The sequence below is a fragment of the Methanoregula sp. genome (assembly GCF_050010295.1).
GTDB lineage: Archaea > Halobacteriota > Methanomicrobia > Methanomicrobiales > Methanospirillaceae > Methanoregula.
Window position 1 is genome coordinate 1 of record NZ_JBEKLH010000001.1, and the last position, 109969, is coordinate 109969.

Below are 109969 nucleotides of genomic sequence, written 5' to 3' on the forward strand. Positions count from 1 at the left end.
GAAATGAGATCCCCTTTTTTGACATAGGGGGGTCTCACCCCCTTATTTTGGTGAAAAAGGCCAATCCGGGCTCGTATCGGGCTTCTTTTCCATTTTTCCGGATCTAACCGACCGGCCTGTTTTGCCCCTTTTTTGAGAAGGTTTTTCTGGAAATGCTGGTACTGCCCCGGATTACCAGACCGGGCTTTTTGCGAGGGATAAAACCGGCCTGTGTAGATCTGTTTGGTTAGAGGATAGGTCAGGGAGACGGGATTTAGGATGTGGGAGGCGAGGTGAAGGAATCACTAAAATCTTCTTTATATTGTTGAGATGTCTCATGGGAATGATAAACACTACTACGTCGGTCAGACCGGTGACCATAACTATACAACCGCTCGCCCCGCATTTCGCAGATTAGCAGGTCATTTGGATGACCTCGGGGGGAGTACTCAAAATCAGATTTATCGATATATAGCGGAAACAATTTTAGGATTTTCAGAGGCAGCACGAAAAGATTCAAAATTTGATGAAAAAATTAAGCAGGCTGTCGAAGATTTTCTTGTAGAGAGCACTATCACGATGCATGTCTATCCTCTCCAACCTTTTTCACCGGGAATTAACAAAGATCAACATCTCGAAATCGTTCATGAGGTTACTCATTTTGAAAAAATTATAATCAATCTTTTCAGGGTACACGAAAAAAGAATTGCAAACAAGAAATTACCATTACCGGAAAAAAATGCCGAATGCCCATATCCACAAATCTTAGCTGAAATAGCAGATGATTTTGAGCTCGGTTAAATTCATAGTAATAATGTCGGGTTAATGGTGCTATTCATTTGCACCATCACTCCTCCCGGCCACATCCCCGATTTCCCGGAACAATGGCACCATCTCCCCGTCTACCCGGCCCCCACCCCAGTTTTTTTGAATTTTTTTTAAAAAAAGACTCTAAAACAGATAAAATCTCACTTATGCGTGAAGTATGCCAGTACCCCGTCGGCGCCTACCGCATCGATCTTCGCAAAACCGACCCGCTCGAACTGGACGACCTTCCCACGCTCGTTCACGACAGCAGGTTCGCAGGCACCGGCGATATCGCCTTCCTGCGTCCGGAGCGTACAGGGAATCTGGTCCGCAACGGGCAGCCACTGGATGATCGGGGCCTTTGCCACCCGGGCATCGGCCAGCGAGTCACCGGCATAGGTGAGATGCGGCCTGCCATGGTCGTACTCCACCGTGACATTGAACAGGTCTTTGAGCCGGATCATGGGCCTGTCTTTGTGTTCCAGCTCCGCCGCAGGAACGATTACGGCACCGGTAAAAGCGAGCGTCCGCACTCCCCGCTTCTCGTCGGCGGGGTGGAGGAGAGCATGGGTTGTCAGCTGCGGGGCGGCGTGGATGAGAATGGTCACCGGGTCTGCTACAAAGAAGTACCGGTTCGCTACGGGATCCACGAGTTTCCTGTTCTCGGCATAGAGGTTGTCCCACGAGAACGAGATGTCAACGTCTCCGATGCCGATCGCGATCATCGCGTTCTTCACCGCTTCGGGCAGGATCCCGCGGCGGGCGAGGGCCCGGAGGGTCCCGAGCCGGATATCGTCCCAGCCGGTGTACGTTCCATCCTTAATTCCAAGGCGCATCTGGGACGTGGAGAGCACGACCCCCTCGATCCCCATCCTGCCGTAGTGGCGGTAGACCGGGACCTTCCAGCCGAAGTGGTCATAGATGTAGCGCTGCCGGCGGGTGTTCGCGATGTGATCCTTGCCCCGGATCACGTGCGTCACGCCAAGCAGGTGGTCGTCTGCCACCACCGAGAAGTTCATAAGCGGGTACACATGGGCCTTCACTTTCGGGTGTGGGGGTGCATCGAGGATCCGGAACGCGGGAAAGTCCCTCATCGCCGGGTCCGGGTGGCTGAGATCGGTCTTGATCCTGACCGAGGCCTCGCCTTCCCTGAAACCGTGGTCGAGCATCTTCTGCCAGAGTTCAAGGTTTTTCTCCACGGGAAGATCACGGCACGGGCAGGCAGTCTTGCATTGCTTGAGCTCCCTGAACCGCTCGTTGTCGCAGGTGCAGACGTACGCCCCGCCCAGTTCGATCAGCCGTTTACAGAGATCGTAGTAGATCGGGAGGCGCTCGCTCTGGGTCACGGTCTCGGTGATCCCGAGGTCGAGCCAGCGGATATCCTCCCTGACAGTCTCGTATGCCTCAGGGTCAACGCGTTTCGGGTCGGTGTCCTCGATGCGGAGGATATACCGCCCGCCGTACTGCTTCACGTACGCATCGTTCAGCGCAGCTGCCCGGGCGTGGCCGATGTGGAGCGGGCCCGAGGGGTTCGGGGCAAACCGCATGACAACGCCCTTTTCAGCTCCTTCAAGTTCGGGGAGCACCTTCCTGCGCTCGTGCTTCTCGGACAGGGCGGCAAACATCTCTGGTGCCCGGGCCTGCAGGGTCGCGACCCGTTCTTCAGGAGACAGCGCCGCAACAGTGGCGATCGCTTCCTTTGCAAGGGCGGAGACCTCCTTTGCCCTGCTCCGGAGTTCCGGGTGGGCGCCCATCACCATGCCGATGACCGCGCCCGCCTGGGGGACGCCCCCGTGTTTCACCGCGTTCTGCAGTGCACACAAAAAGAGGATCTCCTGTGGATTGTCACCTGCCATCCTAATAGCTCCGGGTCACGAAGAATTCGCCGATGTCCATCAGGAGCTGGCGTTCTTTTGAGGGGGGGAGAAGGGAGATGTGCCGGTCGCTGTCGGCCACGAGACCGGCTGCGATCTTTTTCACCTCATCGATCACGCCGGCGTCGGTGAGCTCCCTGATCGCTGCCTCGATGTCGTCGCAGGAAAGTTCCCGCCGGTATTTCAGCAGGTCGAGCCCCTTCTCCCGGGCCTTGATCATGATGAGGGTCTGCTTGCCCTCGCGGAGGTCGGAAGCCCGGTCCTTCCCGCTCTTCTCGGCGGGGGTCAGGAGGTCGATCAGGTCGTCCTGGATCTGGAACGCGATGCCGGTGTTGAGCCCGAAGTTGTAGAGGGCCTTCACCTGAACCGCGTTGCCGCCGGCGAGGACCGCACCGATACCTGCTGCCGCGGCATAGAGGACCCCGGTCTTCTTCCTGACCATCTCCAGGTATTCGCCTTCGGATACGTCCGTGCGGTGCTCGAAGGACATGTCCATGTGCTGCCCCTCGCAGATATCGGCACAGGCCCTGGCGAGCATGGTCACGGCCATGATCTTGGCATCGTCCTTTGCGTTGACAAGACAGAGGTGCTCGAAGGCGCGGGCATAGAGCACGTCCCCGGCGAGGATGCCGGTTGGCATGTCCCACTTCGTGTGCACGGTCTGCACCCCGCGGCGCAGGCTGTCGTCGTCCATGATATCGTCATGGATGAGCGTGAAGGTGTGGGTCACCTCGAGCGCAAGGGCGGCATGCAGGATCTCGCCCGAGCTCCCGTGTTTCACCGCATCCGCTGACAGCAGGACGACCGCAGGGCGGAGCCTCTTGCCCCCTGCGGCAAGGAGGTGGGCGGAAGCCTTGTTCAGTTCACCAGCCTTGTCAACAAAATAGCGGTCGATCAGGTGATCGATCTGCTTTGCGACCGATTCCAGATACGGTGAAAGTTCCGACATTGGTTCTCCCCGGATTTTTCAGTTGATCTTGAGCCTCTGCCCGTTCTTCATCAGGTGGACCGTGGAGTGGGCGGTATAGCCGAGCTCGCTGACAAAGTCCGTGTAACTTGCCGTCATCCGCAGGGTGCCGTGGGCCGGGATGATGTGCTGCGGGTTCAGCAGGTGGATGAACTCGTAGTGGTCCTCGCGGTATGCGTGGCCGCTTACGTGGAGGTCCTCGAAGATGCGGGCCCCTGCCAGCTTGAGGTGCTGCTCGACCAGGTAGCGCTGGCCGAAGTTGAGCGGGTTCGGGATGACCTTTGCCGAGAAGATGACCTTGTCGCCTTTGGTCAGCTGGTACGGGGTATCGCCCAGTGCAAGCCGGGTGAGGATCGAGCCGGGTTCGCCCTGGTGACCGGTGACGATCGGCAGGAACTTGTCTTTCCCGGCCTTCATCATCCGGCGCATGGTGCGGTCGATCGTCCGCCGGTTCCCGAAGACGCTCGTGGTCTCCGGGAACGAGACGAGCTTCATCTGTTCGGCCGTGACCGAGTACTTCTCCATCGAGCGGCCGAGAAGGACAGGTTTCCTCCCGATCTCGTGGGCACACTCGGCAATCGTCTTGACACGGGCGATGTGGGACGAGAACGTCGAGACGATGATCGCGTTCTTGTCATCCTCGTAGCTCGTGATCGTGTCCCGGACCAGGTCGCGGGCGATCCTCTCGCTCGGAGCCCTGCCGGGGAGATCGATGTTGGTGCTCTCAACGATCAGCGCAAGCACGCCTTCCTTGCCTATCTGCCGGAAGCGGGCAAAGTCCGGGGGTTCCCCGATGACCGGTGTCCGGTCCAGCTTGAAGTCGCAGGCATACACGATCGCACCGTGCGGCGTGTGGAGCACGGGGGTCACCGTATCGATGATCGAGTGCTGGGTCCTGACAAACTCCAGGACAAGGTTCTGGGAGAGGGTGTACCGCTGCCCTGACTTGAGCGCGAAGAGCTTGTTGTTCACGCCGAACTTCTGTTCCCCGGAGATCTGCTGCCGGATCAGTTCGGTCGTATACGGGGTGGAGATGATCGGTGCGCTGTACCGGTGCGCCAGCTTCGGTATGGCCCCGATGTGGTCGAGGTGCCCGTGGGAGCAGACGATGGCCCTGACGGTCCCCTCGACCGAGTTCATCATCGTGTCATCCGGTATCGCCTTGATCTTGATGAGATCAAGGGAGTGCATATTCTCTATCTCCGCGTCCTCATGGATCATCACCTGGTCCAGGCGGAGCCCCATGTCAAATATGACAATTTCCTTTCCGCAGCGGACGGCGGTCATATTCCGCCCGACCTCGTCGTATCCGCCCACTGCAATAATTTCTATATCCATGTTGTATCTCCTGTGTTCTGATTCAGGGTATTTTTGGTAAAAATTCCCTGTTCTGGTCTTTCTGGCGTGGAATTACTTCCTGATTCTCGCAGGGTTGTCTTTGTCGATCATCTGGCGCGTCCTGCCCGTGAGGTAGAGCGGTGCCTTCCTGAGATCGGCAACCCGTGCCGACCCGGTCAGGAACATGGCAACGGTCAGTTCCCGGTGGATGGCGTCGATGGCGCTCGCGAGAGCCTCGTCGCTCTCCATGGCCGGAGCGAGCAGCGGCAGTGCCATGCCGCAGAGGTCTGCCCCGAAGGCAAGCCCTTTGGCAATATCGAGACCGCTCCTGATGCCGCCGGAAGCGATGACCGGACCACCGGTCGCGAGCACCTCGGCAAGGCTGATGACGGTGGGAATTCCCCAGCCGGCGAAGTCCTGCCCGAGCGCTTTCAGGGCCTTGTCCTTCGCGCTGGCGCTCTCGTCTGCCCGCACGCTCTCGACCGCGGCCCACGAGGTCCCGCCCCAGCCAGCGGTGTCGATGGCCCGGACTCCTTTGCCCCAGCATGCCCGTGCAGTTGCTGCCGATATCCCGCACCCGGTCTCCTTGACGATAACCGGGGTCTTGAGTTCCCGGCAGAGTTCCCCGATCGCGTCAAGGCAGCCGGTGGCATTGTGGTCGCCTTCCGGCTGGATGGCTTCCTGCAGGAAGTTCAGGTGGATGGCAATGGCATCCGCCGCGATCATCTCGATGGCCTGTTCCGCCCATCCGGTGCCATGGTCACGGAGCTGGACTGCCCCGAGGTTTGCCACGAGAAAGGCATGGGGGGCCTCGTCCCTGACGATGGAGAACGTGTCCGCGAGCTCAGGGTTTTCGAGGGCCGCCCGCTGGGAACCGACACCCATGCCGATCCCGCAGTGTGCGGCTGCCCTTGCAAGCCGTGCGTTGACGTTTTTTGTCCCGGGATGACCCCCGGTCATCGCCGATATGAAGAGGGGGGAGCGGAAGGTGTGGCCAAGGAAGCGGGTGGCGAGGCTGATGCTCCCCATGTCGCATTCCGGCAGGGCATTGTGCACGAACCTGATATCCGAAAACCCGGCGTCGCCGCTCTCGACCTCCTTCTCTGCGCAGATGCGCAGGTGATCCAGTTTCCTTAACGACGTGAACTTCAGCTTGTCTTTCATCCGCCCTGCTCCCCCCTTACCCGTGTCCCGCCGTGGTCGGTCCCTGCAAGGAAGTCGCCGACCCGCGACACATGAAATATGTCCGACCCGATCCCCGCGTCCGCGAGACCGAGCAGTTCATCAATTTTCCCTCTCATTCCACCGGTGACATCGGTATGTCTCGAGTCCCCGATATGGAGCGACGCAGCCGTGGCCCGGGTAATCTCCGGCACCACGCGCCCTCCATCCAGCACTCCCGGTACATCGGTGGCGAGCCCGACACGGTCGATCGCAAGACCGACCGCAAGGTAGCGCACGAGCTGGTCGCCCGATACGATACAGGCCCCGCGTGAGAGGTCCATCACCACGTCTCCGTGGATCACAGGGACCATCCCGAGGGAGAGCATCGTACCCAGGTGCCGGCACTCGAACCCGGCCAGCCTCCCGTTGTCCGCTATCGCGGTATGCAGGGGGTGGACACCGACTGCAGCAACACCCTCGTCCCGGAGCGCCCCGACGACTGCATCGTTGAGGCTGCTGACCGCCCGGTTCGTCACGTAGATCCCTTCGGTGTGCCCGGCCGTGGCACCCTTATCGAGCTGGTAGCGTCTCGCTTCCGGGTGGCCGCAGGAACCGGCGCCGTGGATGACCACGATCCCATCCGTTGTTGCCCCGGCGATTGCCATAGCAACCTCCGAGAGGCGCCCGCGGTTGATGGCGCAGTCGGCACTCTTGTCCGTGATGACACTCCCGCCGAGTTTCAGGATTACGCGGTCAGACATTTTTCTCCTTGCGCGCGCCTTCCGTGTCGATACCCGTGACGATAGCCCGGGCCTCGCAGGCCTCGATCGCGCCCGCAACCCGGTGCTTGAGCGGCTTGGGGCAGAGTGCCACCATGCACCCGCCCCCGCCGGCTCCCGTGATCTTTGCGCCGAACGCACCTGCCGAGCGGGCGGCGAGCACGAGTTTTGAGAGCTGGGGGTGGCCGACGCCGAGCGCTTCGAGCAGGGCATGGTTCATGTTCATGTAATTCCCCAGTTCCTTCGGGTTGCTGAGGTGGTGGATCGCGCTCATGCTCACGCCTTCGATCGCGTCCAGTACCGGGTCCACGATAGCGGGGTGATTCTTCTTGAGTTCGCTCACCTGTTCCACCATCTTTGAGGTATTGTGCGAGACCAGGGAATCACCGACTACGAGGTGCATGTTCTGGGGCGGGAGCCTTCTTCTGGAACCGCCGCTGATGAGGATGATCCCGCCGTACGTGGAGACCGTGGTATCCGTGGGGCTCGCCCGCCCTTTCTGCACCGTCTTCTCGATCTCGAACGCCATGTCTGCAATATCTTCCCGGTTTTTATGGAGCGCGAACTCGTCGTTGATCGCCGAGAGGGTCGCAACGGTCACGGCAGCGGACGACCCGAGGCCCGAGGAGCTCGGGATCTGCGAGTTGATGTAGACGCTGCCCACGACGCCCATCGCCTCGAAACACCCGTCGATATAGGGCGATTTTGCCCGCTGGGCGCGCCGGGTATTCCGCACGGTGACAAACACGCGGGGCTTTATGGCCATTGCTATGCCGGGCTTTCCGTATACTACTGCATGCTCGCCGAACAAAAATACCTTGCCCGGCGCACTCCATGTGGCCAACCTAGATCACCGCAATGGCTGCGTACCCCACGACCTCGCGATAATCGCCTGTCGTATCCCCGCTCGTTGAGTACCGGATGAGCTTTGCCGCCTTTGCCCCGAGCCTGCCGCACGCCGCCACCATGGCCGAAATGGGGCCGAACCCGCAGGCAGTCACCCGCCGCTCCTCGATCCGGCGGTAGAACTCCTTCGTGTCAAGAGCCAGGAGCGGTTCGATGGCCCAGAGGTCATCGGCTTTTGCCTTGCTCTCCGGCACATAGTGCGAGAAGTCGCTCGACGCCACGATCCTGATCTCCCGGTTGGTCCGCCTGACCGCCGCAAGGATCTTCTCCGCAAGCCGCATCGCGCTCGGGTAGTCCTGCTGCCCCATCATGACCGGCGCTATCCGCGCCCGCGGGAAGCGGTACTTGATGAACGGCATCTGGACCTCGATGGAGTGTTCGTCCCGGTGGGATATCTCGTCCGTCTCGATACTGAGGGCCTGGACAAACTCGGTGTCCGTATCGATCACACCGAACGGGGTCTCCCACGGGATCTCGGAGACGCAGTTGATGTACCCGCGGTGGGACGGGCCGATCACGACGAACGTGCCTGAAAAGTCAGGCACGATCGAGCTGAAGGCATGGGCGGCAACCTGGCCTGAATAGATATACCCGGCGTGAGGGGATACGATACCGAGCGGATTCCCGCCCTCCGGTGCTGTGCCCGAGAAGAACTTCTCCAGCAACTGCTCCAGGTGGGAGGGCTCGCGCGGATAAAACATGCCAGCCACTGCGCATGTACGCATCTTCATCAAATCAACCCTCTGGTCGAACTGGTATATCTAACGATCGGTCGCCCCAAAAAAGGGGGACCGGTCTAGAATTCAGTCTCGAAGTCCTCGGGGGCGAGTGCCGTCGAGATCCCGCGGAGCCGCAGCATCTCGCGGGTCAGGAGGAAGTAGATCATCGAGAGCGCCTTGCGGCCCTTGTTGTTGGTCGGGATGACCAGGTCGACGAACTTGGTCATGTTGTTGGTGTCGCAGAGTGCGAGCACGGGGATGCCGCACTGGACTGCCTCGTTGATGACCTGCGCGTCGCCGATCGGGTCGGTCACGACGATGACCTGCGGCTCGATATAGCCGTCGAGAACCGGATTGGTCAGGAGGCCCGGGATGAACCGCCCGGTCGCCGACATAGCACCGATGGTATCGGCAAACTTCTTGGCCGGGTACTGGCCGTACTGGCGGGAGGTGACGACGAGGATATTCGGGGCTTCGTACTGGTTTAAGAATTTGGCGGCGGTCTTGATCCGGGCGTCGGTCTCGCGGATATCGAGGATGTAGAGGCCATCGCCGCGGACGCGGTAGATGAACTTCTTCATGTCCTCGCTCTTCTGCTGGGTGCCGATGTGGACGCCGGCAGCAAGGTACTCCTCGACGGGGATGAGCGGTTCTTTCAGTTCGATTTCCATTTCGTTTACAGTGGTCATAGCTGTTCCTCTATGCGAATCAGTTCGTTCAGTTTTGCAATGCGTTCCCCGCCGACAATACCGCATTTTAAGAAAATACAGGAGAAGGCTGTGGCAAGGTGTGCAATCGAATTGTCGGTCGTCTCCCCGGAGCGGTGGCTCATCACCGTGTCCAGCCCGTGGGTGTGGGCGAGCTGCACCGCTTCGAAGGTGTCGGTGAGGGTCCCCACCTGGTTGGGTTTTATCAGCACGCAGTTTGCGGAGTCCTTCTCGATGCCCTGCAGGATGCGGTCGACCTGCGTTACGAAGATGTCGTCGCCGCAGACCAGGCAGTGGCTGCCCACCTGGCTGTTGAGTTCCGCGAATGCGTCGAAGTCGTCCTCGTGGAAGGGGTCTTCCACATAGACAAGGTTGTACTTGTCCACGAGTTCTGCGATATAGGCGACCTGGTCTTCGGTCGATCGTATCTTCTGGCGGTACTGGTATGCCTCCCCGTTCCACATCTGGCTTGCGGCGACATCGATACCCATGTCAACCGTGATATTCATCTCGTCGGCAACAATCGTGGTCGCCTCGGCAATGAGCTCAAATGCGAGGGCGTCGTCGATCTGCGGTGCCCATGCACCCTCATCACCCTTGCCGGCGGCTTTTCCCAGTTTCTTTAAGAGTTCTTTCACCGTCCGGTGGACGGCGGCGTTGGCGAACACCGCTTCTTCTGCGTCGGCCGCGTCCCCGGGGACGATCAGGAATTCCTGGATCTCGGTCGAGTTGGCCGCATGTGCCCCGCCCCCGATCACGTTCCCGAGGGGGAGGGGGAGCTCCCTGACGAATGCCCCGCCAAGGTAGCGGAAGAGCGGGATGTCCAGTGCCGATGCCGCGGCCTTCGCATTGGCAAGCGAGAGGGCGACCGCAACATTTGCCCCGATCCCGGCGAAATTGGCAGTCCCGTCGATGTCCCGCAGCTGTTCGTCAAACCCTTCCTGGTCGGCCGCGTCCATCCCGATGAGCGCGGGAAGTACGTTCTGGACGGCATAGTCGACCGCCTCTTTCGGCGGCCTGACCTTCGCCTCGAGCGAACCGGTGCTGGCGCCGCCGGGGGCTGCCGACCTGCCAAAGCCGCCCGACGTGTAGATATCGGCTTCAACGGTCGCGTTGCCCCGGCTGTCCAGGATGGTCCGGAGTTCGATAACCTCAATGGTCGTCATATGTCCTCTACTTCCTCTTTACGGTAATGGGGATGGTGTTGTTGTTGAATTCCTCGATCGCAATCTCCAGCGGATCGATCCGTGTCGTGGTGATGAGTAACGGAGCACCCATTGATATCTGCAGAGCCCTTGCTCCAATGATCCTTGCCCGTTCGTACCGGGTATAAGTCTGCGTCTGCATTCTTCTTCCTCAAAATGTCTGCAATCTCGAAAATATGGGGTCGCTGAGATTCGAACTCAGGTCACTGCGTCCCGAACGCAATAGGATGGTCCAGGCTACCCTACGACCCCGCGATCATACGTTCTCTCTTACTGGTACGGGTTGAGCTCATCAATGATCTCTTTGTGGGTCAGGAGCATGCGCCTGCAGCAGTAGCGGGAAATTTTGAGATCGTCGAGGATCTTCCTCGGATCCTCGCCTCTCTCCCGTCTCGCCCTGAACTCTTCCCAGGCTGTGGATATCGGTTTCCCACAGGTGAAACATCGAACGGGTATCACGATTTTAACCTCTCATCATATCTTCTGGTTTAACGATAAGACTTTTGGAACTTCTTGCGTGCACCGCGACCGTGCGGCTTCTTGGTCTCTTTCTGGCGCGAGTCGTTGACCAGGAGTGTCCTGTCATAGGCCAGATAGATGTCCTTCATCTGGGGGTCGTTGTGCCATTTGATGATGCCGCGGGCGAGTGCCGTCCGGACAGCTTCTGCCTGTCCCATGACACCCCCGCCGGCGACGTCGATGGTGACATCGATGCCGTGGACCGCGTTGGGGACGAGGAGGATCGGTTCGGAGATCTTCATCCGGGTGGTATCTGAGCCGTAGGCTTCGAGAGGGACCGAGTTGACCCGGATCACGCCTTTGCCCGCCTTCAGGGTCGCCCGTGCGATTGCCGTCTTGCGTTTTCCGCTTGTGTTGATGATCTTTACCATGGTGGCCACCTTAGAACTTTGCTCCGAGGAACGTGCACACTGCTGCGAGCGTGACATGGTTCGGGTTGTTCAGACGGTTCATGTGCGCTTCTTCCGGCACTTCCATCTCCTTGCCGACGAGATCGACCGGGATGCCGACATAGCACCTGATGGCCTTCATCGCCTCGACGCCGCGGGGGCGCTTGTAGGGGAGCATGCCGCGGATCGTCCGCTTCATGAGGTGGTCCGGCCGGCGCGGGACGAACGGTCCCCAGCGGTTGCCGGAGGCGCCGCGTTCCCTCTTGTGCCGATAGTTGGCGAGCACCCGGGCGCGGCTGCCGGAGATGATCACTTTCTCGACATTGACGATTGCGATCTCTTCGCCGGCAAGCCCGCGCTGTGCGACAAGGCTTGCAAGGCGCCCGAGGAGCAGTCCGTCACCGTTGATTACTGTAACCATATCTTGTTCACCTCAGGATCCGGACACCGCTGCCTTTCGGGTTGTCCGCAAGAAGCTGCTCGATCGTCATGCACTGCCCTTTCGCGTCCCTGATCTTGCTGGTCGCGGATGCCGAGAAGTTCAGTGCCGCTACTTTCACGGACTGTTCCAGCACGCCGCTTCCCAGTACCTTTCCGGGTACGAGGATAGTCTCACCGTTCTGGGCGTAGCGGTTGATCTTGGACAGGTTGACCTCCGCATAGTTCCGGTTCGGGGTCTCCAGCCTGCTCGCGATCTCGCGCCAGATCTTGGCCTCATTCTCACGCGACTTGTTCTTCAAGAGCGAAATGAGGCTGGTAAGACGGGGGTTCGTCTTCTCCACAATTCTTGTCATCTCTTCTCATCCCCTGATAGTTCGCCTAGCTGTTTTTCCAGCTCGTCTGCCTGCTCCCTGATATACTGCAGTGCACGGTTCATGATCTCTTTTGCCGTGAGCGACCCGTCGCTCTCGACCACGAAGATATAACGGTCTTTCTCGGCGGATATAACGATTGCCGGTTCCTCCCCGATCCCGCTCGCAAGGCACGCCCGTTCGCAGAGCCTGCACATGGAACAGTCGGGGAGTTTTCCGCTGACTACACCGACTTTCTTTCCTTTCACTTCCAGGACCCCGCGCGGGCATTCGTCAACGCAGAGGGCGCAGGCATCGCAGGCGTCGCTGATGGTCACGACCGGGTGGTTCTTGTACCCGCAGACGAGCGTCGGCTGCCACTTGGCATGCATCCTGCCGGTATTGAGGGTTGCACGCGCCTCGATGACAAGTTTCTGTCCCTTCGTGAGTTTCACGATCGGGATGTTCCCGTGCACCGGCGCCACTTTGGGGTCCTGCGGGATGAGGTCGCTCGAGGTGACCACCCGGGGGCCCTCGACACTGAGCGTGTAGGTGGCCGTGCAGGCCGGGCATCCCGCCCCGCCGCACGAACAGGTGTCCTGGGTCGAGTAGCTCTGGAGATCTGTCTTGATGGGGATGAGCCCGAGGCGGTGTGCCAGCATCTCGTCGAAGAGTGCGCTCGTGTTGTCGTAGATGCGCACATCCTCGATCGCGAGGGTCGGCACCTCGCCGATCATTGCCCGCCTGAACGCGTTGGCAAATGCCGGGCTCGCTCCCGAAAGGGTGAATCGTGCGAGGGAGTCGTCCAGACTGGCGATTACGATCTCCATCACACTCTCCTTCCCCGCCTGCCGCCTTTCGGCCTGCAGGAGTCATGGGGGATTGGAGTGACATCTTCGATACGCCCGATGCGCATGCCGGCACGGGCGAGCGCACGGATGGCTGCCTGGGCGCCCGGCCCGGGGCTGCGCTGCTTGCCCTGCCCTGGTGCACGCACCCTGACATGGACGCCGACGATCCCTTTCTCGCGGGCAGTCTGGGCCACGTTACTGGCCATCTGCATCGCCGCATAGGGCGAGCTCTCGTTCCGGTCCTGCTTGACGACCATCCCGCCGCTGCTCTTGGTCACGGTCTCCGCGCCGGAGAGGTCGGTTATGGTGATGATCGTGTTGTTGAAGGACGCGAAGATGTGGGCGATGCCCCACTTTTCCTTCTCGTTTGCTGCCATTGTCTATCTCCTTCCTCCTCTTCCCTGGTACCCGCCGTATCCGCCGGGTGCCGGCTTGGGGTTGGACGCGGGTTTTGCAATCCTCACCTTCTCGGAGTGGGAGTCGGACAGGAACGGGGACGTGCCGTAGTAGGCGATCTGGGTCTCCTCAGTCCTGTTCACGCGGTAGCCGGGGATGCTGGTGCGCCTGCCGCCGATCGCGATGTGCCCGTGGGTGATGAGCTGCCGGGCCTGTTTCGGCGAGCGGGCCAGTCCCTTGCGGTACACGAGCGTCTGCAGGCGGCGTTCGAGCTGGGCCTGCACCTTGAGCGAGAGGACATCTTCGATGTCCGCGTCGGGGCCGAGGAGACCTCCCCTCTGCAGGGAGGTGATCAGTTCGGCCTTCTTGTTCTCGTAGAGCTGGGCATCGGCTGCGCTCGAACCGAGGGCGAGGAGACCGCGGGCGCCCTTGCGGTACTTGCGGAGCACGGCCTGGGCCTTCCAGACCTCACGCTTGTTCCGGAGACCGTACTCGATGACGAGACGGGTCTCGGCCTCGATGCGGGTCTTCTCGAAGGGGCGCTTGGGGGCCTGGTAGGACTTGTGGTTCTTGCCTGGGTATCCCATGATCAGCTTCCTCCGACTTTCTTCTTGCTCACGCCAACGGTCTTACCGGTCCTGCCGGTTGACTTGGTGCGCTGCCCGCGGACTTTCTGGCCGGTCTCGTGCCGGATGCCCCGGTAGCAGCGGATCTTCCTCATCAGGTTGACATCCTCGTCCTTGGCGAGCGCGACGTCGGGACCGAGCAGGTGTTTTGCCTCGCCGGTGTAGACGTCCTTGGGACGGTTCGCCATCCAGGACGGAATCTTCGATGAGTACTGTTCGACGGCGGTGCGGAGCCGGTTGACCGAGTCCTCGTCCAGGCGGCCGAGCGAGGCATACTCGTCGACTTTCGCCATGCGGGAGATCACCGACGAGGTATGCCTGCCGACACCCTTGATGCCGGTGAGGGCGACCCTCACGGATTTGGTACCGTCCAGATCGGTGGTGCCAACCCTTACAAAGTATCGTATTTCTTCTTCCTGAGCCATCCAATCCCCTCGATTTGGTGAGATTATCTCTTTAGCGCTGAGGGAGGGATTTGAACCCTCGAGTCCCAAGGGACACAGGTTTAGCAAACCTGCGCCTTACCTGGCTAGGCTACCTCAACAGAGGAATCTCGCATCTTGTACAGACACTCGCAGCGAATAGTCGCTGCTCCATGAATGGTGCTTTATAATATGGGCAGGTACGGGTAATAAGTGTTTGGGGTAGACCGGCTTTGCACGTAAAGTAGATATTTGACCTTACTTTACGTGCAGACACCGGACTTTACGTGCAAGATTTATCCAGCTTGAAAATTATATTATTGGAGGGTATGATATGATCCCAAATTATTCTACGAATGCTCCTTTTCTATTTATTGCAAGCATCACAGCAGCAGCATTAATGTATGCAACTAGTAATATTGCATTCAACAAATTATCAAAGGCAAATGAAAAATTTCTCTCTATCAGTAAAAATTTTATGAAGTCGGCCAAAAACGATGAAGATCATCATTTGGCATTTTCGATGGCTTTTGGGAAATTTTGGAACAAAAAAATTGAAGAGACCGTATCCAACTATAAAAAAGCGAACTTTATTCTTTTACTAGATGTCATTTTATTTTTAGTTACAAATATACTAATTATAATTTATTGGACATCCAATATTGATATAATTGTAAATTTTGCTGTGGTATTTTATATTTATGGCATATTTGTTATGATTATTTTTATTTTCTATTCGCTTGTTATATGGAATTATTATGAGGATACGTTTTCCGAAGATGGTTTTGAAGTTAAGATTACAAATCAAGAAGTTTAACCATAATTTAAATAAATTTTATTATAAATGAATGAAATTTGGTTCAATCCCATTCTCGTACATCTCATGAATTACCACCGTCAGATTGTAGGCAATAATCTTTGCTAGTAACTCATTCACCTGAGCAATCTGGTTCTTTGATTTCAAAGTCTTCCCGAATTTCCTCTTTATCGCCGCATTGGTTGATTCAACATTGCTCCTCTTGTGATAGTGTTCCATGAACTCATCCTTATTGAGTTGGAAATAGTGGTACATCTTTTTCCAGATAGGGGAGCCGCGAGTCCTGCCGGTTGCATGATTCTTGAAGGGGATATATGCAACCGCGCCAATTGCATCAACGGCATCGTAGTTGTCACGGGCTATCTCCCCCGGGGCCGGGGGCGCTAGCGATGCCTCAGTATTACCTGAACAGAACTTCTACATTTTTTGTCCGGGTAATACGGCGTCATCGCAATCGGGGGGGTGCCCACGCGGCGGGGAATTGATCGTCGCATCAGCGAGGATCAATTGGAGAAGAATCCTTCAGGATTCTTCGACTGCGAAAGTCGAAGAGCCTGGTGGCTCTTCTCCAGCCCGATACTTCGTATCGGTCTCCCCCAAGAGCGTCAGACCTCTTCTTGTTCTTCCGGATCCGGAAAAAATCCCGAAAATTTTTCCGGTTCAGATCATTCCCGCCCGGAAAATTTTTTCAAAAAAAATCCAAAGCACATTAATCCAATCCCCTCTCAGTACGGAGAAGGAAGATTATGACTGAGGAAACCAACGGAAGTGACGGATCGCATCTCACCAAGAGCAGGCTGGAAGCGCTATCTGATGGCATCTTCGCATTCGCTATGACACTCCTTGTCATCGGACTGAGCGTGCCGGATAAGGCGACACTGGTACCATCAAATGCATATGCCCTTCAGGTCCTCATCAACCTTTATTCCGGTTTTATACACTATGCTCTCGCATTTCTTATCCTCGGGGCGTTCTGGCTCAGCCAGCACATGCAGTTCCATTCAGTACGGACTCCCGATAAGATATTCACCTGGATTAACCTCGTGACGCTCATGTTTGTCGCACTCCTGCCCTTTTCAGCGTCCTTTTCCGGTGCTTTTTCCGGTGTCCCGGTCGGTGCAATGGTATTTGAGTCGAATCTCCTTGTTATCGGTACGGGCCTCTCCCTCCAGTGGTGGTACGCCACAAGCGGCAACCGGCTGACAGAATCCACGCTGAAACCGGCATATATCAGGAAAATCCGTTTCCGGAACCTCGTTGTCCCCGCGGTCTCCATCGTAGGCATCATGTTCGCACTGGCGGGAAACACATGGAGTACAGCGATATATATGACGCTCCCCATCGTCTTTTATTGTGTGGAGTACACCTTTGGGTGACGACCGGAACGGGGGAACTCCGGACCCGGATCAGCAGGGAATTCCTGCTTATCCCCGTAGGACCGGTATGTACAGGTGATTCCTGCGGAACCGGGAACCGACGTATAAAACAAAAGAATTATCCACCCATGAATCCATTTTTCGTACCATAATGAACATAATAACGCTTCTTACAGCATTCGTGCCATGGATCGCATTCACCCTTGTCGCTGAAGCTCCCATTGGAAATCCCCTGATGGCTCTGACCCTTGCCTTTATTGTGGGTATTGTGCTCACCGTCCTGACGAGTTACCGGCAACTACTCAAGGGGTATATCCTTTCCGTTGTCACTATCGTGTTCTTTGTCGTGTTCTTCATCCTGGTCATCGCATTAAAACACTACTGGCTTGCAAACTACATTTCGGTACTCTCGATGCTGGTCCTTACGATCGTCTGCTGGGCGACAATGTTGTTCCATTTTCCCTTCACCCTCCAGTATTCAAGGGAAGGGGTGGAACCCGAGCGTGCCAGGAGCGTGCCATTCATGCGGGTAAATTATATCATCACCGCGGTATGGGGAATTGCATTCACCCTCGGCTTTGCAGTGGACGCTTTCCTGCTGCTCCGGCCCGAACCCGGTCTTATGTTCTGGGACAACCTGAAATGGGTCTTCATGGTGATCGCTATCGTCTTTACCGTGTGGTACCCGGATTACGTCCATAAGCAGAGGGCGTTGAAGGTGATTTCGGAGATAAAATCGGGAGAATAAAAAAGGGGTATCCTCCCATTCTCATAATTTTTTATTGACAGAAGCGGAAATATCGTAAACAACGAAACATGTGCATGTGCCTCCGGATTACCCGTACAGGAAATTTCTCCACAATTGTGTCCGGGTAATGTGGCATCACAACCGGAGGATTCCCACGCGGCGGGGGCGGAGTCCGAATGGTCCATCAGGACCATGAGGAGGAGGAGAAACCCGCCGGGTTCTTCGAGACCCCGAGAGCGTCAGACCTCTTCTTCTTTTTCCGGATCCAGAAACGAGCATCAGGGCAGGCGTTGTGTGGAAAAGGGTCATGGGGCGGTCACCGGATTTTGGTAAAATTACCTGAACAGGAGAGTCAATCCGATCGGGTAAATATATTGTGAAATATTTTCCTGCTACGGGATTTAAAAATTCAGTACCCGATGACCGTCAGTTCCGGGATCTTTTCAAAGTGACGGTCATGGGTGATAATCTCTCCATCAGAACAGAGTGCAACCGCAGCAATGACCTGGTCAAAATCTCCCACAGGATTTCCCTTTTCCTGAAGAGTTGCGGATAAATAACCGAATGCGTGATAGATGTCGTTCCCAAACGGCACCTCTTCGAATGCCGCGATCACCGCCAGTATCTCTTTCACATTTTCTTCCACATGAAGGGAGCGATAGGCCCCTTCAAAGAGTTCGAGAGAATTTATCGGAGTTGTATAGAGCGGTTTTCCTTCATCTTCCAGCTCCTCCAGTTTTGCAATGGCTTTGGGATCATGCCGGATAATATCCACGATAAATGAGGTATCCGCGACCGGCATCAGAACTCGACCCTTCGAAGCGAACTTCGCCTCATCTCCCTGGATACCTGCTCAATAGAATCCGCAAGTTCAGGGTTTGCACCGATCTCTTTGAGGACCTCTGATAGTTTTTTCTTTTTCGGATAGTGTGCTAATATAACGTCGGAAAAACTCACTTTATCGTTCTTTTTCAGGCTTTTCAGCCTCTCGTATGCCTCTTCCGTGATGCTGATGGTCTTCGTGGCCATGATCAGCTCTGTGTATGTATGTGTATTTAATGATAATCGCAGGGGATTTGCCAGGCCCTGGAACCCCGCCACTAGATCCACTGGACGGCGGCGTTCATCGTAATCTCAGCATGTACTAAATATCCTAGTCCAGAGACTGCAGGAACACACTCATACTAAGTATATTGCATTCATGGAGGGATTGCCTGGTGGCGTCCCGAGTCCAAGCATGGGGAGGGAAGAGGGTCGGACGGGGTAATTCCTATCCGCAAAGATCAGGGGCATGCAGGGATCTCCGCCGTAATTTTTCTTTATCTCCACGCTTTCATCAGCTATGTCCACACAAAATACCCCATCCGACCCCCCAACCCCTCTTTCATTTTTACCCGGATAAGCTGGTAAAAATGAGGTGATTTTTCGACGGTAAATTGCCAGTCATGAGCGGGCGGGGATGGGCCGGAGTGGTCGGGGGGTCGGATGGTGTCTGCCGTTCCGCAGGAAGGGCAGACAGGAGAAGATTGTGAAACAATCTTCGACTTCAGGATCAGGTCCAGGAGTAAACCCCACCCTCATCCATCCTCCAAAATGCCGAACCCCGTTAGGGAAGGGGGCCACCAGGGATAGGGCGTTTCAGAATGTGGCAGGCGCCAGTCACGTTTCAAGAAACGAGATCACGGTCCCGGCAACCTCTTCCGGGTGCTGGTACATCAGCCCGTGCCCAGCCCCGCAGACAGGGACGACCTTTGCACCGGGGATTCGTCGCCCGAGGGTGAAGGAATTTTCCGCCGGGATGATAACATCATCCGTTCCGGTCAGCAGAAGGGTCGGCGCATGGATCACGGGAAGGCGGTCGTAACAGCCCGCCCACGAAGAGAAAGCCGCAGCCTGCCGGGCGGCAACATCCTCACCCGTCGTCTCGTACACCTCCGGGCAGTACTGCCACGGGTCATGGGTTGCCAGCCACTCCGGCGTGAAGAGAACGGAGAACATCCGGTCGGCCACATCGGTTGCGGAACCGCTCTTGTCCGAGAGCGTGGCCCATACTCCGGGCTGCATCGGAATCGCTTCCTTCCCGCCGCAGTTTCCCGAGACGAGAACCAGCTTCTCCACGAGCTCCGGGCGGGCGAGTGCGAGTTCCAGGGCCATGCAGGCGCCCATCGAGTGGCCGAGCACGTGCGCCCGGGAGATGCCCAGGGAGCCGAGAAGGGCGGCGGCGTCCTCTGCAAAGAGCGGGAGGGAGAACGGCATGTCCGATGACGATGAATAACCGGTGCCGCGGTGGTCGAAGATGATGACCCGGAAAAGGTCAGAGAGGGCGGAAAGGAGCGGCGGGTTCCACATATCCATCGTTGAGGCAAAGCCGTTCAGGAGAATGAGAGGAAAACCGGTGCCGAGATCGCGAAACGCGAGGGAGATCTCACCGGAGGTCGCGGACTTCAAAGGCAGGGATCTGATATCAGGTCCGGTCATGCTATTCCCCTTTTCGGGTGCAGGGCAGATATATATGCGTTTTTCATGGAGAACCGGACAACCGCTCCTGAGAGGCACACAATACTTATAGCCAAAGCCTGACGTTGTATGGGAAGTGAGCAGATGAACCGACCAGCACTCCTGATCATCGATATGCAGAACGACTTCGTGCTTGAAGGAAGACCGCTCCGGGTGGCCCAGGGCCGGGCGGTGGTGCCGAAGATCCTCGAAGTTCTCACCCTGTTCCGGGAGAAGAAACTCCCCGTCTTCCACATCCTCCGGGTCCACCGGAAGGACGGCTCGGACGTAGAGATCATCCGGCAGGACCGGTTCCGGGAGCAGCCGTTTGCAGTAGAGGGGACGCACGGCGCCGCCGTGGTCGATGAACTGTCGCCACTCCCCGGCGAGTACGTGATCCCGAAGATCCGGATGAGCGCGTTCATCGGCACGGAACTGGACCTGATGCTCCGGAACCTCGGCGTCACTGACCTTGTCGTGACCGGGATCCAGACCCCCAACTGCATCCGCACCACGGTCTTCGATGCGATCGCGTACAACTACCCCGTCGTGCTGGTGGACGATGCCGTCGGGGCGCAGGACAATGGGATCCACAGCGCCAACGTGCGGGACATGGCCAATATCGGCGTCCGGATCCTGAGGGCCCGCGACCTGGCAGGCATCCTCTGACTGCGAACTCCAGGAACGGGACATGTTCTCCGGGTACGAATTCGCGATAGCAGGACTGGCAGCCGTATCCGCCGGTATCATCAATGCCCTCGCAGGCGGAGGGACCCTCGTCTCGTTCCCCACCCTTATCGCGCTCGGGATACCTGAAGTCGCTGCAAATATCACGAATACCGTGGCGCTCTGCCCGGGCTATCTCGGCGGCGCGATCGCCCAGCGGGAAGACCTCGCGGGGCAGGGACACCGCCTCCGGCTCCTCCTCCCTGCCGGCATCGCAGGTGGGATCGCCGGGGCTGTCCTGCTGCTGTACATCCCGCCGCAGGTGTTCCGGGTGCTCGTCCCGTTCCTCATCCTCCTTGCGGCCGTACTGCTGGCGGTGCAGGACCGGGTCAGGAAATGGGTACAGGAACACAGCACCCACACGAATGACAAGGCGGACAGAGAGAAAAATGCGATTGTACCGCTCGGACTTGCCGCTGTCTACGGTGGCTATTTTGGTGCAGGACTGAGCGTCATCGTCCTCGCGGTGCTCGGGCTCTTCTTTGACGACAGCCTGACCCGGCTCAATGCGCTCAAGCAGTGCGTCTCCCTCTCCGTAAACGTGGCTGCAGCGGTCTTCTTCCTCTTCTCCGGCCTTGTCGTCTGGCCGGTTGCGCTGGTCATGGCCGCCGGGGCACTGGCCGGCGGGGCGATCGGGGGGAGGATTGCCGGACGGGTAAACCCGGAACACCTGCGGTGGGCGATAGTTGTAATCGGGATCGTTGTCGGGATCGTGTTCCTCATCCGACTGTAAACAGGAACAGGGAATTTTTTAATAACACATTGTTAACTGTGGATTATTGAAAATTTGGTCAGATGCAGGTGAGCTGCTGAATTGTCTAACCGCTCCGGTCGTGATAAGTTGTCGGTTGACTTTAATTTATTTCAGACATGGAAAATTGAAGATTCACCGTGAACTTATCAGAATCGTAAAAAGTATTATTATTAAAAAGATTACAACGAAGTGCATGCTCAAACGATCTCTCGAAGATGTTGAGGATGTCTATCAGGATTCGGATAATGATGAGGGCAAAGGGGGTGAAATTGCTGGAACGTGTCCACAATGTGGTCATCCACTCGTTTGGAGAAAAGCAACAAAAACTGATGAACTTTATCGAGGATGTACAAATTTTGATGGCGGATGTAGATATCAGGAAAGAAGTTATTGATTCATTATTTTGATATCATCGTCGTAATTGAATCGACCTTACTGCTCTTATTTCAGGAATATCATCTCCACCGATTGCTTGAATGATTGATTGAACATAGGGCTCTTGTCTTGTCATACTTGGTGAAACAATAAGATCTTGTCTTTGATCTTTTCGACCAAGTTGTGCATGTCCTGTTGCAATGAAATATAGGAAATCTTCCTTTCCGAGATTCCATTGTGAATTAACTCTCAAGTGAACAATTTGCCAATTATTAGGGTTCGGATACATTTCTACTCTTGTTCCTGGCAATTTTACAGACATTCCTTTATTCAAATTTGATAATTCAACAACACACGACCATAATTCATCACACGCATTATGTGCGATAGGGCATTCACGACAATATCGATTCGTTGGTGGAAATCCCGTCCCTTTGTAATGAACGCAAAAATCAGTTCGCATATGTCAATTGTAGTAAAATCGAACTAATCAACCTTATCGTAAGGAAAATATGATGACTGTGTACCTAGATCAACACTTTCATACTACGTTCTATCACTCATATCCGTTTACTTTAATTTGTTGTAAGAATGGATCTCCGTATCAACGACCTGATAGTCTTACAACCCGGACGATTCTATGCAATAGTCGCGTCTGTCGAAAAATTTCTCGAAGGGATTAACGACAAACCCGTTCTCGGCAGGTACACAATCAGCCTTATTGGTGGAAATTTTTTACACATTGCCCATCACTAAGGATTGTGGAAAACGTTTTTTTGCGATATTGTGCTCCCGATTTCACTACCAGTCCCCCAAATGGGATGGACGCCGCCGCCCCCGACGGGGCGCCCCCGCGGCGGCCTTAATTACCTTTCCTTTCCGGAACGGTAATCTGCCCCGCCGTGCCTCGAAGAGGCCCTGAGGCGGGGAGACCTCACATTGTTATTTGATGTGCGTGATTCTGGTCTGAACTGTTGGTTCATGCCCATTTCTGCAGAACAAAAAAAGGGAGAGATAAGATCCGGTCCCGAGTCAGAGTGCAGCCACCAGCGAACGGCGGGTTACGATCCCGAAGAGCTTCCCCTTGTCCATGACGGGGACCGAGCTGATGTTCTTCCTGAGCATCATACCCACGACATCCGAGACCGGCGCAGTCCTCTCCACCGAGAGCAGGGGGGCGCTCATGATGTCCTTGACGAGCATGTTCCGGATCCGGTGGTCCTGGTGGTTGTCCGTCACCGACTCCCGGAACCTGCGCATCGCGATGGCGACATCGGTCTCGGTCACGATGCCGGTGTACTTCTCGTTCTCGGAGACCACGAACCGGGTGATATTGTCATCGAGCATCCTCCGCCTGAGGTGGACGACCCGCTCGTCCGCCTCGATGGTCACGACTTTCTCTATGGCAGGGTCCAGGCCATCTGCCGGCGGGAACTTCTTCAGCAGGTCACCCGCGGTGACCTGCCCGATGAGCTTGTGGTCGGCGTCGTACACGACCACCAGTTTGTACCGCTGGAGGAGCGGGATGAGCACGTTGATGCTCTCATCCGGATAGACGCTGGTGAAATCCACCTCTACCACGCTTGCCACGTGGATGGCAGCCGGTGCAATGACGGAGTTCTGCCTGCTGCCCAGCTTTTCCGCGATCGCGTGCCGGGAGACCGTCCCGACAACCGAGTTATTATTGACCGCGATGAGGGGATCGATCCCTTCTGCAAGCATCTTATCGAGCGCTTCGGTTATCTTTGCTGATTTTGCTATGGTTGCCGGTTTTACCATTACATCCCTGATAAAAACATCTTTTGTCATTTGGCCACTTCCTTTATGATATCATCGCGTTTCATGATCCCGTAAATTGAGTCCTTCTCCATGACAACGAGGCTGTTGACATGGTGTTTTGCCATCAGTGCTATTGCTTCCGGGAGCGGGGTCGCTGCCGGGACGGTGATGACGGGGGTCGTCATCACGTCCTCCGCGGTCACCGATGCGACCACGAGTATGCCCTGCCCGCTCGACCCGTCCGCCCTTTCACGCCGTGTTATCGTTACATCTTTTCCAGCCACACCTGATATCTTTGGTTCGTCGTCGAAGAACGCGAGGTTCGTCTCGGTTACGATGCCGGCAAGCGTGCCGTCGTCGTTCAGCACGAGCACCTTGTCATCGCGCTCCCGCATCACGTTGATCACGTGTTCGAGCGAGTGGTAGCGGCTGACTGTCGCTACATCCTCCATCACGTCCCCGACCGTGCAGTTCAGTTCCCGGACAAGGACGGATTTCATCAGATCGCTCTTGGTCACGATGCCGGTCACAGCACAATCCTCCACGACCGGCACGCTGCTGAGGTTCCGGTCAACGAAGATCCGTGCGATCTCGCGCACCCCGGTGTCTGGGGAGACCACGACCAGGCCGGAGCTCGCAAGCGCCCCAACGGGGATGCGGTCGAGCGGGCGCCGCCTCCAGGCCGGTTCTCCCTGGCGCAACCGGTAGGCAATGTCCTTCTTCGTGATGATCCCCACAAGCTTACCCCCGTCCATGACCGGGAGGCGCGAGATATGGTGCCGGACCATCAGGTTCCGGGCATGGGCTACCGTCGCATTGGGGTCGACAATATAGACCGGGGCGGTCATTACATCGCGTGCGAACATCGCAGTCACCCCTTCGCGAATGCCCGGACGAGGTCGAACTCGGTCACGAGCCCGATCAGCCGGGAGTCCTCGATGACCGGCAACGCCCCGATGTTCCGCTCCAGCATCTCGCGGGCCGCCTCGTTGATGTTCTTCTCCGGGTTCGTGGTGTAGAGCCCGCCTGCTACCAGCGTGCGGACGGGCAGCCCGGTCACCTCCGCGACATTCCCGGTCGTGAGCCGGGAGAAGACCTCCCTGCTCCCGAGATAGCGCATGATATCCGTGGCAGTGACGATCCCGTAGAGGACATCGTCGCTCACCACCGGCAGCCGCCGGAACCGGTACCGGGTCATGTCCTGGGTGACCGTCGAGATCGGGCGGTCTGGGGAGGTGACCCGGAGCGACGAGCTCATCACGTCCTCGACCCGGAGGGAACTTCTCTCAGAACCGAGCACCCGGAGCACGTCGCGTTCAGTGACAATCCCTGCAAGCACCCCGTCTTTGTCGACAATCGGGAGCCCCCCGATCTTTTTTCCGACGATCACGTCGACTGCGTCCCGGATGCAGGCATCATGGGGCAGGGTCGTAACCTGCTGGGTCATGATGGTCCGCACGTTCTCGTTCACCGCAGCGATCAGGTTCCCGTTGTGCCGTACCTGTACGAGCTGGTACTTGTCGCCCCCGCCCATGAAGTTGATCACGTCTCCCGAAGTGATGATCCCCCGGAGTCTCTTCGTGCCGGGATCCGTGACAGGGAGACGCCGGAAACCGCACTTCGTCATCTGTTCCACCGCCGCCATGATGGTCTGGGTCGGCGGGACGGAACTGACCTCACGTGTGGCGATCGCCATGATCTCTCCTTCCTGTTCAGCAATATGGGACTTGAACTCCACCGGGCCCCGGTCGAGTTTTCCCTGCATCTTCAGGAGCCTGTCTCCCTGCTTGATGCCACGATCATTCTGCTGCATTATCACCCTCCGAAGGGTTGGTGACCCTTTCCCCGATAGATCCCATGCGGAACCGTTCAGCGGTTGCCGGGGGTCCTTCTCTCTTCTCCGCTGGTCTTTCGTTCACGCGAGCGCTGCCAGGACGTCATGGCGGTTCACGACCCCGACAAGATCTCCCTCTTCCAGGACGGGCAGCAGGCTGACGTCGTACTTCACGAGCAGTTCTGCTGCAGTCGCGATATCCTCGCCGGGCCCGATCGTGACCACGTCCGTGGTCATTGCGTCTTCGATGGTCGTATGGGCATGGTGGGCGATCGCCGACCGCACCCGGCGGCTGCTGATCAGGTCGCGCCTCGAGATGATCCCGACCAGCTGCTTCTTCCTGACAACCGGGAAGACATAAAAGCCGCTCTCCACGATCATCGGGTAGATCTTCTGGAGCTCTTCTGCCGGGCTGACGGTGACCACCTTCCCGGACATCCGGGAGCCGACCGTGCCGTGGAGTTCATTGCGCGAGATGATGACCGGGAACAGGTCGGCGAGGAGGATCCCCCCCACGAGGTGCGGCTTCGGGCTGACGACCGCTGCACTGTCGGTACGGAACTCCTTCATTGTCTTTGCCACCTGCTCGATCGAGTCCGTGGGGCTGGCGGAGGGCGCTTCCCTCACGAACCCCTCGACGGTCACGTTCGATTTTGTCGCGGTCACCCGCAGGCTGTCCCTGATGTCGATGTAGCCGAGCAGGTTCTTCTTCCCATCGACAACATAGACCTCGCGGAAACGGTCATCTCTCAAGATCTGCCGTGCCCTGGTTATCAGGTCGTTGTATTTCAGCACAGGGATCTCAAGGATGAAATCCTGTGCTGTCTTCATGTGATGTTTTCCTCCTCACGGCAGCGGGGGCAGAGCATGACGTTGTCCACCCGCTTGAGATCATCAGACATCTGGCTGCAGCGGTTGCACATGCCCTGCTCGACGATCTCTTCCCGGTTGATCTCGATGAGATCGGTCAGGAGTTCGTTGAGTTCGTTGGAGACGGTAAGGAGGTCCCGAACGGTCACGATGCCGATCACGTTCTTGTGCTCGTCCACGACCGGGAGTCTCCTTACCTTATGCTTCACCATCATCCGGGCAGCATCCACCACCGTCTTCTCCGCACTCACCGTAATGAGTGGCGTGCTCATGATTTCGTTCACATGTACAGAGCTCGGTTTGAAGTCCCTGGCCACGACTTTGCAGGCGAGGTCTTCCTCGGTAACGATGCCGATTGGGGTGTTGTTCCTGAGGATGATGACGCTCCCGACCTCCTCGTTGCACATGGCTTTTGCCGCTTTTGCAGCCGTCGCCTCGATGCTGATCATGATCGGGTTCTTCTTCATGACCTCCCTGATCTGGACACGGGTCTCAAACCGGATAGCATTGGATGTCTTTTTCATGAGTCACCTCCTTGAAGTGCTTGCTGATGATTACAATTAGCATACTCCCTCCCCTTGTATAAAAACAATGTGGCAGAGGCAGATCCCCGATGCTGCACAGTAATACTGGTGCACCCGGGAGGTACGTTACCGGCGGGTGCGGCATGTCCGGGATAAGAAACATAATAAACAGCGTATTCTATACATTACTAACGAATGATGGTAAATCCGTTGTACCTGAGTACAATACTTTGCCAACGAGGTGGAAAGTGAAGATATTTTATCAGACCTTTGGTACGGCAAAAAAGAAATTTTCAAACTTCCTCAACAGATTTTTCAAGAAGAAGAAGACCCGGATCGGTATTTACGGTCCGCCCAATGCAGGAAAGACGACGCTGGCGAACCGCATCGCCCGGGACTGGACCGGGGATGCCGTCGGCCCGGTGAGCGAGATCCCCCACGAGACCCGGAGGGCACGCAAGAAGGAGGACATCATCATCTCCGGTGCGAACGGCAACACGATCACCATCGATATCGTGGACACCCCGGGGGTCACCACCAGGATCGATTACCACGAGTTCCTCGAGTTCGGTATGGAGAAGGAGGAGTCGATCATCCGGGCCCGGGAAGCGACCGAGGGCGTTGCCGAGGCGATGCACTGGCTGCGCGAGGACATCGACGGCGTGGTCTACATGCTGGACTCGACCCTCGATCCCTTCCTGCAGGTCAACATCATGATGATCGGGATCATCGAGGCCCGCAACCTGCCGGTCATCATCGTGGCAAACAAGATCGACCTTCCCGACGCGGCCCCGGGTCGGATCCGTAGCGCGTTCCCCCAGCACCCGGTGGTCGCGATCTCGGGCCTTGAGGGGCGGAACGTGGAAAACCTGTACGAGACCATGCTCGAATACTTCGGGTGAGCGGTATGCCGCACAAGTGTACGAAATGCGGGCGGGAATACAAAGACGGGTCGACCGAGATCCTGAAAGGGTGCGCAAGCTGCGGCGGCAAGAAGTTCCTCTACATCAAGGAGGCAGAGATCAACAGGGACGTGCTCGAGGAGAAGTCTATCGACGAGATCGCGGAGGAGACACACGAGGAGGTCCTCGAAGTCGTCGAGCCGAAGGCAAAGAAGGAGGTCGAGATGTACGACCGGGTGGAGACCATCAGGATCGTCTCCCCCGGCTCCTACGAGATCAACCTCGAGAAGATGGCGCAGACCGATGAGCGGATCGTGAGCGTGGGAAAAGAGGGGAGTTATATCATCGATCTGATGTCGATGGCAAAGGACGAGCCGAAGGCAAAGAAGAAGAAGCACCGGAAGAAGTGAGCTAATTTCAATTTTTTGGTCCGTAGAAATCCTGTCAGTGTCTATTTTTTTTGTAAATACTTGAAGAGGGATGAGGGTGATTCCCTCTCTCAAGTCGAAGAACCCTCCGGGTTCCTCGACTTGCTGGTGGCACAAGAGGGGGCGGGGTGAAAGAGTCTTCGCAAACCCGACGGGTATCCTCTTCGCATCAGCGAGGACTGATCCGGGAAGGTCAGACCTCCGGGAGCTGAGTGGTTCGTCAGTAAGTCGAAGGCCGGATGATGCCGTCCTTCGAAGTTCGGCTTATTGCCTCACTTCTCTTCATCGAGGTTTACAAGAAACCTCTCTGATTCTCCTCGTCGAGATTTTGACAAACCTCTCCAACCACGAAGCGGAGAAGCCATCAGGCTTCGACTCGTTTTCGCGTGTGAAATCGTTACGGTTGGGTGCCTGTTTGTCTCACACGATCATCAGGTTTTGTTACTTCCGCGTCGACCGGCACACCCACAGATCGTAAATCGGGTCGGCCGTGTTCTCTTTCACTTCGACTTCCTGCCCGAGTTCCTCTCCCCAGTCGCGGATGAGCAGCGCCTCCTGCCCGGTCCCGACCGTGATGAGGGTCTCCCGGGTCAGGAGGAAGAGCTCGCTGATGATCTGCCTCCACATCTCCTGGGTAAAGGTGTTGATCTCGCCCATCATGATCCCAATCCCTTTGGGTACCGGTTCAAGATACTGCGTGGCGATGGTCGCGTCCAGCCACATCGTCTCCCCCGGGAGGAGCCGCCCTTCTGCCAGTCCCCGGCTGAGGAGAGTCTCGTCATTGTCATAGGACAACGGGGAGTAGCCGAGCTCGCGCAGGACCAGCGACCCGACGCCGGAGCCGCAGCAGCAGTCGATGCAGGTCTCCCCTTTCGCGTCCCCCCAGTACCCGGAGATGAGGTTGTTCAGGATCCCCCGCCGGACCGGGTTGAGGTCTTCAACAGAGGGGGGGACGGCGGCCCGCAGTGCCTCGCTGAAATACTCCCGCACCGCGGCTGCCCATACGGTCCGGTCTTCCTGGAATATCTCCCCGTTCATATACTCGAACCGTTCGATGAGGGCAAGCGACGGGTTCCTGCAGAGAAACGAACCGGCGGTCCACCCGTCCGGCCCGCGGAATGCCAGCGCGAGCGGCTCTTCGTTCTCGTCCACGAGGAGTCGCCCCTCATCACCCACCACTTCCGCGAGCACCATGTTGAAGGTGCAGTCAGTCAGCGCGGCAAACGCAGGCTCGACAAAACCGACCGCCTCCACCCCGAGAATTTCTGAGGCTTTCATACACCACGCTCGATCCGCAGCCCGTGCGGGGCTTCTATGGTCCCGTCCACCCGTGCGTCCTCGTGGAGCACGATGGACTTGGCTTTCACATCGCCGAGGATGTGGGCGCCCTTCCGGACATAGACGGTACTCCCGCTCTCCACGTTCCCGTGGACGGTGACGCCGTCGACAACCGCGATCCGGTTCCTGGCTCGCAGGCTCCCGAAGATGACCGTGTTCTGCTGGACGTCGATGGACCCGGCCCGGATGTTGCCGTGGAGCCGGCAGCCCTTCCCGATCTTCATGGTGGAGGGGACGGAAAAGACCTTCAGATCCAGCTTCGAGCGGGCGGGGATCATCAGCGGGACCTCCAGTTTCTCCTCCTCCTCCGAGAAGAGGTCGTCGAGGATCCGGTCGAGCTCTTTCTCGTTCTCGATCCTGAGGAGCGTCATTAAGTAGATGAGGATGAACATGAAGACCGGCATCGGGTTCCGGACCTCGATGTCTCCCCTTGCCTCGAACCCGTCCCGGATCGTGACCTTCTCGCCGATGTCGAGCGCACCCGAGACGGACAGCTTCCCGTTGATCGTCACGCCTTCCCCTATATAGGCGTCCTGTTTTGCGATCACGTCCCCGCCGATCTCGCACCAGTTCCCGATCCGGGCGTCGCCGCTTGCCCAGACGTACTCGCGGATCTTTGAGGACTCGCCAACGAAGACGTCCGCTCCCCGCAGCCCGTAATCGATCTGGCAGAACTCGCCGACCACGATGTTCCTTAAGGTCCTGATGCTGTGCTCCTGCAGCTCGGTCCCGTCGGGGAGGAGGCAGTGCTTGTGCCAGTTCTTTACGGTTCTCTCTCTCATTCGTACCCCGGAAGTGCCCTTACGCCCCGAACTTGTGCGCCCTGTTGATGAGGTCGAGGGCAATCGGCATCAGGGCAGGGCCGGTGATGCGGGAGAGGCCGCCCTTCGCGCAGGAATACTCGTCGAACCTGACCACGTCGTCCATGCGGACGCCGTCCCCCCGGATGATGACCGGCACGGGGTCGGCGGAATGGTCCTTGATGGTACACGGCGTGGAATGGTCGCCGCAGATGATGATGATGCAGTCGCGGCAGGCCAGCAGGGGTTCGAGCACGGCATCGATCTTCTCGATAAAATTCCGTTTCTGTTCCGCGAGCCCGTCGTGCCCTGACTCGTCGGCTCCCTTGATGTTGACCAGCACGAAGTCCTTTGTCTCCAGTTCATTTTCCGCTGCCGCTATCTTCCCGGCGATATTGCTGTCCTGCGAACCGGTGATGCCGGGCACCGGGACATGCTCAAGGCCGACTACCCTGCCGATGCCGGTGATGAGGCTTGCGGCGGCGATGACGCTGCCGGAGAGACCGTACTTCTGTCCGAACGGCTCGAAGATCCCCATCTCGCCGGCCCCCCGCATCAGGACGATGTTTGCCGGGCTCAGCCCTTTTTTCACCCGGTCCCTGTTGACAGGGTGGCTGAAGAGGATCCTTGTCGACTGCTTCACGAACTCGTTGCAGACCGCCGCGGTCTTCTCGTGGTTCGCTCCTTTTTTGACCGCAGTGATCGTGAACGGCTTTACCCCCTCCTTCTTGGGGTCGTTGGAGGAGACGCAGTGCCCGAGACCTTCGCCTTTGAGGGCGAGCGCTGCACGGTGGCCGGCCCCGGAGCGGAACGTGAACTCCACGCCGGACTCCGAGAGATCGACCCCGTCCTGGATCGCTTTACTCAACGCAGCAGTGTCGTGGATCCGCCCGGCCCTGCGGTCGAGGACGATACCCTCTTTGGATACCGTGGCATAGTTGCAGCGGAACCCGATCATGCCCGGCTCCATATGGATCCCCGAACCTTCGCATTCGAGCGGTCCCCTGCCGGTGTAATATTTGTAGGGGTCATAGCCGAGGAGGGCGAGGTGGGCCGTGTCGGACCCCGGGCGGATACCGGGCGCGATGGTATCCATGATCCCGCAGATTCCTTCGGCCGCGAGTTTGTCGAGGACGGGTGTCCGTGCCGCCGCGAGCGGGGTGGTGCCCCCGAGCTCGGGACAGGGGCGGTCCGATATCCCGTCGAGGACGATGAACAGGATCTTGTGTGCCGTCATGCGTAGGGAATGGTTGGGTGCATGGGGTAATTAGGTTTCTTGATGATTGCCGTTCCCGCAGGGAAGGGCAGTCAGGAGAAGAACCCACAGGGTTCTTCGACTTGACGGCGGTTGCCGCGAGGCAAAGGCTGGTTAGAGAGGAGTTCGCTGCTGATATCACATCCCGACATAAATTAATTTCAGGATTTTATAATTGCTTTTTTTGGGAAAAGATTTATAAACCATCTCGGATAATTTCAGATTGCCTGACATCAATGGCTGGTATTGATGAAAGGGAAAGGATAGTGCAATTATGGTGGATGTGAGTAATTTTACGGCGGTCAAAGTAGCTGATCAGACCGCAAACCCGGCACCGCTGGGCCTTCTGGCATTCGGTATGACCACGGTTCTTCTGAACCTGCACAATGCCGGGCTCTTTGCGATGGGATCAGCGATCTTTGCGATGGGGATATTCTTCGGCGGGATTGCGCAGATCATCGCAGGTATCATGGAATGGAAGAAGAACAACACGTTCGGCACGACCGCATTCGTCTCGTACGGTTTTTTCTGGATCTCGCTCGTGGGCCTGATCCTCATGCCGGTGCTCGGCTGGAGCGGCCCGCTCGAGATGCAAGCGCTCGTCTCGTTCCTTACCATATGGGGCCTGTTCTCATTCGTGATGTTCATCATCACCTTCAGGCTCTCAAAAGCGCTCCAGGTGGTCTTCGGGCTCCTGACGTTATTGTTCCTCCTCCTGATCGTGGGGAACGTGACCGGCAACGTTGCGGTCCTCCAGATCGCCGGTGTCGTGGGCATTCTCTGCGGGCTCTCCGCGATGTATACAGGCCTCGGGCAGCTGATGAATGAAGTGTACAAAGAGCCGGTCATCAGACTCGGGTGATCCGGAATGACGGATTTGACGGCATATGAATATTTTTTCAAAAAAGATCCGGTAGCGCATATCATTACCGACCACGAAGGTAAAATCCTTGAAGCCAATGAGGGGTTCTGTACCATCGTCGGTACACCCATGGATCGTGTCCTGACAATCAAGATGTCTGACTTCAGGACACAGGGGATTCTCAAGTACCTTGAGGATAAAGGAGGCTCGTTTGCGGATTGCCTGGCGAAGAAACAGGTCACCGTCGGAGAATCGACCTGGCAGGCACCCAACGGCGTCCATACGGTGATGCGCACGAATATCCCTCTTCAGGATGAGAAAGGGAATCTCAAGTACGTCTATGTATCCTATGTCGAGATCACAAAAGTCGTGAAAACCCGGAAATTCATGGAGCATGAAGTCGAGGAGCTTGCCAAGGCATATGCGGAGATTGCAAAAGGCGATCTGACGGTACGATACGAGATTACCAAGCCCGACGCCGATACAAAAGATGTATATGAACAGATCGTCAGGCTGCGGGATGCAGTGCGGGGCGTTATCATCAATCTCCAGATCAGCATCAAGGATGTCAACAGGCAGATGCAGGACCTGACGTCAACTGCTGGGAATGCAGCCCGCAGCATTGAAGACGGTTCCAAGGGTGTCCAGCAGATCGCTATAAATGCCGGAAAAGTGAGCGAGAACGCCGTGAAGGCATCACAGAATGTCGATCAGATCACCAAAGCCATGCAGGACATGAGTGCCGGAGTAGAAGAGATCACCTCCAGCATGGAATCCGTGTCTAACCTTACAAAAGAGACCAATGATCTCTCCAAGAAGGGCGCGGAGCTTGCCGGGAAGGCGGAAAAAAGCATGGGGGAGATCTCCGTCTCGTCGGCAAAGGTTTATGAAATTGTTGCCGATGTAGAAAAACAGATGGGGGAGATCTCAAAAATTGTCCTCCTTATCAGGGAGATTGCAAACCAGACCAACCTGCTCGCCCTCAATGCGGCCATCGAGGCTGCCCGCGCCGGTGATGCCGGGCGGGGATTTGCCGTTGTTGCAACCGAAGTGAAATCCCTTGCCGAGGAGTCGAGGAAATCGGCAGAACAGATCGAAGAGATGATTATCCGCCTCAAGAAGAGCACCGGGAATGCATCCAAGGCCATGGCCAATGAGAAACAGATCGTTGACCTTGGTGCAAAGATGGTGACCGAAACGCTGCAGTCGTTCAATAAAATTGCCACGGCGGTTGACAAGGTGGCAAACAGCGTCTCTGAAGTCGCCGCAGCCACTGAAGAGCAGGCGGCAACAACCGAAGAGATCACGGCAAGCGTCAACGAAGTGGCCAGCCTTGTCGAGCGGACGGCAAAAGAGGCCGGTGATGCCGCTGCAGCTACCGAAGAATCGTCTGCCGCCCTGGATGAGATCACCCGCATGGTGGAGGCCGTGAACAAAGTCGCTGTCGGGGCAATGGAAGCGAACAAGAAGTTCAAGGTGGAATGAGGGGGGTGCGTTACATGGCACCTGCAACGGTTGACAAGGCCCTCCAGCCCAAACCGGTGAAAGGAACAGGCACAGGGAAAACCAGCCGTGATACGATCCAGATAGTGGAATTCCTTCTGGGCAGCGAACGCTTTGCCATCGATCTCTTTGACGTCAGGGAAGTTGTGGAATATACCTCAATAACAAAACTCCCGAACGCGTCCCCGTATGTCAGGGGAATCATTGACCTCAGGGGCGAGATCACCACCATCATCGATCTCAAGCACCGGCTCAATATCACGGAAGCGGGCGGCGTGGCAGCAGAATCATCGCGCATCATCGTGCTGGACAATAAGAATACCGGCTCCAGGATCGGGATCCTTGTGGATGATGTCACCTCTGTTTCCACGGTTGAAGGAAACCAGGTGGATTACACATCTGCGTCAGTGAGCAGGGAAGATACCGCAATCATCGGCATCATCAAACGGAAAGTAAAGGAAAAAGAGAAGGAGACCCATGAACTGATCATCTGGATCGACATCAAGCAGCTCCTTCGGGATATTGATATCGGCACGAAGAAAGATGCCTGACCGGATCTCGCGGCTCGAAAATAAATTTCAGGGCATGGCTCCTGAAATGTCCTACAGCACGTTGTATGCATAATGGTTGCGACCATGCCAGGGGATCATGAAGGTCCCGATGCGGAAAAATAGTTATCGGGAAATAGTATATCATTATCATCGAAGCAGGTGTCGGACCTTTGAAGCATTCGCTTGCCATTTTTTTCCTGTGCTTTCTCCTCGTCATCCTGGCCGTGTACATGAACCCGGCATCGAAGGAACATTTCACAACACAAAATCAGACCCCGGTGCAGACACTATCTTCCCCTACTCTCACCTTCTCAACACCAGATACGACGCCCACCCTTCAGGTTCTCAGGCTCGTCTCCATCCCACAGGATATCCACGGCTGCCCGGCAACCCTCACGCACCCCCCGGAAGAATTCGCATGTCCCCGGGATTTGCCGCCAGCCCCGGAAACATACCCTGTTGCAGATCCCCTGCATCCCACGCAACAAGAGATGGATGCACTTCCCGTGAATTTCCCCGGGATCGACAGGACCCTGCTCGTTACAGCGGCCCTGAAAGATCCCTGCGTAATCGAATTTCTCCAGTCCGGAGGGAATATTGATGGAATAACCGATCAGCCGCGTCCCTCGAATGGAAAAGAGTCCGTGCGATGGCCTCCGGTAGTGCTGGCCTATCGCCGTATCAATTGTACTGAGATGATAGTGCTGTTTGACATCGATCCCTCCGCGGGAAATGTCAGCGGGATCAGGATAGAACTGAAATAGTGGTCCGGAGTAACAGCGGATTGAATCCGATCCGACAATTATTTTTTATTGTCACTTCCGGACCTGACAATTTTTTTAATATAAGACATTCTTGATCGTGATAAAATCGAAAAATTCATTCGTATGGAACAGGGTTTGAATCCTTTCCGGACCCGATTCGAAAGATAAGGAAGTTTACGTTGATCTCCATGTCATTCTCTTTTTCTGGAATTAAACGAGGCCGAAAGGAGAATCCCGGCAAAAATTGCAATGACCGGTACTATCACGGGGAGCGGGGCGACCTGGCGGATCGGAGAGGCACTGATCCCGATGCGTGTACCAACCGTACTGGCAAAGGGCGACGGCTGCACCTGAACGGTGATTGGAGTGGATGTCTGATCGGGAGTGGTTCTGCTTTCCGGTGAGACCATAAAAAAATGCTGTTCAGCTTCAGCAGATACAGAGGTCTCTAAGGATTCGACATACACCACATATTCATCAGGTATCGCATTCTCGAAGCTGGGTGTCGGATAATAAGTGGGCGGTTCGGTGTAAATCTCCCATCGGGATGGTATGATCGCGGCAGACCAGAAATTGACCCCCCTTTCTCCGGGTCGTATGGATACATCTGACGTGTAAAAAGATGATCCGAATCCACCGGGGTTAAAACCGGCCCATCCGATGTAAAGAAGGAGAGAATCGTTCAAAGCCACCAGATTCGTTGTCCCGTTGATAAAGAATGCATCGCCAACCATGTGGTTTCCGACGGGATCGATTGTTATAAACGGAGTCGTGACCGGGGTTACATTGCCCTTTTCAACCCCCGCTGCCGGGACAATTATCATCGCCGCAAGGAGTAGGGTATACGATGTCAGAACTAGTATTTTCGACTTCATCTCATGTACGTTCCGTTGCACATTTTTCACGGTATTGAAAAAATTATGGCACCTTCACCGGGTCGGCCGGGACTTCGGTACCGAGATCGTACACCCTGGTCATGAACCTCGCCTGGAAGGTCGAGAGGAGAGGCGCAATGATAAGGATCAGGAGAAGGAACAGGCCGAGCGCGATGAAAATATGCCCAACGAAAAAACCCACGAAAATGACGATCATCTCGACAATGAATAGGGGAAGGCCGATGATGAGCAGGAGAACGATGAGCGCGAGGATGTAGGTCAGCCACCCGATCTTCCCGATGTGCCCGATGATTGCCCTGAAATTGAACGCCTCGAAGAAATCCCGGGTCCGGGCAAACCGGATGGAGGCGATCGGGAGGAGGATCGCGATGATGATATCCACGATGACCATGATCAGTATCGAGAGGAATACGAGGCCGACCGTCTGCCCGGCCGCCCCCACGTCGAACGGTTGTACGGTGCCGACCGGCGCCGGCGCAAGGGCCGTGGCATGCCGGAAGAAGTAGGGAGCGAGGGCGATGATGATGACCGGGATCGCGTAGATCAGGCCGATGACCATCAGCTTCAGGCCGTCGATGAAGAGCGCGCCCCAGTCCTCCACCGCCGGGGCCGGAGTCGCCCCCCGGTAGATCCGGATGATGTAACCGGAGAGAGGTATTCCAAGGAGGATCGTTCCGAGGATCAGCCTGATCCACCGGTCCGTTCGTTCGTACACACCTTCTTTTGCATACGCAAATGCGTCGTGCACCATCATGTCGTAATCTGCCAACTGGTTCACCTGTCTGCTGTGGACGCTTTGGTTACCTATTCTGTCCGTATCGATATATCAGACTAAATTTATAAAAATATTTGTAATTGTGGTTCTGACGTGTTAGCGGATCTCCAGGGAATTTTAACGAGGTGAAATACGAGCCATCAACGGTATACGCATCAGAACCCCAACCTCCGGATACGGCCGGATCGAATCTCCGGCCGGCAGGCTCACAAAAATAGTGCCCGACAGAACGAATTTACACAACAGAAAGATTAAGAATTCTCAAATTATCTCATAAAAAACAGACAGATACCCGGGTGTTTAAAAAAAATTTACGCAGTCGAGATCGGTGCTGCCACCTGCTCGACCCTGGACTTGATGACCTCGACCCTGCGGGTGGGGTAGATGGTCTTGACCGCCTTGAAGAGATCGCGGGAGATCTCGCCCGAGACGATCCCGTTCAGGAGTGTGGTCAGGTCCCATGCGGCTGCCTGTGCGGCGATGCCCTGGAGGATCGCGTTCCGGATCGCGTGCTCCTGCGAGAGGTTGGCACGGGCGAACGTGTAGGTGCAGACCGTCAGCCTGACCTTCTTGCCATCCTTGGTGACGACCGGGACGATGGTGTCCACGCGGGAGCTCCGGCGCTTGACAAGCGAGCGGAGGTAGTCGCGGGTGACTTCGTGGCCCACGAACTCGGTGTATGCCGAGTCGCCGGTAACGGTTTGGATCTTAAAGCTCATCTTCATGTGCTGCTTGGCGTAGTCGTTCGTGATCTCGCCGAGCGTTGCGGTCATGATGCGGCCGACAACGCTCTCAGCATCGTTTGCGATGGTGTCACCGATGTACGCCTTCCCGAGGTTGTCGGGGACGTGCACCTTGAACCAGCTCTTGGCTTTCCAGCCTTCAACTCTTCTTCCTACCTGTTTCTTCTTTGCCATAGTATCACCTGGTTGGTTTCCTGTTGTTGCGGAGCGAAGATGCGTCCTGTGCTACTGCAAGGTTCATCAGATAATCGTCCACTGATGCGATGACCGACCGGAGCTGCGTCCCGGTGATCGTCGTGATGACCCGGTCTCCTTCTGCCGTTGTCGACATGCTGCGCAGGTTGTCGGGCGCCAACGCGGCGGCGACGCAGCCGGCATTGGTGTGCCGGGTGGTGATGGTACCGCTGACCTGCATCATGCTGCAAGCGCCTCCTGCCAGCCTTTCGTAAATATCCCGATCCGATCGCAGGGGACGGTTGCACCGGCCCGGCGGTTGTGCCCGCCGCCGTTGCCCCCGCAGGCCGCTGCCAGTTCCCGGACTTTCGGCCCGATGTCCGCGCCGGAGCCCGCGGGAGTGCGGGCCGAGATGCGGCACGCGCCGCCGCTCTTCGCGTAGACTAGTACCGGGCCTGCGGCGGGGATGTCGCGGGTAAGGATATCGGCGACATCGCTCGCGAGTGCCGGATCCTTCACTTCGTAGACCCCCGCAACTCCCCCGAGCGGGCGGGCATCCCTGACCGCCCCGATGACCTTCACCCGGTGCTGGCGGGCGATCTCCCATGCCCGGTCGAGATCGTGGGACGACCTCAGGCAGAGGGTTGCGCCGATATCCCCGTTCCCGCTCTTGCCGCAGGCATCGATGACCGCGCTGAGCGCGTGGGCGTCCTCGATCACCTCCCGCTGGAGGTGGAAGGTATCGCCGTAGACTGCCTGCAGGGCGGCAGGGGTTGCTTTCGGTGCTGCTTCGAGCACTACCCGCGAGAGCAGGGTATCGAGCCGGAGGGGGTTCTCGCCGGACGCCTTGTCCCGGGCCTGGTCGATGAGGTCAGCGATGACCTGCTCGGCGCCGCTGATGCCGTCGAGGTACGGGCTGATCGCCGTGTACCAGCGCTCGGTCATGTCCCGGCCCGGCAGTTTCAGCCCCCTGTCCGGTACGATGATCCCGTTCGCTATCCCCTCGTTGAAGATCTCGAGGTTCTTCCCCGCGATCTCCTGCCCGTCACCGATAATGCCGGGGATCACGAGCCCGGCGAGGTCGCGGTTGTCGCCCATCTCCTGGGCAACGAAGTACGCGGTGCCTGCCGCGGAAAGTACGCGGTCGCCGTCGATACCGGAGAGCCGCGGGTTCACGTGGAGTTCCCCTTCGAAGAGCGGGAGGTGGTGGTCGACCACCATGGTTGACGGCGGGAGGTTCTCCATGCCCGAGCCGATATCGCAGAGGAGGCATGCTGCATCCCCGGTAAGATCGGCAACGCTGACCTCCTGCCGCACCCGGAGCCGGAACCGTATCCCTGCACGGAGCATCGCGTGGCAGAGGATCGAGGCGGCTGCTATGCCGTCTGCATCGTGGTGTGCGAACACCTCGACGAACTCCTGCTTCCGGATCGTTCCGGCAACGGTTTCGGCTGCGGTCTCAAGCGACATGGGTATGGCGGACGATGGTGATGGATTACCTGGACAGCAGGATCTCTGCGTTCTCCGGCTTGTAGACCCAGCCGGCGGGGAGCTTTTTGCTTCCCGTGTAGTACTTCACGAGCCGCCTGACCTTGGACTCCACGAGCTGGAGCTGCCGCTTGTTGTGCAGGTCCTTCTTGTTCTCGGAGAGATGCTTGCGCAGGCCCAGCGCCTTCTGGATGAGGTCGCGGAGGTCCTCGGGGATCTCGGACGCTGCCTTGTTCTCTTTCAGGATGTCCCCGATACGCTTGCCAGTGGCAAGTTTCACATCGGGAACGCCGTAGCGGTCCCGCAGGACCAGACCGATCTTGCTGCTCGATGCGCCTTCCTTGCGGAGTTCCAGGATAATCTTGGTGATCGCCGCGGAATCGGTATTCGACCACGCGGGTGCCTGTTTCCGGTACGGGCGGACTGAGCTCGACTTGCCCCTTCTTCGGGCATGCATTCGTGCCATTGTAGAGCCTCCTAATCGACTAAACGTAAGTCCAGAAAAGTGCAGTACTGGTTACTGACTCTCTGTAATCCCAAAGCCATGCCTGAGGCAGTGCGGTGTCGCACGTCGGACTTACATCTGTCAGCACATGTCAAAAGTGCTGTCTTACTATTGGCGGGAAGAGATTATAAAGGGTATCGTAGGGCAGACGAGCTTACAGAGGCCGGCCCAACCGGGGTCAGGAACATATATCCGGCACTCTTTCCGGTGAACCGTTATATTCCCCCGGGCCACCCTCCCGGAATAGCTAGAAGACCCGGTACTGCCAACCGGGTACAGACATACCCCGGATATCGAAGTGGCGGGATGCGGGAACCGGTAAGTGCGGCGGGAGAGACCGGGCTGGCAATGCCACACCGGGTTTCCCCGTTCGATAATTATTTCCGTGATCCGATTAACTACCATCACATACGTGACCCGCGGGACGACCAGCACAGGAGCATAATGGTAGACAACCAGACCGATCCAGCCGGGCCGGCGATGTCCGGTACAACCGTCTTTTTTGCCGACCACCCGGTCTTACAAAAATGTGCCGTCATCGCCGGAGCCGGGACCGTCCTTATCGGAGTCCTGGGAATTATCGGGCTGTACCTCAATATCACCTTGTTGCGCAGCATTTATCCGGGATACCAGCCGATGGCGTTCAGCGCAGCCGTGCTCTCCATCCTGTTCGGGACCGTCCTGGTTTCCCACACCCTGCGGCCGTTCACGGGCTGGCTGCGGGTATTTATCCAACTGGTTGTCGCGTGTATCGCAGTCATCGAGGCACTGGAACTGCCGCTCAATGTACTGGGACACCATTTCATTGTCGAGACGGTGATGGTTCAGGCCGGTAACGCCATTGCGGGCCAGCTCACGACGCCCATCTCTCCCGGGGCCCTGTGCATCGTGATCGCGGTCTCGATCGGGTTCTTTCTCCTGCTTATCAAGCCCACCCCGTCAAAGGAGCGGCAGCGTGAACTGGATGCGATCTGCCTGGCCGGCCTGGCAGTCGTGCTCGCGAGTTTCACCTTCCTGTTGAGCTATGCCTATGGAGCCCCGTTCCTCTACGGGACACCGCTCATCCCCATCGCAGCCCCGACATCGCTCGCGCTGACCTGTATCGGGATCGGCCTCGCGGCTTCAGCGGGCCCGGCCGCGTTTCCCCTCCGGTACTTTATCGGCCCATCCACCAGCGCCCGCCTCCTCCGCACGTTTCTCCCGCTGACGCTCGCCATCGTCCTCTTCGAAAGTTTTCTTGACATTCTACTGCCGCTCCTCAGCACGACCCGTAACGCCCTCGTGGTCTCGGTCACCCTGGTCATATTTTCCATCATTACGGGTTACGTGGTCGTCAGGGTCTCCCGCGGACTTGGCAGAGCGCTGGAAGCCGAGGAACGGAAACGGGGGGAGGCCGAGGAGGAACTTGCCCGCAAGAACGATAACCTCGCTGCCACGAACGAGGAACTCACCGCCACGGAAGAGGAGCTCAGGGCAAACCTCGATGAGCTTGCCCGGAGGGAGCAGAAATTACGGGAGAGCGAGGAGAAGTACCGTTCTCTCTTCGAAAACCTGCTGGAAGGCTATGCCTACTGCCGCATGATCTACGACAAGTCCGGGCGCCCGGAAGATTTTGTCTACCTCGAGGTCAACCGTGCATTCGACGAGATCATCGGAACAAAGACTGTCACGGGGAAGCGGGTCTCTGAGGTATTTCCCGGGATAAAAGAAGAGTTCCCTGACCTGTTTGAGATTTATGGGAAGGTCGCGCTGAGCGGGAGGCCGGAGACCTTCGACCTGGATTTCAGGCCGTCAGGAAAATGGCTGCACATCTCCGTCTATTCCCCGGCACAAGAGCACTTTGTCGCAATTTTTGAAGATATCACCGTCCGCAGGAAGGCCGAGAAAGCCCTGACGCTCTACAAGATCTTCACCGAAAACGCCCGCGACATCATCCTCTTCATCCGCAAGCGTGACGGGCGGATCATCGAGGTAAACAAGGCCGCGGTCCTGACGTATGGGTATACGAGGGAAGAGCTGCTCGGCATGACCATCTTTGAGCTCCGGGTCTCTGAAAGGATCGAATACGTATCAGGCCAGATGGAGAGGGCTTCAGAGGATGGACTGGTCTTTACGACGCTGCACCGGAAAAAAGACGGGAGCGATCTCCCGGTCGAAGTCAGCTCTGTCTCGATGGTTGTCGAGGACGAGCTGGTCCTCGTTTCCATCATACGCGACATCTCAGAGCGCAGAAGAGCCGAGGATGCGCAGGCTCTCCTCGCGTCGATAGTCACCCATTCGGAGGATGCCATCTATAGCAAGACGCTGGAGGGGATTGTCACCAGCTGGAACGCGGGTGCGGAGAAGATGTACGGCTACATGCCGGAGGAGGCCATCGGAAGGCATGTCTCATTTCTCGCGCCCGCGGAATATGCTGATGACATAGAATCTAATCTGGTAAATATCAGGGCCGGTGAACCGGTCAAGAGCTATGAAACAATACGGGTGAGAAAGAATGGTGAACGGTTCACGGTCTCGCTGAGCGTATCCCCGATCAAAAATGCGAACAGCGACCTGATCGGTGCATCAACGATCGTCCGGGACATTACCGAGCGAAAACGGGCTGAAAATGCGCTGGCCATGGCCAACAAAAAACTGAATATCCTGAACAACATCACCCGCCACGATATCCTCAACCAGATCACCGCGATCCAGGGATTTCTCGAACTCTATCACGAGGAGTGCCGGGGAGAGGCGAAGGTCCAGGGATATTTTAACCGGCTGATGGAAATTGTAAAAGTTATCGATAACCAGATATCGTTTACCAGATTTTACCAGGAACTGGGGGTGCAGGCCCCGGACTGGCAGCGGGTGGATGAGGTTGCTAAAAGAGTTGCAGGGGCCGGCGGGTTTGGCGGCATCCGTGTCAGCACCGGGACCGGCCCGCTCGAGGTATTTGCAGACCCGTTGTTTGAAAAGGTGTTCTTCAACATGTATGACAACGCCGCCAGGCACGGGGAGCATGTAACCCAGGTGGGTATTTCATTTGAGTCCCGGAACGGCAACGGCATTCTCATTGTCGAGGACGACGGGGTTGGGGTCCCGGTGGCGGATAAGGAGCATATCTTCAGGCGCGGGTTCGGGAAGAACACGGGCCTCGGTCTCTTCCTCGTGCGGGAGATCCTTGCTATCACCGGCATGAGCATCCGGGAGACCGGGGAAGCCGGGAAAGGGGCACGGTTCGAGATCATCGTCCCGAAAGGAATGTTCCGGTTGGGTAGCGGGGCGTAGGGGTTGCAGGTCCCGGCAGGCGTTATGCATACCCGTTTTCACCGATCCGGTCTGAATTGTTGAATCCCGGTCGGATTGGTTCCCAATCCCCCCACTCTTTTTTACCCTCACAGGGAGAACGCATGGTACGCATGGACACGATCCCCCTTGAGATGCAGAGCGAAGAGTCGGCCATCCGGTTCCGGGACTGCTTCTCTGTCAGGTACATCCAGTCTGCCGCCCTGCTCTGCAGGCTCGGGTACCAGATCGAAAAGGTTCCCCGGGATCCTGAGCCGTCCCAGGAAGTCCTCCTCCGGCACGAGGTATTCATCCTCAATTCCGTCCTCTCCACCGTTGCCTTCCTCGAGTCCACCATCAACGAGCTCTTTGCCGATGCTGCCGACGATGCCTATTTCTTCGCTGATGAGAAAACTGAGGTTCTTCTCAGGACCATCCGGGAGAAGTGGAGGAACGGGAAGAACTTCGACCGTGCCCCGATGATCAGCAAGTACCAGAAGATCCTCGCGATTGCAGGCCAGCCCCCGTTCAGTGAGGACGAACCGGCGTTTTCGAACGTCAGGGAGCTGATCGGGATCCGCAACCACCTCATGCATTACAAGCGGGAGTGGGTCGTAGTCCGGAAGACCGGCAGTGCGGGCCCGGGAGAGGAGACCATGAGCGAAAAGTTCGCAAAACATCTGGGGAAGAAATTCGCCACGAATCCGTTCGCTGCACAGAACCTGCCCTTCTTCCCGGACCAGTGCCTCGGCCACGGGTGTGCCGAGTGGGCGATCGTCAACAGCATCATCTTCACGGACGAGTTCTTCCGGCGGCTCGGGCTTCCGGTGCCGTACGAGGGCGTGAAGGACGAGCTGGGGACGAGATGAGTATTTTCATGAAAGCATGCGTTCCGGAGAGGTAATACAGCCCATTGCTATGTGGGGAGCCAGCTGTGACCTGAGGATCAGGACTGACTCGGGGAACTGGTCATCAGAGCAGTTTCGAGTCGCCACAGTGGCGGTCTCTTCGAGATTCAACATACCAAAGTCCCCGGGAACGTCTGAGTGAGCACGTTTCATCCGGCAGAGACGGGATTTTTGTCGCCAGAATGGGACTATGCTTTGTTGTATCCACCTTGTCTCATTTTCCAGCAATCCCCCGGATATACTCCAGCGCCGCTATCGCATCGTCCCGTTTCCGGTCGCAGGCGTGTTTCTTTACCCACCCGAGGAACCGGTCCCTGACGCCATCATCAAGGGTATCCCCTGCGGCTTCCGCGACCCGCCGGTAGGTCCGCTGCGGGTAAAAAACGGATTTTGCCGCAGCGAGCAGGATATTGTGATCTTCAGCGCTCAGCACTCCCTGCCGGGCAGCCTCCCTCAGGGTAAAACGGATGTTGATGAGCGGTTCGGAAAGGGTGAGCCCGGTCTCCGGGTCAAAGACAAGGGCCACTTCGTCGTCCGACTCCAGCTCCCCGCTTTTGTACATCCGGTAGACTTCGCCGATGCCCACCATGCCCAGCGTGTCCATCTCGGCAGCCCGCAGGGCGCCCATGCTGGACGAACCCACCACCAGGACGCCTTTTTTCACTGCCTGGAGGATCTCCCGGTGGGCCACCGCACTCTCCTGGTGGAAGACGCCATCGATCAGCCCGATGATCGTGGCGCCGTCGTCAGCTGCCCGGAGGAGGTCGCCCCGTTTGGCGGGCGGGCGGTACTCAGCGGCGAGGATCTTCTCCGCTGACGGCCGGTCAAGGCTTGGCCCGAGAAAGACGATGATCCTGTGCATTGTCCACCCGTCTGCCACGGCGTTCAGGGTCCACGGCGAACACCTCGAGGCCCGGCACGACGACCCGCACGACCGGGATACCGATCTCTTCCCGGGTCAGGTCGACGACGATGACCCGGTCCATTCCCTGCTTTTTGAGCGCGTCCAGGATGTAGCGGATGTCCGTAAGGAAATCGTCGCTGTCGAACGATTGGAGATCATTATAGCCCACGGTGCCGCTGTCGCGGTACCAGTAGCCGTTGATCCTTTTCGCCCGTTCGTATCCCATCTTTTTCCGGAGCTCGGCGAGGGTCGTGTCCTCGCGGGCGCCGTGGATCTGCGTGAGCCTGCTCTGCGCCACCTCGGTGAGCGCCCGCATCACGGCAATCCGTGCGCTCGTGTGCGTCCCGATGCCGATCGTCAGGAGCATCGGGTCCCTGAGGAGCACGTCATCTGAGACGGCCGCTATCGTCGGGATCCCGATGTCGCTGGTGATGTCCCGCACTTTCAATTCGACCTGTGCAGCCGAGAATTTGCCCAGCATCTCCACGAGAGACGGATCATCGATCTCTGCCAGGCACGGCCCGGTATCGCGGCAGGCCTCCACCAGCGACCACGCGTCCCGCTCGATCACTTCCGAGAGGGCATGGAAGACGGCCTCCTCGAAGGTATTGCCTGACGCAAGGCCGTTGGTACTGGTGCGGAAGAGGGGGCGGTAATTGTGAGGGAGCGGGTGGAAGACGGCATGGGCAGGGAGGATGACGGGCTCGTTGTTCGCAATATCGTACCCCTCCGTCCAGGCGATGAGGCGGTCAGTATCGGAACCCTCAGGCAGGATCAGGTCCTTCGGGTCGATGACATTGCCGTGGGCGAGCATCTCCTGGTAGGGAGCAAGGGTCACTCTCCGGTCGTGCAGTTCCGAGGAGTAGCGTTCGATCCCTTCCATGATGGCCGAGATCCGGGACTCCTCGACCGTCGCCCCTTTCCCGTTATAGACCGTGATCGCTCCGGCTTCGGCCGTAGGCCTGATGCAGGAGAAGACCGGGATGCCGATCCGGTCGAGGCTGGTGATGTCGGCGACCCGCGTGATGCCGGCGGCGGGTACTTTTGGCTCTATGCGGGCAAGGGTCTCTTCAAGGGGGACGGCACGCTGGGTCTCGTTGTTGTAGGTCTTCCTGCAGGGCTGGAGTTGCATGGGGTCACCGGGAATCCGGGCATCTGCCAGACGGGCCGTGCATGGGAGTCTGGAGAGGGCCGGAAGGATATGTTCAGTATAAAAAAGTAGAGCGTGCCGGTGTTTATACATGTTCATGTGGCGGCAACAAAAAAGCCCTGCTGCACCGGCTCCGTTTATCCATAATCATACCCGGGCACCGCGACGGGACCGGGAGCACGGTGGAGGACATGAGAGCGGCGGGGTATCCTTTCCCGGCCAAGGCCCGGGGCAGGGTTTCCCTGGTAAATACGGGGGTATTGAAACAGCCCGTCAGATGAGCCGGCCATGGGGATGACAGGTGAGATTTTTTGCACGAACGCCTCCACACGGTCTTTCGTACAGTAGCCTTCGTAGGTAATTATGTGCCTGGTGAGGAAACTGCAGTTTTCTCCCTATGAACCGGCAGGTCCATATGTTTTTGCAAACTCACGGACTTTTCCCGATGCTCCCGGGCGAAGCGGCACCCCGTGTCCCGAGAGTATGAGATCGAATTCCAGGGAGGCGATTTTCCGGACAGATTGCCGTGCCCGGTCCACGTCCATGGTGAACTGCTCCGGGGGTCCTTCAAGGGTCTTCCCGTCGAACCTGAGCGTGTCGCCAGCAAAGAACGTCCTTGTCCCTTCATCCAGGAGGCCGATGCTACCCGGGGTGTGCCCCGGGAGATGGATGCAGACAAGGCCCTCCACCCGGTCCCCGTCATTGAGGAGGATGTCCGGCTGGAAAATATCCGGTTTCATGAATATGCCGATGATGCGCACCAGCAGGCCCATGACTCCTTTTGGTCGTGGCGGGGGTGTCTTTCCCGATACATAGGCTGCATCCGCCTCGTGCACCGCGACCTTTGCCGCCCCGCCGGAGGCATTCTTCAGCGCCGTGACATTGCCGGCATGATCGAGGTGGAAATGGGTCAGGATGATGGTCCTGATCTCCGCAGGACTCCGGTGCAGCTGGTCCCGGATATAGGAAAGAATCTTCGGACTGTTTCTAGGCAGCCCCGTATCGATGATGGTCAGCCCGTCGCGTACGATGACATAGCAGTTGCCGTTGACACCCTCAACCTGGTGAATTTCCGGTATGATTTCCATGGTATCACTGATCGCGTGGTATGGCTGTTTCAGGATATCAGGCTGCTGGCAGGAGATGAAGGTGTCCGGTGTAACGTGACCTCGTGTCTATTAATTCAAAAAATATCCTGAGACCGGTTATCTGCCGGAGGTGTCCTGGCAGGAAGTATCAGCCGAACCATCCCTCGAGCGTCTTCTGGCCCGCCTTTACCGTGAACCCTTCCATTGCCTTGTTCACCCGCTCTTCCGAGAAGTCGTAGCCGTCGCAGAGCATCCTCCTGATCCCTTCCGGGTCGGGGTGCCCGGCGGCAATGGCATAGTCGTCCGTGACCGGAGGGTGAAGGAACAGGTCCATGACCGGAGTTGGATCAAAATCCGGTTGAGTCTCCCGTAATTTTGCGAGGAATTCGCCTTTTTGCACCAGTCTGAGCCCGGTCTTTGCACCAACGCCGTCAACACCCCGGTTGAAGTCGGTGCCGACGAGGATGCCGATCTCGATCAGCTGCTCGCGGGTGAGCTGCAGGCCGGCAAGGGTATCGGCGAGCACGATCCGTTCCGGGCTGACGGTTATCTGCCTCCCCCGGATCTTCCGCTTTCCGCTGACCGTCAGGTTCCGGATGAGGACGGGGGCCCCGAACAGGAGGGTGTCATAATCCTGCGAAACCACATACCGGGCATCGCCTTTTGCCGCCATGTAGGAGGCCTGCGCCTCCCCTTCGCCGGTGGCCTGGACTACGGGGATGCCCATGAGGCGGAGCAGTTCCTTCGAGGTCTCGATAACGGTGGTATCGACGCGGGTTGCCGACCGTGCCTGTTTGTAGGCTTCCTCCTCGTCTCCCCGTTCGACCGCCGCCTTCCACTTCTCGCCCGCCGCATCGCGGACCTTCCGGCGCCCCTCGATCGTCGCCTGCTTGAGCACGGCAGGCTGCCCGTCAAAGACAAAGACCGGCTTGATCCCCCTTTCCATGAAGTTCGAGACCCGGAAGAGGATGCCGGAGAGGTGGGAGGTCACCCGCCCGCGCCGGTCCATCAGCGGCGTCCCGTCCGGCTGCCGGATGATGGTCAGGAACTGGTAGAGGGCGTTGTTGGCGTCTATGGCGGCGATCCCCGCAAGCGATTCCCAGGTAACCGGCACCTTGTAATCCGCGATGATATCGCGCAGTGGAACACCCATGCAGAATCACGCCATGGAAAAACGGTTATTTGTACGCCCGCCGGGAAAATTCGGCGATGAGTTCATCGAGATGGGAGAGGGCCATGTCATACTTGTCCACCATCCGCGTCGAGATCTCCTCGAGGTTGGTGCGCAGCATCCGTTCCCGGGTGGCAACGCTCTGTTCCAGCCTTCGCATCTTGACCTGGAGCGAGAGGAAGAGCCCCCCGATTGCGAGCATCATCAGGGCCGCGGCGATCGCGATGGTAAGGTCCTGCCAGAACCGGAGGATGAGGACGAGCGTCGAAAGGACCATGACGACGGTGAGCAGGATATCAGCAAGGTACTCACGTATCTCCATGCTTTTAGATGATGAGAGCACACTAATTAATCTAACTAAATCAGCAGAGACCAGACCATGGACCGAAAAACCCTCCTCCCGTTTCTCGCGATGCCGATCCTCCTCCTCGCCGTGGAGATCGGGGCAATCCTCCTCTCGCTTCCCGTGCAGGCCGCAGGCATCACGGCGTTCCAGAACCCCACCGATGTCACAAACCCGCTCATCTTCATCGCCATCCTGCTCGCGTTTACCGCGCTCCTGCTGGTGCTGATACGCTACAACCTGAAAAAGGTGATCGACGCAGTCATCAAGATATCCTTCTTCCTCACGTTCTGCTACATCTTTGCAGCTCTCGTCTATGCAGCCATGGGTGCAACCGACCTGGCAACCGTACTCGTGTTCGCGTTATCAGTCATCGCCTCGGTCGTCCTTTTCAAGTACCCGGAATGGTACGTCATCGACACGCTGGGGATCCTGATCGGTGCAGGGGTTGCCTCGATATTCGGGGTCTCCCTCGACATCCTGCCCGTTGTCATCCTCCTTGCCCTGCTCGCGCTCTATGATGCGATCTCCGTGTACAAGACGAAACACATGATCACCCTTGCCGAGGGGGTAATCGACCTGAAGACGCCCATACTCTTTGTCATCCCCAAGCGGAAGGATTACTCGTTCATCCGGGATGGGATCGGGAAGCTGGGCGATGGTGGCGAGCGGGCGGCATTCATCATCGGCATGGGGGACATGATCATGCCCTCCATCCTCGTCGTCTCGGCCAACGTCTTTCTCAAAGGGTGGAGGCTGGCCGGGATCATCAACCTGCCGGCGATCGGTGCGATCATCGGTTCGGTTGCCGGTCTCGCGGTCCTGCTGCATTTTGTCACGTCCGGAAAACCGCAGGCAGGGCTGCCGCCCCTCTGCGGGGGGACGATCCTCGGTTTCCTGATCGGGTGGGCTCTGATGATGTGGGTGTAGTGCCTTGGACTTACAATCCCCCTGAAAATTAACTGTAGTCGAAGACTACGTCTTCTCCAGCTCTTGCCTTCCTTCGGAAAGTAATCGCTCCGTAAAACGCCCCGTTTGTCAATCGGGGGCCGATTTGAAAATCCGGTTTTCTGATAGTCGCGTTTTTTCGCGAATTACAGCACAGTGATTTTGAAATACGTCTGAATTATCGTTATTTTGCTCATTTGAGGGGTATTTCAGCCTCTGAAAAAAGTCTTTTTATTGCCTTTTGGATGAGCGATTGCTGCCCGAAGGCAACAAGAGCTTGAGAAGAATGCCGGAGGCATTCTTCGAACGATGATCCGGGAGCTGAGATCCCGTGTAAAAGGCTGCCCGGGGAAATGGCGGGGGATGGGAGCTGAGTCCGGATAGGGAATTACGTTGGAAAGTGAGAGTATCGAATATCTTCAGGCTTTTGCCATTCCTGCTTGGGATGCAATCCTATCACTGATACGTTTATTATCCTATCACAAAATACTGATATCCCATCATCTCATCCGCGTTCCCCTCTTTTTCCTGGACCGTGTAGTAGCAGTCCCGCAGTTCATCTTTTTCATGGAGGATGAGGTGGTCAAAACCCCCGTCGCACGGGGAAGCCGGACGCGGGACTTTCTTACAAGGTTACGAGATATTTATTCAGGTATTTCCTCGCTTCAGGATCGAGGGTGTACCGGGTGGTTTTTCCCGTCCTGGTGACCGTCAGTATCCCGGCATCGCGCAACCGGTTCATATGCCAGGTGACCGCAGCACCGGATATCCCCAGCATCTTTTCCAGATCGTGCCGGGTCGTTGCGAAGTTGTTGATCAGGTATTCGAATATCGCACGGTCCTTGTGGTTCCGTAAAAATTTCAGGACTTTCTGTTCGGTCTCGGTAAATTTCCCGGAATTTTCGAAGTACCGTATATCGGCCTCCATTACAAGTGCCGATATTTTTCCTGTCATCCGCAGGAGCGCAAGATGATACCTGAGTGTCCCCCGGTTTATCCTGATCTTCCGGGATAGTTCATTGAAATATATCCCCGGGTTGGCTTTGACGGTTTCATAAATACGCGATCTCTTCTCGCTCAGGAGCACCGTGCCGGCGGTGATCTTCCGGTATCCGAGGAAGGCAATACCCTTCAGGAGGAAGAACAGTTCGACCGGGAAGAGCAGGAGAGGGCAGATCGAAAGCGCCACGCTTATCGCCATCACGCGAGGAGGAAGATCCCAGAATGAAACCTGGACGGTATCACCCGGGGTCAGACCCTGAATATCCGCATCGGTTGCCGGGGTGACCACATACCCGTTACCAAACAGTCCCGACATGGGTGAAGCTGCCATGAGAACAAGAAGGCAGACGACCGTAATGATGATCCCGAGATGATTCTCGTCCATTGAAAAGTGATTGTGAATTCCTTCGTCTTGAGTATTATGATCTGGTTTTTCCCCAGAAAATTATTCGTCATCGCCATCGGGGGGGGGTGAATATCTATTCCCAGATGATTGTCATGAACAGCTGGAAACACTGCGAGGATACCCTGCAGAATTTTCATGCCGATAGTTTTTCCTGGTTCCATACCGGGGAAGCACATGGCTGGCAGAACGTTCAAGGCCTTTATGGTTCAGCCGAGGGATCCTATCCGAACCACACCAGCCCGGTCTGGCGGAAGGTGCTGAACCAGAGTGCCCGCCAGTGAATCCTTCCGTTAAAGGGATCCGGATTGTTTCCGCCCATGAAGATCTCCCTGTAACGGGCGGGCCGACTCGCCATTAATACCGGTTCCTTTGCGTGCCGGCCGACCTGTTGCCAGTGCCATGGCGATGGTGCCGGGATCCTGGAAAGGTTTCCTGTATCGGTCCTGTAGATGAAATGGCTAGAGATCGTATATAATATGAGATTCAAACAGGAATTTATACAAGAGTTGAATATAAATGAACCTTAATGCTGGAAAAGTAATTCTCGCAGTCACGATGTTCTTTTTCGCCATCACTGCATGCACTGCTGCAGATGAACCCGGGAGTGTCGGAACGGTCCATGCTGAAACAATTGTTCCGGTACCCGGGGGTGAGAGTATACAGGCACCTCTCCCCCAGCCAACACCGGCCGGCGAGTCTTCAGGCAATTACACCCGGCTGGAAATTATGCCCACGTACATGAACTTCGTGGTTGAACCCGGCGAGAGAAAGGAAATGACCGTAACGGTCAGGAACCGGGACACAAAAACCGCCCGCGTCCAGCCCATGGTCCGGCAGCAGCCGTATGCCGGGCCCGATATTGTCGAGAGTTCCTGGATCGCCGTGAGTCCTGCGAGTGCTGATATTGCCGCCGGTGAGAGCACGAAATTCACCGTAATAGTTACGATGCCCGCAGGAACCCTGCGGGGGATGTACTCCTCGATGATTACGTTCACTGATGAAGCGTATCCCTCGGCGTATCCCCAGCCGTTTCCCAGTTATATCCACACGCTCGGCCTCAACATCAACGTCGCCTCGTCTCCCGTGATCCAGATCTCCACCCCGTATATCAGCGACCAGCTGGAATCGGGCAGCGAGTACTCCTACACCGTGGACGTAAAGAACAAGGGGAGCGCGCCCCTTGCCATGAACGCGAGGATCGGCGACGACAGCTACCCGGTGTACGGACCATACGGGCCGCAGGAACCGCCGCTTGATGCAAAATCCTTTACGATCAGTGCACCTTCGAGCATTCCGCCGGGCCGGAACGGGACGGTAACCCTGAAGGTGAATGTGCCGAAGAATGCCAGCGGGTACTTCAACGGGAACGTAGATCTCGGTATCGATGACCCCGCGATCAGGCTGGAGGAAAGCCGGATCCAGCTCAATTTCCTGATCTGGAAACAACCCGAGGGAGGTTTCTCGAAGAAGTTCCTGGTACCGTCACAGGAACCCATCTCCCTGGAACTCACATCGGCCATGCCCATGATGAGTCCGGTGACGGCAGCCGGGACTCCCCAGAACATGCCCCGCAGGGAGCCCTCGTTTGATGCCACCCTCACCGGGCCGGACGGAAACGCAAACCTCGTCCTCGTAGAGAAAGTGATCAAGGGTTCGGTGAACCTTGGCACCGACCCGGCACTCACCAACGGCGATCAGCCGGGTCAGTACCAGGAGACCGGTACCCAGTACATTTTCACGTATTCCGCACAGGGTGAACCGGGCCAGTGGACGCTTGCGGTGATGCCGAGGAACACGCAGTCCTTTGAGTACAAGATCTCGCTTGGCGGGGACAATCCGTTACCGGTCCCCTCCCTGTTCACTCTTCCCCCCGGGCTGCTGGGTAACGCCGCCCGCCAGTAAACCCGCATGCGGAGGAATATGGCGGCCGGTCCATGTCCTCCCGGACCGGGCCGGGACCTGCGGTAGGAAAAGCGCCGGGAAATCCGGTCCGGCTTATGCAATAAAAACCCGGAGAACTAAAAACCCTGTCAGGAGCTACGAACCCGTATGAATGCACGAAAATTAATTGAGATCGGCTGCGGGCCCCGAGAAACTCCCTTTGCAAATAAATCCACGGAGACCCCATGACTGACGATCAACCTCCGTTCACCTGCCCCCGGTGCGGTCACCAGGACAGCATCTTTCATCACGTCTGTCCCGAGTGCGGGCGTCCGTTCTTCCGGGACTATATGGACACCCGGTTTTACCCGCGTGACCCGAACCCGCAGGGAATCTATAAAGGAAAGTTCTGGGCCCGGGTCTTCCTGGTGCTGACACTGCTGGGACTGGCCATCGGGATTCTCGCGTCGTTTCACATTATCTAGAAGGAAAAATACTCATGAACCTTACCGACCGGAGAACCTGGGAAAAGATTCTCGTTGCCGTGTGCTGCGCGATCATTATTTCATGGATAGCGCTATTCGTCATCAGCCCGGGTCATAGAATTGTTGTCGGGACCTGCGGCCCTGATACCATGCCGATGTATTATTCAGTGGATATCCAACCGGAATTTGCTTCGGGTTTCCTCTACGAGTTCGGGAAGCGCGAACCAGACAAAGACCTGACCCTGCCCCCGATGAAGCGTTACGCGGAAAAGCAGCAGATCATCGACACCCTGATGGACCGGGCCGGGATCACCGCTGCACCGGACTCCGTTATCGGCCTCTACGAATTCCCGGATGCCCGGATCCTTCTTGCCAGCCGGGATACGGGTATGGTTGAAGTGCTCGGGACCGGTGACAGGATCCAGACACATAATCTGACCCCGGTACCTGTGGGAAGCCGGAGGTACGGGATCAATGAGACCGTGAACCCGGTGCAGCGTGGTGCCTATAATTTTACCTCTGACTATTTTGTCACAATTGACAGGGTAGATCTTGTGCTCCCGCCACCGGGAAATGCAACGACGCCCTTGTATATTGTCTATAAAACCGATGTCGACCAGATTTTTTATCCTGACGGCAGGCCCCTTGCGTCGATAACTACCCGCGGCACATTTTATGTACTCTACGGTCAGCAAATCGAACGCGTTATCGGCATGTCTGAAATCAAACTCGACCCCGGATGGAAGCAGTGCTCTCCACGGATGGATGTATCCGGGGAAGGCAGCAGGCTTGGGGATATACAACACACGGTGAAACTTGCACGGTCTTCGGAACGGATTCTGTGGTCCCGCCTGATCGTCACAAGCGCAGATATCCAGCAGTACGATACCGGCGAGGAAAGCACGAGCCAGTGGATGTCCACTGACAATACCGGGTGCAGTTGTTGAAGGGAGGAACTATGAACTTTCGTACGCTAATCGTCATTGCTCTGCTGCTGGCAGCTATCGTTTTGATACCGTTCACGAGTGCGGCAAACAGGACGACGGACCAAGCGTACTACCTGACTCATGCGGAAACCCTTGCCGGGCAGAAAGACATGTCACGGTACAGCGATACGCCGGAGCCTGAACCGCTCCAGACCATGAACGAGTCGACTGCCCGCCTTTATCCGAATGTGATTTGGTGCGGGAACGACTGCATGGTACCGAAGCCCTGCTCCTTCCCGTTCATTCAGTGCAAGTCCCCGCTCACGGTTATGATCGTGTACAATGTGAGGGGAACAAATCCGGGTTATCCCGGCCCGGTCGTCGGGTATAGGATGAGCGGGCGGAAAGGTAAAAACCAGCTGCAGTGGATCGAAGGCGGCCACGCATACGCGATCACCGGCATGCTGGATGAAGCGGAGATGGTGCGGATGGCAACTTCGCTTGCACACATGGACTACCGGCTCATGGCAACGATTCCCGTAAACCAACCCAAAACCGCCCAGCCGCTGACCATCTCCGAACTGACCTCCATTATCATGCCGGAATCCTGGGTCCGCAGTCATAACAACAGTACCACTCCGGGAATCATCGATATCCGGTTGCCTGCCCGCGAGTTTGATGAAACGTTTTCCAGAAGTACACAGTATCCGGATTTTCTCGTGTATCACAACATTAGCCCGGACCAACAGGTTGTGCTTTACCAGATCCCGAAGACCATGTTCGCCGCGGATAATCCGGATCCGGCGCAGGTCGTCATGAACCTTCCGGAATCGATGTTCCGGTATTACCCGGACCTGAATGCGGTCTTTCTGGACCGGTGCAGATACGACCGGATTCCGTGTCCGCCAGGAGGTGCTCAGGGAAATGCGTAATCTTGTATGGCTGGTAGCCTTGGCACTGGCGGTCGTTGTTGCAGCCGGGTGTGTGGGTTTTTTTAGCCTGGGGGCACCGCAGCGATCCCATGAAGAAATCAACCAGACAATTGCCGATTCGAACCCCGTCATATCTGCCGTATCCCGGGAAACCGATCCCAACCTCGTTCCGATCCCTACCGCCTTCAACCAGTCTCTCGCAGAGTTCTGGTCGTTCACCATCGACGGTCCCTACAGCTCCGATCCGAACTGGACCACTGCCGCTCTCGATCCTGAACCGGTCATCCTCTACGATATCAACGGCAAGCCGCAGTACTACGAGTTTTATCTCCGTGATGGGGGAACTATCCCCGGGTATTTCTGGACGTCAGCAAACAAACTCATGGGTCACGGAATCTCCCGGCTCTACCAGGGAGCTCCGTCGTACAATCATTCGCAGATCGCGTTGGATGCGGAAAAGGTTGTGAAAATGCGGTACCCGGATTACCCTCTCGTTTCGGATGTTCCCGCTCTCTATGGCGGAGGTTACCCTATGCTCTGCAGGATGATCATGATACAGAACACGAGCAACGGAACAGACGAGAGGGTCGTTGTCGATGCATTCACGCTCGAAATCGTTCCGGACCACCCTTCCGAAGACTACAAGGGCAGTGAATATGCGTGGTCGTACCTGGACTCCGTCACTCAGAGCGAATGGCCGGATCGTATTGCGCAATGGGAGCTGCAGGAATCGAACGCGAGCGGGATCGTGGCGTATGCGATGTCGCAGGGCATCGAAGTCCGGCTCCCGCTCAGCCCGCAGAACGCGAACATAATCCGGAATTATTCTGCGGCGGTGTCTCCGGGTCCCTCTTCCCCCGAACCCGACAGCACACCTGCTGTACCGGACGCCCGCCCAATCACGGACGAGCTGATCCGGGAAAATGAGGTGCCGGTAGATACCGCCCGTGTCCAGGCACAATCCACTCTCTGGGACCGGCAGGTCGACCGGCCCGATATCTCTGATGACCTGTCCTACCGGAATGCCACGATCAGCAGCCGGGAGCCTGCGACTATCGAGGATTTCATGGGCCGGAAACTCTATTACGTATTCGGCGTCGAACGCGACGGGGTTGCTGTCGGCGAAATTATCGTCGTGGCCGACAAGGGGGTGTATTCCCACCCCTGGGGTCTTGAGACCCCCACTGGGGAATACGATATCGCGGACGCCGTGCAGAAAGCCCGCGAAACGGCCGCGCAGGATTTTCCCGGCTCTGTCGTGCTCTCAACCCGGCCGGTCTATTCCCTTGCCGACAACTGCTGCCATAATGTTACGGTGATGATGGATCTGGAGGATCCGCAGACCCTCGAACGCAACCGGATCCATGTCGATACGTATACCCTGAACAGCCGGGTTGAACCGGTTACGGGTAACGAGGACACTGAGGCGTACCCGTCACTTTTTTCCCGGTTGACACCCGCGGACTTTGCCGATAACGCCCGGCGATGGGAGGAAGACGATAAAAAAGACCGGGATCTCGTCGCGTACGCACAATCGGAAGGAATTTACGGGCACCGGCCGCTGACCGATACCGGGATCGTAGCGCTCGGGGCATATATCACCAGAACGTCACCCACGTACGAGCATCCCCCGGCATTCAACCCGCTTTACCCGGGACCTGCAGTCCTGCCGACCCTGAGTAAGGAAACCCTTGCATGGCACGAGCAGGCAGACTGGTTCAGCGTCATCGATGTCGACGCTTCGCTCAGTGACGCTGATATTTCCCGGATCATCGGCAGCCACCGGATTCTCTACAATTATACCCTGAAGGTCTTTCCGGCTTCCCTCGTGAGGCGGTACTATCTCCGGGTTCCTGAAGCGGACTACAACCGGACGTTCTCGGTCCTCACGAGCGACGGATCTGCGGGACCCGAGCCTGAAACCGTCATGTGGGATTACGTCACGTTCCTGAAACGTGAAAACGGTACGATCACCATCCCTGTCGGGATCGGCGTTCCGGAGGAGGCAAACTTCCTGCGCCTGAAAGGAGAGGGAGTCCTCCTGAGGCAGATGAAAACGGCCTATATCAACTTCGATCCTGGCGTGAAAAAGGCTGAACGGGAAAAAATTCTTGCAGAGCTCAACGAGGATGACCGGGTGTTGTTTGCCCGGAGGGAGTGGTCTGGATGAAACTCTGCCGGGTTGCTGCGGGGATAAAAAAGATATATCCGGGGTTGGTGTGAATGGATCGAATAACCAGGATTAAAAACCTGCTCTTCTATCCAAATACATTTTTCTCTGAAATTACGAAAGAAAAAGAAAATCTGACGTGGCCGGCCGTTATCGTAATGCTCGGTGGAATCAGTACAGTCATAAGCGCTATAATCTCCACTGCATTTTCACATCCTTCTTCGGTAAATTCTGCCTTTGTGAATCTTTCGACAGCACTAACAAACAGCTACATTTTCAATTTTATCATTCCTTTCGTAATGTGGGCGGTAGCCTCAGTCGCTATCTACGCGATTTCACGGAGGTTCTCCGGCAGGGGCTCCTTGAAGGCCACTTTTCAGAACATTGGTTATGGTACACTCCCGACAAGTCTATTCTGGGCATTGTCCTATTTCCTGACGACCATTACGATACTCACTCAAACCCCGATTACTTCATTTCCGGACAATCCCTTCGTCCACGCGAGTATCGTTTTCGGCATGATCTCACCGGTATTCTTTGTCTGGAACTGGTACCTCTGGGTATGTGGCGCCAGGCAGACACACGAAATCCCGTTGAAAAACGCGATTCTTGCAGTCGCGTTCGCAGTAGTTTTGCAGGGGACTGCGAATCTCGCAGGGTTGTATTTCTGAGGTAATACCATGAACCTGAAAACACGAAAATTTCTTGTGCAACTCACCGTGATTGTAGTTATCGTCGGCATATCAGGATGGGTTGGTGATTACGCCGCGTGGATCGTGAGCACATCGACAACCGTGAAGAACTCGATGCTGGTCCAGATCATATTTTTCATTGGATTGGTTGCCGGATGTCTTATGGGCCTTGTATGGCAGGAACTGGATCGCCGGTATCCTTCGCAGAACCCGGATGAACTACCGAAAAAGGGAGCGGATTCCCCGGAGAAGACATGAAGAAAGAGGCAGCACGGATCTTATCAGGACACATCCTCATTCTTCTCCTGCTGGCAGCGACGATCTCATCCGTACATGCAGCCAGGGCAAACGACAGAATGTATGTTTTCAACCGGCAGGGCGATGCGGGAAATATTTCATCGTCTTCAGTTCCTCAAGAAACCCCGCACTACCTGTATGATCCGGAGACCGGGGCATTAACAGGCTACGGCACGACACCATCGCCCGAGGAACAGAAGATCATCGATCAGATCCGGGGGCCAGGGTATTCCCCGTTTCCCGCACCAACCCCGCTCGCGATGGACATGTCGCCGGAAAAGCCGGTCTATGCATACGGTGATCCGGTAAAAGTTACCATCACCCTCTCCAATAACATTGCAGATTTGTTCACCTTCCCGGGTTTTCCACCGGCCATTGAGGTCTCGACCCGGCCGGACGGGTGGAACAAGGGAATAGTCCGGAACCTTTCCCATGGCGAAGAGACCCGGATCCTTAAACCTCACAGTACGACCGGCACGATCCTTACCTGGGATCAGTGTAACGATTATCAGGTCCAGGTGGACCCGGGTGTGTATTATCTGACGGCACAGGCAAAGTTTATTCAGAATCTCACCCGGGATTCAACCATTACATTCGGTCCGGATCCCGGATTTATGAATGCCCGATCGGAAGTCATCATCCAGTACCCGCAGGGTGCGCTGGCCGGTTCCCTGTACCCCGATACAACGGTAACCGATAACGAAGTAACCGCAACGCTTGAATCTCTCGCACTCGACGAACGAGGGGGCTTTGCAAACCTGACGGTCACCGCCCCGGCGCCCCGGAAAGGTTCTGATTCACCCCCGGGATTCTCGCAGGTGACCACTGAATACCGTGTCGACGACGGAACAGCGCGGGATTTCCGGGACACGTTATCATCCTGGTACGGAAATGGCGTGAACAAGGTCATATTGCATCTGGCACCTGTCCCCTGCGATGCCCAGAAGATCCAAATCGCCGTGACCAAATTCGATCCGTACCGCGGCCACTGGAATTTCACCGTCGATACTTCAGCAATCCGCACCTGTGCAGTGGATAACGAGACCCTGTTCTCCCGGGAGATGATGCTGGATTCCAGTGCGGCGAAAAAGCCCGCAGCCACACGACCCTCGCCGCTTTCTCTTATTTTCCCGATAGCGGCGCTCAGCCTCATTGGCGTGATCTCGTTAATGCAGAAAAGATGGAAGCGGTAACATGAAATCCCGTCATTACTTTTTATCGAGATACTGCCTGATGATAGTGGTCCTGGCACTGATGATCATACCTGTCGCACAGGTATCGGCTGATACTATTCAAACCGTGATCGTCCCGAACTCCGGGAAATATTCCCTGCCGCCATTGCAGGTCAACAGTTCGATGGAACCGGTGATCCTGAACCAGGAACTCAGCACGGCGGAACAAACCGGTGTTTATCTGATCCCCACCGGTTCGATCATCCTCCAGTCAGACGATGGAGTCGACCGCGTTTTTTACCCGAACGGTACCCAGTTCCTTGCCGTGTACGATACCGGCGCTCAGCATAATCATAACGTACCAAACGGGGCGTTCGTTGATTCTGAGGGAAATATTACCTTTGTCCTTTCCGGGAACCTGCTGGTGATGACAATCATCGATGCAACAGAGAGAGGTATCGCAACGCCGACACCGGCACTGCTTGTTGCATCGTTCTCACCCATGCCAAATCAGGGAAATCCTCCCCTGAAAGTACAGTTTTCAGATTATTCGCAGGGGACAATCACCGGCTGGAACTGGTCTTTTGGCGACGGCTCTGGTTCAATTGAACAATATCCGGTCCACACTTACCGGGTCAACGGTACCTACAATGTAACCCTTACTGTCAGCGGACCGTCAGGGACAGATACCTTCACCTACCCGGGATGCGTCACGGTCGGTCCCCAGCCACCGGTTGCACAATTCGGCGCCGATCCTCAGCGTGCCGATTACGCACCTCTCACGGTCACCTTCAACGATAACTCAATGGGGGACATTACGGGGTGGCTCTGGACCTTCGGCGACGGAACTATCTCGGCAGAACAAAACCCGGTGCATACCTACCAGAAACAGGGGAACTACTCGGTTGGGCTGATGGTCTCCGGACCGGCTGGCACCAGTACGGTGAAAGACTGGGCCTTTATTCTTGTCGGCCCGTTCCCGCCGGTTGCTGACTTTGACGTTATTTACACCTCGCATCCGGCACCATGCAGCGCTGAATTCCAGCAATATTCCCAAGGTACGATCACGCAATGGCTCTGGGACTTCGGGGACGGAACAAAATCCACGGATAAGAAACCGGTCCATACATACCAGAGAAATGGGAATTTCACGGTCAACCTTACCGTTACCGGCCCGGAAGGTACCAGTTCAAAGAGCCGGCCCTCTTTCATCCATATTGGTGATCCGTTCTTTATCACCGCAGACCCGGTCGGCATTCATTCGGTGGGCGAGACGTTTGTCCTCACCGGATCAACAAATCTTCCCCCGGGTGAATTGATCAACTATTATATTGGTACGAGTGCCTTCAATCCCGGAGGTCCGCAGTTCGGGAACCCGAGCAATGCATCCGGGATGACCAGGGTTGTTACGGGAAACGCCGGGAACAACAGCTGGTCTTTCACGCCCGATACAAAAGATTTCAGGCCGGATGAGTACCTTGTGGATCTCGATTCGCCAACGTTCAACACCGTTCAAGGCAGTTTCGTTTTCACGCTCATTAAAAGAAAACAGACTCTCGTGGAACCTCCCCCACCTTCACCGGTAACGCCAACGATGCAACCCCCCATGTCCGTTAATACTTCGGTTTCATCCATGACGCAACCCTCGCCGGTCCCTCTTATTTTCACCCTGTCGGCATTGGGTATCATCGGTGTAATTTCATCAATGCAAAAAAAGTGGAGAGGCTAATAATGAACTTCAGCCTTCGTTCGCTTACCGGCAGTTACCTGATCGTTGTGGTCCTGTTAGCGATAATGGCTTTTTTTGTCACACCGGTATCGGCCGATAAGAATCAGACGCCGATCATTCCTGACTCCGGAAAATTTCCCTTCCATTCGCCTGCTCCGTCAATCATACCCATGTGGACCTCTCCGGTTTCGTTGAATGACAGCACATATCCAAACGAGAGGCCTCTCTCAATTTCCGATGGTGGCGACTCGTTGGCAGGGTCATCAGATCATACCATCAGTTATCTTGACCGGAATGGCACGATACTCTGGAACTATCATAGTCCGGAAGAAATCCGGAATGTCATGATATCCGGCGATGGGTCCACTGTTGTCGCAGGATTCTGGGATAATTCGTTGTTGGTTTTCGACCGGAACGGCACGCAAACCCGGGATATTCAATTTGATACCTGGATTCCGGCGATTGCGGTATCGGAAGATGGGCGTTACATCGTCGTTGGGGAAATGAATCGGACTCTTTCCGGGGGCCGTATTTCATATTTCGATCGCGGCAATCCCGTTCTCTGGAATTACACAACTTCTGTTCCTATCGTAAGTATAGCAGTATCTGATGACGGGCGATATGTGGTCGCCGGTGGATTGGGATATGATTCGTGGCTCTCTCCAAGTGATAATGATGTATATTTCATGGACCGCACAGGGCGCTTGTTGTGGGTGGACAGGACACTCGGCGGGAATAGTGTCGCGATGACCCATGATGCGAGATATGTCGCCGTTGCCTCTAAAGGAAGAAACCGGATAACGCTGTTTAATCGTGAGGGGATATCCCAATGGTCCTACAAAACCGGGGCTGACATAACAGACGTGTCACTATCCTCATCCGGAGATAAACTGTCAATCGTCATCAATCCGGATCAATCACTAGGCAATCAGGAACCCTCCAAAATACTCACCTATAACCGCAAGGGCATGCTGCTCTGGACCTGGCCGCTCACCGGCACCAATCACGACGTGATTTCGAGCTCGGGCATCTCCGGAGACGGGAATATCGTCGCATTCGGTACCACTGGCGGAAAGATTGTCGTGCTTGATGGCAAAGGTACGGTGAACTGGACGTTTGACGCCCGGTCACGGGTTAAAAAAATCTCGCTCTCCCGGGATGGCCAGTATGTCGCGGCTACGACAGAGAATGAATTCTTCTTTTTCAATCGCTGGAACAACCAAACAATTCCTATGGTTATGATAACACCGACAGCAGTTGTTGACTTCCCAAATCATTCTTCTACGGCGACGAAAACTCCCACAAAACCCCAGCCCGCACCGCTATCGCTCTCACTCGTAACTTTTGCGATTGGGTGTGGTTGTGCAATCGCCACCATCCAAAGGAAGCGGTCTCACAGCAGCCTGGATTTTGCCGAAGCGGCTGCCGAGCCGGCTCCGGAAGAAGGTCGCTCTCTTCGAACAGAAGATTGCGAAGTTTCCGCAGCGGAGGTGGTCGCGATGGTCCGTATCCGGTCGAACGACGAGAAGGAGATCCCGCTCTGGCTCCTCCCGCAGATCATCTCGAAGCAGATCCGGAAGACCGGTGACAGGATCTATCGCATCAGCGTGAAGAGAACGCACTGGCATCACTACAACGTCTCGGTCCGGACGAAGACGCTGCCCCGCGAGCTCGCGCCGGGCAGCCTCGCCGGCTTCTCGTTGGCCACGCAGCCGGATGCCGGCAGACAAAGAATGGCGACCGGGGCCGCCGGGGGCAGGTCCGTATGACCCGGGGGAGGCCACCTGACCAGGCACTCAGGGAGGCAAAGGCGATCGCACGCCGGCAGGGAAAACTCTGCGAGAACTCCCGGGGCCGGGGTCTCCTGTACGACTTCGCCATCCACCTCGCGTTCCTGACGATCTATGTCCAGGTCCGGCGGATGAAGACGGTTGCCAGCACCGCGGAGGACATCCTCTCCGCGTGTGCCCGCGACATCGCACGGATCCGCCGGGTCCCGGCAACAGCCGTACTCATCCGGGAGCTCTGGGTCAGGTCTCCGACCGGGACGTGGCGGTACTTCCTCGTGCTCGACGACCTGCTCGTGGAGATACCGCCGGAAGCCATGCCGGAGAACATGGCCGGCTCCCGGCTGCTGAAGGAAGAGGCACCCGGGCCGGACCGGTCGTCGCTGCCCGGAGGGGCTCCGGTGGTGGGGGAAGGATACTACTGCCCCTTTATGGTACCGTCGAAGTGATCCCCCGGATCCATTTTTTCAGGGTGTCTGTGACTTATGATCCCCATGAGAGATATCTCCTCTTAAAATGCCCAGTTTGGCAAAATAAGCCCGATTTGAGAGGTCGGTTTTTTGAGGGTCGCGCTTTTTGGCGAATTACAGCACAGTGATTTTGAGATACGGCTGTATTGTCCTTATTTTGCTCATCTGAAGGGCATTTTGGCCTCTGAAAAATGTCTCTTTATTGCCTTTTGGATGAGCGATTGCTGCCCAAAGGCAGCAGGAGCTTGAGAAGAATGCCGGAGGCATTCTTCGAACGATGATCCGGGAGCTGGGATCCTGTGGAAAAGGTCGTCCGGGGAAATGGCAGGGGGTTGGATCTGGGTGCTGAAATTTGAGGGTCAAGCCCACTCCCGACAAAGAACAGTACGATGATTCATCCAATCGTTATTAACAGTATTTTCGTCGGAGTCAGCGTGCTGGACCTGAAAGGAGATTACCCCTCGTCCGATGATGGCCCGTCCTTGTCTTCCTCGTACGTGAACACGTCGTCGATCCCGACATTGAAAACATGGGCAATACGGTACCCGAGCTTCAACGACGGGCTGTACTTGTCCTTCTCCATGGAGATGATGGTGTTCCGCGTAACTCCGACAAGCTCTGCGAGTTGCTCCTGGGTCATTTCGTGCTCGGCGCGGAGCACGCGGATCCGGTTCTTCATTGCAAGCCTTGTGTAGTTAGTATTTTCTGTTGTAATAGAGATAAAATGCTCCGAACGTTGCGAGGATTATGACGAGCATGCTCCCGACGGTCATCCCGACAAGGCCCCGGTTCTCGTTCTCCCGGTAACTCTCTCGGAGGTAGGAGCAGTAATCCATGGCTTCGGATTCATTCATCGCGTTGATATTGGCGATCGTTGTGGACCGGATGAGGTTTTCCGGTTGTTCCGGGCCGCCCGGCCGGTAGAGGTTGATGGTCATGGAACTTGTCCCGTCAGCATTCGTGGATACTTTCCCGGTTATGGACGGGGCGAGTGGTGCACTTACCACGTAGGAATACAGGATGACCGTAGCGATGGTCCCGGCGATCACCAGAACCTCGAGGGTGCGGAGCGCAGCCTTCGACCGGATCCGGGCCGTACGTTCATCTGCTATCACCCCGGTTACATTCTGGCGGCAGGCGAGGAAGACGATGACCCCCAGGGGAATGGCGATGACGGGGACGATGAAGTTCCCGGCAGCCATCGACCAGCCGGTCATCGCGGCAACGGCCGAGGCCGTGAGGAGGGTGCAGAGGAGGTAGGTTATCCGTTTCATGGGTATCAGCCCCGGAGGGTAAACTGTGCAGTTCCGGAGACGTTGCCGAACAGGACCTTCTTTGTTGCCGGGTCCTGCGTATACGTGGATGCATTTACTTCGTACGTTGACGGCCTCAGCGACGCGGTTTCGATCGTCAGCGACCAGAGGTTTACGTCCCCTGCGCCCCGGACAACTTCTGTGCCACCCATAATCCCGGAAAAAAACCCGCCTTCCGCCCCGGTACGGGGATCGACGATGACGGAGTAGTCGGAGGTGAATGACGGGGTAACCTGCACCATGATCCCGTCGCCCGCCGGGAGGTTCGTTGTGCCTGTGAGGGTGAGGCGTTCACCGAAGAAGGGTTGCACACCCGGAGTATCAACCGTGATGAACGGGGTTCTGTTCGCCCCCGTTCCCGGTGCCGGTATGGCGGCCTGGCTGTCTTCCAAGGTAAAACCGGTGGAACCGGAGAGTTCTCCCGGCGAGATATTCCCCTCACTGATATTCCCCTGTATCGTGGAGACGTTCACGATGTACGGGCCCGGGATCAGCTGTGTGGTGTCGACCCCGAAGGACAACCGGTTGACACCTTCCGTCCCCGGGAAAACCGCGATGAGGCCGGTCACCGTCGCTCCGCCCTTCGTTGTCATCTCCCGGGTCTTTGGATCGAGGGAGAAGGTCGAGGTGTTATCCTGCTGAATGACGGCGTAGAGGAGGTCCGTGTCCACCGGCAGGTTCGTGGTGCCCGTTACAAGGAACCGGTCCCCGATCCGTTTCGTCCCGATCGGGTTTACGGTGATAAACGGCGTCCGGTTTACCCGCGGATTTACGGCTCCAGCCGGTCCCCCTGCCGGGGTGCCGAGCGTAAACCGGGATGTTGCGAGCAGGTTCCCGGTGGTGATGGTGCCGTCCGTCGCATTGATAATGAGTGTCGTAACGTTTATGAGGTATTCCCCAGGTGCGAGGCTGGTCGTGTCCACCGCGGCGGACCAGGTGTTGGTCATGCCGGAACCCCGTTCAATGATTGCATCTGTCCCGACGCCGTTACCGGCATCCGAACCGGAAGCCGGGAGGATATCAAGTACCAGTTCCCCGCCTGCCGGAAGGTTCGTAGTCCCGGAGATGACCATCAGATCGCCGGCATCCAGAGGGGCTGCCGGATTGATGGATGCCGTGGGGAAGAAGGTGAAGGTGCCGGTGATGAGGATGCCCGCAAACAGGATCGCGAGGATCGCAACGGCAATGATGCCGGCCCAGTTCAGGTATTTTTTCTTCATAGGCTCACGATGTAATATATTTTGTGCATCTGGTGAAAAATGTTTAGCTTTGGTTTTCCCGGATCAACATTTCCTGTGCGTTATGTCAGATTGAACGTTGCATTACCGTAGAACTCCTTTACGGTGAAAGCCTCGTTTACCGTCGAAACATGGACGATCATTCCGGTTTTTGGCAGCATAATCGTGTCCACCGGGAACGACCAGCGGTTAGTATCCCCGGTGCCCTTTACAACGGCAACGGGATATCCAATCATGTTAAATTGCCAGTCGCAGGGATCCTTTGATATCGTCGCCGGTCTCTTCGACCGGTCTTCATAATATACCGGCCACACGGTACCGTACAACATGGTGCCTTCAACAAGATTGGTTATGCCCGAAATCCGGAAGATGTCGCCTTCATGCCGGTCGCCGATGGGATCTACCGTGATGTAAGGATACGAACCGGAACCGCTGATGGTTGCGGTCTTGGAACCGTCCTGGTAATACCTGATGGCTTCCGGGCCCAGGAACGTGCCTGAGAGGTTGAACTGTACCGAACTGTTTATTTCACCGCCCGGGGTAGACACCAGGTAACGGTATTCTCCCGGTCTCATCGAGTCCGTGGAATCGAAGACAACGGTCCAGCGGTTTTCCCCGCGGGAGTCCGGGCAGGCTATTGCATTTGCTATCACCGCCGGTTCCCCGGTGCTTTCATTAATCTCTTTCAGATACACCGGTGACGCGGGAGGCAGGTTTGTTGTACCGGAGAAGATTATCAGGTCACCGGTGGTTTTGTTGCCGATGGGATCGATCGTGATAAACGGGGTGGACGGAGCCGGTGCTGACGCGGTCTGCGTTGTTTTCAGCGGAGCCGGTGCAGCCGTTGTCCCTGTCGCGACAAAGGCGCCCGCGGCGGGGTTTTTACTCTGCTTGTCATTTGCGGCGGTTACCTGATCCTGCGGGCCCTGAGTGGATTCCATACAGCCGGCGATCACCAGGGTTGCGGCGATGATGAGTACGGCGAGACAGGTGAGCCCGATGTTGGGTTTCTGGTCTTTTTTCATGATTTCTCCTGGACGGGTCTGGCAGGGTGCTCAGCTTCATTACGAGGGAGAGCAAGCGCCGGATTTTTTCCCGTAGAAGGAAAGACAGCAACGGGGGCGATGACCCGGTTTCCGATCTTCGCCCGGGTTTTTGCCGTCTCTCCCGGTCTCCGGAAAAATGAGTGGGTGTTCCGGTGGTGCGCATAACCGTTATTTCAGGGTGAAGAGCACGTATCCCGTCAGATCGCCTGTCCTGAAATCACCCTTCGAGAGGTCCCCGGCGACTGTCGATACGGATACGTTGTACTGCTCCGGGAGGAGCTCGTACGTATCCAGGGCAAACGACACGCGGTCGGTAGTGCCGGTCCCTTTCGTCACCTGGGAATTGGCCATCATCCCGGTCATGGTCCCGGTCTGGTTTGGATTGGTTGTGAGCGAGGCCGGTGTTACCTGCCACATGACTTCGGTTCCCACGGGAAGGCTCGTCGTCCCGGTGACGAGGAACTGGTCCCCGAATGACCGGTCGCCGATCGCGTTCAGGGTTATGAAATCGTCTCTGGTGATGGTTGCCTTTACCGGCGTGTCCGTGGTAAGGTAGGTGCCTTCCAGCGTGAAGGAGGCGGACGCAGTGACATCGCCCTTACGGTAATCTCCTTTTTCCACGTCACCGATCATGTTGGTGACCGTGATCGATTTCGTGCCGGGTTCGATGACGGAGGTATCGATCGCTGAGGAGAAGCGGTTCACTCCGCCCGTGCCTGCACGCACCCTTGCACCTCCATTGGAGCCGGGGATCTGGACTATCAGGTCAGTTCCTACCGGAAGGTTCGTCGAACCCGAAACGACCAGGAGATCCCCGGTCGTCTTGTCGGCGACGGGATCGATGGTGATGTACTGTGCCGCGTTATTTCCGGTCGTGCCGGTGGCGGCTGCGATGATGTTGAAGAGTGCCGAACCGGTGTACATTCCCCCGGTGCCTGCAGCATCGCCGTTCACGTCAGAGACAAGGATGATATGTTCTTCGGGAGAGAGGTTCCGGGTATCGAGCGTCACCGTGAAGCGGTTGTCTGTACCCCGGCCCTCAGTAACTTTTGTACCCGATGCGATCTCCGGGTTCATCACGGCGTTTGCTATCGCGGCACCGTCCGTGGATGAAGGGATTACCTTAACGACGAGTTCCGTGCCGGCCCGGAGGCTGGTCCTGCCGGTCACGACCAAGGAGTCCCCGGCGGTCGTATCATGGATGGCATCGATGAGGATACCGGCCGCGGCAGCCTTGTCCTGAGCCGCGGACGTACCGGCAGCAGCTGTTCCCGATCCCGGGAGAAGGGTGAGCCGGGCCGTGCCGGAGATATCTCCTTTCTTAAAATCTCCTTTCGCAGGGTCGCCCGTAAAAGTTGATATATTCACCAGATATTCCACCGGCTGGAAGGTCGAGGTGTCGAGAGGGAATGACCAGGTATTGGCACCCCCGGTCCCGCCCGTGACGGTGATGGTCCCCGTGGCCCCGGAAAATACTCCGCTCCCGGTCCCTGTTTTGTCTTCGAAGGATGCGGGATAGACTTCCGCGAGAATCTCCGTTCCGGCCGGGAGACTGGTTGTACCGGTAATGGCGAACTGGTCGCCAATGTTCTTATCGCTGATCGGGTCAACGGAGATGAACGGTTTTGCGACCGAAGATCCGGTGACCATGCCGACGCATATCACGGCGGCAATGATACCGACGGCAAGGATGCTGCCGTACATGAGAGTCTGGTGTTTCATCGTTCCCACAATGTAATATATTTTGTGCATTGTGTATAAACTTTTTGGCATATTGCGAAAATTTTTTTGCAAAATCGAGAGATTTTGATTTTGAGGGACTCGACCGGTCGTCGGTATCTGGAGGGGGTTTCAGTGGTAGGGGGAGGGTACTTCTGCCCGTTCCTGGTACCGTCGAAGTGATCCTCCGCTTCCTTTTTCAGGTATAGCTTGTACCTACAATCCCCCTGAAAAATAACTGCCCGCAAAATGCTCAGTTTGGCGAAATAAGCCTGATCTGAGAGGTCGGTTTTTGGAGGGTCGCACTTTTTGGCGAATTACAGCACAGTGATTTTGAAATAGGACTGTAAAACGGTTATTTTGCTTATTTGAGGGGCATTTCAGCCTTTGAAAAACGTCTAATTGTTGCCTTTTGGATGAGCGATTGCTGCCCAATGGTAGCAAGAGCTTGAGAAGAATGCCGGAGGCATTCTTCGAACGATGATCCGGGAGCCGGGATCCTGTGGAAAAGGTCGTCCGGGGAAATGGCAGGGGTGGAAAATGAGAGCGGGAGCGGGAGGCTACATCTGGGGAACAGGATTTTATCGGCTATGTTCATCGTTTTGGGCTGTACGCTGGCTATAGCCGGCCGCTCCTGCTATCCGGTTTGCTCTGCTCTGAATTTCAGCGCCTTATTCATTTCTTCAAAACTGCGTCGCGTATCGGTATCCAGTCCCAGTGCAAACAACGGGACAAGTAAGCCCGTGAAGATCTCACGCTGGATAAAACGAACCCGATCTGTTTCCAACGGTTCGATGGTAAAGATGTGCTCACCGTCAAAAAGTCCGGGTACGAGAAGATGGCCGGACCACCGCAACTCCCGGTTCGGCTCGGCTTTGAGAACAGTCGGGCGGAAGATCATTCCCCTCGTACCGGAAGGCTGAATGGTGACTTCGAGCCGTTCCCCCACCAGAATGTTTCCCCTCGCCCGGCGGATAAACGGGTTCCATCGTGGAAAACTGGTAAAGTCGGTGAGGAGTTGCCACACCTTTTCCGCCGACACCTGAATTTCAATTTCACTCCGGAGTTCCTTCATCGTTCCTTCCTTTGAGGGAGTAATTTCGGATAAAGTTTGTTATCATTCCTGGGTGACCCCGGGGCTATGACAATACGACTCCAAAATTGCATACTGCCGGGATTACAATGAGAGGCACAACCGTTTACGTTCGCGGGCTGTGGGTCGTCGCCACAGATCAGACAAGCTACCGGGAAACTTCTGTCTTCGTCCGGGGCTTCCTCACCCTCTTGGGCTTCGGCTTCCGTTCGCGCCCGCCTTCCTCTCCGGTAATGGAATATTCATCAGCAACTATCTCTTCGGGTTCATGGGAGAGAGGAGACAGAATATCCGAAGCCCTCTTTCTCTCCTCCGGTGCCGGCTTGTGGACGAGAATAGCGTCCAGCACCGCATCCACCCCCTCGCCCGTCAGCGTGGACATGGTGAGATACCCTTCAGACACGGTAATATCCGATTTGTTTGCCACGACAACGATCGGCACAGCCACCATCCCCTGTACTTCCCCGAGCAGGTTGAGCTGCACACCCATCGGGTAGCCGCAGTGCTCCGAAGGGTCGAGAATAAAGAGGACCACATCGGCGACATTCATTATGGCGGAGAGTGCCTGCCGTTCGATCTGATTCCGCTCCTCCGCCGGGCGGTCGAGGATGCCGGGCGTATCGACGAACTGGATCCGCTCCCGTCCCATCTCCCGGTGCCCCACGATGATACCTTTTGTGGTGAACGGATAGGAGGCAATCTGCGGTTCGGCAGAGGAAACGCGGCGGATGAACGAGGATTTTCCAACGTTCGGGTAACCCGCGATCACAGTCGTGAATGCGTCTTCGACATGGGGAAGTTTGCGGAGCACGTTCCTGACCTCGTTGAGGAAGCGGAGGTCTTTGTCAATCTGGTGGACCATGGAAGCGAGCCGGGCGACCGCCCGTTTTCTCAGGACAAGGGTATCGTCCGCTCTCCGCGACTGCATGGCGATCTGGCTCCCCACCATCTTGGTGTGCTTCGCAGCCCACCCGACAGCACCAAGGGACTGTTTTATGGTATCGATCCCGTACAGGATGTCGGCCATTTCCCGGTAAAACGGGGGGATCTGGTCAAACTCGGGAAACCCCCGTATGATATAGACAAGCCGGTCGTGGATCGCCGCGCCGACTGCACGGACGAACTCCTCGTTCGCCCGCTCCTTGTTGATCTTCTCCTTCATCTTCTTTGCCGCACGGCGGAAACTCCGGTCCAGGATCTCATCGGCAGTCGGGACCGTCGGCATTTTTTCGAATTCCACAAATCGCCTACCTATATATTTATGGAATGCCATACGGTTTATCGTTATGGACCTGTCCCTGATCCAGAAGGATATCCTCATCACCCTTATCACCCTCTACCACCAGCAGTCGCATTCCATCAAAGGGGAAGATATTGCCGAGATGATCCAGCGCAACCCCGGGACGGTGCGCAACCAGATGCAGGCCCTGAAAGCCATCGGGCTCGTGGACGGCGTACCGGGCCCGAAAGGGGGATACATACCGACGGCCCTTGCCTATGCGGAACTCAACCTGAACGTTTCCGGAGGCGACTATGATGTCAGGATCAGCAGGAACGGGGAGCCCGTCTCGGGAGCAAATGTCAAGGAGATCGATTTTACCACGCTCTGCCACCCGGATGTCTGCCACGCGGTGATCAAACTCGTCGGTTCGGCAAAACTCTTCGAGATCGGTGACCAGATCACGATCGGTCCCACGCCGGTCAACAAACTCATGATCCGGGGAGAGGTCTTCGGCAGGGACGAGTCCCGCCAGTCCCTCCTCATCTCGACATCCGAGATGATCTCGCTGCCCAAGAAGCCGATAAAAAACTACATGAGCACCCCGTTGAAGACCCTGAAAAGCCCGGATACGCTCATGGACGCCCTTCTCCTCTTCAACCGTGACCGCATCCATGGCGCCCCGGTCATGGATAATGGCCGGCTTGCCGGTATTATCACGATGAGCGATATTGCAAAGGCCATTGAAAAAGGACTGCCGCTCACCACGGAGGTTTCCGGGGTGATGACTGCTGATGTCGTCGAAGCGTCTTCAGATACGAAACTGTTCGAGGTCATCCGCAGGTTCAAGGAGCGGGAGATCGGCAGGCTGGTCGTGGTCGAGGACGGGAAACCGGTCGGCATCCTCACCCAGTCGGATATCATCCGGGTATTCCCCTCGTTTTAAATGCAATATCTTTAGATATGCCAAGGTAAATTGTATGGGAGGAACCGAGGTTTTATGACAGAACTTTCCCAGGCAGCTGTTGAACGTATCATCAAGAAAGCCGGTGCCGAGCGTGTGAGCTCCGATGCCACCGAGACCCTTGCCGCCCTGATGGAGGAATACGGCATCTTTCTTGCAAAAGAGGCAAAGAAGATGTCCGACCATGCTGGAAGAAAGACCCTGCGGGGATCCGACATCCGGATGGCAGCTGAAATATTCAAATAACGTTTGTGCGCCATTTGTCCTGGAAAATACTCTTTTTTCTCCGGTTTTTAGAACAATTTAAATATTTATACATCGTCAATTTTTTTATGACTCGTATATTTGCCCGCAGCCTTTCGAGAAAGAAGATCATGAGCAATGACGGCAAGCTCATCGGCACCCTCAAGAACATCCGGGTAGATTTTGATTCCGGGCAGGTCTGCGAGATGATCATTCACCCGGACCAGGCCTTTTCCACTGAGGGTTACAACCTGGAAGATGACAAGCTCCTGCTCATCCCGTTCGAGGCGGTCAAGGACATCAAAGACTATATTGTCGTGGATCGCTATCTCGCGAGAAAATAAGACGAATATTTTTTGACGGCTTCGGTGAACCCGTCGCCATATCCTTTTTCCGTGACATAATCGGCCACCGCTTTTGTTTCCGGATGCGCATTTGCCACCGCTATCCCTGTCCCGGCAGTCCTGAGCATCTGGATATCGTTGACTGAATCGCCGACCGCGAGGAAATCGGCCGGGGAAAGACCCATCTCCTCCGCGAGTGCTACGAGCGCCGTCCCTTTGTTGATGCCAGGGGACTGCAGGTGAATTGCATACCCGGTGTCAATCACCTGCACCGGGTGATCGCGGAGGATGTTCTTCACTTCTTCGACAGGGACCGTCCGGGCAAACGCGAGGTCCGCAAACCGGTACGCCGGGTTGAAGAGCTCGAGTTCCCGCCCCTTCTGCCGGTAATACGCCTGGAGTATTCCGAGGGCATCTTTACACTCTCCCTGGTCTCCGGTAATATGGAGGGGGCCGCTGAACCCTGTCCGGAATACCCCGCCGTTTTCTCCAATGAACGTGCCGTCAGTTCCGATCATCTTACAGAGTGCGTCCATGAAGCAGGACGTATTCCCGCTTGCCAGTACCACCCTAACCCCCCGATCGGTGAGGGACCGGATCGCTTCGATGGATCCGGTACTGATCCTCCGTGAGGGATCGGTAAGTGTCCCGTCAATATCGGTCAGGAGCGCTTTCAGCACGGTTTGAGACCCGCCTCTTCAACAATGAATGGAGCTTCTCCCTCGGGAAGGTTGGGGCTGTCCACGAGACGTGCAATGCGTTTTCCGCCTTTGCTCTTGCGCAGGTAAAGACGGAACGTTGCCGTATGGCCGACGATGTTGCCACCGATCGGTTTTGTCGGGTCTCCAAAGAAGACCGCCGGGTTGGACATGACCTGGTTGGTGACAAGCCCGACCGCGTTGTGCTCGTCAATGAGCTTGAAGAGCTCGTGCATGTGGCGGTTCAGTTTCTGCTGGCGGGCTGCAAGGGTTCCCCTGCCGGCATATTCTGCCCGGAAGTGGGCCGTGAGCGAGTCGATGATGAAGAGCTTGACCGGCTTGTCGCTCTCTTTCAGTTCGTTTGCCAGTTCGCGGGAGTTGTCGATCAGGAGCATCTGGTGGTCCGACGTGTGGGCCCGGGCAATATGGATATTATTCAGGAATTCCTGGGCATCCGGGATATCGTCGAGCCCGAGCCCGTTGACCATCTGCTCGATACGCTCGGGACGGAAGGTGTTTTCTGTATCGATATAGATGACGCTGCCGGCAAGACCGCCCTGTTCTTCCGGGAGCTGGACGTTCACCGCCATCTGGTGGACGATCTGGCTCTTGCCGGAACCGAATTCGCCGTACATCTCCGTGATCGCCTGTGTCTCGAGGCCCCCGCCCATCAGATTATCCAGTTCGGAGACCCGGAACGAGAGTTTCCGGACATCCTTTCTCTGCTCAAAGATGTCCTTCCCGGTCTTGAATCCCCCGACATCAGCTGCCTCCCGGGCGGCCTTGATGATCTTCTTTGCGGTCGATTCGGAGATCTCGGAGACCTCCGAGAGCTCTGCCGGCGATGCGGTTGCGATGCTTTCTACCGAGAGGTAACCTGCTTCCCGGAGCTTGTCTGCGGTGCTCGGGCCGACGCCCGGCAAATCTTCAATTTCCAATGGTCCTTCAGCCATGTCTTGTACATCTCCTATGGCACAACAAGATGTTAAAGACTGATATATAAACTCCCGGACTGCGTGGCGTGAAAGTGAATTTACCGGGCCAGGCGCTCCCTGAAGCTGCGGATCTGTGCCAGTATCTCGTCCGCGTTCATTCCGGCAGGTTCAGTCTGTTCAGGGATAATCCTGCTGCCTGAAAGGGTGCCGGTCACGCGTATCCGGCTTCCCTCAGCGAACTCACCGTCAATAAGGTAGCGATCCGTGCCATCATCGATGAAGGTGCACCCCGGCCCGGAGATGATGGTACCGCAGAAGACGATGGGGCGGGATACCTCGTTCGGTACCCGGAACGCGCTGCCTCTTCCCACCCCCAGTTCGATCCCCCCAAACCGCCCGGCACGGGCAGTGGCATGGTAGGCCTCGATCCGGTCCCCGGGACTGAGCGGGACGAGTGCATTCTCCCCCCACAGTACAACCCTGAGATCATCATCCCCCTCACCCACGACAATATTCCGTACCCAGGACGTGGCACCTTTCCGTGTAGTAAACGATCGTGGTTCTTTTACTTCTTTTATTACTCCCTGTATGGTGTAGATGCCCCGGTCACTGACCGAATCCAGGGGTGAGAACGGGACCGGCACCTGGATATCGGTCATCGAAACGCTGCTCTTCTCGTCAAGGCTGTAATTTCTCCCTTCGTCGCGCACATTCGGTTTTGCCCCGGTTATCCGGACGGTTGCACCGGCAGGAATACCGAGGAGCAGTTCCGGCACCCAGGCAACGACCCGGGCGGTCCCGAGCGCATCACCAATGACTGCTTCCACCATCTCGCCGGTTGTGCCGTCTCTCTTCGTAAATGTCCGGGGCCCTTTCACTGCGATCAGGACGGCATCGAGATCTACCGGTTCGTCTGACAGGCTCCCGCCCAAGGTCCCATCAGGAGGAGCGGGGCAGGTGATCTCGCAGCTGGACTTCCGGATGGCAAGGGCATAGATCTCCCGGGTGCTCTTTCCCGGGTGCCGGCCGATGATCTCGAGTACGTCACCGGCAGCTATGTCAAGGACCGCCCCCGCCTTCTCGTCCCAGAGCACGACGCGGGTCGTCCCGGTCTCGTCCCCCAGCAGCAGGGTGGCAACCCCCCCTTTCTCGCCATCGGCCCGCTCGAACTCCTTCGGCTCGGTCTTGTCGATGACTTTCCCGAAAAAAGAGAAGAGGCTGGACTTTGCCGACAGCCCCCTGATCTTCACGTGCTGCCGGCCCAGTTCGCCGACGACGAGCATCGCCGCGGTCGGTTCGTCGACGAGGTCGCCGCACTCTTCGATCTTTGCCTCGACACGCTGTTCGAACTCCTCTTTTGTTATGAGGTCGTCGACCAGCGCGTGGTGGAAGAGCACGGCCAGGCCTCCGCCTACCGCTGCCAGGGCGGCTGTTCCATCGTTGAGGTGAGGTCGCCGACAGTCTCCCCCCGCCTCATCAGAGCGGCATCGGGGCCCCTGACCAGCACCTCGGGACAGCGGGGGCGGCTGTTGTACTGCGAGGACATCGCAAAGCCGTAGGCTCCGGCATCGAGTACGGCGATGATGTCGCCGGCTTCCAGCTGCGGGAGCTTCCGGTCAGGCGCAAGGATGTCCCCGCTCTCGCAGATCGGCCCGGTGACCGTGTATTCCGTGGTAAGGGGCCTGTCCGCCTTGTTGGCAACGATCACTTCATGGTAGGCGTCATACATCGCGGGACGGATGAGCAGGTTGAAACCGGCGTCTACGTTGGCAAACCTCTTGTGGGCGGCCTTGGTCGAGTTGACCCGGGTGAGGAGGACGGTGGAGTCGGCTGTGAGTGACCGCCCGGGCTCGACCCAGAGTTCCGGGGTGATGCCGCATGCCTCGACACCTGCTTTGAAGACCGGCACGACCTTTGCCGCGTAGTCCTCCGGTGTCGGCGCCGGGTCCGTATCGTGATGGTACGGTATGCCAAGCCCGCCGCCGAGATCGATGAACTCCAGGTTCACGCCCGTCTCCGTGATCTCCTTCGCTATCCGCACCATCACTTCGGCGGCCCGCGCGAATGGTTCGACATCGAGGATCTGCGACCCGATATGGCAGTGGATCCCGACCGACAGGATATTGCTGCACGCAAGGGCTTCCCGGTAGGCCGCAGGGATCTCCCGGTGGGGGATCCCGAATTTGCTGGTCGCAAGCCCGGTTGCGATCTTCGGGTGCGTGGGGACTTCGAGGGCCGGGTTCACGCGGAACGCGATCTTCGCGGTCGTTCCCGCAGCCCGTGCTGCAGCATCGAGCTGGTGGAGTTCGTCGAGGGAGTCCACCGAGACTTTCACCCCTTTTTCCACCGCTAGCTTCAGGTCTGCCGGGGTCTTCGAGCTGCCGTTGAAGAGCAGTTTTTCCGGTGCCATGCCGGCGGCAAGCGCGAGAGTGAGTTCCCCTGAAGAGAAGATATCTGCGCCTGCACCCAGCCGTGCGAGCGCCCGCATGACCGCAAGGTTGCCGTTTGCCTTAGCTGCAAAGAGCACCTGCACCTTCGGGTACCGGGCAGAGAGCGCCTTCCGGTAACTCAGGAACTGTTCGCATACCCGGTCCTCGCTCGTGACATACAGCGGCGTCCCGTACTGGCGTGCGAGGGAAATGCAGTCGTGGCCGCCGATATGCAGGTGGCCGTTCTGGATGGTGAGGTGATGGCCGAGCCTCACCGTTTCATCCTCCGCATCCGCTCAATCGCTTCCTGGATCCGTCCTACTGGACGGGTGATGGCAAACCGCACGTAGCCTTCCCCGCTCGAGCCGAAGCCCACCCCCGGGGTTGCAACGATGCCCGCCTCGTTGAGCAGCCGTGCACTGAACGCCATGCAGTCGCTGACCGGGAGCCAGACATAGAAAGTCGCTTTTGGTGACGGCACGTCAAAACCGAGGCCCCTCAGTCCGGAGATGAGCACGTCCCGGCGTTCCTGGTACGTGGCGCAGGCCTGCTTCACGCAGTCCTGCGGCCCCGTCAGCGCCGTGACCGCCGCGTGCTGGACCGCGTTGAAGACCCCGGAGTCGACATTGGTCTTCACCCGCCCGAGACCTGCAAGGACCTCCGCGTTGCCGACTGCCATGCCGATCCGCCAGCCGGTCATGTTGTAGGTCTTGGAGAGCGAGTGCACCTCGATGCCGACCTCCATTGCCCCTGGGGTCTCAAGGAATGACGGGGCGCGGTAACCGTCGTAGGCAATCTCGGAGTACGCATTGTCCGAGACTACGACGATGCCATGCCCGCGGGCGAAATCGACGACTTCTTTGTAAAACCCGTCTGGAGCGACTGCCGCGGTCGGGTTGTTGGGATAGTTGACGAACATGAGTTTCGCCGCTTTTGCGACCTTTGCAGGGATATCGTCCAGCACGGGAACAAAATTATTCTCCCGAAGGAGCGGCATCTCGTGGACCCTGCCCTCGGCAAAGAGGGTGCCGGTCCGGTAGACCGGGTAGCCGGGGCTCGGGGCAAGGACATAGTCGCCCGGGTTCACGAACGCCTCGGCAATGTGGGCAATGCCGTCCTTGGAGCCCATGAGGGCGAGGACTTCCTTTCCTGCATCGAGGGTAACGCCAAAGCGCTTTCTGTACCAGCCTGCCACGGCGCTGCGGTACAAGGGCATGCCGGCATAGGAGGGATAGTGGTGGTTCTCCGGGTCCTGCGCTGCCCTGCAGAGGGCGGCCACGATATGGGGTGGCGTCGGGAGGTCCGGATCCCCTACGCCGAGGTCGATGATGTCGACCCCTTTTCTCAGCTGCTCCGCTTTCATCTCGTCGATCCGTGCAAAAAGGTACGGCGGGAGATTATCCATGCGTGATGCGTACATAAGTACCCACTATTTGCGCTGTATTCTCTAGAATTTAACTCCCCGTGCCGGTAGGTTCATTCCAACCGGGGGTATGAAAAAGAACTATCCTTATTATCCCGCAGTCCAACATTCATCGTCATGGTGGAATCAGAAAGCCCGGACCCGGTGCCGGAAATTTGTGTGATCCTCTCCACGGTCCCCCCGTCGAGATCCGCAGAGATTGTACGGGCGCTTCTCGACCGTCACCTCGTGGCCTGCGTAAATATGATGCCTGTCAGGTCATGGTACCGCTGGAAGGGGGAGTTCTGTGATGACGAAGAGCACCTGCTCATCCTGAAGACCCGGAAGGAGCATACCGGCATGGTCATCCGGGAACTCCGGGCCCTGCACCCCTACGAAGTGCCGGAGATCATCGCGGTGCCGGTTACTGCCGGGCACCCTCCCTACCTTGCATGGGTCCATGGCGAAACGCAGGTATGATATGAACATTTCCGGCAGGTGCGGCCGTGATGTGTAAAGGTATTTCCTGTAGCTGAGTAAAGAAACTATACTATATCGCAGGGAACGTGAAATCGTGACAGGTGAACCGACAACAAAGCCAGCAACAGCACTCCTCGTGCTCGGGTGTCCGCAGGTACCGGTGCAGACCAGTATCGCGCTCTATCTCATCAACCGGCTGAAAAAGGCCGGGATAACACCGGTTGTTGCCGGCAACAGGTCGGCAAACACCCTGCTTGTCGTTTCGGATCCGGACCGGCACTACCTTGGCGAGGTCATCGACCTCGATCGTGCCGTCGCGCTGATCACGGAGAAGAAACGGGACTTTGACCAGTGCTTCGTCTTCATCCACAACGACGCGGGGGTCAGCTACGCAGCGACCATGGGAGCGATCTCCCGAGCGAAACTGTATGCCCTTGTCTATGGCGAACATTTCGACGAGCAGGTGAAGAAGATCGAGTTTCCCTGTACGATCATTGCGGCAAAGGCGGTCCACAACCCCCTGCCCCTGAAAAAGGCGATCGACGAGGTGGCACCGTGGGCTGCGTAGAATCGATGAACTATGAGATCGTGCTGCGGGACGCGACGTTCAAAGAGTCCCGCGACTACATACGGAGTAATTTCAAGGAATCGATCGATGTCCAGCCCGGTTTCAAGATCTTCGATGTCCATGTCATCGGCCTCCCCCCGATTGCGATAGGGCTCGATGGAGATTTTGTCATCTTCCCGTATACCAAACCCTGTCACGGAACCTTCCTGCTCCGGGTGGAAGACAAGGAAGAGGCAACAAGGCTGCGGGCATTGAAGAAATAGCGGAGACTCACACCTTCGCAGGACTGGCGGATGGCAGTAAAATCAGCGATTGCGAACATCATTACCATGGTGAAGTCCGGACCCGGAGGAACCGGCTGTCCGGGCCGCTGATATATGATATACTATATAGTATATGCAGCAAGAAATAGTACGTAAGAGAAGAGGCCCTGTATGACCAGCAAGGGAAAGATCCTCCTGATGGATGATGAACAGATCATCCTCGATGTGACTCTCGAGGTGCTCACATTCCTTGGGTATGATGCGAGTTTTGCCAGGGACGGGGCGGAGGCGCTGGATCTCTATACAAAGGAAAAAGCTGCCGGACATCCCTTTGATATCGTTATTCTCGACCTTTCGATCCCGAACGGCATCGGCGGGAAAGACGCGATTCGACACCTCAGGGCATTTGATCCTGCGGTAAAGGCGATCGTGTCCACCGGCTATACCAATGATCCGGTTGTGCAGAATTTCGAACAGTACGGTTTTTCCGGGATACTCTCCAAGCCCTACAAGATCAATGACCTGAAAACCGTTCTTGAGCAGCTGATGCAGAAATAAGGGATTTCATGGGGCGGTCAAGCCCTTTTACCGGCATCTGCCCTCTGTTTTTTGTTCAGGATCTTGGTGATCGCGTCGTCTGCCGCACGGCGCACGTAATCGTCCTTGTCCTCAAGCAGATTTTTCAGGGGTTCAAGCGCCTTTGCGTCACCGATGTTTCCCAGTGCATCCGCGGCCCCCCAGCGGACATACCAGTCGGAATTTTTGAGGGACTGGATGAGGGCGTCGACCGGGGCCCCGCTGCCCAGTTTGCCGAGGGCCCAGGAAGCCGGTACCTGGAGAAATGAATCCGATTCCTTCAGTGCCTTGCCAAGGCACATCGCCGCCTGTTTGTCCCCGATCTTGCCGAGTGCATCCGCGGCGCTCCAGCGGACATACCAGTCCTGGTCGTTGACGGACTGGATCAATGGTTCAACGGCACGCCGGTCACGGATCTCGCCGAGCGCCCATATTGCCCTGACCCTGACCCACCAGAGCTGGTCTTTCAGCGCAAGGATGAGGGGCCCGACCGCAGGCTCACCTATGAGGGAGAGGGCAAATGCACTTCGCCACTGGACATCGCTGTCTTCATCCCGGAGGGAGGCAATGAGCGGCTGGATGGATGGTTCACCGATCCTGGCCAGGACCAGGGTGGCATGCCACCGTAAATCATGATCATCGTCAGACAGCGCCCGGATGAGATGGGGGATTGCGGCCTCGCCGATCGTCCCGAGAGCAAGCCCTGCGAGCCACCGGACATCCTGGTCATTCTCCTTGAGTGCGCGGATCAGGGGTTTTACCGCGGGTTCCCCGATCTCACCGAGGGCGAGTGCCGCTCTCCAACGGATCCCGAGGTTGGTATGCCGGATAGCCTTGATCAGGCCATCCATATCCATCCCGCTGGTGGTGTGGACAGAGTAGGCTTTTTTATCTGATATCAGGCCATTCGTATTCACTATTTCCTCACCTGTTCTGCGCTATCCGGATATCAATTGAACGAATTGTATACCGTGTATCGATATTTTTGCAAACGTACAGGCCCGGCCAGATAGAAGATAGAATGACTCTGTATAGAACTGATGGTTGGTGCCAGCCGGGTTATATACCTATTGGGAATAGTTTGCCCGGGGCAGGGTGGGTGAAATGCCCGGATCTTCCTGATGAGAACCTGCCCTCCGGTATCCCAATCTATATACCTGTGACGGCTGAACCAGAACATGCGGCGAACCTGCATGAAAGAAGTATCGGTTTTGATTGGCGGGAAGGCGGGAGATGGCATCAACAGTGCCGGCTCGATGGTAGCCCAGCTGCTGAACCACCTGGGGTACCGGATTTACCTGTACTTCGACTACCCCTCCCTGATCCGGGGCGGTCATAATTTTACGGTCGTCAGAGGCTCAGAACAGGATATCGGGAGCTGCAGGGATACTCTCGATTTCATTCTTGCCCTCAACCAGGAGACCATCGCCCGGCACCGGGACCGGCTGAACCCGGAGCATGCGGTCATTTTCAATGCTGACCTGGTGAAATCTGACGGCCAGGGTGTCCCGGTCAAGTCTGTCCTTGAGGCGGAGCATGCCCCGGTCATCATGGGTAATTCCGCGATCATCGGGGGATTTGCAAAAGCGGCATCAATCGAATGGGAGACGGTTGAAGCGGTGTTCAGGGCCCACATCCCGAAAGGTGTGGACCTCAATCTCAAGGTGGCGCGGCGGGCCTACGACCAGCTCAAGCCGGCCCGGAAGATCAGCCGGTGCGACAGCCCTGCACTGCCTCTCCTGAGCGGCAACGAAGCGATCGGTCTCGGGCTGGTCAGGGGAGGGCTCGAGGCCTATATATCGTACCCGATGACGCCGTCCTCCAGCCTCCTCCATTTCCTTGCCGAAGAGCAGGAACGGCTGGGCATCACGGTCGTGCACCCGGAGAACGAGATTGCGGTCATCCTCATGGCACTGGGTTTCTCCTGTGCCGGGAAACGCACGGCCGTGGGCACATCCGGGGGAGGGTTCTGCCTGATGACAGAAGGGCTTTCCTTTGCCGGCATGGCCGAGCTCCCTGTCGTGCTCGTGGTCTCCCAGCGGACCGGGCCTTCCACCGGTCTCCCGACCTATACCGGGCAGTCCGACCTCCGGTTCATCCTCAATGCCGGCCAGGGAGAGTTTCCGCGGCTGATCGTTGCTCCCGGCAATGCAGAGGAAGCGCTCTCCTGGTCGGCTGTTGCCATGGACCTGGCATGGAAATTCCAGATCCCTGCGTTCATCCTGGCTGACAAGACGCTTTCCGAAGGGACCTACAGCGTGAACGACGGGGAGACCGGGGTGCAGGGGGATGGTGAATTCTTACCCTGGGACGGGGCCGCACCGTACCGCCGGTATGCAGATTCCCCTTCGGGGGTTTCTCCGCTGGCGTTCCCGGGCACGAAGGGAGCGGTCGTCAAGGTGAACAGCTACGCCCATGACGAAGCAGGCATTACAACGGAAGAAGCGCCTATGGTGGTGAAGATGACCGAGAAGCGGCTGCGGAAATGGGAAGGGCTTGCGGCAGAGATGGAGAGGTACCCTGCGCTCAATGTCCTGGGCAATACCGCTGCTTCCACCGCCCTCCTCTGCTGGGGGTCGACCCGGTGCGTATGCACAGAAGTTGCAACACAGCTCGGCCTGAAGGTGGTCCAGCCCGTGGTCCTCTCGCCCCTCCCGGTGGACCGGTTGAAAACAGCGCTCCGGGGAGTTGAGCGGCTGATTGCGGTCGAGGAGAATGCAACGGCACAACTGGTCGCGCTTATCGAACGGGAGGGAATACGTGCTGACAAGAAGATCCTCCGGTATGACGGCCGTCCCTTTACGGTCGACGAACTTGTACGCAGGGTGAGGGAGGCGATGGCATGACCGGGCGTCCAATCATCACCGATACCCAGAATACCTGGTGCCCGGGATGCGGCAACTTCTCGATCCAGTTCACGCTCAAGAACATCCTGACCGAGCTCGAGCAGGAAGGCAGGTCCCTCGACGATGTCGTGCTCGTCTCCGGGATCGGCTGCCACGCAAAGATTGCCGACTACCTGAACATCAACAGTTTTTACTCCCTCCACGGCCGCACCATCCCTGCGGCAACCGGGATCAAACTCGCAAATCCCCGCCTCACGGTCATATGCTGTTCCGGTGACGGCGATTCCTATGCCGAGGGCCTCGACCACCTCATCTTCGCGGCAAAACGCAACATCGACATCACGGTCATCGTCCACAACAACCGTGTCTACGGGCTCACCACGGGCCAGTATACCCCCACGTCCCCGCTGGGGTTCAAGGGGAAATCCACACCTGCAGGCACCCTCGAGTACCCGTTCAATCCGCTTGAACTGATGCTCGCAAGCGGGGCAACCTATGTGGCACGGGGGTATACCCGGAAGATGGACCAGCTGAAGGGCCTGATCAGGGGAGGGATCGCCCACCGTGGGTTCTCCTTCATCGACACACTCCAGATCTGCGCCACCTTCTTCCCGGCCGCAGATTATTACACCCCGCGGGTGTACGACCTCACCGGCCACGACAGATCCAGCTTTGAAGATGCCTGCCTGAAGGCAAGGGAATGGGACTACAGCAGTGACGCCCCCATAGGACTCGGGGTGTTGTACCAGAAAAAGTTCCCGACATTCGATGAACGGATGGCAAGGAAAGAGATGAGCCGTGAGGACCGGGAACGGGCAATCCTGGAACTTCTTGCAGCAAGGGCATGACGTGAGCTGCCGCAGGTTCCTCCGGCCCTGTTTCGTTCCCCCGCGTACCTCATGGCAACAGACATCTGGTGGGAGAGCATACCGGTAAGCAGTCTTGATACCGTGATGCCATGAGCCAGAGTGATGCTGCCTCCCGGAAGGAACCCTCCGGACCCCCCACTACGTTGTTTATTCAGCCGGTGCTGAGGTTGCTGGTCATCCCGCTCCTGGTTTACAGCATCTGGCTCATGGAGATCTTTTTGCTGGAAGGTAATGTACGCCTCTTCTCGCGACCCGACTCCGCGGGACTTGTCATCTATACGCTTGTGGCATGCGTCCTGATAGGATCGGTTGTCCCGCTCTTCCTCATCCGCCGCTCCTTTCTTTCCGGCGCAGTGAACCTGTTCCAGATCGGGTTCCGGTCAGCCCGGCGCACCATTCTTATCTGTACAGTAACCCTTGCCATCTGTTCGGTCCCGGTCGTCCTTTTCAGCCCGCCGGGAATGGACAGCCAGTCCTTTTTCCGGGTATTCCTGCTCCTCCTTCCTACCGGGGTTGCTTCGGTCATGGTCTGCTGGGTGCTGGTCGGGACCCACGTTCAGGCGCTTGTCCGCGGCAGCGGGGCACCGGCCTCCATATGCGTCGGGGTTGTGGTAACCTCAATACTGTTCGGAATTGTTCCCCTTGTCCAGACCCCGGGGATCCTGCCGCAGGAAATGACCCTCTGGAACATCGGTTCCGGGATCATTGCCGCGCTCTTCTTTTTTTCCCTGCGGGATGTCTATGCGACCAGCATCGTCGCGACCGTGCTCAGGGTCATCCCGATGACCGCAGGAACCGGTACCGGGTACCCTGGTTACGCGATGACACCGGTCCTGCTCTCTGCGGCCATCTCGCTGGGAACCCTGATCGGGATCCACTGGTACCTGTCCCGGAATTTTGCTACGATTGCTGTTCCGGAGATGCAGCGGACATAGGATAGGTGTCATATGTTTTCCAGCACCGCCCGGGTGAGCCCCTGCGGGAAGAACAGAAAGCGGGAAGCAGGCTGTCCTGCCCGGACACGCCGATCTCTTTTGACCGGACAGTACAATCATCTGTCCCATCCTCTGAACAGGTGATGAACGTCGGCTGGCTTTCATGGACGTCTGATGAAAAAGTCACGGACTTTTTATGCCAGGTATGAGCGGTTCCGGGACGGGCAGGAACGCCGGCAGACCGTGGGGAGGTACAAACCATTAATTTCCCTTGCGGAATATGATAGATAGGAATGCTGGAAGCCGCTCTTTCCCCCGGTATTTTTGCGTTTGTCATTGTACCGCTCCTGATATTCTGCGCCCGGGTCTGCGACATGAGCCTTGACACCATCCGGGTCATCTTCATGTCGAAGGGGATCCAGTACCTCCCGCCATTCATCGGCTTCTTCGAGGTTATCATCTGGCTCGTGGCCATCGGGCAGGTCATGAACAACCTGACCAATTTTGTCTGCTACATCGCGTACGGCGGAGGGTTTGCCACCGGCACGTTCGTCGGCATGGCCATCGAGGAGAAACTCTCGCTTGGCCTGACCAGCGTACGCATCATCACCAAGGAAGACCCGTCGGAACTGATGCAGTTCCTGCGCTCCCATAATTACGGGGTCACGAGCATCGACGGGGAAGGGGGCACCGGCAGAGTGAAGATGGTCTTCACCATCATCAAGCGGCAGGACCTCCGGCACGTTGTCAGCATCATCAAGGACTTCCACCCGAATGCGTTCTATTCCATTGAAGAAGTGAAATCGGTTGCCGAAGGAGTCTTTCCAGAACGGCGTTCCCACCGAATCTTCCGGTGGCTCGACTCGCTCAGTTCAGGCCCGAAAGGACGATAACGGCAAAGGGGCGCCGGAATTTCTGAAAACCCAGGCAGACCGGCAGTACTCCCCCGCCATCAAGTCAGGTTGTGATGGACCCCATCCTGTATACCCTGGTCATTCTGGTCTTCACCGGTATTATGGTAGGATTCGCCTCCGGCCTTCTGGGCGTTGGCGGCGGGTTTCTCATGGTGCCGGTCCAGTACTACCTCCTCGCAGCCCTTGGGATTGATCCCACGCTCGCCATACGCATCGCGTTCGGGACAAGTCTTGCGGTCGTGATCCCGACCGCCTTGTCGAGTGCCTGGGGGCACCACTGCCGGCAGTGCGTGCTGCAGCAGCCCCTCCGGGCAATGATCCTCCCGTGCACCCTCGGCGGGTTTGCCGGCGGGACTATCGCGACCCACCTCCCCGGGAGGTGGATGGAAGCGCTCTTTGGCCTCATCATATGCCTGGCCGCGGCACGAATGATGACAGGTACATCCCCTCTCCCGGCACAGGAGACCCCTGCCAGGATCCCTGCCCTGCACGCTATCCTGTGGGGGCTCCTCTTCGGAAGCGCATCCGGGCTGCTTGGAATCGGTGGCGGGATCATCATGGTCCCGGTGATGGTCTCGGTCATGCGGTTTTCCATGCACCAAGCAATAGGGACGTCCACTGCGCTGATGATCGGGTCTTCAGTCAGCGGGGTACTCTCATATATCGTCAACGGTCTTGGTGTCTCCGGTCTCCCGTCCTGGTCATTCGGGTACGTGAACCTGCTTCTCTGGGTTCCCCTGGTCGCGGTGAGCATCCCGATGGCGCAGGCAGGTGTGATCTCGGCTCACCGCCTCCCGGCTGAAAAGATCCGGCTCATATTCGTGGCGGCCATGGCAGTTGTCGGCATAGCGATGATGATATCCGGGGTGCGGAGCTGACGTGCCGGTGTGACCTGTAACCGGGTCGTTGTATTTTGCCCTTGGATGGCACGCTGTATTGAGAACAACCGGGCCGACCAATACCTTCTTTTTCTTTCAGGATGACGATGAAACAGGGAATTCGTATGCCGATACTGCGGATCCATGTCGAAAATTTCAAGAGTTTTTCCTTCATCGATGTTGAGCTCTCCCGGTTCAATGTCGTGATCGGTTCCAATGCGGCAGGAAAGTCCAACTTCACGTCCATCTTCCGGTTCCTCCGCGACATTGTCTCCCAGGGGCTCGTCAACGCGATCGCCATGCAGGGGGGCGCGGAATACCTCAGGAACGCAAAGATCGGCACCGTGCGGGACCTGGTCATCAGGGTGGTATACCAGCCGGACATGGCGCTGGAGGTCGTCGATACCGGGCAAAGAGACCTCCCGCTGCTGGGCCTGAGGGCCTGCGAGTCGTCCTACGAGTTCGCGATCAGGTTCAGCGGGGAGGGAGACGATTTTGTCATAACCCGGGACCGGCTCGTGATCGGCTGCATGATCTCAGCCTGCGAATGTGCCGGCAAAGAGACCGTGGAGAAAGAAGCTCTCGGCCGCGGGGAGATACAGGTTTCGTGCGACAATGGCGAGGTTCACTACAAGGTCGATCTGCCTGAGGGGTGCTGTCTTACCCGGGACGAGATCATCCCGGTCCTGTTCCGGAACAAACGCCTCCCGAAAAGGACCCTCCTCCTCGAAACGATCTACGGCTCCCCGATTCCGCACCTGGACCGGTTCTTCGACAGGATCGCCATCTATGACATCGACCCGAAACTGCCGAAAAAAGGTGTCGTGATCACCGGGAAACGCGAGCTCGAGCCAGATGCAGGAAACCTGGCCCTTGTCGTCAAGACCATCATCGAGGACCCGGAAAAGAAGAGGAAATTTTCCAACCTCCTCCGGGATATCCTGCCGTTCGTGGAGGAGTTTTCCGTCCAGAAGTTCATGGACGTCTCGCTCATCCTCACCCTCCGCGAACGCTATATCAAGAGCCGCGACCTGCCCGCCTCCTCATTGTCGGACGGGACTATCACCATCTTTGCGCTGATCATCGCCCTCTATTTTGAGGACAACCCCTTCATCATCATCGAAGAACCGGTGAGCCACATCCACCCGTTCCTGGTCTCGCGGGTGATCGCCATGATGAAGGAAGCATCGGCGCAGAAGCAGATCATGGTCACCACGCACAGCACGGAAGTGGTCAAGTACGCATCCCTGAACGACATCCTCCTGATCTCCCGCGACAGCGAGGGGTTTTCCATAGTCTCCCGTCCTTCGGATAAGGAGGAGATCAGGACGTTTCTTGAAAACGAGATAGGGATAGAGGAACTGTTCGTCCAGAACCTGCTGGGAATGTGAATGAAAAAGCGCCTGTTCATCATGGTCGAGGGAGCGGATGACGTCCGGTTCTTCGGCCGTATCATAAAACCCCTCTTCGCACCTCAGTATGATTCGGTCGAGATAGTCCCGTATGCCTGCATCAAGCGCGAGAAGGTGAACAAGTTCTTAAAAAGCGTCGGTCTGATGAAGAGCGACTATATCTTCGTCGCGGATATCGATTCCGAACATTCGGTACGGGACAAAAAACAGATCCTCTATCACCGCTTCAGCAATGTGGACGGGGGCAGCGTCGTAGTTGTCATCATGGAGATCGAGAGCTGGTATTATGCAGGGATTACCGGGGCCGTCGCGCAGGAACTGGGCATTGCGGAGATGCCATCCACGGATGAGCTCACGAAGGAGGACTTCAACGCCCGCATCCCCCGCAGATTCGATTCACGGATTGATTTCATGTTCGAGATCCTCAAGTCCTTCTCCCTCGAAACGGCTGACCGGAAGAACCAGTCGTTCCACTTTTTTGTCAACCGCTACCGGATTTATAAAAGCCCTGAGGCGTACACGGCCCGGTGAATTGCCTCTGTTCCCTTTTGTTGGCATAAATCGAAACCATTTTTAAAACCTGACGCTATTCTCTTATGCCCAGAAACAAAGGAGGAGATTGTACGGACAGGTACGTATGCACTATATGCGGGCATGGATATGACCCGGAGAAGGGCGATCCTCTCCAGGATATCTCTCCCGGACCAGATTTCATAAGTCTTCCGGATGACTGGCAGTGTCACGTCTGTTTTCCGGGAAAGAAATTATTCACCAGGGAGTGCTGAACGGTTCTATGGTATCGCGTGAAATAACCAAGGGGATCTCCTGGGTCGGGGCCCTTGACTTCGACCGGAGAATTTTTGACGAACTGATCCCGCTCCCTGATGGCACGAGTTACAACTCATACCTCGTCAGGGGCAGCGAGAAGACTGCGCTGATCGATACGGTCGATCCCACCAAAGAAGAAGACCTGATCCTGAACCTCATAAAACTAGGCTTGGACCGGATCGATTATGTGGTCATCAACCATGCGGAACAGGACCATTCCGGTGCCCTCCCAATGCTCCTCGAAATGTGCCCGCAGGTAAAAGTGGTGACCAATGAGAAGTGCCGGGACCTTCTCGTCGCCATGCTGCAGATCCCCCCTGAGAGCGTGCAGGTGATCAGGGATGGCGAGACCCTCTCGCTCGGGGATAAGACGCTCCGGTTCTTCATGACGCCCTGGACGCACTGGCCCGAGACCCAGATCACGTACCTGCAGGAGGATAGAATTTTATTTCCCTGCGATCTTTTCGGGTTCCACATGGCGTCAAGCGAGCTGTACGTAACCGATGAAGCAGCGGCCTACCGCTCGGCAAAACGGTATTATGCGGAGATCATGATGCCATTCCGGAACAGTATCAAGGGGTACGTGGAGAAGGTGAGGGGCCTCGACCCTGCCATGATCGCGCCGAGTCACGGGCCGATCCACCGCAACCCGAAGTTCATCCTCGATGCCTATGCCGACTGGGTATCGGACAGCGTTAAAAATGAGGTCGTGATTCCCTACGTCTCAATGCACGGGAGCACGCAGAAGATGGTGGAACATCTCACAGGGGCGCTCATCGAACGGGGAATAAACGTGAAACCCTTCAACCTCACGCACACCGATATCGGCGAGCTTGCGCTCGCGCTCGTGGACACGGCGACGATCGTTGTCGCAACGCCAACGGTGCTCTTCGGGCCCCACCCGCAGATCATCAACGCAACGTACCTGGCAAACCTCCTGAAGCCCAAGGTGCGGTTCGCCTCGGTCATCGGGTCCTTTGGCTGGGGGGGAAAATCGGCAGAGACGATTGTGAAGATGCTGGACCATATCAAGGTTGAAGTCCTTGAACCGGTTGTAATCAAGGGGATGCCGGATGAGGCAGCGATCGTGGCGCTCAACCGGCTTGCAGACGACATACTGAAAAAGCACAAGGAGATCAATATCGCGTAAAAGAGCGGTGCGCCGGAATGAGATGCAAGTCCGAAGCGACACATACGTGCAGATATCTGAATTGCAGCTGAATTTTTTTAAAGAAGGAATCATTGGCCGGGACGATGCGAAGATGCATTCCCGGGTTCCCCGGCGATGATCCTCCGCCTCTTCCCGCAACACAACTTTACTTTTGTTAACATCAGGAGATCTAATATAAATTGCCATCCCATAGTATCCTGATGAAGCAGGTCGCCCTGTATGGTAAAGGGGGTATCGGGAAGTCCACGACTTCGGCGAACATGTCGGCAGCGCTCTCCGGCATGGGGCTTTCCGTCCTGCAGATCGGTTGCGATCCCAAGCGGGACAGCACGCGGATGCTGATGCAGGGAGTATTTATCCCCACGGTCATGGACCTGGTCCGGACCCGGGGCGAGGCGGCCCTCTCCCTTGATGACATCGTCTATACCGGTTACAATGGTGTCCGGTGTGTCGAAGCGGGAGGGCCCGAGCCCGGTGTCGGCTGTGCCGGCCGCGGTATCATTGCGACGTTCCAGCTTCTGGAGAAGTTCGGCGCACTCACGGGCGACGTGATTGTGTACGATGTCCTCGGGGATGTGGTCTGCGGTGGGTTTGCCATGCCCATGAGACAAGGCTACGCCCAGGAGATCTACCTGGTCACCTCCGGGGAGATGATGTCCCTCTATGCAGCCAACAATATCTGCAAAGCGATCCAGCGGCTCTCCTTACGGGTGAAGAGCAAATGCCGCCTTGCCGGTATTATCTGCAACGCGAAGGGCCAGCCCCGCGAAGAGGAGCTCGTGACCGAGTTTGCCCGGCGGGTGAACAGCTCGCTCGTGCAGTACATACCCCGCGATCATATCGTCCAGCTTGCCGAAGTCAACCGCCAGACGGTGATCGAGTACAGCCCGGATTCGGCCCAGGCCGGGCAGTACCGCTCCCTTGCCAGGCATGTCATGGAGAATACCCGGATGTCGATCCCCAGCCCCCTTGAAATCGATGAACTCGAATCCCTTATCCGTGAATTCTTCTAGGCTCGGGGGCTGTACCCTGACCGGGGCTCTCTCGGTGACCTCCCATGTCAGCGATGCCGTAAGTATCGTCCACGGTCCCAAAGGGTGCACCCACCACAATTTCTCCCTGCTCCACGCGACCTGGCTTGACAACGGGCAGGTTATGGCGCCTGACCTCTTCTCAACAGGTCTCCGGGAAAACGACATTGTTTTTGGTGGTGAGAAGGCACTTGAACGGGCAGTGGCGAAGGCAGCTGACCGGGACGTGCATGCCATTTTCGTATTATCTACCTGCATTGTCGACACCATCGGTGACGACGTAGACGCCGTGTGTGCCGGGGATTACGGGATACCGGTCGTTCATGTCCCCACGGCCGGGTTCCTCGGGGGGACCTTCCAGGATGGTCTGAACAATGCCCTCATCGCCCTTGCGGGGACCGCCGGGCCCTGCCCGGAGGGGAGGGGTGTCAACATCATCGGTGAGATGAACCTCGAGTATGAAGTGGGAGCGAATTATGCCGAGGTCTCCCGTCTGCTCTCCGGGCTGGGACTGGCGGTGAACCTGCGGTTCGTGCATGCCATAACCTACGAAAAGTTTTCCCTGCTCGGTGCGGCCCGGCTCAACATCCTCAGGAACCCTTCGCTTGTTCCCGTAGGGGAATACCTGCAGAAGAGGTTTGGAACTCCTTTCATCGCCTCGTTTCCCCATGGCCTGTCAGGCACTCTCTCATTTATCCGGTCCGTAGCGGATGCCTGCGGGATTGACGGGGCATGTGCAGCCGACCGCGAAAAGGCCCTCCAGGACGAGATGATAGCTTCTTTTTCGGATCTCAGGGGCTTCCCTGTCGTGTTGGACACAACCCTGCCCGGCCAGGAAGGAACCGGGACCGCAGAGGAGCTTGCCGGTGTACTTGGACTCTCCCCGGGAAACGGGTGCGGGAGAGTCCTGCCGGTCAGTCCGGCGGTCGGGACCGCGGGGACGAGACGGATGCTCCACCGCTGGCGGAGGGCGATCCATGCCTGAGTGCGACAACCCCCTCTGGCCGTGTGCCATGACGGGGGCAGCTGCCTGCCTTGCGGGATTCGAGGGCATGGCAGTTGTCATCCACGGCTCCAGCGGGTGCTATTACTACCCGACTACCCTCCTCCACGCCCCGCTCCACGGCACATTCATCCTTGAGAATGAGGTGATCTTCGGATCCGAGGACCGGCTCCAGGAAGTGATACGGGAGCTTGCCTGCACCGGGAAACGGATTGCAGTGATAACGACCTGCGTACCCGCAATTCTCGGGGAAGACATCCGCTCTATGCTCGCCGGACACGATGTCATTCTCGTGGACAGCCCGGGTTTTTCCGGCGATGTGGAGACCGGGTATGCAAACGCCCTTGCCATGCTGGGACCCCGGGTCGATCCGGAAGCCCCGGGGGTGAATATTGACGGGGCATGCCTGTTCGACCCGTTCTCCCGGGGGAATGTCCAGGAGATCCTGCGACTGTTTTCCATGGCATCCGTCCCGGCAGGGACGGTCTTTTGTCAGGACCGGCTGGAAAAGGCAGGTCGCGCTTCGCCGTACACCATTGGAACCAACGACGATTTTTCATCTGGTGTCGGGAGAAACCTCGGCGGGACTTTGGGATTTAATGAAATCCGGGACACATTTACGAATATCGGCGGTACGGTCGAAGGCACGGACATCGACCCCGTCCTGTCGGAACTGCAGCAGCAGGAGGAGCGAGTCGTGCGTGCGTGCGACAAGTACCTGCGCAGGTATGATCCGCCGGCTGTTGCAATATTTGCCGGATGTTCCTATGCCCTGTTTGCCGCAAAGACGCTCGGGCGCTACCTGGATGCCGGGATCTGCTGTGTCGGCTCCCGCAACCGTGTGGAAGAGGCCCAGTTCCCGGTCGTGCATGCGGACGGGCTCTCGCAGGTAAAAGAGCTCATCCAGGCCCATGGCCCGGATCTTGTTATCGGGTCCTCATTTGAGCGTGCGGTCAGCGGGGACGTGGCATTCTGTGGCATCGTTCCTCCTATCAGGGGGACAGTCCGGTTGTATCCCGCCCCTCTTGCAGGTATCAACGGTACACTCTCCTTTATTGAGAATGTCCTGAATGCGTGCATGGATAAAAAAACCTGACCTGTTTACCGTCTCATCCTGCTGATGTTTCCGGCAGTGAACTCTTCGGCGCATTCACTTTCACCCTGCGCACGGTGACAGGATATATACTCATCCTGTCAACGCCAGTATACGACAGAAGGCGGTCGTGTATGATGGAAAAAGCAGGGTATCTCCAGCAGACCCGGTACAGGGCTCAGGACAGCGAGGGAACAGCGCATGAGGTCGTGGAATTGCATATTCTCGGGAACCGGTATGCAATCCGCAGAGCAGATCTCATCAAAGCGGTTTCAGGGCGGGTATTTGTCCAGGTCGAAGAGCTCTCCCACAACTGGAACTACTATCTCGGGCAGACCCGCGGCCTTGCGCATGTCTCGGCATCGGGCAAAGCCCTGAACATCGAGCTGTTCGAAAACGGGAATTTCACCCTCTCCCTTACCACGCTCCGTGCCGTGGTACACGGAAAGGAACGCTCCGTCGTTATCGTGAAGATACCGGAGACGCCTGCCATAAAGATACGCCGGATCGTAGACGGCCAGCAGAAGATCAGTGCGGTTGTCTGAACCTGAATGCATGTAGTGGCAAAGCTGATTTACCCCTTAATTTCCTTTTTCCGTTCCCGGATTTTTGCATATCGTGCAACATTAATAGTTCCGCAGCAGAAGATCCTAAGTGAAGACTGGCCCTCCTTTTTAACCGGCAGGAACGTCGTGGACCGGCACAGGAGAATGCGGGAATACGTATGGAAGATGCGGACACGGTATATCGGGATCTTGTGGAGAACCAGCAGGATCTCCTCGTCAAGTTCAACCTTGAAGGGCGGCTCCTTCTTGTCAATTCCGCGTACTGTGAGACGATGGGGAAGGACCGGGAGAGTCTGGTCGGCAGCGTTTTCATGCCAGTCACGGATGAACGATATTCCGACGTGATCGCGACCCAGATGACCCGGCTCTTCCGTCCCCCGTTTGTCTGCGTTGTGGAGCAATGGCTGCAGACACCAAAAGGGATGCGGTGCATCAGCTGGTCGGCTAAATCTATCCTGGACGGGGAACGGACGGTTGTCGCTATCGTCGCGTCCGGGCGGGATATAACACGGCTCAAGAGCGAACAGAAGGCGATAAAAAAGAAGGACGAGGAGCTGATGCTCGTCCTCGAGAGCGGGAGCAGGATGTACTATTCCCATACACCGGACCACGCGATGACGTATGTGAGCCCGAGGATCCGTGTCCTTCTCGGGTGCCGCCCGGGAGCCGGTAAACATTCATGGACCGAGTACCTCACCGACAACCCTGTCAATGCCTCAGGACTCGAACGGACGATCCGGGCCGTCACTTCCGGGAGGCGCGAACCGCCATACCGCCTTGAGATGGCACGATCTGACGGGAGCAGGATCTGGGTTGAAGTCGACGAGATCCCGGTCGTGAAAAACGGGAAAACCGTAGCCATTGCGGGTTCCGTGGTCGATGTTACCGATAGGATGCATGTCGAGGAAGGCCAGGCCGAAGCCGAACTCCTCTTTAAAGGCAGCCGGACAAAACCTGCGGCACCCGGTGGTGCTGGCGAAAAGTCCCCGATAGCATTTTTCAGGTCAATTTTTTCCAAAGAGGGAAGTGGAGAAGAGGAAGACTGTTTTTCCGGGATACCGGAGAACCTGAAATAACCTGTTTTGAAAAAGCGGGTGAGGAAAATTCCGGGTCCGTCGCCCCCTGCCCGTCCCGGGTTGCCGGTCTTTGGGTTTAATAATCGTCCTCAGGTTTTGAAGTGATGACCTCTTCCACTTCGGGCTGCAGGAGCGATAGGGCCTCCCGTACCTTCTTCCGGATCGCGGGGTTCTTATCGTCCTGCATGGTATCGAGGCACGCGATTACCCCGTCACTGATAAGCGCTTCTTCCTCGCCTGACGCCGCAACGGCGATGATAACCTCAAGGGCAGAAAGGACGATGTGCGGGTTCTTTTCCCTGAGCAGGTTCCTGATGATCTCGATCCCTCCCTGCCGTATCAGCTCGTTCGGCCTCCAGTCTTCGTCCTCCGTGCTCACCGCAAGGGCTTCTATTGCAGCCTCCCTCCCTTTTTTCCCTTTTCCGGAGAGACGGCCAAGTATATCCCGCATCAGTTCCCGTTTTATCTGCAGATCATCTACCATCGTTCCTCCCGTCCCGGCCGCCTGCCTCCGCAAAAGGCCGGATCAGATGGATGATACTCCACCTCATGGGTAAAAAACCCATGGAATAGGGAAGTTAACCGAGTGTGAGAGGGACCCTTCGGATTATGTACCGGAGAGGGTACCCCCCGACCAGGATCCGGCCTGTAATTTGAGTCCTCCGGCGAGAGTTCCACGCGAATCTGAGCTTGAGTGCATGCAAACAAAGAGGGTAGCTACCCCACCCACTGATGAAGGGCGGGTAGGATGGGGGTGGTCCTCAGCAATGAGGGGTAGGAGGGAGGGGTACCCCTCTCAGGAGAAGACACGGAGCTACCCCCCTTTTTCCGGGCCGGCCAAAGTATCTTTTACCGTCGGAGTTTTCATGAGAAGCACAGGTTCAGAACATGCGGCAGAGGAGGGGTAGCTACCCCCCCACCCCTTCATGAGCTGGAGGGGTGGGGGTATGCCCATGGCAATGAACAGGTAGGAGAGGGGCCCTAGTGCTGAGGGAGGGGGGTGGGGGGACCCTCCTTTCCTCACTGCCCATTCCGGAAGAATTGATGGGAGCTGATGCCCTATACCCCAAAATGATGAACGCCGCCGCAGTCGGAGACTGATGTCTTCTCCACAGCCTTCGGCTGTCCCCGGCGGGGCGCCCCCGTGGCAGATCGATGACCAAAAGCAATACTTAAAAACTTCCCGGCCCCGCTGTGCTCGAAGTTCCTGCGAACTTCTCGACCCCCTTCGTCGATCCTCTGAGAGGCCCTGAGGCGGGGAACCCTCACAAATTTAACTTATAACGATTTTCATGGTTCTGCTCTATCAAAAAAAATAGGATATTCCCCGACCCAGATTACTCATGGAAATCCGGGTTGTAAACCTGAAAGAAAAAGCCGGACTAATTCGCGATCTGCATGCATACAAGGTTATCGCACGGCTGAACGATTACCATATCAAATTGGTCAAGGCACGACGGGAATTTATCTGGCATCATCATGATGAAACCGATGAAATGTTCATGGTCATCGAAGGGAAGATGAAGATTGCATTACGGGACAGAACCCTTGAGCTGAGGGAATGGGAACTCGTGGGTCATCCCAAGGGGTGTGGATCACAAACCCGTTTGTGAGGGAATCTGCACTGTTCTTCTCATTGAGCCCGCTGACACCATCAATACCGGGAATGTGGGTGGAGCCTTGACCGATACAAAAGTGGAATGGATTTAGGACAACAGCTCTATCCAGGGAGAAAAGATCCGGATTTCTGAATCGAAAAAATTATTTCCCTGCCTTCACGCACTCGGCGATATACGACCCGGCCTTCGTTGTCCGTGCCGAGCCTCCCATGTCCTTTGTCACTACGCCGTCCCTGATGCTCTGCTCGATGGCGCTGATGACTGCGGCTGCCGCCTTGTGCTCCCCGATATGATCGAGCAGCAGCGACCCTGCCCAGATAGTGGCGATGGGGTTTGCCACGCCTAAGTCCTTGTACTTGGGGGCCGAGCCGTGGATCGGCTCGAACATGGAGGTGCCCTTCGGGTTGATGTTGCCGCCCGGTGCAAGCCCGAGCCCGCCCTGGATCATGGCGCCGAGGTCGGTGATGATGTCCCCGAACATGTTCGGCGTGACCACGACATCGAACCACTCCGGGTTCTTGACAAACCACATCGTGATGGCGTCCACGAAGGTGAACTCGGTCATGACATCGGGGTAGGACTTCGCTGTCTCGGTGAACACATCCCGCCAGAGCCCGTACACGTCCGAGAGCACGTTTGCCTTGTCGACCGAGGTGAGTTTCTTTTTCCGCTGCATGGCAAGGTCGAACGCGTAGGTCTGGACCCGGCGTGCCCCTTCGCGGGTGATGACCCCGATCTGGTAGGCTATCTCTTCCGCATCGCTCGTGACATCAAGGCCGAACTTCACACTGTAGAGATCGCGGATAACCTCCAGTTCCTTCTTCTCGTGTTTCCTGAACCGGGACCCGATGCCTACGTAGAAGTCCTCGGTGTTCTCCCTCACTACGACAAAGTCGATATCATGCGGTGTCTTGCCTGCGAGCGGGGTTTCGACACCGTGCAGGAGCCTGATCGGGCGGAGGTTGACATACATGTCGAAGTGGAAGCGGAGCGCGAGGAGGATCCCCTTCTCGAGGATACCCGGCTTCACCCGCTCGTCCCCGATGGCACCAAAATAGATTGCCCTGAACATCGAGAGTTCCTTCAGTTCTTCCTCGGTAATGAGTTTCCCTGAATGGACGTAGCGGTCTGCCCCGATATCGAAATCCGTCCACTGGATATCGAAGTTGAACTTCTCCCCTGCCGCTTCCAGCACCTTCTTTCCCTCGGCCACGATCTCCGGGCCGATCCCGTCCCCGCTGATCACCGCGATTTTGTACATACCGGTACCTCCTTCAGTGACTTTGCATACTCCACGAGCCCGCCGGCATCGATGATGCCCTGCATGAACTCGGGCACGGGCTCGATCCTGTATCTCTCCCCGTCCGCTTCAAGATAACCTTCCCGGATCTTCAGGGTGACGTTCGCCCCGTCGGGGATTTCGTCCGCTTCCGGGCAGACGACAGGGAGCACCCCGACATTGATCGAGTTCCGGAAGAAGATCCGGGCAAAAGACCGTGCCACCACGACCTTCACCCCGGCCCCCATCAGGGCGAGCGGGGCATGTTCGCGGGAGGACCCGCACCCGAAGTTCCGCCCCCCGACAATGACATCCCCTTCCTTCACCTTCTTTGCAAACTCGTCGCGGGTGCCTTCAAAGGCGTGCTTTGCGAGCTCGTCCGGGTTATTGAGGGTCAGGAACCGCCCCGGAATGATCGCATCCGTATCGATGTTGTCGCCGAACTTCCACGCCCTCATATTCGTGGTGGCCTGTGGCGCTCTGACGACAACGCTCTTGACCGGTGCAGACTTACGGCCTGCCATCATCACACCTCCCTCGGATCGGTGATCTCGCCTTTCATGGCGCTCGCAGCCGCCGTTGCCGGTGAGCAGAGGTAGACCTTCCCCTCGGTACTCCCCTGCCGGCCCCTGAAGTTCCGGTTCGAAGTCGAGAGCGAGACTTCGCCGGGCGCGAGGAGGCCGAACGATCCGCCCATGCAGGGCCCGCAGCAGGGCGCCTCGACAAGACCTCCCGCCTTCACGAACCTCTCGACAAGGCCCGCCCTGAGGGTTTTGAGGTACTCGTCCCGGGACGCCGGGATGATGATGACCCGGACCTTCGGGCTGAACTTCTTCTTCCCGAGCACGTCCGCTGCCTCTGCAAGGTCCTCGAACCGCCCGTTCGTGCAGGACCCGATGAAGACCTGGTCTACGTGCGTTCCCGCCACTTTGGTGACCGGCACACCGGTATCGACATTATGGGGGACGGCTACCTGCGGCTCAAGAGCGGAGACATTGTAGGAACGGGTCTCCGCAAACTTCGCGTCCGGGTCGCTGTCCAGCTCAAAGGGCTTCATCTTCCGCCGCCCCTTCATGTACTCCCACGTCACCGTATCCGGTGCCACGATCCCTGCCTTTGCGCCCATCTCGATCGCCATGTTGCAGAGGGTCATTCTGCCTGCCATGTCCAGCTTCGAGATGGTCTTGCCGGTGAACTGGATTGCCTTGTAGGTCGCCCCGTCGGCACCGATATCGGCCGCGATAGAGAGGATCAGGTCCTTTGCCCCGACCCGTTTCTGGAATTTTCCTGTCACTTCGGCCCGGATGGTCTCGGGCACCTTGAAGTACAGCGCCCCGAACTTCAGCGCGAACCCCATGTCGGTCGACCCGATACCGGTTGCAAAAGCCCCGGTTGCACCGTACATGCAGGTGTGGGAGTCCGCACCCACAACGATCTCGCCCGGCGCAGCCCGCCCTTTCTCCAGGGTCACCTGGTGGCAGACACCCTCGTTGATATCGTAATTGAGGATATCCTGCTCGGCAGCAAATTTCCGCATGTAGACATGGTTGTTCGCCGCTTCGATCGAGTCCGCAGGTATCTGGTGGTCAAAAAGCATGATGACGCGGCCGGGGTCGAACACCATGGAACCCCCCATCTCGTAGAACTTCTGGATGGCAAGCGGGCCGGTTATGTCGTGGATCATCGCCCCGTCAAGAGGAGCCATGACCACTTCGCCTACCCTGATCTCGCTGCCACACTTTTTTGAGAATATCTTCTCTACGATTGTCGCTGCCATACTCTGGTCGCCAGTAGTATTGACACTCAGCCGTCTTGTAGTTTCCCGATGCCGAACCCGAAGTGGTGAGGCAGGAGAAGAACCCGGAGGTTCTTCGACATTCCTGAACCCGAACGTAAGGCACCCGGAAAGAACACCGTATTCACCTAGATCGCTCCTGATAACTGCGATCGTTTTCGCAGTCAAAGCAATCTTTAACCCCCTCTATGGTCAAGATCATGCGATTACCATGATGCGAAGACTCATTCTTGTATCAGCCATCCTCGTCCTTGCGACTATGGCTCTGGCTGGCAGTGTGGCTGCAGCAGGTTCCGATACCGTCAGCGAAAAACTGATCCATGCCGACGGGAGCGGAACCGTGACCGGAACGCCCGACCGTGTCCAGATCTCATTTGCCGTGGCAACCGAGAACCCGGATGTGAAGACGGCCCAGTCGGACAATGCGGCACAGATGACCCAGGTCATCAATGCGCTGGCCGGCGCCGGGGTCCCACGGGATTCCATGAAGACAACCGGGTATTCCATCTATCCGGAATACCAGGACTCAACCATCCTCAACCCGGTAATAAAGACCTACCATGTGACCAACACGCTGCTGGTAACTCTGGATGACGTGAGCCAGGCAGGAGACGTGATCGACCTTGCCGTTGCAAACGGAGCCAACCAGGTAAACTCGATCCAGTTCATGCTCTCGGACGCACAGGCCCAGGCGCTCAGGAGCACTGCCCTGAAAAATGCCGTTTCCAATGCGCGGGCGGACGCGGGCACTGTTGCAGATGCCATGGGTGTCAATATCAGCGGGACCCGGGATGTCGTCATCTCACAGGGCTACACCCCGGTAGTCTACAACTCCTACTCGGTCGAGACCATGGGGGCAGCAAAGTCCGCGGTCCCGACCCCCGTGCAACCGGGAGAGGTCACGGTCACTGCGGATGTATCCATTGACTACTCCTACCAGTAATTCACAGGATCCCTTCACAACTTTTTTACATAAGCAGCGTGTGATTATTCCTTACATCATCAGTAGCAGCACCCGGCTCTTTTGGGCCGGCAATCAACCGTGAAAAACGTGGGTGAATCTCTGGAGACCTCCACGCACATCAGAGGAAGATGCGTCCCCGCATTTTCAGATCAAACTTCGAATATCCCAAAACCTGCGGATACAATAGGACTGATTTTCATATGGAGCGCAATATCGGCTTTAAAGAGCGAAGGTATATTGAAGAATTACGGATCCTGACCAAAGCAACAGCACTTGACTGCGTAATTGATGACCGGTTCGACCGGGTGATCTACGTAGTCCGCCCGGGGGACATGGGTCTTGCAATCGGCAAAAAAGGGGAGAATATCAGGCGCCTCCAGAATGTGCTCGGGAAACGGATCGAGATGGTCGAGTACTCAGAAACGCCGGATACATTCATAGCCAATATCTTCAAACCCGCGGAGGTCGTAAAGACCGAACATGGCGAAGGGAACGCGCCGGTGAACGTATTTGTCCGGCAGAGGAGCGACCTTGGCATCGCCATCGGGAAGGCCGGCTGCAACATCGAAAAGGCCCGCATCCTGTGCCGGCGGTTTTTCGGTCTCGAGATCGGGGAAGTCCTGCTCCCTGCGGAGGCAGCATGAAAGAACCCGCTGACACCCGTATCCTGGCAGAGATCTGGGAAGTGATTGGGGAACGTGCACAGAATCCCCGTCCCGATTCGTATACGACCCGCCTCCTCACGGATAAAAAAGGGATTGACAAGGTACTGGAGAAAGTGGGCGAAGAATCGACCGAGTTCATCCTTGCGGTTAAAAACGGTGTGGACGAACGCACGGTCGAAGAAGCTGCAGATCTCCTTTTCCACCTGCTTGTCGCCATCAGGGCTGCCGGCCTCGAACTCTCCGATGTAATGCAGGAACTCGAGCACCGGAAAAAATAATTTTTCCTATTTCCGGAGGAATTCAGCGAGCCCGACCAGCTGGGGAAGATCTTCGGATTTCTGCCCCGCCGATTCCAGCACGCACTCTTCGACAAAGATGGGGACATCCCCGCGGAGAGCGATTGCGATCCCGTCGCTAGGGCGGCAGTCGATATATTCCTCGTGGTTATTGGTCACGAGCACGAGCTGGGCATAGTAGACCCCGTCCTCGATACTGTCGATCTGCAGGAACCGCAATGCGATGGAGAATTTTTCACACAGGTCGAGGAAGAGGTCATGGGTGAACGGCCTTGGCAGGACCTCCCTGTTCCGGGCGCTGTTGATGGAGATTGCCTCCCAGATGCCGATAAAGATCGGCAGGACACGGTCGCTGCCGTCCGAGAGTACGACAAGGGGGACTGTTGCCGAATCGCCGACTGCGACAAATACTCCTCTGACCTCGCACCGGATCTGCGCCATGCCGTGGAGAGTGATTGCCTTTATCGAAGATAAGAGTTCGGTATCTCCCGGCAGGCTTATTCACCGGCTTTTGCCTCCCTGCGGACAATGATAATGCTGGAAAGGATGCCAAGCGCGATATTGAAATAATAGAGTACTATCCGCCAGATAACAACGAATATCCCGACGATGGATGCGGGTATGAAGAGGGCGTACATCGATGTCGCGCCCACCTCCGCAATGCCGGAACTTCCCGGTGTCAGCGGGATCATCATCAGGATAGCGAGGATCAGCTGGATCACGAACGACTCGAAAATGAGCGGGGGCTGTCCAAGCCCGACGAGGATGAGGGATGCGGTGATGATCTCCGAGACCCAGTAGAGGAGGGTGAAGAGCATCCCCCATAAAAGCCCGCTTTTGGCGGTCCTCACGAACCGGATGACCGCCTCGTTGAAATTGTCGATCTCCTTGTCCGCCCTTTCCAACAGTTCCTCCACCTTGTCCCTGTCCCATTTCTTTGTCAGAAAGCGGACACTGCGGTTCACGACTCTCTTGACAACATCCGGGCGCCTGACTGCAAGGTAGAAGAGGAACAGGCACCCGGCAACAAAGATCCAGGTGACATAGACCATCACCGTCGAAATTGCCCCGAGGCTGTTCCACTGTTCCGTCAGCACGATCATGGCAAACGCGGCAAGGGCTGCAAGTGCGATACCGTCAAGAACCCGTTCCATGATCACTACGGCTGTCGCGTCGCCGATCGGGACATTTGCCTTGTACAGCTCATGGATCCGTACCGGTTCCCCCCCGGCCTGGGCCGGCGTGACCGCCGCGGCGAGCAGGTTTGCAAAGACAAGGTTCAGGCTGTAAAAAAATCCTATATGATACCCAAGGGAACCGGACATCTTCTTGACCCGCATTGCCCAGAAGCACATGGTCAGGATGTGGGTAAGAAAAGCAAGGAGGAGGAACAACGGATTGATCTCCCGGAGGTAATGGAGGGTGTTCTGGTTGATGGTAAGATACAGGATTACCACGAGAACGAGGAGGGAGAAACCGACAGAAACATAAAGCCATCTCCGCTGCGATTTTTCCATTGGTTTCACCCAGTAAATGAGGGCCTGCAGCCCGTCAATGCCGGTTATCTTTGGAAGTTATTGTGCATAGTATTAACGCTTTTATGGAAAAAGGTGCCGGGGGTTATTTCCCGATCCTGACCAGCATCTCTTCGAGGGACGGGTACCGTGACTCGATCTTCTCCACCCTGCCGCCCGCTTCCGTGATGACTGCCGTGCACTCATTGAGCCCGGTCATGTCCTCCGCCTCGCAGATAAAGAACCCTTCTTCCTGCCGGTAGGGTTTCGAGTGGCCGTGCATCTTCCCCGGGTCATCGATGGAGAAGAAGACCGCATAGGTGATCGAGCCGAACTGTTCGCGGAGCTCCTTCATGCTCCCGAAGGCGACCATCCTGCCGCGCCTGAGGATCATCACCTTGTCGCAGATCGCCTCCACCTGGTAGAGGTTGTGGGCCGAGAGCACGATGGTCTTGCCGTCCTGTCTGAGCCTGCGCAGGTAATCGGCTATGAACCGGGACGTCATCGGGTCGAGCCCGCTGGTCGCTTCGTCATAGACCAGAAACGTGGGGTCGTGGATGAGCGAGCGGGCTATCGCGGCCTTCCGCTTCATGCCCTTTGAGAAATCGCCGATCTTCTTGCCATTGGTCTCGAGCGAGAGCGCCGCGAAGAGCTGGTTTGAGCGGACGCGGATCTCCTGCGGGGAGAGCCCGTAGATCTCGCCGAAGAAGGCCAGGTAGCTCTCGGCCGTCATGGTCTCGTAGAGCCTTGATTCCTCGGGCAGGTAGCCGAGGTTCTCCTTGAGGGCGGCCGGGTTCTTTACCACGTCGATATCGTTGATAAACAGTTCCCCCGACGAGGGGGTGATCAGGCCTGATACGATCTTGAGGAGCGTGGTCTTGCCTGCGCCATTGTGGCCGATGATCCCGAAGATCTCGCCGTCCTCGAACTCGAAACTGACGCCGTCGAGCGCCATGAAACCGTCAAAGTCCTTGGTCACGTTGCGGGCAGTGATCATGGTTGGCCGCCTTACCGATCAGACTTGCGCCGGTATGGTGATATACATTACCATGGGGACCGGTTATTGCCCCCCCGTGTCCACCGGCACCGATGGGTTTTTGATGGATACCCGGTATTATTCTGTACCCAGCCTTGCACGCTGCCCCGGCCCGGGAATGGCAGGAGCAGCAGCAACGGGCATCACGGAGAATACCGGTCATGGGCATGCTTGCCGACATTGCCACCATCGCGCGGTGGGAAGTGAAGAAGTCCTTCTCGCTCATGGGACGGAACGTCCTGCCGGTTGCCGTGATATTTTTCGTGCTCCTCGTGCTCGTGACCGGTTTTACCGCCCAGACCGGCCTCCACCTGCAGGACGGGATGTACACGGTGGGTGTCGATGACCCGCAGGTCGGGGGGCTCCTCGCAAGCGACGCCCGGTTCTCTGTCTATGTCATGGACGCCCCGTCCCTGTCCGCACACCGCAACCAGTTTGACGTCATCGTGGTCCAGGGAAGGGCAGCCGGGAGCGGGACCGAGAAGGCGAACTCGGCTCTCAACACGCTCTCGCGGGACTATGCAAAGTACGTCAACAGCGTCTACGACAACGAGAGCGATCTCTTCGCAGCTTATCCCCTCTGGATCGATACCCAGAGCGTGACGAGCGAACTCACGTTCCTCTCCACCCAGAGTGGCCAGTACGTGAGCGCCACCCCGGGGCGGGCTCCCCCGGTGCCGACCGGTGTCGTGCAGAACGTCCCTACCCCTTCGCCGACCCTCTCGGTGACCGAGGACCAGCTCAGGCAGGAACTCGTGCAGTCCAATACCCAGAACACGCAGATCTCGCGGTACACGGACGTCCTGTCCTCCGGCAACCCGGCGATGGGCACCTTCAAAACCCCGTCCCAGCTCTCGCCTCCCCTGCCCTTTGACTCGATCATCCTCGTCTTCGTCTTCATCTTCCCGCTCTACTTCACCTCCCAGTTCTTCATGATGAGCATCATGAACGAGCGGATCGAGCGCAAAGGCGAGGTCCTGCTCTCAACCCCGGTCAGGACTGCCTCCATCATCCTCGGCAAGATGCTCCCGTACTTCCTCGGCATGGCCGCCATCTGTGCCGGGCTCACCCTCTACCTGAAGGCATCGCCCCTCATCCTGCTCCCGCTCATCCCGATCATCTTCTTCTTCCTCGCAAATGCCCTCCTGATCGGCATGCTTTCCAGGAGTTTCAAGGAGCTCTCGTTCATCTCGATCTTCTTCTCGACCGTGGCCACCTCCTACCTCTTCTTCCCCAGTATCTTCGCAAACGTCCACATCATCAGCCTCATCTCCCCGCTCACCCTCATCGTCCTCACCCTGCAGGGCACGGCCTGGGCTGCGACGGACTACCTGTACTCCACCTCGCTCTTCTGGCTGACGAGCGCCATCCTCTTCTATATCGCGGCAAAGAACTTCAAGGAAGAGCGGCTCTTCTCCGAGAAGCGGCTGCTGACCCGCGCCCGGGAGTTCCTCTCGGAGATCCTGCCGCGGGAGCACCCGTTCCTCTCGCTCTTCCTCCTTGCCGGCTTCTCCATACCCTTCGTCTTCATGGTGCAGATGATGTGCCTTGTCCTCTTCTTCAACCTGCCCATGCCCTGGTCGCTCGTCTTCCTGCTCCTCTTCGCGGCGCTCATCGAGGAGATCGCAAAAGGGATCGGGATCTATACCCTCTTTGTCAGGAACCCCGCATTCTTCACGTGGAAGAACCTCGTCCTTGCCTGCGGGGCGACCGCCCTCGGGTTCCTTGTCGGGGAGAAACTGCTCCTCTTCGCCACGCTCACGCAGATCTCCGATTCGGTCTTTGGCAGCATCCTCTTCCTCTCGCTCGGGTCCCTCTGGCTCCCGTTCCTCCTCCATTTCGGCTGCGTCCTGATCATTGCCTGCTGCCTGAAATATGGCGGGAGGAAATGGTTTGTCGCGGGCCTCCTCATCGCGATGCTCGTGCACTGCCTCTATAACCTCTATTTCATTCTGGGGTGGCTCTCGTGAAGGCAAAACACCTGTCCATCATTGCGAAGAAGGAATTCCGCGGGCTTTTTAATGAGCGGACAATCCTCCTTGCCGTCCTCCTCCAGCTCTTCATCGCCCTCTTCTCCTCGTTCCTGATGGTCGGACTCACCTCGATGTACGACCCGTCCTCGCTCTCCCGGTACTCTCACTTCCGGTACAATGTCGCCTACGCGGGCAACGAGTCCGATGTGCTGGTCTATCTCCGGACAAGCCCGGACTTCCGGGTCTACCGGATGGACCTCTCCACGGCAGTGGCTGCTCTCCAGCAGCGAAAGCTTGCGGCGGTGATCTATGTGCCCGATACCCGGCCGGACGCCGCGGACCCGGTCAAGATCACCCTCTACACGCTGGAGAACGATCTCCAGAGCGCCATTGTCGATGTGAAACTCAAGGATGTTTTCCTGAGATATGAGAGTACCCTGCGGCAGGTCCGGGCGGGCCGGCTCGACGAGCAGCCGCTCCCGCTCCAGGTCCCGGCATCAACCGGTGGCGACTTTTACGAGTTCGTGTACGGCCTGCTGATCCCGCTCCTCGTCTTCATGCCGGCGATCATCTCCTCCGCGCTCGTCATCGACCTGGTCACCGAGGAGTACCAGCACGAGACGCTCGAGACGCTCATATCCACACCGGTCACCTTCACCGAAATGGTCTGGGGAAAGGTGCTAGCCTGTGAGCTCCTCGTGCCAATCCAGGCAGGTGCATGGCTGGTCCTCCTGATGATCAACGGCATCGCCATCCAGAACCCGGGCCTGATCCTCCTCCACGTGGTCGTCACCTCGCTCATCCTCATCCTCCTCGGGACCCTGGTTGCTCTCCACTACCGCGAGCGGACGGCAGCACAGTTCATCTTCTCGACGGGCCTGGTGATCGTCATCCTCCTCTCTCTCGCCCTGCCTTCGAACCCGCTCAACCTCCTCGCCCGGCTCGCGGTCGGCTCTGCGGGCCCGGAGCAGTGGGTCGTGCTCGGCATAACCACCGTGGTGCTCCTCGTGCTCGGGTATGCAACCCAGAAATACGCGGAGAAGATCGCGGGATCGGCCCACGCAGGATAAATCTGAAGACTGCCGGGACTTACATGGAGGGAAGAACCAGCGGGCGGTCGATGACTTTGTAGGTCCTGCCGGCGCTCGTGACGAACACCTCGGCCCGGTCGTTGCCCCGGGTCCCTTCCATCACCAGCTCGTCCCCACGCTGCGGTTTCCTGCTGCCATTATCCATGTATTCTTCGGTGACCTGCCCATCGGAGCGGGTGACCCTCATCATGATGCTCTGGACAGCGATCTCGCCTTTTCCTCCGTTGTAGAGGAGGTGGATCGAGGAGTCCGGGCGTTCCTTTGAGAGCTCGAGGCTGACATACTGCTCCTCGGGCAGGGTCTCGACAGGTACCGGTGTTGATACGACGGATGCGGCTGATGCTGGCAGGGATGACGGCGTTGGCGTGGGGGTGATCACCACAGGAGTGATCCCGTCCTGGGTCGGGCTGGTGCACCCGGCAGAGAGCGCACACAGGACCAGGCCGAGCACGACGGTGAGGAGGAGAAGGTAGTTCATGAAGAGATCTGGTATATTGTTCATATTACTGATTTGTGCTCCGGTCTCCTTCCTCCCTGGACGTTCGGGAACCACGGTTCCCGGCGCAGAGCCGTACCGGCACCCGCGGATCCCGGGAAAAATCCGTTAAAAAACAGGAAAGAACAGTTAAATTAAAAAGGACACCCGGATTAAGTTTACATATCAGGAGTAAATGGAATGTTCTGTCCAAAATGTGGAAAAGAGACTGATGCTTCCGGGAAATTCTGCCAGTGGTGCGGGACTGATATTGAATCAATTCCGGCAAAACCCGTCGCCACTCCTGAAGAGGACGAGGGGCCCGAGATCGGGGTGTATGCGGGGCTGGGCAGGCGCTTTATCGCATTCATTGTGGATATGATTCTCGTCCTTCTCTCGGGAGGGATCGTCATCGCATTCTTCTCCCTGACCAACGGCCTGAAATATGCCTATTTCATGACGGTCAGCGGGGTCAGTTACCATGACATCACCGAGGCAGGTACCCTTGATGCGGCACTTGCGCCGGTGGTTGCTGCATTCGGTATGCTGATCATCGTTGTCCCGTGGCTGTACTTCGCCGGGTTCGAGTCCTCCCGCAGTCAGGCTACCCCCGGAAAAGTACTCATGGGCCTGAGGGTGACCGATATGGACGGGAACAAACCGGCGGTCGCACGGACGACACTCCGGTTCTTCGGGAAATTCATATCGACCCTGATCATCTTTATCGGGTTCCTGATGATCGGGTTTACGAAAAAGCACCAGGGTCTCCACGACAAAATTGCCGGCACGGTTGTCCTGCTGGACTAGGCATCTCAATAGAATACTTTTTTTTAATTTTTTCCTGCGCTGTTCACGGCTGAATATTCCCGTAATCTTTTCGGGCTCTGGAGAAATCCTGTTTGGATAATTCAAAAGATCTGGCATTGTAACGAGGGAATTGTTGGCTCGGAAGAAATCATATTTTTCAAAAAATCAGCTTACAATTTCAGATGATTATGAGGATGACCCCTCACTTACGTCGAAGAACTCTGATGAGTTTTTCTTATCCTCGAGGTTCTGATGAACCCCTTCGGAAATCGGAGAGGTTTCTCAAAACCTCGACGAGATGAAGGGAAGCGTGAGCCGACCTTCGACCTAAACGAAGAATCCTTGCCGGTTCTTCTCCAGCCAATCCTCGCTGACGCGACGATTGACTCCTCGGAAAGTCCCTGAGGTGGGCTCTCTCGTAACTAAACGATTTTCATAGTTCTGAAGTGATCACGATTTAATTCATCTTCTTTTCTGCAGAATTCTTTTTCCATCTCCGCCTGCATCCCACCAGCCGATACCGTGTTCCCGTTAAAACCAGGTCACTTGTACCGGATCTTCAGGCCGAGCAGGACGATAACCAGGACAAACGTGATCAGGTTGGCGGAGATGATGGGCATGGAGGCGACCCAGAGACCATAGACCGTCCAGAGAAGGATGCCGATACCGAAGAGCACGAGCATGGCAAGCGAGAGGTCCCGGGTCTCCCCCAGCTTCCAGGCCTTCACCACCTGCGGGACAAATGCGATCGTGGTGAGAGCTCCGGCAAGATAGCCGACGAGTCCGATTGTGTCCATCATAAGCCTCCGGAATTATTGATCCTGAACTGATTTATACCGTTGGCGTGCCCGGACCCGGTCTGCCGGGGGCTGTCCGGCAGCCTTCATCCCGTGACAGGTTCGGGCGAGAACTGGTCGGCGACAACCAGCCACCGCCCCTTTTCCTTTACCAGGAAGAACATATCACGGCCCTCTATGGCCTGCACCTGCCCGCCCGTTTCGAACCTGATCGTGAACAGATAGGTTGCAACCGCACATTTTCCCGAAGCGAAGATCTGCACGTGATGATCCCTCTCACTCCATGACTGGATCTTCACTGCCGCTACAAAATCCCGCCACCCGGCAACATAGGCCTCCATCCCTTCCAGCCGGCCGGGCGCAGCCGGTACGATCGCTACGGCGCCGGTATGGATGTACGACCGGAATTCCTCTTCGTTCCACGATCCGGTCCATGCCCGGTTCATCTTCCGGATGGTTGTGATAATTTCGCGGGTCAGTGCTGCGTCATCCATAACAGTTCCCATCACACCAAAGGAGCGGCCAGCTCAAAAAGCCCCCGGGTGCATGGCGCGAAAGTGTCGGTGAAAATGCCGGGGCGGATCAGGCAACGGGGGGAAAAGTCCTGCGGGCGATCTTCCGAACCTCGGCAAGCCATGCCCGCCGCTGGTCGTCACTGCTGGTGACCATGACCCCGAACATCTTCCGGTGACAGGCAGGGATGCCGCAGAAGGAGACGATGCAGTCCTTCCAGATCCGTTCGAGGGGATCGCCGAACACATCCAACTCCCGCCTGTGGGGGGTGTTGGACGTATTGAAGACCAGTACCGCCCGGGCATGGAGAAGACCGTCCGGGATGCCTTCACCGGAATCCGTTTCGCTGAAACGGTACGCGACACCGGGGCGGAGCACGCGATCCACCCAGCCCTTCAGGACTGCCGGTGGCATCCCCCACCAGTCCGGGTGGACGAAGACAATCCCGTCGGCTTCCGCGATCTCCCGGCAGTGCAATGCGACGGCAGCGGGGAGCACGGCACCCCGGGGGATCTCTTCGCAGGGCAGCATCGGGTCGAACTT

The 109969-nt window shown here is 57.0% G+C and carries 124 protein-coding genes and 2 tRNA genes (1 of these 126 cut by a window edge); 56 read left to right on the forward strand and 70 right to left on the reverse strand.

Translation table 11 applies throughout. The features are described from left to right. Window positions 1–405: 405 nt before the first annotated feature. Window positions 406–780 (forward strand): hypothetical protein, encoded by a 375-nt coding sequence (locus ABSB80_RS00005; protein ID WP_428366871.1) that lies wholly within the window; start codon window positions 406–408, stop codon window positions 778–780. A 167-nt stretch (window positions 781–947) separates the two neighbouring features. Here the strand turns inward: ABSB80_RS00005 and ABSB80_RS00010 are convergent, their stop codons facing one another. The 20 genes from ABSB80_RS00010 to ABSB80_RS00105 all read right to left on the reverse strand — a co-directional run bounded on the left by ABSB80_RS00010 (window position 948) and on the right by ABSB80_RS00105 (window position 14561). Continuing rightward, entirely contained in the window at window positions 948–2642 is a 1695-nt protein-coding gene (locus tag ABSB80_RS00010) for a glutamate--tRNA ligase (RefSeq protein ID WP_428366873.1), read from the reverse strand. Window position 2643: 1 nt separating this feature from the next. Next, window positions 2644–3609: a polyprenyl synthetase family protein gene (locus ABSB80_RS00015; protein ID WP_428366875.1), complete on the reverse strand. Its 966-nt coding sequence runs from the start codon at window positions 3607–3609 to the stop codon at window positions 2644–2646. A gap of 18 nt (window positions 3610–3627) precedes the next feature. After that, complete coding sequence (locus tag ABSB80_RS00020; protein WP_428366877.1) at window positions 3628–4965, reverse strand: RNase J family beta-CASP ribonuclease; 1338 nt, start codon at window positions 4963–4965, stop codon at window positions 3628–3630. A 72-nt stretch (window positions 4966–5037) separates the two neighbouring features. After that, window positions 5038–6129 (reverse strand): type 2 isopentenyl-diphosphate Delta-isomerase, encoded by a 1092-nt coding sequence (gene fni, locus ABSB80_RS00025; protein WP_428366879.1) that lies wholly within the window; start codon window positions 6127–6129, stop codon window positions 5038–5040. Continuing rightward, window positions 6126–6890 (reverse strand): isopentenyl phosphate kinase, encoded by a 765-nt coding sequence (locus ABSB80_RS00030; RefSeq protein WP_428366881.1) that lies wholly within the window; start codon window positions 6888–6890, stop codon window positions 6126–6128. The genes fni and ABSB80_RS00030 overlap by 4 nt, the downstream gene beginning before the upstream one ends. Beyond that, window positions 6883–7752, reverse strand: a complete 870-nt coding sequence (gene mvk / locus ABSB80_RS00035) for a mevalonate kinase (protein WP_428366883.1) — start codon at window positions 7750–7752, stop codon at window positions 6883–6885. Before mvk ends, ABSB80_RS00030 begins: the two co-directional genes overlap by 8 nt. Window position 7753: 1 nt before the next feature. Further along, a complete protein-coding gene (gene amrB, locus ABSB80_RS00040) occupies window positions 7754–8545 on the reverse strand; it encodes an AmmeMemoRadiSam system protein B (protein ID WP_428366885.1) in 792 nt (263 codons plus the stop codon). Window positions 8546–8610: 65 nt separating this feature from the next. Then, the gene (gene rpsB, locus ABSB80_RS00045) at window positions 8611–9222 is read right to left on the reverse strand and encodes a 30S ribosomal protein S2 (protein ID WP_428366887.1); all 612 of its coding nucleotides are present in this window, start codon (window positions 9220–9222) and stop codon (window positions 8611–8613) included. Next, window positions 9219–10406, reverse strand: coding sequence for a phosphopyruvate hydratase (gene eno, locus ABSB80_RS00050; RefSeq protein WP_428366889.1), 1188 nt, complete (start codon window positions 10404–10406; stop codon window positions 9219–9221). Before eno ends, rpsB begins: the two co-directional genes overlap by 4 nt. A gap of 7 nt (window positions 10407–10413) precedes the next feature. Continuing rightward, window positions 10414–10587 (reverse strand): DNA-directed RNA polymerase subunit K, encoded by a 174-nt coding sequence (locus ABSB80_RS00055; RefSeq protein WP_319377366.1) that lies wholly within the window; start codon window positions 10585–10587, stop codon window positions 10414–10416. A 35-nt stretch (window positions 10588–10622) separates the two neighbouring features. Then, window positions 10623–10697: transfer RNA gene (locus tag ABSB80_RS00060), tRNA-Pro, on the reverse strand. An 18-nt stretch (window positions 10698–10715) separates the two neighbouring features. Beyond that, entirely contained in the window at window positions 10716–10904 is a 189-nt protein-coding gene (locus ABSB80_RS00065) for a DNA-directed RNA polymerase subunit N (protein WP_428366891.1), read from the reverse strand. Window positions 10905–10933: 29 nt separating this feature from the next. Further along, window positions 10934–11335 carry a 30S ribosomal protein S9 gene (locus ABSB80_RS00070; RefSeq protein WP_428366893.1) on the reverse strand — a complete coding sequence of 134 codons (402 nt, stop codon included), beginning with the start codon at window positions 11333–11335 and terminating at the stop codon, window positions 10934–10936. A 10-nt stretch (window positions 11336–11345) separates the two neighbouring features. Then, window positions 11346–11774, reverse strand: a complete 429-nt coding sequence (locus tag ABSB80_RS00075) for a 50S ribosomal protein L13 (RefSeq protein WP_428366895.1) — start codon at window positions 11772–11774, stop codon at window positions 11346–11348. A gap of 7 nt (window positions 11775–11781) precedes the next feature. Beyond that, window positions 11782–12147 (reverse strand): 50S ribosomal protein L18e, encoded by a 366-nt coding sequence (locus ABSB80_RS00080; RefSeq protein ID WP_428366897.1) that lies wholly within the window; start codon window positions 12145–12147, stop codon window positions 11782–11784. After that, window positions 12144–12974 carry a DNA-directed RNA polymerase subunit D gene (locus ABSB80_RS00085; protein WP_428366899.1) on the reverse strand — a complete coding sequence of 277 codons (831 nt, stop codon included), beginning with the start codon at window positions 12972–12974 and terminating at the stop codon, window positions 12144–12146. Before ABSB80_RS00085 ends, ABSB80_RS00080 begins: the two co-directional genes overlap by 4 nt. Next, the gene (locus ABSB80_RS00090) at window positions 12974–13372 is read right to left on the reverse strand and encodes a 30S ribosomal protein S11 (RefSeq protein WP_292417515.1); all 399 of its coding nucleotides are present in this window, start codon (window positions 13370–13372) and stop codon (window positions 12974–12976) included. The genes ABSB80_RS00085 and ABSB80_RS00090 overlap by 1 nt, the downstream gene beginning before the upstream one ends. Before the next feature lie 3 nt (window positions 13373–13375). Further along, on the reverse strand, window positions 13376–13978 hold the full coding sequence (locus ABSB80_RS00095) for a 30S ribosomal protein S4 (RefSeq protein ID WP_428366901.1): 603 nt from the start codon (window positions 13976–13978) through the stop codon (window positions 13376–13378). Window positions 13979–13980: 2 nt separating this feature from the next. After that, window positions 13981–14442: a 30S ribosomal protein S13 gene (locus ABSB80_RS00100; protein WP_428366903.1), complete on the reverse strand. Its 462-nt coding sequence runs from the start codon at window positions 14440–14442 to the stop codon at window positions 13981–13983. Window positions 14443–14477: 35 nt separating this feature from the next. Next, window positions 14478–14561 (reverse strand) — tRNA-Ser (locus ABSB80_RS00105). A 212-nt stretch (window positions 14562–14773) separates the two neighbouring features. Between ABSB80_RS00105 and ABSB80_RS00110 the strand changes: the two genes are divergently transcribed. Then, window positions 14774–15256, forward strand: a complete 483-nt coding sequence (locus tag ABSB80_RS00110) for a hypothetical protein (RefSeq protein WP_428366905.1) — start codon at window positions 14774–14776, stop codon at window positions 15254–15256. Window positions 15257–15277: 21 nt separating this feature from the next. Here ABSB80_RS00110 and ABSB80_RS00115 read toward each other — a convergent pair whose 3' ends face one another. Then, window positions 15278–15511 (reverse strand): transposase, encoded by a 234-nt coding sequence (locus tag ABSB80_RS00115; RefSeq protein ID WP_428366907.1) that lies wholly within the window; start codon window positions 15509–15511, stop codon window positions 15278–15280. Between the two features lie 491 nt (window positions 15512–16002). Between ABSB80_RS00115 and ABSB80_RS00120 the strand changes: the two genes are divergently transcribed. Together ABSB80_RS00120 and ABSB80_RS00125 are read left to right on the forward strand one after the other, a co-directional pair. Beyond that, window positions 16003–16632, forward strand: coding sequence for a TMEM175 family protein (locus ABSB80_RS00120; RefSeq protein ID WP_428366909.1), 630 nt, complete (start codon window positions 16003–16005; stop codon window positions 16630–16632). Window positions 16633–16783: 151 nt separating this feature from the next. After that, complete coding sequence (locus tag ABSB80_RS00125) at window positions 16784–17380, forward strand: hypothetical protein (RefSeq protein ID WP_428366911.1); 597 nt, start codon at window positions 16784–16786, stop codon at window positions 17378–17380. A gap of 409 nt (window positions 17381–17789) precedes the next feature. Here ABSB80_RS00125 and ABSB80_RS00130 read toward each other — a convergent pair whose 3' ends face one another. The 4 genes from ABSB80_RS00130 to ABSB80_RS00145 all read right to left on the reverse strand — a co-directional run bounded on the left by ABSB80_RS00130 (window position 17790) and on the right by ABSB80_RS00145 (window position 19858). Further along, window positions 17790–18182, reverse strand: coding sequence for a type II toxin-antitoxin system VapC family toxin (locus tag ABSB80_RS00130; protein WP_428366913.1), 393 nt, complete (start codon window positions 18180–18182; stop codon window positions 17790–17792). Next, the gene (locus tag ABSB80_RS00135; protein WP_428366915.1) at window positions 18182–18409 is read right to left on the reverse strand and encodes an antitoxin VapB family protein; all 228 of its coding nucleotides are present in this window, start codon (window positions 18407–18409) and stop codon (window positions 18182–18184) included. The genes ABSB80_RS00130 and ABSB80_RS00135 overlap by 1 nt, the downstream gene beginning before the upstream one ends. A 150-nt stretch (window positions 18410–18559) precedes the next feature. Further along, entirely contained in the window at window positions 18560–18730 is a 171-nt protein-coding gene (locus tag ABSB80_RS00140) for a hypothetical protein (protein ID WP_428366917.1), read from the reverse strand. A 309-nt stretch (window positions 18731–19039) separates the two neighbouring features. Then, window positions 19040–19858, reverse strand: a complete 819-nt coding sequence (locus ABSB80_RS00145) for an alpha/beta fold hydrolase (protein WP_428366919.1) — start codon at window positions 19856–19858, stop codon at window positions 19040–19042. Between the two features lie 123 nt (window positions 19859–19981). Between ABSB80_RS00145 and ABSB80_RS00150 the strand changes: the two genes are divergently transcribed. The 3 genes from ABSB80_RS00150 to ABSB80_RS00160 all read left to right on the forward strand — a co-directional run bounded on the left by ABSB80_RS00150 (window position 19982) and on the right by ABSB80_RS00160 (window position 21750). Continuing rightward, entirely contained in the window at window positions 19982–20545 is a 564-nt protein-coding gene (locus tag ABSB80_RS00150; RefSeq protein WP_428366921.1) for a cysteine hydrolase family protein, read from the forward strand. Between the two features lie 22 nt (window positions 20546–20567). Then, on the forward strand, window positions 20568–21335 hold the full coding sequence (locus ABSB80_RS00155; RefSeq protein ID WP_428366923.1) for a sulfite exporter TauE/SafE family protein: 768 nt from the start codon (window positions 20568–20570) through the stop codon (window positions 21333–21335). Window positions 21336–21549: 214 nt separating this feature from the next. Then, entirely contained in the window at window positions 21550–21750 is a 201-nt protein-coding gene (locus ABSB80_RS00160; RefSeq protein WP_428366925.1) for a hypothetical protein, read from the forward strand. 15 nt (window positions 21751–21765) lie between these two features. Here ABSB80_RS00160 and ABSB80_RS00165 read toward each other — a convergent pair whose 3' ends face one another. From ABSB80_RS00165 to ABSB80_RS00190, 6 genes are all read right to left on the reverse strand, one after another. Further along, on the reverse strand, window positions 21766–22194 hold the full coding sequence (locus tag ABSB80_RS00165; protein WP_428366927.1) for a hypothetical protein: 429 nt from the start codon (window positions 22192–22194) through the stop codon (window positions 21766–21768). Window positions 22195–22763: 569 nt separating this feature from the next. Further along, window positions 22764–23540, reverse strand: coding sequence for a CBS domain-containing protein (locus tag ABSB80_RS00170; protein ID WP_428366929.1), 777 nt, complete (start codon window positions 23538–23540; stop codon window positions 22764–22766). Then, the gene (locus ABSB80_RS00175) at window positions 23537–24376 is read right to left on the reverse strand and encodes a CBS domain-containing protein (RefSeq protein WP_428366931.1); all 840 of its coding nucleotides are present in this window, start codon (window positions 24374–24376) and stop codon (window positions 23537–23539) included. Before ABSB80_RS00175 ends, ABSB80_RS00170 begins: the two co-directional genes overlap by 4 nt. A gap of 5 nt (window positions 24377–24381) precedes the next feature. After that, the gene (locus tag ABSB80_RS00180; protein WP_428366933.1) at window positions 24382–25323 is read right to left on the reverse strand and encodes a CBS domain-containing protein; all 942 of its coding nucleotides are present in this window, start codon (window positions 25321–25323) and stop codon (window positions 24382–24384) included. 102 nt (window positions 25324–25425) lie between these two features. Next, entirely contained in the window at window positions 25426–26175 is a 750-nt protein-coding gene (locus ABSB80_RS00185) for a CBS domain-containing protein (protein WP_428366935.1), read from the reverse strand. Beyond that, the gene (locus ABSB80_RS00190) at window positions 26172–26738 is read right to left on the reverse strand and encodes a CBS domain-containing protein (protein WP_428366938.1); all 567 of its coding nucleotides are present in this window, start codon (window positions 26736–26738) and stop codon (window positions 26172–26174) included. Before ABSB80_RS00190 ends, ABSB80_RS00185 begins: the two co-directional genes overlap by 4 nt. A gap of 248 nt (window positions 26739–26986) precedes the next feature. On the opposite strand from ABSB80_RS00190, the gene ABSB80_RS00195 reads away from it, so the two are divergent. Then, on the forward strand, window positions 26987–27640 hold the full coding sequence (locus ABSB80_RS00195; protein WP_428366940.1) for an Era-like GTP-binding protein: 654 nt from the start codon (window positions 26987–26989) through the stop codon (window positions 27638–27640). A 5-nt stretch (window positions 27641–27645) separates the two neighbouring features. After that, complete coding sequence (locus ABSB80_RS00200; RefSeq protein ID WP_428366942.1) at window positions 27646–28050, forward strand: Zn-ribbon domain-containing protein; 405 nt, start codon at window positions 27646–27648, stop codon at window positions 28048–28050. A 459-nt stretch (window positions 28051–28509) separates the two neighbouring features. On the opposite strand, the gene ABSB80_RS00205 is transcribed toward ABSB80_RS00200, so the two are convergent. Genes ABSB80_RS00205 through ABSB80_RS00215 form a run of 3 tightly spaced genes read right to left on the reverse strand, consistent with a single transcriptional unit; the run spans window position 28510 to window position 31443 of the window. Continuing rightward, the gene (locus ABSB80_RS00205; RefSeq protein WP_428366944.1) at window positions 28510–29346 is read right to left on the reverse strand and encodes a hypothetical protein; all 837 of its coding nucleotides are present in this window, start codon (window positions 29344–29346) and stop codon (window positions 28510–28512) included. Beyond that, on the reverse strand, window positions 29343–30188 hold the full coding sequence (locus ABSB80_RS00210; RefSeq protein ID WP_428366946.1) for a polymer-forming cytoskeletal protein: 846 nt from the start codon (window positions 30186–30188) through the stop codon (window positions 29343–29345). Before ABSB80_RS00210 ends, ABSB80_RS00205 begins: the two co-directional genes overlap by 4 nt. Window positions 30189–30207: 19 nt before the next feature. After that, window positions 30208–31443 (reverse strand): 2,3-bisphosphoglycerate-independent phosphoglycerate mutase, encoded by a 1236-nt coding sequence (locus tag ABSB80_RS00215; protein WP_428366948.1) that lies wholly within the window; start codon window positions 31441–31443, stop codon window positions 30208–30210. 292 nt (window positions 31444–31735) lie between these two features. On the opposite strand from ABSB80_RS00215, the gene ABSB80_RS00220 reads away from it, so the two are divergent. The 4 genes from ABSB80_RS00220 (at window position 31736) to ABSB80_RS00235 (ending at window position 35141) form a co-directional block, all read left to right on the forward strand. Next, entirely contained in the window at window positions 31736–32323 is a 588-nt protein-coding gene (locus ABSB80_RS00220) for an acetate uptake transporter (protein ID WP_428366950.1), read from the forward strand. Between the two features lie 6 nt (window positions 32324–32329). After that, on the forward strand, window positions 32330–33808 hold the full coding sequence (locus ABSB80_RS00225; RefSeq protein ID WP_428366952.1) for a methyl-accepting chemotaxis protein: 1479 nt from the start codon (window positions 32330–32332) through the stop codon (window positions 33806–33808). 14 nt (window positions 33809–33822) lie between these two features. Further along, window positions 33823–34377, forward strand: coding sequence for a chemotaxis protein CheW (locus tag ABSB80_RS00230; RefSeq protein ID WP_428366954.1), 555 nt, complete (start codon window positions 33823–33825; stop codon window positions 34375–34377). Between the two features lie 170 nt (window positions 34378–34547). After that, window positions 34548–35141, forward strand: coding sequence for a hypothetical protein (locus ABSB80_RS00235; protein WP_428366956.1), 594 nt, complete (start codon window positions 34548–34550; stop codon window positions 35139–35141). A 191-nt stretch (window positions 35142–35332) separates the two neighbouring features. Here the strand turns inward: ABSB80_RS00235 and ABSB80_RS00240 are convergent, their stop codons facing one another. The 6 genes from ABSB80_RS00240 to ABSB80_RS00265 all read right to left on the reverse strand — a co-directional run bounded on the left by ABSB80_RS00240 (window position 35333) and on the right by ABSB80_RS00265 (window position 39683). Next, on the reverse strand, window positions 35333–36016 hold the full coding sequence (locus ABSB80_RS00240) for a hypothetical protein (RefSeq protein ID WP_428366958.1): 684 nt from the start codon (window positions 36014–36016) through the stop codon (window positions 35333–35335). 43 nt (window positions 36017–36059) lie between these two features. After that, the gene (locus tag ABSB80_RS00245; protein ID WP_428366960.1) at window positions 36060–36806 is read right to left on the reverse strand and encodes a DUF4013 domain-containing protein; all 747 of its coding nucleotides are present in this window, start codon (window positions 36804–36806) and stop codon (window positions 36060–36062) included. Window positions 36807–37123: 317 nt separating this feature from the next. Next, window positions 37124–37729, reverse strand: a complete 606-nt coding sequence (locus ABSB80_RS00250; RefSeq protein WP_428366962.1) for a 30S ribosomal protein S3ae — start codon at window positions 37727–37729, stop codon at window positions 37124–37126. A gap of 4 nt (window positions 37730–37733) precedes the next feature. Next, on the reverse strand, window positions 37734–37973 hold the full coding sequence (locus ABSB80_RS00255) for a KEOPS complex subunit Pcc1 (RefSeq protein ID WP_428366964.1): 240 nt from the start codon (window positions 37971–37973) through the stop codon (window positions 37734–37736). After that, a complete protein-coding gene (locus ABSB80_RS00260; RefSeq protein ID WP_428366966.1) occupies window positions 37970–39199 on the reverse strand; it encodes a DHHA1 domain-containing protein in 1230 nt (409 codons plus the stop codon). The genes ABSB80_RS00255 and ABSB80_RS00260 overlap by 4 nt, the downstream gene beginning before the upstream one ends. A gap of 25 nt (window positions 39200–39224) precedes the next feature. After that, window positions 39225–39683 (reverse strand): 30S ribosomal protein S15, encoded by a 459-nt coding sequence (locus tag ABSB80_RS00265; protein WP_428366968.1) that lies wholly within the window; start codon window positions 39681–39683, stop codon window positions 39225–39227. A 483-nt stretch (window positions 39684–40166) separates the two neighbouring features. Between ABSB80_RS00265 and ABSB80_RS00270 the strand changes: the two genes are divergently transcribed. Further along, window positions 40167–42992, forward strand: a complete 2826-nt coding sequence (locus ABSB80_RS00270; protein WP_428366970.1) for a PAS domain S-box protein — start codon at window positions 40167–40169, stop codon at window positions 42990–42992. 122 nt (window positions 42993–43114) lie between these two features. Next, window positions 43115–43858 (forward strand): hypothetical protein, encoded by a 744-nt coding sequence (locus tag ABSB80_RS00275; protein WP_428366972.1) that lies wholly within the window; start codon window positions 43115–43117, stop codon window positions 43856–43858. A gap of 253 nt (window positions 43859–44111) precedes the next feature. On the opposite strand, the gene ABSB80_RS00280 is transcribed toward ABSB80_RS00275, so the two are convergent. The 5 genes from ABSB80_RS00280 to ABSB80_RS00300 all read right to left on the reverse strand — a co-directional run bounded on the left by ABSB80_RS00280 (window position 44112) and on the right by ABSB80_RS00300 (window position 48532). After that, window positions 44112–44759, reverse strand: coding sequence for a TfuA-related McrA-glycine thioamidation protein (locus tag ABSB80_RS00280; RefSeq protein ID WP_428366974.1), 648 nt, complete (start codon window positions 44757–44759; stop codon window positions 44112–44114). Beyond that, window positions 44722–45933, reverse strand: a complete 1212-nt coding sequence (locus ABSB80_RS00285) for a YcaO-related McrA-glycine thioamidation protein (RefSeq protein WP_428366976.1) — start codon at window positions 45931–45933, stop codon at window positions 44722–44724. The genes ABSB80_RS00280 and ABSB80_RS00285 overlap by 38 nt, the downstream gene beginning before the upstream one ends. A gap of 413 nt (window positions 45934–46346) precedes the next feature. Next, window positions 46347–47039 carry an MBL fold metallo-hydrolase gene (locus ABSB80_RS00290; protein ID WP_428366978.1) on the reverse strand — a complete coding sequence of 231 codons (693 nt, stop codon included), beginning with the start codon at window positions 47037–47039 and terminating at the stop codon, window positions 46347–46349. A gap of 148 nt (window positions 47040–47187) precedes the next feature. After that, the gene (gene fen / locus ABSB80_RS00295) at window positions 47188–48192 is read right to left on the reverse strand and encodes a flap endonuclease-1 (RefSeq protein ID WP_428366980.1); all 1005 of its coding nucleotides are present in this window, start codon (window positions 48190–48192) and stop codon (window positions 47188–47190) included. A gap of 25 nt (window positions 48193–48217) precedes the next feature. Further along, window positions 48218–48532: a hypothetical protein gene (locus ABSB80_RS00300; protein WP_428366982.1), complete on the reverse strand. Its 315-nt coding sequence runs from the start codon at window positions 48530–48532 to the stop codon at window positions 48218–48220. Between the two features lie 57 nt (window positions 48533–48589). Between ABSB80_RS00300 and ABSB80_RS00305 the strand changes: the two genes are divergently transcribed. Beyond that, window positions 48590–49483 carry a presenilin family intramembrane aspartyl protease PSH gene (locus ABSB80_RS00305; RefSeq protein WP_428366983.1) on the forward strand — a complete coding sequence of 298 codons (894 nt, stop codon included), beginning with the start codon at window positions 48590–48592 and terminating at the stop codon, window positions 49481–49483. A gap of 643 nt (window positions 49484–50126) precedes the next feature. Here ABSB80_RS00305 and ABSB80_RS00310 read toward each other — a convergent pair. Then, window positions 50127–50888 (reverse strand): winged helix-turn-helix transcriptional regulator, encoded by a 762-nt coding sequence (locus ABSB80_RS00310; RefSeq protein WP_428366985.1) that lies wholly within the window; start codon window positions 50886–50888, stop codon window positions 50127–50129. A gap of 113 nt (window positions 50889–51001) precedes the next feature. On the opposite strand from ABSB80_RS00310, the gene ABSB80_RS00315 reads away from it, so the two are divergent. The 12 genes from ABSB80_RS00315 (at window position 51002) to ABSB80_RS00370 (ending at window position 63429) form a co-directional block, all read left to right on the forward strand. After that, the gene (locus ABSB80_RS00315; RefSeq protein WP_428366987.1) at window positions 51002–51190 is read left to right on the forward strand and encodes a hypothetical protein; all 189 of its coding nucleotides are present in this window, start codon (window positions 51002–51004) and stop codon (window positions 51188–51190) included. A 235-nt stretch (window positions 51191–51425) separates the two neighbouring features. Continuing rightward, a complete protein-coding gene (locus ABSB80_RS00320) occupies window positions 51426–52811 on the forward strand; it encodes a COG1470 family protein (protein WP_428366989.1) in 1386 nt (461 codons plus the stop codon). 224 nt (window positions 52812–53035) lie between these two features. Continuing rightward, the gene (locus ABSB80_RS00325; RefSeq protein WP_428366991.1) at window positions 53036–53275 is read left to right on the forward strand and encodes a hypothetical protein; all 240 of its coding nucleotides are present in this window, start codon (window positions 53036–53038) and stop codon (window positions 53273–53275) included. 14 nt (window positions 53276–53289) lie between these two features. Further along, a complete protein-coding gene (locus tag ABSB80_RS00330) occupies window positions 53290–54222 on the forward strand; it encodes a hypothetical protein (protein ID WP_428366993.1) in 933 nt (310 codons plus the stop codon). A gap of 11 nt (window positions 54223–54233) precedes the next feature. Continuing rightward, on the forward strand, window positions 54234–55133 hold the full coding sequence (locus ABSB80_RS00335) for a hypothetical protein (RefSeq protein ID WP_428366995.1): 900 nt from the start codon (window positions 54234–54236) through the stop codon (window positions 55131–55133). Beyond that, window positions 55126–57303, forward strand: a complete 2178-nt coding sequence (locus ABSB80_RS00340) for a hypothetical protein (protein WP_428366997.1) — start codon at window positions 55126–55128, stop codon at window positions 57301–57303. The genes ABSB80_RS00335 and ABSB80_RS00340 overlap by 8 nt, the downstream gene beginning before the upstream one ends. 53 nt (window positions 57304–57356) lie before the next feature. Beyond that, a complete protein-coding gene (locus tag ABSB80_RS00345; protein WP_428366999.1) occupies window positions 57357–57974 on the forward strand; it encodes a YIP1 family protein in 618 nt (205 codons plus the stop codon). Between the two features lie 9 nt (window positions 57975–57983). Next, entirely contained in the window at window positions 57984–58253 is a 270-nt protein-coding gene (locus ABSB80_RS00350) for a hypothetical protein (protein WP_428367001.1), read from the forward strand. Next, a complete protein-coding gene (locus ABSB80_RS00355) occupies window positions 58250–59485 on the forward strand; it encodes a hypothetical protein (RefSeq protein ID WP_428367003.1) in 1236 nt (411 codons plus the stop codon). The genes ABSB80_RS00350 and ABSB80_RS00355 overlap by 4 nt, the downstream gene beginning before the upstream one ends. A 40-nt stretch (window positions 59486–59525) precedes the next feature. Then, window positions 59526–61193 (forward strand): PKD domain-containing protein, encoded by a 1668-nt coding sequence (locus ABSB80_RS00360; protein ID WP_428367005.1) that lies wholly within the window; start codon window positions 59526–59528, stop codon window positions 61191–61193. A 2-nt stretch (window positions 61194–61195) separates the two neighbouring features. Continuing rightward, window positions 61196–62962, forward strand: a complete 1767-nt coding sequence (locus ABSB80_RS00365; RefSeq protein ID WP_428367007.1) for a WD40 repeat domain-containing protein — start codon at window positions 61196–61198, stop codon at window positions 62960–62962. Further along, a complete protein-coding gene (locus ABSB80_RS00370; protein WP_428367009.1) occupies window positions 62959–63429 on the forward strand; it encodes a hypothetical protein in 471 nt (156 codons plus the stop codon). Before ABSB80_RS00365 ends, ABSB80_RS00370 begins: the two co-directional genes overlap by 4 nt. 475 nt (window positions 63430–63904) lie before the next feature. On the opposite strand, the gene ABSB80_RS00375 is transcribed toward ABSB80_RS00370, so the two are convergent. From ABSB80_RS00375 to ABSB80_RS00405, 7 genes are all read right to left on the reverse strand, one after another. Then, the gene (locus ABSB80_RS00375) at window positions 63905–64129 is read right to left on the reverse strand and encodes a helix-turn-helix transcriptional regulator (protein WP_428367011.1); all 225 of its coding nucleotides are present in this window, start codon (window positions 64127–64129) and stop codon (window positions 63905–63907) included. 16 nt (window positions 64130–64145) lie between these two features. Beyond that, a complete protein-coding gene (locus ABSB80_RS00380) occupies window positions 64146–64724 on the reverse strand; it encodes a DUF2178 domain-containing protein (RefSeq protein WP_428367013.1) in 579 nt (192 codons plus the stop codon). Window positions 64725–64729: 5 nt separating this feature from the next. Then, entirely contained in the window at window positions 64730–65983 is a 1254-nt protein-coding gene (locus tag ABSB80_RS00385; RefSeq protein ID WP_428367015.1) for a hypothetical protein, read from the reverse strand. Between the two features lie 80 nt (window positions 65984–66063). Beyond that, window positions 66064–67026, reverse strand: a complete 963-nt coding sequence (locus ABSB80_RS00390; protein WP_428367017.1) for a hypothetical protein — start codon at window positions 67024–67026, stop codon at window positions 66064–66066. A 189-nt stretch (window positions 67027–67215) separates the two neighbouring features. Further along, entirely contained in the window at window positions 67216–68778 is a 1563-nt protein-coding gene (locus ABSB80_RS00395) for a hypothetical protein (protein ID WP_428367019.1), read from the reverse strand. Between the two features lie 625 nt (window positions 68779–69403). After that, the gene (locus tag ABSB80_RS00400) at window positions 69404–69841 is read right to left on the reverse strand and encodes an SRPBCC family protein (RefSeq protein ID WP_428367021.1); all 438 of its coding nucleotides are present in this window, start codon (window positions 69839–69841) and stop codon (window positions 69404–69406) included. Window positions 69842–70007: 166 nt separating this feature from the next. Further along, window positions 70008–71084, reverse strand: a complete 1077-nt coding sequence (locus tag ABSB80_RS00405) for an NOG1 family protein (RefSeq protein WP_428367023.1) — start codon at window positions 71082–71084, stop codon at window positions 70008–70010. Window positions 71085–71145: 61 nt separating this feature from the next. Here ABSB80_RS00405 and ABSB80_RS00410 point away from each other — a divergent pair, with 61 nt between their 5' ends. From ABSB80_RS00410 to ABSB80_RS00420, 3 genes are all read left to right on the forward strand, one after another. Further along, a complete protein-coding gene (locus tag ABSB80_RS00410; RefSeq protein WP_428367025.1) occupies window positions 71146–72024 on the forward strand; it encodes a CBS domain-containing protein in 879 nt (292 codons plus the stop codon). Window positions 72025–72078: 54 nt separating this feature from the next. Next, window positions 72079–72288: a histone family protein gene (locus tag ABSB80_RS00415; protein WP_428367027.1), complete on the forward strand. Its 210-nt coding sequence runs from the start codon at window positions 72079–72081 to the stop codon at window positions 72286–72288. An 86-nt stretch (window positions 72289–72374) separates the two neighbouring features. Further along, on the forward strand, window positions 72375–72629 hold the full coding sequence (locus tag ABSB80_RS00420) for a PRC-barrel domain-containing protein (RefSeq protein WP_428367029.1): 255 nt from the start codon (window positions 72375–72377) through the stop codon (window positions 72627–72629). On the opposite strand, the gene ABSB80_RS00425 is transcribed toward ABSB80_RS00420, so the two are convergent. The 5 genes from ABSB80_RS00425 to ABSB80_RS00445 form a co-directional block, all read right to left on the reverse strand. Continuing rightward, window positions 72611–73309, reverse strand: a complete 699-nt coding sequence (locus tag ABSB80_RS00425) for a phosphoglycolate phosphatase (protein WP_428367031.1) — start codon at window positions 73307–73309, stop codon at window positions 72611–72613. The genes ABSB80_RS00420 and ABSB80_RS00425 overlap by 19 nt on opposite strands. Continuing rightward, window positions 73303–74280: a DNA repair and recombination protein RadA gene (radA, locus tag ABSB80_RS00430; RefSeq protein ID WP_428367033.1), complete on the reverse strand. Its 978-nt coding sequence runs from the start codon at window positions 74278–74280 to the stop codon at window positions 73303–73305. The genes ABSB80_RS00425 and radA overlap by 7 nt, the downstream gene beginning before the upstream one ends. Window positions 74281–74360: 80 nt before the next feature. After that, on the reverse strand, window positions 74361–75659 hold the full coding sequence (locus tag ABSB80_RS00435) for a nucleic acid-binding protein (protein WP_428367035.1): 1299 nt from the start codon (window positions 75657–75659) through the stop codon (window positions 74361–74363). A gap of 14 nt (window positions 75660–75673) precedes the next feature. Continuing rightward, the gene (lysA, locus tag ABSB80_RS00440; RefSeq protein WP_428367037.1) at window positions 75674–76966 is read right to left on the reverse strand and encodes a diaminopimelate decarboxylase; all 1293 of its coding nucleotides are present in this window, start codon (window positions 76964–76966) and stop codon (window positions 75674–75676) included. Then, window positions 76963–78111, reverse strand: a complete 1149-nt coding sequence (locus ABSB80_RS00445; RefSeq protein WP_428367039.1) for an LL-diaminopimelate aminotransferase — start codon at window positions 78109–78111, stop codon at window positions 76963–76965. The genes lysA and ABSB80_RS00445 overlap by 4 nt, the downstream gene beginning before the upstream one ends. 120 nt (window positions 78112–78231) lie before the next feature. Here ABSB80_RS00445 and cutA point away from each other — a divergent pair, with 120 nt between their 5' ends. From cutA to ABSB80_RS00465, 4 genes are all read left to right on the forward strand, one after another. Beyond that, a complete protein-coding gene (cutA, locus tag ABSB80_RS00450; RefSeq protein WP_428367041.1) occupies window positions 78232–78573 on the forward strand; it encodes a divalent-cation tolerance protein CutA in 342 nt (113 codons plus the stop codon). A 94-nt stretch (window positions 78574–78667) separates the two neighbouring features. Further along, the gene (locus ABSB80_RS00455; protein WP_428367043.1) at window positions 78668–79141 is read left to right on the forward strand and encodes a DUF1890 domain-containing protein; all 474 of its coding nucleotides are present in this window, start codon (window positions 78668–78670) and stop codon (window positions 79139–79141) included. Then, on the forward strand, window positions 79129–79404 hold the full coding sequence (locus ABSB80_RS00460; protein WP_428367045.1) for a DUF1894 domain-containing protein: 276 nt from the start codon (window positions 79129–79131) through the stop codon (window positions 79402–79404). Before ABSB80_RS00455 ends, ABSB80_RS00460 begins: the two co-directional genes overlap by 13 nt. Window positions 79405–79575: 171 nt before the next feature. Then, window positions 79576–79962, forward strand: a complete 387-nt coding sequence (locus ABSB80_RS00465; protein WP_428367047.1) for a response regulator — start codon at window positions 79576–79578, stop codon at window positions 79960–79962. Window positions 79963–79979: 17 nt separating this feature from the next. On the opposite strand, the gene ABSB80_RS00470 is transcribed toward ABSB80_RS00465, so the two are convergent. Then, window positions 79980–80897 (reverse strand): HEAT repeat domain-containing protein, encoded by a 918-nt coding sequence (locus tag ABSB80_RS00470; RefSeq protein ID WP_428367049.1) that lies wholly within the window; start codon window positions 80895–80897, stop codon window positions 79980–79982. 276 nt (window positions 80898–81173) lie between these two features. Here ABSB80_RS00470 and ABSB80_RS00475 point away from each other — a divergent pair, with 276 nt between their 5' ends. From ABSB80_RS00475 to ABSB80_RS00540, 14 genes are all read left to right on the forward strand, one after another. Continuing rightward, window positions 81174–82826 carry a 2-oxoacid:acceptor oxidoreductase subunit alpha gene (locus ABSB80_RS00475; RefSeq protein WP_428367051.1) on the forward strand — a complete coding sequence of 551 codons (1653 nt, stop codon included), beginning with the start codon at window positions 81174–81176 and terminating at the stop codon, window positions 82824–82826. Continuing rightward, window positions 82823–83674, forward strand: coding sequence for a thiamine pyrophosphate-dependent enzyme (locus ABSB80_RS00480; protein WP_428367053.1), 852 nt, complete (start codon window positions 82823–82825; stop codon window positions 83672–83674). The genes ABSB80_RS00475 and ABSB80_RS00480 overlap by 4 nt, the downstream gene beginning before the upstream one ends. A 110-nt stretch (window positions 83675–83784) precedes the next feature. Beyond that, window positions 83785–84630 carry a hypothetical protein gene (locus ABSB80_RS00485; protein WP_428367055.1) on the forward strand — a complete coding sequence of 282 codons (846 nt, stop codon included), beginning with the start codon at window positions 83785–83787 and terminating at the stop codon, window positions 84628–84630. A gap of 293 nt (window positions 84631–84923) precedes the next feature. After that, window positions 84924–85523: a DUF2179 domain-containing protein gene (locus ABSB80_RS00490; protein WP_428367057.1), complete on the forward strand. Its 600-nt coding sequence runs from the start codon at window positions 84924–84926 to the stop codon at window positions 85521–85523. A 74-nt stretch (window positions 85524–85597) separates the two neighbouring features. Continuing rightward, window positions 85598–86422 (forward strand): sulfite exporter TauE/SafE family protein, encoded by an 825-nt coding sequence (locus tag ABSB80_RS00495; RefSeq protein ID WP_428367059.1) that lies wholly within the window; start codon window positions 85598–85600, stop codon window positions 86420–86422. A 125-nt stretch (window positions 86423–86547) separates the two neighbouring features. Then, on the forward strand, window positions 86548–87813 hold the full coding sequence (locus ABSB80_RS00500) for an AAA family ATPase (RefSeq protein ID WP_428367061.1): 1266 nt from the start codon (window positions 86548–86550) through the stop codon (window positions 87811–87813). Continuing rightward, window positions 87814–88365, forward strand: coding sequence for a hypothetical protein (locus tag ABSB80_RS00505; RefSeq protein WP_428367063.1), 552 nt, complete (start codon window positions 87814–87816; stop codon window positions 88363–88365). It begins immediately after the preceding gene. 65 nt (window positions 88366–88430) lie between these two features. After that, entirely contained in the window at window positions 88431–88619 is a 189-nt protein-coding gene (locus tag ABSB80_RS00510) for a rubredoxin (protein ID WP_428367065.1), read from the forward strand. A gap of 8 nt (window positions 88620–88627) precedes the next feature. Further along, complete coding sequence (locus ABSB80_RS00515; RefSeq protein WP_428367067.1) at window positions 88628–89812, forward strand: FprA family A-type flavoprotein; 1185 nt, start codon at window positions 88628–88630, stop codon at window positions 89810–89812. A gap of 221 nt (window positions 89813–90033) precedes the next feature. Continuing rightward, window positions 90034–90846 carry a Ni-sirohydrochlorin a,c-diamide reductive cyclase ATP-dependent reductase subunit gene (gene cfbC, locus ABSB80_RS00520; protein WP_428367069.1) on the forward strand — a complete coding sequence of 271 codons (813 nt, stop codon included), beginning with the start codon at window positions 90034–90036 and terminating at the stop codon, window positions 90844–90846. After that, window positions 90833–91849: a nitrogenase component 1 gene (locus tag ABSB80_RS00525; RefSeq protein ID WP_428367071.1), complete on the forward strand. Its 1017-nt coding sequence runs from the start codon at window positions 90833–90835 to the stop codon at window positions 91847–91849. Before cfbC ends, ABSB80_RS00525 begins: the two co-directional genes overlap by 14 nt. Continuing rightward, on the forward strand, window positions 91842–92963 hold the full coding sequence (locus ABSB80_RS00530) for a nitrogenase component 1 (protein ID WP_428367073.1): 1122 nt from the start codon (window positions 91842–91844) through the stop codon (window positions 92961–92963). The genes ABSB80_RS00525 and ABSB80_RS00530 overlap by 8 nt, the downstream gene beginning before the upstream one ends. 131 nt (window positions 92964–93094) lie before the next feature. Beyond that, window positions 93095–93505 carry a hypothetical protein gene (locus ABSB80_RS00535; RefSeq protein ID WP_428367075.1) on the forward strand — a complete coding sequence of 137 codons (411 nt, stop codon included), beginning with the start codon at window positions 93095–93097 and terminating at the stop codon, window positions 93503–93505. Between the two features lie 179 nt (window positions 93506–93684). Next, window positions 93685–94602 carry a PAS domain-containing protein gene (locus tag ABSB80_RS00540; protein ID WP_428367077.1) on the forward strand — a complete coding sequence of 306 codons (918 nt, stop codon included), beginning with the start codon at window positions 93685–93687 and terminating at the stop codon, window positions 94600–94602. A gap of 76 nt (window positions 94603–94678) precedes the next feature. On the opposite strand, the gene ABSB80_RS00545 is transcribed toward ABSB80_RS00540, so the two are convergent. Continuing rightward, the gene (locus ABSB80_RS00545; RefSeq protein WP_428367079.1) at window positions 94679–95086 is read right to left on the reverse strand and encodes a hypothetical protein; all 408 of its coding nucleotides are present in this window, start codon (window positions 95084–95086) and stop codon (window positions 94679–94681) included. 859 nt (window positions 95087–95945) lie between these two features. On the opposite strand from ABSB80_RS00545, the gene ABSB80_RS00550 reads away from it, so the two are divergent. After that, window positions 95946–96215 (forward strand): cupin domain-containing protein, encoded by a 270-nt coding sequence (locus tag ABSB80_RS00550; RefSeq protein WP_428367081.1) that lies wholly within the window; start codon window positions 95946–95948, stop codon window positions 96213–96215. A gap of 148 nt (window positions 96216–96363) precedes the next feature. On the opposite strand, the gene ABSB80_RS00555 is transcribed toward ABSB80_RS00550, so the two are convergent. The 3 genes from ABSB80_RS00555 to ABSB80_RS00565 all read right to left on the reverse strand — a co-directional run bounded on the left by ABSB80_RS00555 (window position 96364) and on the right by ABSB80_RS00565 (window position 99277). Beyond that, a complete protein-coding gene (locus ABSB80_RS00555; RefSeq protein WP_428367083.1) occupies window positions 96364–97482 on the reverse strand; it encodes an isocitrate/isopropylmalate dehydrogenase family protein in 1119 nt (372 codons plus the stop codon). After that, complete coding sequence (locus ABSB80_RS00560) at window positions 97464–97958, reverse strand: 3-isopropylmalate dehydratase small subunit (protein ID WP_428367976.1); 495 nt, start codon at window positions 97956–97958, stop codon at window positions 97464–97466. The genes ABSB80_RS00555 and ABSB80_RS00560 overlap by 19 nt, the downstream gene beginning before the upstream one ends. 68 nt (window positions 97959–98026) lie before the next feature. Further along, on the reverse strand, window positions 98027–99277 hold the full coding sequence (locus tag ABSB80_RS00565; protein WP_428367085.1) for a 3-isopropylmalate dehydratase large subunit: 1251 nt from the start codon (window positions 99275–99277) through the stop codon (window positions 98027–98029). Between the two features lie 229 nt (window positions 99278–99506). Between ABSB80_RS00565 and ABSB80_RS00570 the strand changes: the two genes are divergently transcribed. From ABSB80_RS00570 to hisE, 3 genes are all read left to right on the forward strand, one after another. Further along, window positions 99507–100238, forward strand: a complete 732-nt coding sequence (locus ABSB80_RS00570) for an SIMPL domain-containing protein (protein ID WP_428367087.1) — start codon at window positions 99507–99509, stop codon at window positions 100236–100238. Window positions 100239–100459: 221 nt separating this feature from the next. Continuing rightward, a complete protein-coding gene (locus tag ABSB80_RS00575; RefSeq protein ID WP_428367089.1) occupies window positions 100460–100903 on the forward strand; it encodes a NusA-like transcription termination signal-binding factor in 444 nt (147 codons plus the stop codon). Next, entirely contained in the window at window positions 100900–101202 is a 303-nt protein-coding gene (hisE, locus tag ABSB80_RS00580) for a phosphoribosyl-ATP diphosphatase (protein WP_428367091.1), read from the forward strand. The genes ABSB80_RS00575 and hisE overlap by 4 nt, the downstream gene beginning before the upstream one ends. A gap of 6 nt (window positions 101203–101208) precedes the next feature. Here hisE and ABSB80_RS00585 read toward each other — a convergent pair whose 3' ends face one another. The 3 genes from ABSB80_RS00585 to ABSB80_RS00595 all read right to left on the reverse strand — a co-directional run bounded on the left by ABSB80_RS00585 (window position 101209) and on the right by ABSB80_RS00595 (window position 103731). Further along, the gene (locus ABSB80_RS00585; RefSeq protein ID WP_428367093.1) at window positions 101209–101661 is read right to left on the reverse strand and encodes a bifunctional nuclease family protein; all 453 of its coding nucleotides are present in this window, start codon (window positions 101659–101661) and stop codon (window positions 101209–101211) included. Between the two features lie 56 nt (window positions 101662–101717). After that, window positions 101718–102737: a lysylphosphatidylglycerol synthase transmembrane domain-containing protein gene (locus ABSB80_RS00590; protein WP_428367095.1), complete on the reverse strand. Its 1020-nt coding sequence runs from the start codon at window positions 102735–102737 to the stop codon at window positions 101718–101720. Between the two features lie 103 nt (window positions 102738–102840). After that, the gene (locus ABSB80_RS00595; RefSeq protein ID WP_428367097.1) at window positions 102841–103731 is read right to left on the reverse strand and encodes an ABC transporter ATP-binding protein; all 891 of its coding nucleotides are present in this window, start codon (window positions 103729–103731) and stop codon (window positions 102841–102843) included. 200 nt (window positions 103732–103931) lie between these two features. Between ABSB80_RS00595 and ABSB80_RS00600 the strand changes: the two genes are divergently transcribed. Both ABSB80_RS00600 and ABSB80_RS00605 read left to right on the forward strand, forming a co-directional pair. Next, complete coding sequence (locus ABSB80_RS00600) at window positions 103932–105740, forward strand: ABC transporter permease (protein ID WP_428367978.1); 1809 nt, start codon at window positions 103932–103934, stop codon at window positions 105738–105740. Beyond that, window positions 105737–106813 (forward strand): ABC transporter permease, encoded by a 1077-nt coding sequence (locus tag ABSB80_RS00605; protein WP_428367099.1) that lies wholly within the window; start codon window positions 105737–105739, stop codon window positions 106811–106813. The genes ABSB80_RS00600 and ABSB80_RS00605 overlap by 4 nt, the downstream gene beginning before the upstream one ends. 19 nt (window positions 106814–106832) lie before the next feature. Here ABSB80_RS00605 and ABSB80_RS00610 read toward each other — a convergent pair whose 3' ends face one another. Next, window positions 106833–107336 (reverse strand): hypothetical protein, encoded by a 504-nt coding sequence (locus tag ABSB80_RS00610; RefSeq protein ID WP_428367101.1) that lies wholly within the window; start codon window positions 107334–107336, stop codon window positions 106833–106835. 174 nt (window positions 107337–107510) lie between these two features. Between ABSB80_RS00610 and ABSB80_RS00615 the strand changes: the two genes are divergently transcribed. Further along, window positions 107511–108116 (forward strand): RDD family protein, encoded by a 606-nt coding sequence (locus ABSB80_RS00615; RefSeq protein ID WP_428367103.1) that lies wholly within the window; start codon window positions 107511–107513, stop codon window positions 108114–108116. Between the two features lie 542 nt (window positions 108117–108658). Here the strand turns inward: ABSB80_RS00615 and ABSB80_RS00620 are convergent. The 3 genes from ABSB80_RS00620 to ABSB80_RS00630 all read right to left on the reverse strand — a co-directional run. After that, entirely contained in the window at window positions 108659–108913 is a 255-nt protein-coding gene (locus ABSB80_RS00620; RefSeq protein ID WP_428367105.1) for a SemiSWEET family sugar transporter, read from the reverse strand. Window positions 108914–108999: 86 nt separating this feature from the next. After that, complete coding sequence (locus ABSB80_RS00625; protein WP_428367107.1) at window positions 109000–109407, reverse strand: YybH family protein; 408 nt, start codon at window positions 109405–109407, stop codon at window positions 109000–109002. Between the two features lie 88 nt (window positions 109408–109495). After that, window positions 109496–109969: the 3' portion of an NAD(P)H-dependent oxidoreductase gene (locus tag ABSB80_RS00630; protein WP_428367109.1), read on the reverse strand. 126 nt of this gene lie beyond the right edge of the window; the window shows 474 of its 600 coding nt (coding positions 127–600); the start codon falls outside the window, past its right edge — the gene reads right to left on this strand; it ends in the stop codon at window positions 109496–109498.

What these genes read in the sequence shown, in the direction of transcription:
- ABSB80_RS00010 (WP_428366873.1), bottom strand. Translation starts at nt 2,642, where the DNA reads ATGGCAGGTGACAATCCACAGGAGATCCTCTTTTTGTGTGCACTGCAG.
- ABSB80_RS00015 (WP_428366875.1), bottom strand. Translation starts at nt 3,609, where the DNA reads ATGTCGGAACTTTCACCGTATCTGGAATCGGTCGCAAAGCAGATCGAT.
- ABSB80_RS00020 (WP_428366877.1), bottom strand. Translation starts at nt 4,965, where the DNA reads ATGGATATAGAAATTATTGCAGTGGGCGGATACGACGAGGTCGGGCGG.
- fni (WP_428366879.1), bottom strand. Translation starts at nt 6,129, where the DNA reads ATGAAAGACAAGCTGAAGTTCACGTCGTTAAGGAAACTGGATCACCTG.
- ABSB80_RS00030 (WP_428366881.1), bottom strand. Translation starts at nt 6,890, where the DNA reads ATGTCTGACCGCGTAATCCTGAAACTCGGCGGGAGTGTCATCACGGAC.
- amrB (WP_428366885.1), bottom strand. Translation starts at nt 8,545, where the DNA reads ATGAAGATGCGTACATGCGCAGTGGCTGGCATGTTTTATCCGCGCGAG.
- rpsB (WP_428366887.1), bottom strand. Translation starts at nt 9,222, where the DNA reads ATGACCACTGTAAACGAAATGGAAATCGAACTGAAAGAACCGCTCATC.
- eno (WP_428366889.1), bottom strand. Translation starts at nt 10,406, where the DNA reads ATGACGACCATTGAGGTTATCGAACTCCGGACCATCCTGGACAGCCGG.
- ABSB80_RS00055 (WP_319377366.1), bottom strand. Translation starts at nt 10,587, where the DNA reads ATGCAGACGCAGACTTATACCCGGTACGAACGGGCAAGGATCATTGGA.
- ABSB80_RS00070 (WP_428366893.1), bottom strand. Translation starts at nt 11,335, where the DNA reads ATGGTAAAGATCATCAACACAAGCGGAAAACGCAAGACGGCAATCGCA.
- ABSB80_RS00075 (WP_428366895.1), bottom strand. Translation starts at nt 11,774, where the DNA reads ATGGTTACAGTAATCAACGGTGACGGACTGCTCCTCGGGCGCCTTGCA.
- ABSB80_RS00080 (WP_428366897.1), bottom strand. Translation starts at nt 12,147, where the DNA reads ATGACAAGAATTGTGGAGAAGACGAACCCCCGTCTTACCAGCCTCATT.
- ABSB80_RS00085 (WP_428366899.1), bottom strand. Translation starts at nt 12,974, where the DNA reads ATGGAGATCGTAATCGCCAGTCTGGACGACTCCCTCGCACGATTCACC.
- ABSB80_RS00090 (WP_292417515.1), bottom strand. Translation starts at nt 13,372, where the DNA reads ATGGCAGCAAACGAGAAGGAAAAGTGGGGCATCGCCCACATCTTCGCG.
- ABSB80_RS00095 (WP_428366901.1), bottom strand. Translation starts at nt 13,978, where the DNA reads ATGGGATACCCAGGCAAGAACCACAAGTCCTACCAGGCCCCCAAGCGC.
- ABSB80_RS00100 (WP_428366903.1), bottom strand. Translation starts at nt 14,442, where the DNA reads ATGGCTCAGGAAGAAGAAATACGATACTTTGTAAGGGTTGGCACCACC.
- ABSB80_RS00110 (WP_428366905.1), top strand. Translation starts at nt 14,774, where the DNA reads ATGATCCCAAATTATTCTACGAATGCTCCTTTTCTATTTATTGCAAGC.
- ABSB80_RS00115 (WP_428366907.1), bottom strand. Translation starts at nt 15,511, where the DNA reads ATGTACCACTATTTCCAACTCAATAAGGATGAGTTCATGGAACACTAT.
- ABSB80_RS00120 (WP_428366909.1), top strand. Translation starts at nt 16,003, where the DNA reads ATGACTGAGGAAACCAACGGAAGTGACGGATCGCATCTCACCAAGAGC.
- ABSB80_RS00125 (WP_428366911.1), top strand. Translation starts at nt 16,784, where the DNA reads ATGAACATAATAACGCTTCTTACAGCATTCGTGCCATGGATCGCATTC.
- ABSB80_RS00130 (WP_428366913.1), bottom strand. Translation starts at nt 18,182, where the DNA reads ATGCCGGTCGCGGATACCTCATTTATCGTGGATATTATCCGGCATGAT.
- ABSB80_RS00135 (WP_428366915.1), bottom strand. Translation starts at nt 18,409, where the DNA reads ATGGCCACGAAGACCATCAGCATCACGGAAGAGGCATACGAGAGGCTG.
- ABSB80_RS00145 (WP_428366919.1), bottom strand. Translation starts at nt 19,858, where the DNA reads ATGACCGGACCTGATATCAGATCCCTGCCTTTGAAGTCCGCGACCTCC.
- ABSB80_RS00150 (WP_428366921.1), top strand. Translation starts at nt 19,982, where the DNA reads ATGAACCGACCAGCACTCCTGATCATCGATATGCAGAACGACTTCGTG.
- ABSB80_RS00155 (WP_428366923.1), top strand. Translation starts at nt 20,568, where the DNA reads ATGTTCTCCGGGTACGAATTCGCGATAGCAGGACTGGCAGCCGTATCC.
- ABSB80_RS00160 (WP_428366925.1), top strand. Translation starts at nt 21,550, where the DNA reads ATGCTCAAACGATCTCTCGAAGATGTTGAGGATGTCTATCAGGATTCG.
- ABSB80_RS00165 (WP_428366927.1), bottom strand. Translation starts at nt 22,194, where the DNA reads ATGCGAACTGATTTTTGCGTTCATTACAAAGGGACGGGATTTCCACCA.
- ABSB80_RS00170 (WP_428366929.1), bottom strand. Translation starts at nt 23,540, where the DNA reads ATGACAAAAGATGTTTTTATCAGGGATGTAATGGTAAAACCGGCAACC.
- ABSB80_RS00175 (WP_428366931.1), bottom strand. Translation starts at nt 24,376, where the DNA reads ATGTTCGCACGCGATGTAATGACCGCCCCGGTCTATATTGTCGACCCC.
- ABSB80_RS00180 (WP_428366933.1), bottom strand. Translation starts at nt 25,323, where the DNA reads ATGCAGCAGAATGATCGTGGCATCAAGCAGGGAGACAGGCTCCTGAAG.
- ABSB80_RS00185 (WP_428366935.1), bottom strand. Translation starts at nt 26,175, where the DNA reads ATGAAGACAGCACAGGATTTCATCCTTGAGATCCCTGTGCTGAAATAC.
- ABSB80_RS00190 (WP_428366938.1), bottom strand. Translation starts at nt 26,738, where the DNA reads ATGAAAAAGACATCCAATGCTATCCGGTTTGAGACCCGTGTCCAGATC.
- ABSB80_RS00200 (WP_428366942.1), top strand. Translation starts at nt 27,646, where the DNA reads ATGCCGCACAAGTGTACGAAATGCGGGCGGGAATACAAAGACGGGTCG.
- ABSB80_RS00205 (WP_428366944.1), bottom strand. Translation starts at nt 29,346, where the DNA reads ATGAAAGCCTCAGAAATTCTCGGGGTGGAGGCGGTCGGTTTTGTCGAG.
- ABSB80_RS00210 (WP_428366946.1), bottom strand. Translation starts at nt 30,188, where the DNA reads ATGAGAGAGAGAACCGTAAAGAACTGGCACAAGCACTGCCTCCTCCCC.
- ABSB80_RS00215 (WP_428366948.1), bottom strand. Translation starts at nt 31,443, where the DNA reads ATGACGGCACACAAGATCCTGTTCATCGTCCTCGACGGGATATCGGAC.
- ABSB80_RS00220 (WP_428366950.1), top strand. Translation starts at nt 31,736, where the DNA reads ATGGTGGATGTGAGTAATTTTACGGCGGTCAAAGTAGCTGATCAGACC.
- ABSB80_RS00225 (WP_428366952.1), top strand. Translation starts at nt 32,330, where the DNA reads ATGACGGATTTGACGGCATATGAATATTTTTTCAAAAAAGATCCGGTA.
- ABSB80_RS00230 (WP_428366954.1), top strand. Translation starts at nt 33,823, where the DNA reads ATGGCACCTGCAACGGTTGACAAGGCCCTCCAGCCCAAACCGGTGAAA.
- ABSB80_RS00240 (WP_428366958.1), bottom strand. Translation starts at nt 36,016, where the DNA reads ATGAAGTCGAAAATACTAGTTCTGACATCGTATACCCTACTCCTTGCG.
- ABSB80_RS00250 (WP_428366962.1), bottom strand. Translation starts at nt 37,729, where the DNA reads ATGGCAAAGAAGAAACAGGTAGGAAGAAGAGTTGAAGGCTGGAAAGCC.
- ABSB80_RS00255 (WP_428366964.1), bottom strand. Translation starts at nt 37,973, where the DNA reads ATGATGCAGGTCAGCGGTACCATCACCACCCGGCACACCAATGCCGGC.
- ABSB80_RS00260 (WP_428366966.1), bottom strand. Translation starts at nt 39,199, where the DNA reads ATGTCGCTTGAGACCGCAGCCGAAACCGTTGCCGGAACGATCCGGAAG.
- ABSB80_RS00265 (WP_428366968.1), bottom strand. Translation starts at nt 39,683, where the DNA reads ATGGCACGAATGCATGCCCGAAGAAGGGGCAAGTCGAGCTCAGTCCGC.
- ABSB80_RS00270 (WP_428366970.1), top strand. Translation starts at nt 40,167, where the DNA reads ATGGTAGACAACCAGACCGATCCAGCCGGGCCGGCGATGTCCGGTACA.
- ABSB80_RS00275 (WP_428366972.1), top strand. Translation starts at nt 43,115, where the DNA reads ATGGTACGCATGGACACGATCCCCCTTGAGATGCAGAGCGAAGAGTCG.
- ABSB80_RS00280 (WP_428366974.1), bottom strand. Translation starts at nt 44,759, where the DNA reads ATGCACAGGATCATCGTCTTTCTCGGGCCAAGCCTTGACCGGCCGTCA.
- ABSB80_RS00285 (WP_428366976.1), bottom strand. Translation starts at nt 45,933, where the DNA reads ATGCAACTCCAGCCCTGCAGGAAGACCTACAACAACGAGACCCAGCGT.
- ABSB80_RS00290 (WP_428366978.1), bottom strand. Translation starts at nt 47,039, where the DNA reads ATGGAAATCATACCGGAAATTCACCAGGTTGAGGGTGTCAACGGCAAC.
- fen (WP_428366980.1), bottom strand. Translation starts at nt 48,192, where the DNA reads ATGGGTGTTCCACTGCGCGATATCATCGCGGATTACAAGGTGCCGGTT.
- ABSB80_RS00300 (WP_428366982.1), bottom strand. Translation starts at nt 48,532, where the DNA reads ATGGAGATACGTGAGTACCTTGCTGATATCCTGCTCACCGTCGTCATG.
- ABSB80_RS00305 (WP_428366983.1), top strand. Translation starts at nt 48,590, where the DNA reads ATGGACCGAAAAACCCTCCTCCCGTTTCTCGCGATGCCGATCCTCCTC.
- ABSB80_RS00310 (WP_428366985.1), bottom strand. Translation starts at nt 50,888, where the DNA reads ATGGACGAGAATCATCTCGGGATCATCATTACGGTCGTCTGCCTTCTT.
- ABSB80_RS00315 (WP_428366987.1), top strand. Translation starts at nt 51,002, where the DNA reads ATGAACAGCTGGAAACACTGCGAGGATACCCTGCAGAATTTTCATGCC.
- ABSB80_RS00320 (WP_428366989.1), top strand. Translation starts at nt 51,426, where the DNA reads ATGAACCTTAATGCTGGAAAAGTAATTCTCGCAGTCACGATGTTCTTT.
- ABSB80_RS00325 (WP_428366991.1), top strand. Translation starts at nt 53,036, where the DNA reads ATGACTGACGATCAACCTCCGTTCACCTGCCCCCGGTGCGGTCACCAG.
- ABSB80_RS00330 (WP_428366993.1), top strand. Translation starts at nt 53,290, where the DNA reads ATGAACCTTACCGACCGGAGAACCTGGGAAAAGATTCTCGTTGCCGTG.
- ABSB80_RS00335 (WP_428366995.1), top strand. Translation starts at nt 54,234, where the DNA reads ATGAACTTTCGTACGCTAATCGTCATTGCTCTGCTGCTGGCAGCTATC.
- ABSB80_RS00340 (WP_428366997.1), top strand. Translation starts at nt 55,126, where the DNA reads ATGCGTAATCTTGTATGGCTGGTAGCCTTGGCACTGGCGGTCGTTGTT.
- ABSB80_RS00345 (WP_428366999.1), top strand. Translation starts at nt 57,357, where the DNA reads ATGGATCGAATAACCAGGATTAAAAACCTGCTCTTCTATCCAAATACA.
- ABSB80_RS00350 (WP_428367001.1), top strand. Translation starts at nt 57,984, where the DNA reads ATGAACCTGAAAACACGAAAATTTCTTGTGCAACTCACCGTGATTGTA.
- ABSB80_RS00355 (WP_428367003.1), top strand. Translation starts at nt 58,250, where the DNA reads ATGAAGAAAGAGGCAGCACGGATCTTATCAGGACACATCCTCATTCTT.
- ABSB80_RS00360 (WP_428367005.1), top strand. Translation starts at nt 59,526, where the DNA reads ATGATAGTGGTCCTGGCACTGATGATCATACCTGTCGCACAGGTATCG.
- ABSB80_RS00365 (WP_428367007.1), top strand. Translation starts at nt 61,196, where the DNA reads ATGAACTTCAGCCTTCGTTCGCTTACCGGCAGTTACCTGATCGTTGTG.
- ABSB80_RS00370 (WP_428367009.1), top strand. Translation starts at nt 62,959, where the DNA reads ATGACCCGGGGGAGGCCACCTGACCAGGCACTCAGGGAGGCAAAGGCG.
- ABSB80_RS00375 (WP_428367011.1), bottom strand. Translation starts at nt 64,129, where the DNA reads ATGAAGAACCGGATCCGCGTGCTCCGCGCCGAGCACGAAATGACCCAG.
- ABSB80_RS00380 (WP_428367013.1), bottom strand. Translation starts at nt 64,724, where the DNA reads ATGAAACGGATAACCTACCTCCTCTGCACCCTCCTCACGGCCTCGGCC.
- ABSB80_RS00385 (WP_428367015.1), bottom strand. Translation starts at nt 65,983, where the DNA reads ATGAAGAAAAAATACCTGAACTGGGCCGGCATCATTGCCGTTGCGATC.
- ABSB80_RS00390 (WP_428367017.1), bottom strand. Translation starts at nt 67,026, where the DNA reads ATGAAAAAAGACCAGAAACCCAACATCGGGCTCACCTGTCTCGCCGTA.
- ABSB80_RS00400 (WP_428367021.1), bottom strand. Translation starts at nt 69,841, where the DNA reads ATGAAGGAACTCCGGAGTGAAATTGAAATTCAGGTGTCGGCGGAAAAG.
- ABSB80_RS00405 (WP_428367023.1), bottom strand. Translation starts at nt 71,084, where the DNA reads ATGCCGACGGTCCCGACTGCCGATGAGATCCTGGACCGGAGTTTCCGC.
- ABSB80_RS00410 (WP_428367025.1), top strand. Translation starts at nt 71,146, where the DNA reads ATGGACCTGTCCCTGATCCAGAAGGATATCCTCATCACCCTTATCACC.
- ABSB80_RS00415 (WP_428367027.1), top strand. Translation starts at nt 72,079, where the DNA reads ATGACAGAACTTTCCCAGGCAGCTGTTGAACGTATCATCAAGAAAGCC.
- ABSB80_RS00420 (WP_428367029.1), top strand. Translation starts at nt 72,375, where the DNA reads ATGACTCGTATATTTGCCCGCAGCCTTTCGAGAAAGAAGATCATGAGC.
- radA (WP_428367033.1), bottom strand. Translation starts at nt 74,280, where the DNA reads ATGGCTGAAGGACCATTGGAAATTGAAGATTTGCCGGGCGTCGGCCCG.
- ABSB80_RS00445 (WP_428367039.1), bottom strand. Translation starts at nt 78,111, where the DNA reads ATGTACGCATCACGCATGGATAATCTCCCGCCGTACCTTTTTGCACGG.
- cutA (WP_428367041.1), top strand. Translation starts at nt 78,232, where the DNA reads ATGGTGGAATCAGAAAGCCCGGACCCGGTGCCGGAAATTTGTGTGATC.
- ABSB80_RS00465 (WP_428367047.1), top strand. Translation starts at nt 79,576, where the DNA reads ATGACCAGCAAGGGAAAGATCCTCCTGATGGATGATGAACAGATCATC.
- ABSB80_RS00475 (WP_428367051.1), top strand. Translation starts at nt 81,174, where the DNA reads ATGAAAGAAGTATCGGTTTTGATTGGCGGGAAGGCGGGAGATGGCATC.
- ABSB80_RS00480 (WP_428367053.1), top strand. Translation starts at nt 82,823, where the DNA reads ATGACCGGGCGTCCAATCATCACCGATACCCAGAATACCTGGTGCCCG.
- ABSB80_RS00485 (WP_428367055.1), top strand. Translation starts at nt 83,785, where the DNA reads ATGAGCCAGAGTGATGCTGCCTCCCGGAAGGAACCCTCCGGACCCCCC.
- ABSB80_RS00490 (WP_428367057.1), top strand. Translation starts at nt 84,924, where the DNA reads ATGCTGGAAGCCGCTCTTTCCCCCGGTATTTTTGCGTTTGTCATTGTA.
- ABSB80_RS00495 (WP_428367059.1), top strand. Translation starts at nt 85,598, where the DNA reads ATGGACCCCATCCTGTATACCCTGGTCATTCTGGTCTTCACCGGTATT.
- ABSB80_RS00500 (WP_428367061.1), top strand. Translation starts at nt 86,548, where the DNA reads ATGCCGATACTGCGGATCCATGTCGAAAATTTCAAGAGTTTTTCCTTC.
- ABSB80_RS00505 (WP_428367063.1), top strand. Translation starts at nt 87,814, where the DNA reads ATGAAAAAGCGCCTGTTCATCATGGTCGAGGGAGCGGATGACGTCCGG.
- ABSB80_RS00510 (WP_428367065.1), top strand. Translation starts at nt 88,431, where the DNA reads ATGCCCAGAAACAAAGGAGGAGATTGTACGGACAGGTACGTATGCACT.
- ABSB80_RS00515 (WP_428367067.1), top strand. Translation starts at nt 88,628, where the DNA reads ATGGTATCGCGTGAAATAACCAAGGGGATCTCCTGGGTCGGGGCCCTT.
- cfbC (WP_428367069.1), top strand. Translation starts at nt 90,034, where the DNA reads ATGAAGCAGGTCGCCCTGTATGGTAAAGGGGGTATCGGGAAGTCCACG.
- ABSB80_RS00530 (WP_428367073.1), top strand. Translation starts at nt 91,842, where the DNA reads ATGCCTGAGTGCGACAACCCCCTCTGGCCGTGTGCCATGACGGGGGCA.
- ABSB80_RS00535 (WP_428367075.1), top strand. Translation starts at nt 93,095, where the DNA reads ATGATGGAAAAAGCAGGGTATCTCCAGCAGACCCGGTACAGGGCTCAG.
- ABSB80_RS00540 (WP_428367077.1), top strand. Translation starts at nt 93,685, where the DNA reads ATGGAAGATGCGGACACGGTATATCGGGATCTTGTGGAGAACCAGCAG.
- ABSB80_RS00545 (WP_428367079.1), bottom strand. Translation starts at nt 95,086, where the DNA reads ATGGTAGATGATCTGCAGATAAAACGGGAACTGATGCGGGATATACTT.
- ABSB80_RS00550 (WP_428367081.1), top strand. Translation starts at nt 95,946, where the DNA reads ATGGAAATCCGGGTTGTAAACCTGAAAGAAAAAGCCGGACTAATTCGC.
- ABSB80_RS00555 (WP_428367083.1), bottom strand. Translation starts at nt 97,482, where the DNA reads ATGTACAAAATCGCGGTGATCAGCGGGGACGGGATCGGCCCGGAGATC.
- ABSB80_RS00560 (WP_428367976.1), bottom strand. Translation starts at nt 97,958, where the DNA reads ATGAGGGCGTGGAAGTTCGGCGACAACATCGATACGGATGCGATCATT.
- ABSB80_RS00565 (WP_428367085.1), bottom strand. Translation starts at nt 99,277, where the DNA reads ATGGCAGCGACAATCGTAGAGAAGATATTCTCAAAAAAGTGTGGCAGC.
- ABSB80_RS00570 (WP_428367087.1), top strand. Translation starts at nt 99,507, where the DNA reads ATGATGCGAAGACTCATTCTTGTATCAGCCATCCTCGTCCTTGCGACT.
- ABSB80_RS00575 (WP_428367089.1), top strand. Translation starts at nt 100,460, where the DNA reads ATGGAGCGCAATATCGGCTTTAAAGAGCGAAGGTATATTGAAGAATTA.
- hisE (WP_428367091.1), top strand. Translation starts at nt 100,900, where the DNA reads ATGAAAGAACCCGCTGACACCCGTATCCTGGCAGAGATCTGGGAAGTG.
- ABSB80_RS00585 (WP_428367093.1), bottom strand. Translation starts at nt 101,661, where the DNA reads ATGGCGCAGATCCGGTGCGAGGTCAGAGGAGTATTTGTCGCAGTCGGC.
- ABSB80_RS00590 (WP_428367095.1), bottom strand. Translation starts at nt 102,737, where the DNA reads ATGGAAAAATCGCAGCGGAGATGGCTTTATGTTTCTGTCGGTTTCTCC.
- ABSB80_RS00595 (WP_428367097.1), bottom strand. Translation starts at nt 103,731, where the DNA reads ATGATCACTGCCCGCAACGTGACCAAGGACTTTGACGGTTTCATGGCG.
- ABSB80_RS00600 (WP_428367978.1), top strand. Translation starts at nt 103,932, where the DNA reads ATGGGCATGCTTGCCGACATTGCCACCATCGCGCGGTGGGAAGTGAAG.
- ABSB80_RS00610 (WP_428367101.1), bottom strand. Translation starts at nt 107,336, where the DNA reads ATGAACAATATACCAGATCTCTTCATGAACTACCTTCTCCTCCTCACC.
- ABSB80_RS00615 (WP_428367103.1), top strand. Translation starts at nt 107,511, where the DNA reads ATGTTCTGTCCAAAATGTGGAAAAGAGACTGATGCTTCCGGGAAATTC.
- ABSB80_RS00620 (WP_428367105.1), bottom strand. Translation starts at nt 108,913, where the DNA reads ATGGACACAATCGGACTCGTCGGCTATCTTGCCGGAGCTCTCACCACG.
- ABSB80_RS00625 (WP_428367107.1), bottom strand. Translation starts at nt 109,407, where the DNA reads ATGGATGACGCAGCACTGACCCGCGAAATTATCACAACCATCCGGAAG.